Annotated in this window: 104 protein-coding genes and 1 other RNA gene (1 of these 105 running past the window's edge); 42 read left to right on the forward strand and 63 right to left on the reverse strand. The window is 63.4% G+C overall.

Features of this window, described 5'->3' with window-relative positions:
* On the forward strand, window positions 1–630 hold a 630-nt coding region (locus tag BR24_RS12060), incomplete at its 5' end, for a DUF7483 domain-containing protein (RefSeq protein WP_496541734.1).
* 11 nt (window positions 631–641) lie between these two features.
* On the forward strand, window positions 642–1,088 hold the full coding sequence (locus tag BR24_RS12065; protein WP_496541735.1) for a phage tail assembly chaperone: 447 nt from the start codon (window positions 642–644) through the stop codon (window positions 1,086–1,088).
* A 61-nt stretch (window positions 1,089–1,149) separates the two neighbouring features.
* On the opposite strand, the gene BR24_RS12070 is transcribed toward BR24_RS12065, so the two are convergent.
* The 17 genes from BR24_RS12070 to BR24_RS12150 form a co-directional block, all read right to left on the reverse strand.
* On the reverse strand, window positions 1,150–1,785 hold the full coding sequence (locus tag BR24_RS12070; protein WP_496541736.1) for an outer membrane protein: 636 nt from the start codon (window positions 1,783–1,785) through the stop codon (window positions 1,150–1,152).
* A 106-nt stretch (window positions 1,786–1,891) separates the two neighbouring features.
* Complete coding sequence (locus BR24_RS12075) at window positions 1,892–2,269, reverse strand: PH domain-containing protein (RefSeq protein ID WP_496541737.1); 378 nt, start codon at window positions 2,267–2,269, stop codon at window positions 1,892–1,894.
* Between the two features lie 30 nt (window positions 2,270–2,299).
* The gene (locus tag BR24_RS12080; RefSeq protein WP_496541738.1) at window positions 2,300–4,435 is read right to left on the reverse strand and encodes a hybrid sensor histidine kinase/response regulator; all 2,136 of its coding nucleotides are present in this window, start codon (window positions 4,433–4,435) and stop codon (window positions 2,300–2,302) included.
* 157 nt (window positions 4,436–4,592) lie between these two features.
* Window positions 4,593–5,963 carry an SPOR domain-containing protein gene (locus BR24_RS12085; protein ID WP_496541739.1) on the reverse strand — a complete coding sequence of 457 codons (1,371 nt, stop codon included), beginning with the start codon at window positions 5,961–5,963 and terminating at the stop codon, window positions 4,593–4,595.
* A gap of 25 nt (window positions 5,964–5,988) precedes the next feature.
* Window positions 5,989–6,942: a type II secretion system F family protein gene (locus BR24_RS12090; protein WP_496541740.1), complete on the reverse strand. Its 954-nt coding sequence runs from the start codon at window positions 6,940–6,942 to the stop codon at window positions 5,989–5,991.
* A 10-nt stretch (window positions 6,943–6,952) separates the two neighbouring features.
* Window positions 6,953–7,915: a type II secretion system F family protein gene (locus BR24_RS12095; protein ID WP_496542006.1), complete on the reverse strand. Its 963-nt coding sequence runs from the start codon at window positions 7,913–7,915 to the stop codon at window positions 6,953–6,955.
* The gene (locus BR24_RS12100) at window positions 7,915–9,330 is read right to left on the reverse strand and encodes a TadA family conjugal transfer-associated ATPase (protein WP_496541741.1); all 1,416 of its coding nucleotides are present in this window, start codon (window positions 9,328–9,330) and stop codon (window positions 7,915–7,917) included. The genes BR24_RS12095 and BR24_RS12100 overlap by 1 nt, the downstream gene beginning before the upstream one ends.
* Window positions 9,327–10,508 (reverse strand): CpaE/TadZ family protein, encoded by a 1,182-nt coding sequence (locus BR24_RS12105; RefSeq protein WP_496541742.1) that lies wholly within the window; start codon window positions 10,506–10,508, stop codon window positions 9,327–9,329. Before BR24_RS12105 ends, BR24_RS12100 begins: the two co-directional genes overlap by 4 nt.
* A complete protein-coding gene (locus BR24_RS12110) occupies window positions 10,505–10,678 on the reverse strand; it encodes a hypothetical protein (protein WP_496541743.1) in 174 nt (57 codons plus the stop codon). Before BR24_RS12110 ends, BR24_RS12105 begins: the two co-directional genes overlap by 4 nt.
* Window positions 10,678–10,968 (reverse strand): hypothetical protein, encoded by a 291-nt coding sequence (locus tag BR24_RS12115; RefSeq protein ID WP_496541744.1) that lies wholly within the window; start codon window positions 10,966–10,968, stop codon window positions 10,678–10,680. Before BR24_RS12115 ends, BR24_RS12110 begins: the two co-directional genes overlap by 1 nt.
* A gap of 23 nt (window positions 10,969–10,991) precedes the next feature.
* On the reverse strand, window positions 10,992–12,377 hold the full coding sequence (locus BR24_RS12120; RefSeq protein ID WP_496541745.1) for a type II and III secretion system protein family protein: 1,386 nt from the start codon (window positions 12,375–12,377) through the stop codon (window positions 10,992–10,994).
* 8 nt (window positions 12,378–12,385) lie between these two features.
* Window positions 12,386–13,201: a Flp pilus assembly protein CpaB gene (gene cpaB / locus BR24_RS12125; protein WP_496541746.1), complete on the reverse strand. Its 816-nt coding sequence runs from the start codon at window positions 13,199–13,201 to the stop codon at window positions 12,386–12,388.
* A gap of 66 nt (window positions 13,202–13,267) precedes the next feature.
* Window positions 13,268–13,813 (reverse strand): A24 family peptidase, encoded by a 546-nt coding sequence (locus BR24_RS12130; RefSeq protein WP_496541747.1) that lies wholly within the window; start codon window positions 13,811–13,813, stop codon window positions 13,268–13,270.
* A 119-nt stretch (window positions 13,814–13,932) separates the two neighbouring features.
* Window positions 13,933–14,112 (reverse strand): Flp family type IVb pilin, encoded by a 180-nt coding sequence (locus tag BR24_RS12135; RefSeq protein WP_496541748.1) that lies wholly within the window; start codon window positions 14,110–14,112, stop codon window positions 13,933–13,935.
* 36 nt (window positions 14,113–14,148) lie between these two features.
* Entirely contained in the window at window positions 14,149–14,328 is a 180-nt protein-coding gene (locus tag BR24_RS12140) for a Flp family type IVb pilin (protein WP_496541749.1), read from the reverse strand.
* A gap of 31 nt (window positions 14,329–14,359) precedes the next feature.
* Window positions 14,360–14,536 carry a Flp family type IVb pilin gene (locus tag BR24_RS12145; protein WP_496541750.1) on the reverse strand — a complete coding sequence of 59 codons (177 nt, stop codon included), beginning with the start codon at window positions 14,534–14,536 and terminating at the stop codon, window positions 14,360–14,362.
* Window positions 14,537–14,825: 289 nt separating this feature from the next.
* Window positions 14,826–16,223 carry a sigma-54-dependent transcriptional regulator gene (locus tag BR24_RS12150; RefSeq protein ID WP_496541751.1) on the reverse strand — a complete coding sequence of 466 codons (1,398 nt, stop codon included), beginning with the start codon at window positions 16,221–16,223 and terminating at the stop codon, window positions 14,826–14,828.
* 243 nt (window positions 16,224–16,466) lie between these two features.
* On the opposite strand from BR24_RS12150, the gene BR24_RS12155 reads away from it, so the two are divergent.
* The 3 genes from BR24_RS12155 to BR24_RS12165 are packed head-to-tail and all read left to right on the forward strand — an operon-like array spanning window position 16,467 to window position 18,573.
* Complete coding sequence (locus BR24_RS12155; RefSeq protein ID WP_496541752.1) at window positions 16,467–16,862, forward strand: TadE/TadG family type IV pilus assembly protein; 396 nt, start codon at window positions 16,467–16,469, stop codon at window positions 16,860–16,862.
* Between the two features lie 25 nt (window positions 16,863–16,887).
* Window positions 16,888–18,099 carry a pilus assembly protein TadG-related protein gene (locus tag BR24_RS12160; protein WP_496542007.1) on the forward strand — a complete coding sequence of 404 codons (1,212 nt, stop codon included), beginning with the start codon at window positions 16,888–16,890 and terminating at the stop codon, window positions 18,097–18,099.
* Window positions 18,100–18,108: 9 nt separating this feature from the next.
* Window positions 18,109–18,573, forward strand: a complete 465-nt coding sequence (locus BR24_RS12165) for a TadE/TadG family type IV pilus assembly protein (RefSeq protein ID WP_496541753.1) — start codon at window positions 18,109–18,111, stop codon at window positions 18,571–18,573.
* 112 nt (window positions 18,574–18,685) lie between these two features.
* Here BR24_RS12165 and BR24_RS12170 read toward each other — a convergent pair whose 3' ends face one another.
* Window positions 18,686–18,934 (reverse strand): hypothetical protein, encoded by a 249-nt coding sequence (locus BR24_RS12170; RefSeq protein ID WP_496541754.1) that lies wholly within the window; start codon window positions 18,932–18,934, stop codon window positions 18,686–18,688.
* 35 nt (window positions 18,935–18,969) lie between these two features.
* Window positions 18,970–19,800 carry a phage capsid protein gene (locus tag BR24_RS12175; RefSeq protein WP_496541755.1) on the reverse strand — a complete coding sequence of 277 codons (831 nt, stop codon included), beginning with the start codon at window positions 19,798–19,800 and terminating at the stop codon, window positions 18,970–18,972.
* A gap of 257 nt (window positions 19,801–20,057) precedes the next feature.
* On the opposite strand from BR24_RS12175, the gene BR24_RS12180 reads away from it, so the two are divergent.
* The 9 genes from BR24_RS12180 (at window position 20,058) to BR24_RS12220 (ending at window position 29,985) form a co-directional block, all read left to right on the forward strand.
* Window positions 20,058–20,750, forward strand: coding sequence for an HAD family hydrolase (locus BR24_RS12180; protein ID WP_496541756.1), 693 nt, complete (start codon window positions 20,058–20,060; stop codon window positions 20,748–20,750).
* 23 nt (window positions 20,751–20,773) lie between these two features.
* Window positions 20,774–22,183, forward strand: a complete 1,410-nt coding sequence (locus BR24_RS12185; RefSeq protein ID WP_496541757.1) for an HD-GYP domain-containing protein — start codon at window positions 20,774–20,776, stop codon at window positions 22,181–22,183.
* Between the two features lie 54 nt (window positions 22,184–22,237).
* A complete protein-coding gene (locus BR24_RS12190) occupies window positions 22,238–23,482 on the forward strand; it encodes an ABC transporter permease (RefSeq protein ID WP_496541758.1) in 1,245 nt (414 codons plus the stop codon).
* 254 nt (window positions 23,483–23,736) lie between these two features.
* Window positions 23,737–24,060 carry a c-type cytochrome gene (locus BR24_RS12195; RefSeq protein ID WP_496541759.1) on the forward strand — a complete coding sequence of 108 codons (324 nt, stop codon included), beginning with the start codon at window positions 23,737–23,739 and terminating at the stop codon, window positions 24,058–24,060.
* 64 nt (window positions 24,061–24,124) lie between these two features.
* On the forward strand, window positions 24,125–26,320 hold the full coding sequence (locus BR24_RS12200; RefSeq protein WP_496541760.1) for a molybdopterin-containing oxidoreductase family protein: 2,196 nt from the start codon (window positions 24,125–24,127) through the stop codon (window positions 26,318–26,320).
* Window positions 26,320–27,063 carry a 4Fe-4S dicluster domain-containing protein gene (locus tag BR24_RS12205; protein WP_496541761.1) on the forward strand — a complete coding sequence of 248 codons (744 nt, stop codon included), beginning with the start codon at window positions 26,320–26,322 and terminating at the stop codon, window positions 27,061–27,063. Before BR24_RS12200 ends, BR24_RS12205 begins: the two co-directional genes overlap by 1 nt.
* Entirely contained in the window at window positions 27,056–27,781 is a 726-nt protein-coding gene (locus tag BR24_RS12210) for a formate dehydrogenase subunit gamma (protein ID WP_496541762.1), read from the forward strand. The genes BR24_RS12205 and BR24_RS12210 overlap by 8 nt, the downstream gene beginning before the upstream one ends.
* 70 nt (window positions 27,782–27,851) lie before the next feature.
* Window positions 27,852–28,952, forward strand: a complete 1,101-nt coding sequence (locus BR24_RS12215) for a rhodanese-like domain-containing protein (protein WP_496541763.1) — start codon at window positions 27,852–27,854, stop codon at window positions 28,950–28,952.
* Between the two features lie 55 nt (window positions 28,953–29,007).
* Window positions 29,008–29,985 (forward strand): rhodanese-like domain-containing protein, encoded by a 978-nt coding sequence (locus BR24_RS12220; RefSeq protein WP_496541764.1) that lies wholly within the window; start codon window positions 29,008–29,010, stop codon window positions 29,983–29,985.
* On the opposite strand, the gene BR24_RS12225 is transcribed toward BR24_RS12220, so the two are convergent.
* Window positions 29,979–30,605 (reverse strand): TorD/DmsD family molecular chaperone, encoded by a 627-nt coding sequence (locus BR24_RS12225; RefSeq protein WP_496541765.1) that lies wholly within the window; start codon window positions 30,603–30,605, stop codon window positions 29,979–29,981. The two genes, BR24_RS12220 and BR24_RS12225, sit on opposite strands and share 7 nt — an antisense overlap.
* Before the next feature lie 80 nt (window positions 30,606–30,685).
* On the opposite strand from BR24_RS12225, the gene BR24_RS12230 reads away from it, so the two are divergent.
* Window positions 30,686–30,997, forward strand: a complete 312-nt coding sequence (locus BR24_RS12230) for a metal-sensitive transcriptional regulator (RefSeq protein ID WP_496541766.1) — start codon at window positions 30,686–30,688, stop codon at window positions 30,995–30,997.
* A 189-nt stretch (window positions 30,998–31,186) separates the two neighbouring features.
* Window positions 31,187–33,145 (forward strand): OPT family oligopeptide transporter, encoded by a 1,959-nt coding sequence (locus BR24_RS12235; RefSeq protein WP_496541767.1) that lies wholly within the window; start codon window positions 31,187–31,189, stop codon window positions 33,143–33,145.
* Between the two features lie 81 nt (window positions 33,146–33,226).
* Here the strand turns inward: BR24_RS12235 and tyrS are convergent, their stop codons facing one another.
* From tyrS to BR24_RS12340, 21 genes are all read right to left on the reverse strand, one after another.
* The gene (gene tyrS, locus BR24_RS12240; RefSeq protein ID WP_496541768.1) at window positions 33,227–34,507 is read right to left on the reverse strand and encodes a tyrosine--tRNA ligase; all 1,281 of its coding nucleotides are present in this window, start codon (window positions 34,505–34,507) and stop codon (window positions 33,227–33,229) included.
* Between the two features lie 161 nt (window positions 34,508–34,668).
* Entirely contained in the window at window positions 34,669–35,451 is a 783-nt protein-coding gene (locus BR24_RS12245; protein WP_496541769.1) for a TIGR00282 family metallophosphoesterase, read from the reverse strand.
* 100 nt (window positions 35,452–35,551) lie between these two features.
* Complete coding sequence (locus tag BR24_RS12250) at window positions 35,552–36,415, reverse strand: CheR family methyltransferase (protein ID WP_496541770.1); 864 nt, start codon at window positions 36,413–36,415, stop codon at window positions 35,552–35,554.
* Between the two features lie 946 nt (window positions 36,416–37,361).
* Window positions 37,362–38,918, reverse strand: a complete 1,557-nt coding sequence (gene rny, locus BR24_RS12255) for a ribonuclease Y (RefSeq protein WP_496541771.1) — start codon at window positions 38,916–38,918, stop codon at window positions 37,362–37,364.
* Window positions 38,919–39,108: 190 nt separating this feature from the next.
* A non-coding RNA gene (gene ssrS / locus BR24_RS12260) (6S RNA) lies at window positions 39,109–39,292 on the reverse strand.
* Between the two features lie 28 nt (window positions 39,293–39,320).
* On the reverse strand, window positions 39,321–39,593 hold the full coding sequence (locus BR24_RS12265; RefSeq protein ID WP_496541772.1) for a cell division protein ZapA: 273 nt from the start codon (window positions 39,591–39,593) through the stop codon (window positions 39,321–39,323).
* 13 nt (window positions 39,594–39,606) lie between these two features.
* Window positions 39,607–39,783: a hypothetical protein gene (locus BR24_RS12270; RefSeq protein WP_462967194.1), complete on the reverse strand. Its 177-nt coding sequence runs from the start codon at window positions 39,781–39,783 to the stop codon at window positions 39,607–39,609.
* 31 nt (window positions 39,784–39,814) lie between these two features.
* Entirely contained in the window at window positions 39,815–41,191 is a 1,377-nt protein-coding gene (glmU, locus tag BR24_RS12275) for a bifunctional UDP-N-acetylglucosamine diphosphorylase/glucosamine-1-phosphate N-acetyltransferase GlmU (RefSeq protein WP_496541773.1), read from the reverse strand.
* A 128-nt stretch (window positions 41,192–41,319) separates the two neighbouring features.
* Window positions 41,320–41,742, reverse strand: coding sequence for a F0F1 ATP synthase subunit epsilon (locus BR24_RS12280; protein WP_496541774.1), 423 nt, complete (start codon window positions 41,740–41,742; stop codon window positions 41,320–41,322).
* A gap of 9 nt (window positions 41,743–41,751) precedes the next feature.
* Window positions 41,752–43,149: a F0F1 ATP synthase subunit beta gene (gene atpD / locus BR24_RS12285; protein WP_496541775.1), complete on the reverse strand. Its 1,398-nt coding sequence runs from the start codon at window positions 43,147–43,149 to the stop codon at window positions 41,752–41,754.
* A gap of 18 nt (window positions 43,150–43,167) precedes the next feature.
* Window positions 43,168–44,043, reverse strand: coding sequence for a F0F1 ATP synthase subunit gamma (locus BR24_RS12290; protein WP_496541776.1), 876 nt, complete (start codon window positions 44,041–44,043; stop codon window positions 43,168–43,170).
* Window positions 44,044–44,060: 17 nt separating this feature from the next.
* Window positions 44,061–45,569, reverse strand: a complete 1,509-nt coding sequence (gene atpA / locus BR24_RS12295) for a F0F1 ATP synthase subunit alpha (RefSeq protein WP_462967189.1) — start codon at window positions 45,567–45,569, stop codon at window positions 44,061–44,063.
* 4 nt (window positions 45,570–45,573) lie between these two features.
* Entirely contained in the window at window positions 45,574–46,125 is a 552-nt protein-coding gene (atpH, locus tag BR24_RS12300; protein WP_496541777.1) for an ATP synthase F1 subunit delta, read from the reverse strand.
* On the reverse strand, window positions 46,122–46,835 hold the full coding sequence (gene atpF / locus BR24_RS12305) for a F0F1 ATP synthase subunit B (RefSeq protein WP_496541778.1): 714 nt from the start codon (window positions 46,833–46,835) through the stop codon (window positions 46,122–46,124). Before atpF ends, atpH begins: the two co-directional genes overlap by 4 nt.
* A 25-nt stretch (window positions 46,836–46,860) precedes the next feature.
* Window positions 46,861–47,286: a F0F1 ATP synthase subunit B gene (locus tag BR24_RS12310; RefSeq protein WP_462967186.1), complete on the reverse strand. Its 426-nt coding sequence runs from the start codon at window positions 47,284–47,286 to the stop codon at window positions 46,861–46,863.
* 136 nt (window positions 47,287–47,422) lie between these two features.
* Window positions 47,423–47,785 carry a bactofilin family protein gene (locus BR24_RS12315; RefSeq protein WP_496541779.1) on the reverse strand — a complete coding sequence of 121 codons (363 nt, stop codon included), beginning with the start codon at window positions 47,783–47,785 and terminating at the stop codon, window positions 47,423–47,425.
* Between the two features lie 32 nt (window positions 47,786–47,817).
* Window positions 47,818–48,924, reverse strand: a complete 1,107-nt coding sequence (gene rodA / locus BR24_RS12320) for a rod shape-determining protein RodA (RefSeq protein ID WP_496541780.1) — start codon at window positions 48,922–48,924, stop codon at window positions 47,818–47,820.
* A 56-nt stretch (window positions 48,925–48,980) separates the two neighbouring features.
* Window positions 48,981–50,792 (reverse strand): penicillin-binding protein 2, encoded by a 1,812-nt coding sequence (mrdA, locus tag BR24_RS12325; protein ID WP_496541781.1) that lies wholly within the window; start codon window positions 50,790–50,792, stop codon window positions 48,981–48,983.
* Entirely contained in the window at window positions 50,776–51,267 is a 492-nt protein-coding gene (locus BR24_RS12330) for a hypothetical protein (protein WP_496541782.1), read from the reverse strand. The genes mrdA and BR24_RS12330 overlap by 17 nt, the downstream gene beginning before the upstream one ends.
* Complete coding sequence (gene mreC / locus BR24_RS12335) at window positions 51,251–52,099, reverse strand: rod shape-determining protein MreC (RefSeq protein ID WP_496541783.1); 849 nt, start codon at window positions 52,097–52,099, stop codon at window positions 51,251–51,253. The genes BR24_RS12330 and mreC overlap by 17 nt, the downstream gene beginning before the upstream one ends.
* Window position 52,100: 1 nt before the next feature.
* A complete protein-coding gene (locus BR24_RS12340) occupies window positions 52,101–53,144 on the reverse strand; it encodes a rod shape-determining protein (RefSeq protein WP_496541784.1) in 1,044 nt (347 codons plus the stop codon).
* Between the two features lie 168 nt (window positions 53,145–53,312).
* On the opposite strand from BR24_RS12340, the gene mnmL reads away from it, so the two are divergent.
* Window positions 53,313–54,299: a tRNA modification radical SAM protein MnmL/YtqA gene (gene mnmL / locus BR24_RS12345; protein ID WP_496541785.1), complete on the forward strand. Its 987-nt coding sequence runs from the start codon at window positions 53,313–53,315 to the stop codon at window positions 54,297–54,299.
* Window positions 54,289–54,768: a methylated-DNA--[protein]-cysteine S-methyltransferase gene (locus BR24_RS12350; protein ID WP_496541786.1), complete on the forward strand. Its 480-nt coding sequence runs from the start codon at window positions 54,289–54,291 to the stop codon at window positions 54,766–54,768. The genes mnmL and BR24_RS12350 overlap by 11 nt, the downstream gene beginning before the upstream one ends.
* A 52-nt stretch (window positions 54,769–54,820) precedes the next feature.
* Here the strand turns inward: BR24_RS12350 and BR24_RS12355 are convergent, their stop codons facing one another.
* The 3 genes from BR24_RS12355 to topA all read right to left on the reverse strand — a co-directional run bounded on the left by BR24_RS12355 (window position 54,821) and on the right by topA (window position 62,416).
* A complete protein-coding gene (locus tag BR24_RS12355) occupies window positions 54,821–57,961 on the reverse strand; it encodes an efflux RND transporter permease subunit (protein ID WP_496541787.1) in 3,141 nt (1,046 codons plus the stop codon).
* A 3-nt stretch (window positions 57,962–57,964) separates the two neighbouring features.
* On the reverse strand, window positions 57,965–59,170 hold the full coding sequence (locus BR24_RS12360) for an efflux RND transporter periplasmic adaptor subunit (protein ID WP_496541788.1): 1,206 nt from the start codon (window positions 59,168–59,170) through the stop codon (window positions 57,965–57,967).
* An 834-nt stretch (window positions 59,171–60,004) separates the two neighbouring features.
* Entirely contained in the window at window positions 60,005–62,416 is a 2,412-nt protein-coding gene (topA, locus tag BR24_RS12365) for a type I DNA topoisomerase (RefSeq protein WP_496541789.1), read from the reverse strand.
* 124 nt (window positions 62,417–62,540) lie between these two features.
* On the opposite strand from topA, the gene BR24_RS12370 reads away from it, so the two are divergent.
* The 5 genes from BR24_RS12370 (at window position 62,541) to BR24_RS12390 (ending at window position 66,916) form a co-directional block, all read left to right on the forward strand.
* Window positions 62,541–63,386: a deoxyribonuclease IV gene (locus tag BR24_RS12370; RefSeq protein WP_496541790.1), complete on the forward strand. Its 846-nt coding sequence runs from the start codon at window positions 62,541–62,543 to the stop codon at window positions 63,384–63,386.
* 100 nt (window positions 63,387–63,486) lie between these two features.
* Window positions 63,487–64,089, forward strand: a complete 603-nt coding sequence (locus BR24_RS12375) for a TetR/AcrR family transcriptional regulator (protein ID WP_496541791.1) — start codon at window positions 63,487–63,489, stop codon at window positions 64,087–64,089.
* 14 nt (window positions 64,090–64,103) lie between these two features.
* Window positions 64,104–65,105, forward strand: coding sequence for a TRAP transporter substrate-binding protein (locus BR24_RS12380; protein WP_496541792.1), 1,002 nt, complete (start codon window positions 64,104–64,106; stop codon window positions 65,103–65,105).
* 12 nt (window positions 65,106–65,117) lie between these two features.
* Window positions 65,118–65,603 (forward strand): TRAP transporter small permease, encoded by a 486-nt coding sequence (locus tag BR24_RS12385; protein WP_496541793.1) that lies wholly within the window; start codon window positions 65,118–65,120, stop codon window positions 65,601–65,603.
* A complete protein-coding gene (locus BR24_RS12390; protein ID WP_496541794.1) occupies window positions 65,603–66,916 on the forward strand; it encodes a TRAP transporter large permease in 1,314 nt (437 codons plus the stop codon). Before BR24_RS12385 ends, BR24_RS12390 begins: the two co-directional genes overlap by 1 nt.
* Window positions 66,917–66,920: 4 nt before the next feature.
* Here BR24_RS12390 and BR24_RS12395 read toward each other — a convergent pair whose 3' ends face one another.
* From BR24_RS12395 to BR24_RS12405, 3 genes are all read right to left on the reverse strand, one after another.
* Complete coding sequence (locus tag BR24_RS12395) at window positions 66,921–68,192, reverse strand: PAS domain-containing sensor histidine kinase (protein ID WP_496541795.1); 1,272 nt, start codon at window positions 68,190–68,192, stop codon at window positions 66,921–66,923.
* Complete coding sequence (gene ercA, locus BR24_RS12400) at window positions 68,176–69,342, reverse strand: alcohol dehydrogenase-like regulatory protein ErcA (RefSeq protein ID WP_496541796.1); 1,167 nt, start codon at window positions 69,340–69,342, stop codon at window positions 68,176–68,178. Before ercA ends, BR24_RS12395 begins: the two co-directional genes overlap by 17 nt.
* A gap of 77 nt (window positions 69,343–69,419) precedes the next feature.
* On the reverse strand, window positions 69,420–73,037 hold the full coding sequence (locus BR24_RS12405; RefSeq protein ID WP_496541797.1) for a PAS domain S-box protein: 3,618 nt from the start codon (window positions 73,035–73,037) through the stop codon (window positions 69,420–69,422).
* 188 nt (window positions 73,038–73,225) lie between these two features.
* Here BR24_RS12405 and hcp point away from each other — a divergent pair, with 188 nt between their 5' ends.
* The 9 genes from hcp (at window position 73,226) to lon (ending at window position 84,760) form a co-directional block, all read left to right on the forward strand.
* On the forward strand, window positions 73,226–74,851 hold the full coding sequence (hcp, locus tag BR24_RS12410; RefSeq protein WP_496541798.1) for a hydroxylamine reductase: 1,626 nt from the start codon (window positions 73,226–73,228) through the stop codon (window positions 74,849–74,851).
* Between the two features lie 337 nt (window positions 74,852–75,188).
* Complete coding sequence (locus BR24_RS12415; RefSeq protein ID WP_496541799.1) at window positions 75,189–75,698, forward strand: WbuC family cupin fold metalloprotein; 510 nt, start codon at window positions 75,189–75,191, stop codon at window positions 75,696–75,698.
* A 70-nt stretch (window positions 75,699–75,768) separates the two neighbouring features.
* Window positions 75,769–78,537, forward strand: a complete 2,769-nt coding sequence (uvrA, locus tag BR24_RS12420) for an excinuclease ABC subunit UvrA (protein ID WP_496541800.1) — start codon at window positions 75,769–75,771, stop codon at window positions 78,535–78,537.
* Window positions 78,538–78,604: 67 nt separating this feature from the next.
* On the forward strand, window positions 78,605–79,579 hold the full coding sequence (gene galE / locus BR24_RS12425; protein ID WP_496541801.1) for a UDP-glucose 4-epimerase GalE: 975 nt from the start codon (window positions 78,605–78,607) through the stop codon (window positions 79,577–79,579).
* Between the two features lie 65 nt (window positions 79,580–79,644).
* Window positions 79,645–80,136, forward strand: a complete 492-nt coding sequence (lptE, locus tag BR24_RS12430) for an LPS assembly lipoprotein LptE (RefSeq protein WP_496541802.1) — start codon at window positions 79,645–79,647, stop codon at window positions 80,134–80,136.
* Window positions 80,136–81,134, forward strand: a complete 999-nt coding sequence (locus BR24_RS12435) for a DNA polymerase III subunit delta (protein WP_496541803.1) — start codon at window positions 80,136–80,138, stop codon at window positions 81,132–81,134. The genes lptE and BR24_RS12435 overlap by 1 nt, the downstream gene beginning before the upstream one ends.
* Before the next feature lie 36 nt (window positions 81,135–81,170).
* Window positions 81,171–81,851: a RadC family protein gene (gene radC, locus BR24_RS12440; protein ID WP_496541804.1), complete on the forward strand. Its 681-nt coding sequence runs from the start codon at window positions 81,171–81,173 to the stop codon at window positions 81,849–81,851.
* 1 nt (window position 81,852) lies between these two features.
* On the forward strand, window positions 81,853–82,125 hold the full coding sequence (locus BR24_RS12445) for an acylphosphatase (RefSeq protein WP_496541805.1): 273 nt from the start codon (window positions 81,853–81,855) through the stop codon (window positions 82,123–82,125).
* A gap of 85 nt (window positions 82,126–82,210) precedes the next feature.
* Window positions 82,211–84,760 (forward strand): endopeptidase La, encoded by a 2,550-nt coding sequence (gene lon, locus BR24_RS12450; protein ID WP_496541806.1) that lies wholly within the window; start codon window positions 82,211–82,213, stop codon window positions 84,758–84,760.
* Window positions 84,761–85,501: 741 nt separating this feature from the next.
* On the opposite strand, the gene buk is transcribed toward lon, so the two are convergent.
* The 8 genes from buk to BR24_RS12490 all read right to left on the reverse strand — a co-directional run bounded on the left by buk (window position 85,502) and on the right by BR24_RS12490 (window position 92,973).
* The gene (buk, locus tag BR24_RS12455) at window positions 85,502–86,557 is read right to left on the reverse strand and encodes a butyrate kinase (protein WP_496541807.1); all 1,056 of its coding nucleotides are present in this window, start codon (window positions 86,555–86,557) and stop codon (window positions 85,502–85,504) included.
* On the reverse strand, window positions 86,554–87,483 hold the full coding sequence (locus tag BR24_RS12460) for a phosphate acyltransferase (RefSeq protein ID WP_496541808.1): 930 nt from the start codon (window positions 87,481–87,483) through the stop codon (window positions 86,554–86,556). The genes buk and BR24_RS12460 overlap by 4 nt, the downstream gene beginning before the upstream one ends.
* Window positions 87,484–87,963, reverse strand: coding sequence for an acetolactate synthase small subunit (ilvN, locus tag BR24_RS12465; RefSeq protein ID WP_496541809.1), 480 nt, complete (start codon window positions 87,961–87,963; stop codon window positions 87,484–87,486). It abuts the gene before it with no gap.
* Between the two features lie 534 nt (window positions 87,964–88,497).
* Window positions 88,498–88,977: an acyl-CoA thioesterase gene (locus BR24_RS12470; protein ID WP_496541810.1), complete on the reverse strand. Its 480-nt coding sequence runs from the start codon at window positions 88,975–88,977 to the stop codon at window positions 88,498–88,500.
* Window positions 88,974–89,222, reverse strand: coding sequence for a hypothetical protein (locus BR24_RS12475; RefSeq protein WP_462966709.1), 249 nt, complete (start codon window positions 89,220–89,222; stop codon window positions 88,974–88,976). Before BR24_RS12475 ends, BR24_RS12470 begins: the two co-directional genes overlap by 4 nt.
* A 60-nt stretch (window positions 89,223–89,282) precedes the next feature.
* Entirely contained in the window at window positions 89,283–90,464 is a 1,182-nt protein-coding gene (locus BR24_RS12480) for a THUMP domain-containing class I SAM-dependent RNA methyltransferase (RefSeq protein WP_496541811.1), read from the reverse strand.
* On the reverse strand, window positions 90,461–91,789 hold the full coding sequence (locus BR24_RS12485) for a glycerate kinase type-2 family protein (protein WP_496541812.1): 1,329 nt from the start codon (window positions 91,787–91,789) through the stop codon (window positions 90,461–90,463). Before BR24_RS12485 ends, BR24_RS12480 begins: the two co-directional genes overlap by 4 nt.
* The gene (locus BR24_RS12490) at window positions 91,789–92,973 is read right to left on the reverse strand and encodes a hypothetical protein (RefSeq protein ID WP_496541813.1); all 1,185 of its coding nucleotides are present in this window, start codon (window positions 92,971–92,973) and stop codon (window positions 91,789–91,791) included. The genes BR24_RS12485 and BR24_RS12490 overlap by 1 nt, the downstream gene beginning before the upstream one ends.
* A 282-nt stretch (window positions 92,974–93,255) precedes the next feature.
* Here BR24_RS12490 and BR24_RS12495 point away from each other — a divergent pair, with 282 nt between their 5' ends.
* The gene (locus BR24_RS12495; protein WP_496541814.1) at window positions 93,256–93,747 is read left to right on the forward strand and encodes a hypothetical protein; all 492 of its coding nucleotides are present in this window, start codon (window positions 93,256–93,258) and stop codon (window positions 93,745–93,747) included.
* Here the strand turns inward: BR24_RS12495 and BR24_RS12500 are convergent.
* From BR24_RS12500 to BR24_RS12510, 3 genes are read right to left on the reverse strand one after another with little or no spacing between them, the layout of a single operon-like run.
* A complete protein-coding gene (locus BR24_RS12500) occupies window positions 93,744–94,169 on the reverse strand; it encodes a PqqD family protein (protein WP_496541815.1) in 426 nt (141 codons plus the stop codon). The genes BR24_RS12495 and BR24_RS12500 overlap by 4 nt on opposite strands.
* A complete protein-coding gene (locus BR24_RS12505) occupies window positions 94,141–94,983 on the reverse strand; it encodes a hypothetical protein (protein WP_496541816.1) in 843 nt (280 codons plus the stop codon). The genes BR24_RS12500 and BR24_RS12505 overlap by 29 nt, the downstream gene beginning before the upstream one ends.
* A gap of 2 nt (window positions 94,984–94,985) precedes the next feature.
* Window positions 94,986–95,585, reverse strand: coding sequence for a hypothetical protein (locus BR24_RS12510; RefSeq protein WP_496541817.1), 600 nt, complete (start codon window positions 95,583–95,585; stop codon window positions 94,986–94,988).
* A gap of 207 nt (window positions 95,586–95,792) precedes the next feature.
* Between BR24_RS12510 and BR24_RS12515 the strand changes: the two genes are divergently transcribed.
* On the forward strand, window positions 95,793–97,250 hold the full coding sequence (locus BR24_RS12515; RefSeq protein WP_496541818.1) for a PP2C family protein-serine/threonine phosphatase: 1,458 nt from the start codon (window positions 95,793–95,795) through the stop codon (window positions 97,248–97,250).
* A gap of 24 nt (window positions 97,251–97,274) precedes the next feature.
* On the opposite strand, the gene BR24_RS12520 is transcribed toward BR24_RS12515, so the two are convergent.
* The 3 genes from BR24_RS12520 to BR24_RS12530 are packed head-to-tail and all read right to left on the reverse strand — an operon-like array spanning window position 97,275 to window position 100,264.
* Window positions 97,275–97,607: an STAS domain-containing protein gene (locus BR24_RS12520; protein WP_496541819.1), complete on the reverse strand. Its 333-nt coding sequence runs from the start codon at window positions 97,605–97,607 to the stop codon at window positions 97,275–97,277.
* 18 nt (window positions 97,608–97,625) lie between these two features.
* On the reverse strand, window positions 97,626–98,072 hold the full coding sequence (locus BR24_RS12525; RefSeq protein WP_496541820.1) for an ATP-binding protein: 447 nt from the start codon (window positions 98,070–98,072) through the stop codon (window positions 97,626–97,628).
* Window positions 98,069–100,264 carry a SpoIIE family protein phosphatase gene (locus BR24_RS12530; protein ID WP_496541821.1) on the reverse strand — a complete coding sequence of 732 codons (2,196 nt, stop codon included), beginning with the start codon at window positions 100,262–100,264 and terminating at the stop codon, window positions 98,069–98,071. Before BR24_RS12530 ends, BR24_RS12525 begins: the two co-directional genes overlap by 4 nt.
* A 160-nt stretch (window positions 100,265–100,424) precedes the next feature.
* Between BR24_RS12530 and BR24_RS12535 the strand changes: the two genes are divergently transcribed.
* The 5 genes from BR24_RS12535 (at window position 100,425) to ilvD (ending at window position 108,064) form a co-directional block, all read left to right on the forward strand.
* Window positions 100,425–102,944 carry an ABC transporter ATP-binding protein gene (locus BR24_RS12535; RefSeq protein WP_496541822.1) on the forward strand — a complete coding sequence of 840 codons (2,520 nt, stop codon included), beginning with the start codon at window positions 100,425–100,427 and terminating at the stop codon, window positions 102,942–102,944.
* 167 nt (window positions 102,945–103,111) lie between these two features.
* Window positions 103,112–103,447, forward strand: a complete 336-nt coding sequence (locus tag BR24_RS12540) for a carboxymuconolactone decarboxylase family protein (RefSeq protein WP_496541823.1) — start codon at window positions 103,112–103,114, stop codon at window positions 103,445–103,447.
* A 185-nt stretch (window positions 103,448–103,632) separates the two neighbouring features.
* Window positions 103,633–104,745, forward strand: a complete 1,113-nt coding sequence (locus BR24_RS12545) for a MerR family transcriptional regulator (RefSeq protein WP_496541824.1) — start codon at window positions 103,633–103,635, stop codon at window positions 104,743–104,745.
* A 3-nt stretch (window positions 104,746–104,748) separates the two neighbouring features.
* Window positions 104,749–106,080: a DNA repair protein RadA gene (radA, locus tag BR24_RS12550; protein WP_496541825.1), complete on the forward strand. Its 1,332-nt coding sequence runs from the start codon at window positions 104,749–104,751 to the stop codon at window positions 106,078–106,080.
* A 325-nt stretch (window positions 106,081–106,405) separates the two neighbouring features.
* Entirely contained in the window at window positions 106,406–108,064 is a 1,659-nt protein-coding gene (ilvD, locus tag BR24_RS12555; RefSeq protein WP_496541826.1) for a dihydroxy-acid dehydratase, read from the forward strand.
* 78 nt (window positions 108,065–108,142) lie between these two features.
* Here the strand turns inward: ilvD and BR24_RS12560 are convergent, their stop codons facing one another.
* Entirely contained in the window at window positions 108,143–109,240 is a 1,098-nt protein-coding gene (locus BR24_RS12560; RefSeq protein WP_496541827.1) for an EAL domain-containing protein, read from the reverse strand.
* A gap of 154 nt (window positions 109,241–109,394) precedes the next feature.
* Between BR24_RS12560 and BR24_RS12565 the strand changes: the two genes are divergently transcribed.
* The 3 genes from BR24_RS12565 (at window position 109,395) to BR24_RS12575 (ending at window position 113,348) form a co-directional block, all read left to right on the forward strand.
* Entirely contained in the window at window positions 109,395–110,924 is a 1,530-nt protein-coding gene (locus BR24_RS12565) for a YifB family Mg chelatase-like AAA ATPase (RefSeq protein ID WP_496541828.1), read from the forward strand.
* 174 nt (window positions 110,925–111,098) lie between these two features.
* Window positions 111,099–111,782 carry a PEP-CTERM sorting domain-containing protein gene (locus BR24_RS12570; RefSeq protein WP_496541829.1) on the forward strand — a complete coding sequence of 228 codons (684 nt, stop codon included), beginning with the start codon at window positions 111,099–111,101 and terminating at the stop codon, window positions 111,780–111,782.
* 75 nt (window positions 111,783–111,857) lie between these two features.
* Complete coding sequence (locus tag BR24_RS12575) at window positions 111,858–113,348, forward strand: adenosine deaminase family protein (RefSeq protein ID WP_496541830.1); 1,491 nt, start codon at window positions 111,858–111,860, stop codon at window positions 113,346–113,348.
* Window positions 113,349–113,357: 9 nt separating this feature from the next.
* Here BR24_RS12575 and BR24_RS12580 read toward each other — a convergent pair whose 3' ends face one another.
* On the reverse strand, window positions 113,358–113,645 hold the 3' end of the coding sequence (locus BR24_RS12580; protein ID WP_496541831.1) for a DUF169 domain-containing protein. The gene runs 546 nt beyond the window's last position; only the last 288 of its 834 coding nucleotides appear in the window; the start codon falls outside the window, past its right edge; its stop codon occupies window positions 113,358–113,360.

Below are 113,645 nucleotides of genomic sequence, written 5' to 3' on the forward strand. Positions count from 1 at the left end.
GATATTGTGCCCTATGTTGGTGACGGGATTGCCGGAAAGCAGCTCGCCCACAACTGTGGCGGCGTTCCCGAGTTGATAATCGTCAAGAACATCACCACCAACGGCCAGAACTGGATGGCCTACCATTCCGCCCTCGGTGCCACCAAGCTGGTCTATCCGAACCTCGACAATGCGCTGGTCACGTCGAGCGCGGGGTGGAGCGACACGGAACCGACAAACACGCACTTCACCGTGGGGCATACCGGGAACACCAACGAGGACGGGTCTGAGCACATCGCCTACGTCTTCCGCTCCGTCCCGGGTTTCTCCAGGGTGTTCAGCTACACAGGCAACGCCGACACTGACGGGCCGTTCGTGGACCTCGGGTTCACGCCGCTGGCCATGATGATGAAGAACGCCAGCGCCACGGAGAACTGGCGATTCTACGACACCGCCCGCGACCCGGAGAGTCCCGTGGACAGGATGCTGCAGCTCAACCTCTCCAACGCCGAAATGGTGGCGGAGAATTTCCGGTTCCATGCCGGCGGCATGAAGGTCGTCAGTTCCTTCGGTTCCGTGAACGGCGGTGGCCATCGGCATGTGGGCATGGCCTGGGCGGCGCAGCCTTTCAAATATTCCAACGCATTCTAGGAGGTTTCATCATGTGGAGATACCCGGACAACACCTTTCGGCAGGTCGCTCCCGCGCAGGTGGTGCAGGGCGACAGCGTCCGCCGTTTCGCGGAACTGACCCGCAAGGAGCGCGCGGCGCTCGGCTACCACGAGGCGCGGCCGCTGCGGCGCGAACCGTTCACCAGCTACGTCACCGAATGGCGGCTGCGCGAGGACCTGATCCTGCGCGAGCAGGTCGTGGAGGCCGTGGTGGACGAGGCGGCACGGCACGAATATCGGGCGGACACGATCCGCACCGAACGTGACAAGCGCATCGCGGCAGTCATGTGGCGTGTGCAACGCTTTGAATCCGAGACGCGGCTGGGGCTGACGCCCTGCGATGACATCGCGGCGCTCGACGCCTACGTGCAGGCGCTGCGGGATGTGCCGCAGCAGGCCGGGTTCCCTGAGGCTGTGGAGTGGCCTGAGATGGTATGAGAAAGGCCCCCGGCACGTGCCGGGGGCCTTTTGAAAACCATGGGTGGCTATCGGCTGGAGCCTAGAAATCGTAGCGAAGGCCGATGCCCATGCGATGAGAGCGGTACTCGGCTTCGAACAGACCATAGTCCAGCTTGTCGAGACCGACCATGAACTTGTAGTCGGCCTGCACGCTCCAGTTTTCATCCAGACGGTAGCGCAGACCGGCAATGGGCTGCACCAGCGGGATGCTCGCGGTATCGGTGAAGTCATCACCTTCGAGGTCCAGCTCGCCGTAGGACCAGCCATAGCCGAATCCCAGACCGCCGTAGACGCTCAGGGGCGAATCCTCCCTGATCTGGTATTCGTAAAGCGCGTTCACCATCAGCGCTGTCATGTCGAAGCTGCCGCCGACGTCAAGATTCCCGATGTTGGAACTAATCTTGTCAAGGTCGCTGGTGAAGTAGCTTCCTTCCAGCTCAACGCGGATGCCGCTGTCCCACTGGTAACCGGAGGCGGCGGAGAGGCCCCAGCCCCAATCGGCTTCGATCTGGGCGTCATCTTCGCGCAGTTCGGCGTTGACGGCCGAGTCACTGGAAGAAATGTCGCTGTCCATCAGGGACTGGGCGGAAACACTGCCGGAGACATAGTGCTGTCCGGCATTGGCGGCTGTGGCCAGGGCAAGAATCATCGTGAGCGCGAGCAGAACCTTTTTCATGGGAAACCTCATTTCTTCATGTGCCGAAGTTGAATTCCTATCGAGCAGTCAGGACTACACATGAGGGATAAGATTGTCCATTACAAACTTCTGGCAATCCTATACCTTATTTCAAAACTCTGTTCGCAATCAGCTTCTGGATGCCCACCACGTCGGTGCCTTTTTTCAGTTCCTTGACCACCGGCTCGCTCCGGCCGGACATCCATATCTTCAGCTCGGCGTCGAGATCGAAATGTCCTGCGGTCTCCACCGAAAAGCAGGTCATGGAGCGGTACGGCAGCGAAAGATAGTCCACCTTGGAGCCGGTGATCCCCTGCTTGTCGATGAGCAGCAGCCGATGGTCCGTGAACACGAACATGTCGCGGATGACCTTGAAGACGCGCTGCACGCGCTCGCCGTCCGCCAGAATCGGGGCCAGCTCCTCGGCAACGTCTTCGGCGTTCACTTCCGACGCGTTGCCCATCAGTCCGTCAAGAAATCCCATATCCACTCCTCTTGTCAGGTTTCGCCCGGCTCAGTCGATGAGGTCCGGTCGTTTTTCGCCGAGCAGTCTGCCGATGGCCTCCATCATTTCATGACGCAGAATCGGCTTCATGATGAAGTCGCCTATGCCGATCTCGCGGATGCGTTCGTAACTCACCGCTTCGGAGAACCCGGTGCAGAGTATGATGGGCACGCCCGGCCGGATGCGGACCATCTCCCGAGCCAGTTCGATGCCGGTCATGTTCGGCATGGACTGGTCGGTTATCACCAGGTCGAAGTCGTTGCTGCGATACTTGAACGCCTCCAGCGCCTCGATGCTGCTGGTGCGGGTGACCACGTCGAAGCCCATGGACTCCAGCATCTCCTTGCCGATGTCCACAAGCGCCTTTTCGTCGTCCACGAAAAGAATCCGCCCCTTGGTGAACACGAGCTGCGGCCGCGGCTCCGCCTCCGGCCTCTCCAGAGAGGGCGTGCGCGGCAGAAAGACATGAAAGACCGTGCCGCGCCCCGGCTCGCTGTCCACGCTCACATGGCCGTCATGGCGCTTGACGATGCCGTGCACCATGGAGAGGCCCATGCCGGTCCCTTCGCCCGGGCCCTTGGTGGTGAAGAAAGGATCGAAGATGCGCTCCAGCGTTTCGGCGTCCATGCCGGGGCCGTTGTCGCGCACGCTCAGACGCACGAACCACTCCGGGCCGCCAATCTCCTCCGGCGGCGCGGGGTCCCCCGTGTCCGCGTCGGCCAGCTCCACGTCCACCCTGCCGCCGCTTTGCTCCATGGCCTGCGCTGCGTTGGTGCACAGGTTGAGCATGATCTGGTGCAGCTGGGTGGCGTCTGCCATGACCTGATCGTCCTGCGCCTCGATGGAAAGGTTCAGCTCAATGTTGGCGGGGATGCTGGAGCGCAGCATCTTGAACGCCTCCTTGAGCAGCGGCGAGAGCGACATGGGCTGCCGCTCCTCGGGGCTCTGGCGGCTGAAATTGAGGATCTGGGTCACGAGATCGCGGGCGCGGCGGCCTGCCGAGAGGATCTCCCCCACACGGCGGGCGAGGCCCGTCCCCTCCTCGGCCGAAGATTCGATTATCTCGGCATATCCGAGGATCACGCCGAGGATGTTGTTGAAGTCATGCGCAATGCCGCCGGCAAGGGTGCCGAGCGACTCCATCTTCTGGGCCAGCCGAAGCTGCTGCTCGAGCCGCTTGCGCTCGGTGATGTCGAACAGGTAACCGCGAATCTCACGGCCGCCGCGCTCGTCCTCCACCACATCCACATTTCCCAGCAGCTCCCTGCCGAGGGACCCCACGCTCAACTCGTGGTTGCGGATCCTGCCGCGGGTCGCGAGCAGGTCCTGAAGCGGCTCCCGGCCTCCCAGCTGTTCCCACGCTTCGAAAAGGCTCATGCCCGACGCGGCGTCCGGACTCGGCAGGCCGAGGACCTCGGCAAAGGCCATGTTGCAGTCGACGATCCTGCCCTGCGCGTCTGCAAGAAAATTTCCGGTGACGTTCTTTTCGAACAGCTCGCGATATCGCTCCTCGCTGGCCTTGAGGTCCTTGAGCACGTCGGCACGCTTGGCGATGTCGTTGAGCAGCCGCTGGTTGGCCTTGTTCAGCTCCTCGGTGCGGGCCTCCACCACCTGTGCAAGGCTTTCGTTGAGTTCTCGCAGTTCGGTCTCGGCGCGCCACTTGTTGCACAGGGACACGGCCACCTGACGGAACTCCTGAGAGCGAAACGGCTTTTGCAGATACAACAGCTTTTCCGGGGGCTGAACGCGGCGGTTCAGCTCGGCAAGGGGCACACTGGTGGCGGAAGACATCATCAGGACTTCGACGCCCGCGTCCATCTCCCTCAGCATTTCGGCGGTCTCCACGCCGTCCATGCCGTGCTCCAGCCGCACTTCCACCACGGCGAGGGCGAACGGCCGGCCCTCGGCCACGCCGTCCGCCATGGCGCGGACCGCCTCCGCGCCGGTGGTGGTCCTGACGACCTCGAAGTGAAACGAATCCACCGGGGCATCGGAGATCGTCGCGGCAGAGGGCTCCGAGAAGAGCGCCTCCAGCGCTTCCGGCTCCTGCCCTTCGTAGCACAGGATGTCGCGGTACAGCGTCAGCGCGTCGCGGTCTGGGTCAACGGCGAGCACCCGGAATACGGTGGTCTGCTGAACGGGCAAGAAACGCTCCTCTATTTCCTTGAGGGATGCATGCCCCTCTTTGGTCGGAATATATTGGAACGAGCGAAAAAAGTGAAGCGGCGCGGGATACCGCGCGCCCGACGGAGAAACACCGTACGGACGCGCGGATATGGCGTGACGGGAGCGGGACACGTGTCTAGCGTGCTGCCAGCGGATAGACGCCTGCGCGCTTCAGGCCCAGCGATTCGAGCACCTCGGGACGGGCATCCATGGCCTCCCGGAGAGAGTCGTAACGTCCCACCAGCACGCGGTGCCAGACACCCTTTTCCCCAAGGTCGGCACTGGCAAGGGACGGGGTGAAGCCGTCCGCGCGCAGAGCTTCCATGTGCTTCCGCGCGTCTTCGCTGTCACGCCATGAGCTGACGTGGAGGCCGTATGCCGCGTCGACATTTTCTGCTGTATCGGAACCCCGCTGCACCGCCTCGGTCGACGCTTCCTTTCCTTCGGCGCCCAGCCCGGGGGGCGGGGACGTGAATCCGGTGGAAGCCATGTCGACCGCGGGTCCGGTCGCCGAGGCCGCGGCGGGGAGAGCCGCGGCCTTGGCGATGGACCGACGCTCGTTCCCGGAGGACGCGAGCGGCGGCAGGTTCGGGGTGGAACCTTCGTTTTCCGGTTCGGAAGAGAGCGCCATGCGCGCCCGCTTCAGATTCTCGAAAGCCTTGTCATAGAAGGTCGGGGAGAGCTCCACCGCCCTTTCGAAATATTCCGCGGCCTGCTTCGGGCGGCCCTCCATGAGCAGCACATAGCCGAGGTTGTTGTGGGCCTTGGCCTCATCGCCGCCGTAGCGGAAGGCCTGAAGCGCCTCCTCGAACCGGCCCATGCGGGTCAGGGCGAGGCCGAGGTTGTTATAGGTGCGCGAGGTGGCCCCGCCGCTCTCAAGGGCGTTGCGGAACAGGCGGGCCGCCTGCCTGTACTGACCGCGCGCCATGTGCGTCACGCCGAGGTTGTTTATCACTCGCGCCGCGTCCTTTCCGTCCGCGGACCTGAGCGCCTTCCGGAAGTGCTCGTCCGCCCGCTCCGGGTTGCCGCGCCGGTCGTGGAGCACGCCGTAGTAGCAGTTGGCCTTCCAGCGTGAGGGGTCCGCCTCCAGCGCGCTCTGCAGGTGACTTTCCGCCTCCTCGTCGAGCCCGGCGAGGTAGAAGACCACGCCCGCTCCCTCGTGCGCTCCGGCATGATCCGGATGCTTTTCGAGCACGGCACGGAACTCGCGCAGGGCCGCCTCGGTGGCGCCCTGCTCAAGAAGCATTTCTCCCTTGAAGGCGCGTATCTCCACGTTCTCCGGGGCCATCTGCTGGGCGCGGTTCAGATGCACCAGAGCCATCTCGGGCTTGCCGTCGGCGGCCATGCCCTGTCCCACCTTGAGGTGCTGGTCTGCGGTGAGCTCGGAGTCTCCGCCCCACGCGAACTCCTGAAACGATTCGCCGCTGTCGGCCTTGCGCGCGGCGCATCCGCCCAGCAGCGTGGCGGCCAGCAGTATTGCGAGTGTTCTGATGACGATGGCGTTCATGTCGGTTCTCCCCTTTTTTGACGCGCTACTTCGGCAGAGCCGCGAACACGTCGATGAAAAGCATAATGGCCGGGCCCATGATGACCACGAACAGGGCGGGCAGGATGAAAAGAATCAGCGGCAGCAGCAGGAGTACGGGCAGCTTGGCGGCCTTTTCCTCCGCCAGCTGGAAGCGCTTGGTGCGCATGGTGTCCGAGTACACGCGCAGGGTGCGTCCCACGCTGATGCCGAAGGTGTCCGCCTGCACGAGCAGGGATATCAGGCTGTTCAGGTCTTCCACGCCGCAACGGCGGCCGAGGTCGCGCAGGGCGTCCGTGCGCTTTCTCCCGGCGCGCAGCTCCAGCGTGAGCTGATAGAATTCGAGGCTGATCTCGGGCGAGGAATTTCGCATCTCGTTGCACACGCGCGTGATGGCCTGATCCAGCCCCATGCCGGACTCCACGCAGACCACCAGCAGGTCCAGCGCGTCGGGCAGGGCGTTGAGGATGGCCTCGGCCCGCTTCTTGGTCCGCATCCGCAGCCAGATGTCCGGGGCGTAGCAGCCGATGGCGGCCAGCCCCACCGCGCCAAGCAGGGTCGGCGGCAGCCCGAGGTCCTCGAAAAAGAGCGGGCGAAGCAGCAGAAACCCGCCGGCGAGAACCACCGTGAGGGCGGCCTTGGCCCCCTGGAACACGCGCCAGCCGTCCGGCCTGCGGATGCCCGCGCGGATCAGCGCCAGCTGATTGGCCCGGCGCTCCTCGTCCGTCTTGGGACCGATGCGCGCGCCGAGCTGTCCGAACATGTCGGAGACCGGCTGCCAGAGCCCGGTGAGCACGGCTCCGCCGCTCTTCCTTCCCCTGCGAGGGCGGCCCGAGATGCGCTGGGCGATCTCCTCGGAACGCTTCGCGCCGCCGCTGAGGCTCATGAATCCCATAAGGGCCATGAGCACCGCGGCGAAGGCGGCCGCTGCCGCTATGAGAGGAATGTACTGCTCGAACATGGTTCGGTCCCTACACCTTGATCTTGATCATCCGGCGGATGATGACGATGCCGAGGGTCATGGAGCACGCCGCTCCGATGGCCATGCTCCGGCCCAGCTCCGTGGTCCACAGCAGGCTCATGTATTCGCGGTTGAGCAGGAAGAGGATGCCCGCCACGGCAAAGGGCAGCAGGGTGAGGATGAGCGCGGAGATGCGCCCCTCGGCGGAGAGCACCTTGATCTTGCCGTGCAGCTTGAAACGCTCGCGCACCAGCCGGGCAATGTTCCCGACGATCTCCGCGAGGTTGCCGCCGGTCTCCCGCTGGATGTTCACGGAGACCACGAAAAATTTCAGGTCCGGGCAGTCCACCCGGTTGAGCAGGTTGTCCAGCGCACGGTCGGAGTCCATGCCGTAGTTGATCTCGTCTATGGTCTTGCCGAATTCGGAGCCGATGGGGTCCTCGAATTCGTCCGCCACCATGCGCATGCCGCCGCCGAAGGTGTGCCCCGCCTTGAGGGCCCGGGCCAGCAGGTCCAGCGCCTCCGGCAGCTGCTCCTGAAAACGGTCCATGCGCTTGTTGCGGCGGCGCTGGAGCCACCAGATGGGGATGTACCCGGCTATGAGCCCCAGCACCACGGCCGCGACCAGCATCTTGCTCAATACCAGAACGGCGTAGGCCACGAGCAGCCCGAGCGAGAGACTCAGCAGCAGGTAGAGCCCCGGGGTTCCCGGCGCCTTGGACATGGCCACGAGATTGCTCAGGTTGGCGGCCCACCGCATTTGCTGCAGCATGGTGTTGAACCACGGCACCTCGCTCATCTGCCTGCGCACGAGATATTCCACGGTCTCCGCGTCCGCGTCCGAGGCGGCCAGCGCGCCGAGGCGGTTGCGGATGCGCACGTCCGCCTCGTCCCGGCGGGCGCGCACGAACGACGAAACGCCCAGGACCAGCAGGAAGACCACGAGGGCGCAGAGCGCCACGGCGAGGAGCATCACAGCATTTCCCTCCCGTCGTCGCGCCGCAGGGCGGGATGCACGTCGAACATCTCGTTCTGCAGGGGAAAGCCCATGCGCACCAGATGCTCCGCAAAGCGCGGCCGGATGGCGCGGCCGGTGTGATGCCCCAGCACCCTGCCGTCCTCGCTCATGCCGGTCTGTTCGAAGGCGAATATCTCCTGCATGGTGATCATCTCGCCTTCCATGCCGTTGACTTCCTGAATGCTGACCACCTTGCGGGTCCCGTCCACCAGGCGGGTGGCCTGCACGATGAGGTCCACGGCCGAGGCCACGTAGCGCTTCATGGACACGTCGGAAATGTTCAGCCCGGCCATGGAGACCATGGTTTCGAGACGCATCAGGCAGTCGCGCGGGGTGTTGGCATGGATGGTGGTGAGCGAACCGTCGTGACCGGTGTTCATGGCCTGCAGCATGTCGAGGGCTTCCGATGACCGGACCTCGCCGACGATGATGCGGTCCGGGCGCATGCGCAGGCAGTTCTTGACCAGGTCGCGCTGGGTGATCTCGCCCGTGCCCTCGATGTTGGCGGGGCGGGTCTCCAGTCGAACCACGTGGTCCTGCTTGAGCTGCAGCTCCGCCGCGTCCTCGATGGTGACGATACGTTCGTTTTCGGGGATGTAGCGGGACAGGCAGTTGAGCAGCGTGGTCTTACCCGAGCCGGTGCCGCCGGAAATGATGATGTTCAGCCGCGCGCGGACCGCGCCTTCGAGGATCAGGGCCATCTCGGGGGTCAGCGCCTCGAAACCGATGAGGTCCTGAATCTCCAGCGGGTCGCGGGAGAACTTGCGTATGGACAGCGAGGGGCCGTCCAGCGCAAGCGGCGGGATGATGGCGTTGACACGCGAGCCGTCGAGCAGGCGGGCGTCCACCATGGGCTGGGATTCGTCGATGCGCCTGCCCACGCGGGACACGATGCGGTCGATGATCTTGCGCAGGTGGTCGTCATCGCGGAACCGGGCCTGACTGCGCTCCAGCTTGCCGCTTCGCTCCACGTAGACCTGATTGTACGAGTTGACGAGGATATCGTTGACCGTGTGGTCCTGAATGAGCGGCTCCAGCGGACCGAGCCCCACGACCTCGTCCTGAATTTCGGCCAGCAGCCTGCGGCGCTCCGCCATGTTCAGGGGGGCGTTGTGGAACTCTTCCCAAAGCAGCCCTTCGGCGGCCCGGGCGATCTCGGCGCGCATCTCGCCGTCTTCGAGGCGGTCGAGCAGCGACAGGTCGAGCATGTCGATGAGCCTGTCGTGGATGCGCGTCTTGATGTCGAAAAAGACTTCCGAGGTGGAGGCTTCCTGCTTCGGGGCCTCGACCTTGGGGGTTGCCGGAGCCTTGGGGGCCTCGACGGTCTCTTCGCCGCTGCGGTTGCGGTTCAGCCGCTGTGCCAGATTCATGCGCTCACCCTCCCTGCGGAGCCGCTCTTGCGTCCGCCCTTGCGCGACAGAAGCCCGGACAGGCCGGAGAAGAGGCCGCCGCGCTTGACGCCGGGCAGCCCGAGTTCACGGGCCATGGAGGTCACGGGCTTGGCATACGCGCTCTTGGGCGACGCGGTCAGCAGCGGCACGCCCTGATTGAGCGCGGCCGACGCTTCCGCGAACACGCCCGGCAGCGTCAGGTCGATCTTGCAGCCGAGGGCTTCGGCGGCATCGGCCGGCTCCACGCCGCCGCCCTTGACCACGGCGGAGGCCACAACCCGCAGTTTGCGGGAGGCTTCGGGGTCGGCTCGCCTGAAGGCGTCCACGGCGCGCTTGGCGTCAGCCAGCGCGGGCATGGTCAGCTCCGTGACCAGCAGCAGGTCGTCCGCCTGCTCCGCCGCCGTGGGCAGCGCGTCGTCCGACTCCATGGCCGCATCCACGATGACATGGTCGTACGCGGCACGCATGGTCTCGAAAAGGGCGTGGACTGCCTGCGGATCTGGCTTTGCGGGATTTCGCGGCCCGGCCAGCACGGCCAGCTTGTCCGGACCTTCGCCCACCGCGCTGGCGAGGAAGGTTTCGTCGAGACGGGATGCGTCCGCCAACAGGTCTTCCCAAGTGTAGTCGCACTGGGCGTCGAGGAAGTAACGCACATCGCCGCACGGCCTGCCCATGTCCGCCAGCAGCACCCTGCCCGGCGCTGCCTTGGCGAACACGGAGGCCAGATTCACGGCCAGCGTGGTGCCGCCCACGCCGGTGCGCGCGCCGAGCACGACGCTGACGCGACCGCTGCTGTCCTGACCGTCCACGACCACGTTGCGGCTGCGGATGCGCATGAGCACGTCGCGCACGGCCTTGGGGTCCAGCGGATATGGGAGGTATTCCCGGATGCCGCCGCGCATGGCCTCGATGAGCAGCTCAGGGGCGGGCTTTTCACCCACCAGCACCACGTCCGTGGCCGAGCCGCTTTCCAGTTCCGCGGCGATCTCCGCCAGCTCCTGAACGGCTTCGGGGCCGGGCTCGTAGAAAAGCACGCCCATGTGTTCGGCGTCTTCCGGCGCGGGCACGACCCAAGGCAGGGCCTCGGCAACCTTGTCGAGCACCTTGCGCTGGGCGTCGTCCGCCACCACCACGGTCATGGTCAGCTTGCCTCTCATCGCGCGCCTCCGCCGTGGGATGCAACTTCCACCTGCGCATGGCCCGCGGAACGCATCGGCTCGACATGGAAGCTGTCCAGCACGAAGACGTCCGCGAGGATGACCGCGGCCATGACCAGCATCAGCAGCAGCTCCCGCCAGTAGGTAACCTTGTCTTCGAAACAATACATCAGTTCAGCATCTCCCCGAGAACCTTCTGGAAAAGGCTCTCACCTTCGGAACTCCCCGTCTTGGGGCCTTCCTGATATTGCTCCAGAACCTTGAGCGCGTACTCGCCGTCGGCGCCCTTCACGGGCTCGGTGCCGGCGGGCATGGGGTTGAGCTTCTGGGCCTCCACCGCCTGACTCACGGCGGTGCCGTGCGGCATGGTGCTGGGCTCGTGCTGCACCTGCATGACGCTGCACCCGGACAATCCAAGCGAGGCGAGGAAGACGATGACGGTCACTGCGACGTTCTTCATGAAGACTTCTCCTTGTACCCGCCTCAGTTCGGCAGGGAATGGCCCAGATCGCCGTCGAACCCGCTCTCGGGGCTGACCACGGCGGACTTGCGCCGGTTCTCGGGGGCGCTGGTCAGCGCGGGCTCGTCGCGGCGCCCCTCCAGCAGCCCGAGCAGATAGAATTCGTAATCGTTCGGCTCGCGGAATCCGTCCGTTGGCAGGGACTGCGTGGCCGCGTCCACGGGCTTGACCAGATGCGCGGTGACGATGATCACCAGCTCGGTCTTGTTGCTTCTGAAGTCGTTGCTGCTGAACAGCGAGCCGAGCACCGGCACATCGCCGAGCACGGGGAAGCGGTTGGCGTTCTCGCGCAGGGAGTCGCTGATCAGGCCGCCCACCACGAAGCTCTGGCCGTCGGCCAGCTCCACCACCGTGGAGGCCTTGCGGGTCTGGACCGCCGGAATGGTGTAGCCCTGAAAGGTGACGGCGTTGGAGTAGTCCAGCTCCGAGACCTCGGGCTTGACCTGAAGATTGATCACGCCGGAGCTGAGCACGGTGGGGGTGAACTTGAGGCCCACGCCGAAAGGCTTGTACTCGATGGAGACCATGCCGAGCGCCTGCGGAACCGGGATCGGAATCTCGCCGCCCGCGAGGAAATCGGCGGTCTCACCGGACACGCATACCAGATTCGGTTCGGCCAGCACCTTGACCAGCCCGTTGGCCTTGAGGGCGTCTATGAAGCCGCTGAAGGAGCTGCTGCCCGACGTGGACTGGACCACGCCGTTGATGCGGTCGGTCAGGTTGATGACGTCGCCGTCCTGATCCAGCGAGGTCAGGCCGTTGAGAAACGAATACGCCGTGAAATTGTTGGACAGGTAGGCGAAGTTCACGCCCATGCGCTTGAGCACGGTGCGGGTCATCTCGGCCACGCGCACCTCGAGCATGACCTGCATCACGCCGTCAACGCGCAGCAGGTTCACGACCTTTTCCGGGGCCACGGTCTGAGCCAGCTCGTTGGCGGCCTTGAGGGCCGAGGCGCTGCTCACGCTGCCGGTGAGGGTGACGGATTCGGCGTTGGCCCGCACGCTGATGTCGGTCTCGGCGGGCAGCACCTCGTGCAGCATCCGCTTGAGGCCCGTGACGTCCGGCACCACCTTGATGTCCTTGACCACGATGCCGCCGTCGGTCCACAGCGTCAGGGTGGTCGCGCCGAACTCCTTGCCCGCGAGGTAGATCTGACGCGGGGAGAGCAGGAGCATGCTGGCGATATCGGGCGATCCCAGCGAGACGCGGCTGACCGGCGACTCCACGTCGATCACCACGGACTTGTTCTTGACCAGCATCACCTCGTCGGGCGATTCGGCCGAGGCCGCCGCGGGCGCGAGCGCCAGCAGCACGATTGCCGTCATTATGTATACTGCTTGCCGCATGATATCTCCTAGAACTTCACCTTGCTGCGTTCGCCGCCGTTGATGACCTCGACGCTGACCCTGCGCCTGCGCGGGGTCCGCTTCCGCTTTGGCGGAGCCTTGCGGTGGGCCGCCAGCGCGCTGTCCACAGTGGAGCCGGGGGTCAATACCGGTTCGGCGTCCTCGGCGTTGCGCAGTGCAAAATGCAGGGTGCCGCGGGTGGCGGCCAGCGCCAGCCGCTCGCTCTCCTCGGGCGTGAGTTCGAGCGTGTAGACATCCACCGAGGCGGTCTTGCCCTCGCCCTTGGGAGACGAGAGCTGCGTTCCCGTGGCGAGCACAGGGACGTTCGCCAGCACCAGCTTGGTGACGGGCTTTTCGTCGCGCCCCTTGGTCAGGGAGACCAGCACGTCCACCTTGTCGCCGGGCAGCACGAACCCGGACAGGCCCATGACCGGGTTGCCCTTGACGGACATGGCCCGCTTGCCCGGGGTGATCATGGCGCTCACGCCGGGGACCCTGAGCTCCAGCGGTTCGAGCATGGAGGCGGTCAGCGGGTCTCCCTCGGCCAGGTCCTGAGCCAGCACGCGGCCCACGACGGGACCTGTTGAGAGAAAAACGTCGGGCGGGGTGGATTCGGTGCGCCTGCCCTTGAGGGCCACGGCCTCGGGGCCTATCTTCATGCCCTTCTTCAGGTCCGCGGCCGCCACCACGTGATAGGTGACCGGGGCCTGTGCCGTATTCTGGGCGGGACGCTGGGCCATCCAGCGGAAGACCATGAAGGCCGCCACCAGCGACAGGACAAGGGCCAGTCCTATCTGAAGGGCCGCTTTCGTGGATCTGGTCATGGTGCTTCCTCCTTGGGTGTCGTCGCCGCCTCCGCCACGGCGGCGGTCCGGCGACGTCCGGGTGGGCTACCGTGCGAACGGTGCGCCCGTTTCGATCATGGTCAGTGCCATGGCGGTCACGGTTCCCGCGGCTATGGCCACGCCGTAGCAGAGGCGCGGCAGGGAGCCTTCGGGTGTCACGGGGGTGTACTCAACGGTCCGGGTGGTAAGAAACGCGAGGATTGTGTAGCGGAAATTTGCGAGGATCGCCTTGAGGTGGTCCATGTGCCGCAGCAGCATGCCCAAAGCGTAGACGCCGCCCGCAAGACAGGTGACAAGAAAGGCGATGAAGGCCGTTTCCACGCCGAGACAGGCGCCGACACCGGCCATGAGCTTGACGTCTCCGGCGCCCATGACCCCCATCAGAAACGGGATGAGCATCACGCCGAGGCCGAGACCGAACCCGGCCAGCGAAAAAAGCAGGCCGTGAAGCCCGCCCGTGGCGGTGTGCAGTCCCAGTCCCGCGAGTATCAGCGGAAACGTGAGCAGGTTGGGTATGCGCTGGCTCCTGACGTCCGTGACGACAGCCGCGGCCAGGGCGGCCAGCAACAGCGCGGCGATGATGAAATCCATGGTTCTTCCCCGAATCCTTTCATTGATTTGCCTCGTTGGTTTCCAGTGTTCCCAACTCCCCGGGAACCCCGGGGCCTGCGGTTTCTCCCCTCCGCAGGCCCCGAACTGGCTTCCATGGCCTAGCTTCCGCCAGCGGCGCCGGTCATGCTGTTGGCGATGGAGGTAAAGGTGTTCGAGACGGTGGATCCGAGCGTGGAAACCGCGGTGACGATGCCTGCTGCGATGAGGGCGGCGATCAGACCGTATTCGAGTGCGGTCGCGCCATCTTCGTTATGAATGAGGTTCTTGAGGATTTGCATTATTATGCTCCCTTTGGTTGAAGGTTTCCCATCGACCTAGCTTCCGCCGGCTGCGCCGGTCATGCTGTTGGCGATGGAGGTGAAGGTATCTGACACGGTGCTGCCGAGGGTGGACACGGCGGTGACGATGCCCGCCGCGATGAGTGCGGCGATCAGGCCGTATTCCAGCGCAGTCGCGCCTTCTTCGTTGCGGATTAAAGTCTTGAGCATCTGCATTGAAGACTCCCTTTGGCTTGGACGACCGGGGCTAGCTGCCTGCCGCGCCGGTCATGCTGTTGGCGATGTTGGTAAACGTGTTGGACACCGTGGTGCCGAGGGTGGAAACCGCGGTCACGATGCCTGCTGCGATCAACGCGGCGATCAGACCGTACTCCAGCGCGGTGGCGCCTTCTTCGCTACGGATGAGAGTCATGAGGGTCTTCATTTTCTTCTCCTTGTTTCATGAAGATACATACATGGCGTTTGCACGCCGCATCGAACTTGCCCTCCATTGAGCAACCCGCGTGCCACAACTCGGGAAATTTTCCCAAAAGACCTGCAACCACCCATCTTGAAAGGAAATCTTTGTGAAATTGATGGATCCGGCACCAACAGACGAACCTACTGCGAAGGTCACAAATCCATTTTTTGTGGATCGACCAATCCAGAAAAACCCGGCATCGTGAGCAACTATCCTCACGATACCGGGTGGTTGGCGATCTACAAAAAATGGATTACGCGGAAAAGGCGGCTGAATCTATGCCGTGCTTGCGCAGCTTGTTCCAGAGGTTTTTCGGGCTGATACCAAGCAGGCTCGCCGCCTCTGTCTGGACTCCACGAGTCTTGGCCAGGGCATTGGTGATGAGCCGCCGCTCAAAGGAATTGATGGCCTCGCGCAGGGGCAGCTTCATTTCTTCAAAGCCCGCTCCCGGAGCCTGCTCCGCCTCGTCGTCCCCCGGGGTTCTGGAGAAGGCGAGCTCCAGCTCAGAGGCATGTATCACCCCGCTCTTGCTGAAGATCGCAGCGCGCTCAATGGCGTTGGCAAACTGGCGCACGTTGCCCGGCCAGTCGTATTCAAACATCTTGCGGACCGCCTTCTTGTCTGCGCCGCGAACGTCGGTCCCGAGCTTGAGGTTGGCCTGCCGTATGAAGTGGTCCACCAGTCGTGGAATGTCTTCCCTGCGTTCCCTGAGCGGGGGAAGGTGGATGGAGGCCACATTGAGCCTGTAGTACAGGTCGCTACGAAATTCTCCTGCATCCACGCGCTGTTCCAATTCCTGGTTGGTAGCGGCGATGATGCGCACGTCGAAGCGGATGGGCTTGCTGCCGCCCACGCGCTCCACCTGCTTCTGCTCCACGGCCCGCAAGAGTTTCGGCTGTAAATGCAGAGGCATGTCGCCGATTTCGTCAAGCAGGATGCAGCCGCCCTCGGCCTGCTCGAACTTGCCGGGCCGCGACGAGGCCGCACCGGTAAACGCGCCCTTCTCATGGCCGAAGAGTTCGCTTTCCAGCAGAGATTCCGGGATGGCGGCGCAGTTGAGCTTCACAAAGGGGCCGGCGGCGCGCGAACTCATGGCGTGAATGGTGTCTGAAATCAGCTCCTTGCCGGTCCCCGTCTCGCCGAGCACCAACACGTCGCAGTCCAGCTCGGCGACGCGGGACAGGCGGTCCTTGACCTCCTGCATGGCCGGGCTGTCGCCGATGATCTTGTCCAGCGGCCCCGCACCCTTGAGGTTGCGCTTCAGAACTTCGAGCTCGGCCTGAAGGCCGCGCTTCTCCAGCGCCCGCCGGATGACGACCTCCATCTCCTTTATACTGAAAGGCTTGGAAAAGTAGTCGTAGGCCCCGTCGCGCATGGCCTGAATCCCGGTATCGCGGGACCCGTACCCGGTCATGACGATCACGTCCGTCTCCGGCGCCACCTCCTTGAGCTTGGGCAAGGCCTCCAGGCCGGACATGCCGGGCAGCTTCACGTCATGGAGAATCAGGTCCAGCCCGCCCTTTCCGGCACGCACGATGCCGTCCTCGGCGGTCTCCGCCTGCTCCACGGTAAAGCCGCGCTCGTCGAGCGCCTCCACCAGCATACCCCGGAAGGCATGGTCGTCATCCACTACAAGTATTCGTTCAGCCATTTGCGCACCCGGTTTTCTCCTTCTACCATGACAAGGCGGTACAATCCACAAAAAATGGATCGCCCGATACGACCAAACCAGCCCTCGCCCGAAAGGTCTTTCGGATCGAGAAGCCGCATATACACCGTATACGTAGGGCTCCCGAGATCGGTCACAAAAAAAATCCACTTTTGATGGAGAGTGGCACATCCGTTGCTGATACTCCCTGCAAACGCGGGAATCCCCGCCGGAGGAAAACAGGACATGAGACAGCAATCATCATCCAAGAGCGGAATGGCCGCAGCCGAACTCGGCCTCATCCTCCCCTTCATGGCGCTCCTTCTCTTCCTTCTCATGGAGGGAAGCAACGCCATGCACGCGCACTCCTCGCTGGTGGAAGCCAGCCGCGAGGGCGCCAGAATGGTGCTGATGCAGGGTGAAGCCGGACCCGACGTGCAGGAGCTGGTGCGGAGCCTCGTGCCCGACCTGCCTTCGGAAGAAGTGGACGTCCGCGTATCCACCGATACGGACGCGCGCACGGTGACCGTGCTCGCCAGCTACGAATATCAACCAGTAATGGGAGGCCGGGATGCTTTGGAAATGCTCGGCGGCGAAGAGATGCTCGTCATCGAAGCGGGCACAACGATGCCGCTTCCCTAACAGTGAACGCCTCGGCGCGGTGAGCATGGTCATGGCCATGGTCATCCCCGCAGTTCTGGCCATGGTGGGCCTCGCGCTCGATCTGGGCAACCTCTACTCCGCCCACACGCGCCTTCAGGCCGCCGTGGATTCGGCCGCACTGGCCGGGAGCCTCGAGCTGCCCTACGACCCCGAACTGGACAAGGGGCTGGTCCGGGCGGCGGCCACCGGGATGCTTGAAAAGAACTACCCCGGCTCCGAGCTGGACGCGCTGGTCCCCGGCACCCTCATCCGCAGCGTGAACGTGGAGGCCCACGCGGACGTGGACCTGCTGCTCCTCGGTTTTCTCGGCCTTTCCGCACAGCGCGTGGAGGCGGCGGCCAGCGCGGGCTTCAACAAGCTCGAAGTGGTCTTCGTCATCGACAACTCCGGCAGCATGAAGGGGACGCCCATCAACATGGTCAAGCAAGCCGCGGGCGAACTGGTGGACCTCATCATCCCCGACGGCGCGGAGGCCGACACCAAGATCGGGCTGGTGCCCTTCCGCGGCAAGGTCAACGTGGGCGAAGCCGCTGGCGACGGCCTCTCGGGCTGCCGCAATGTCGACGGCTCCCTCAACCACGGCATCCACGAAGACTTCATGCACCTGTACTGGGACCTGCCGTACTACTACCGCCGCCGCGTGAATCTGGACACCTGCTCCAGCATCCCCGAAGCGCAGGCCCTGACAACGAACAAGAACGCGGTCATCACCTCCCTGAACAACCAGACCGCAACGGGCGCGGCCTCCGGAACGGTAATCCCCGAAGGCCTCAAGTGGGGCCGCCACATGCTCACGCCGCAAAGGCCCTACGACCAGGCAGGCGACAAGGAAGAGTTCCGCAAGATCATCATCCTGCTCACCGACGGCGACAACGAGGACGGCAACTGCGGCGGCCCCTACCGGGCCTACTACGAGCCGAACAACTACTGGACCAATGCCTATTACGGCATGAAGATCACCGACGCGCACTGCGAGGACGGCGGCAGGCTCAATCAGGACATGCTCAACGAGGCGCAGGCCGCCAAGGACGCGGGCATCGAGATATTCACCATTCGCTTCGGCACCTCGGACAACACCGACCGCGACCTGATGCGCGCCATGGCGTCCAGCAAGCCCGGCACGGACGACCACTACTTCGACGCGCCGAGCGTGTACGACATTGACGACATCTTCAAGAAGATCGGACGCCAGCTCGGCTGGCGGCTGCTGAGCTAGGAGGCGACCATGCTGCACAGAAAGAACGGAAAGCGTCTGGGCATGACGGTCGCGGAATTCGGACTGGTGCTGCCCGCGGTCATGGTCCTGCTGCTTGGAACCATGGAGATGGGCAACATGTTCCATTCGTGGCTCACCGTGCAGAAGGCGGCGCAGGAAGCCGTGCGCATCGCCGCCACCGGCGAGGGGGTCGAAGACGGCACCCGCATGACGCGCATCGAGGACAAGGCGCTGGAGCGCATGGAACCTCTCCACGGCACGAAGACCGTCACCATCTCCAGCTGGCCCCGCGGCCAGTCGTCGGACACCGGAAGTCAGGGCAGCGCAGGCAACCCCTGCGAGATCGTGGAAGTCCGCGCCTCCTGCACCTACACCCCTCTCGTCTCGCTGATGGAGCCTATCCTGCCGGACGACATCACCCTCAGCAGCGCCGACCGCAAGCTCAACGAGCCGTGGCGGCCCTGCGACTCATGACGCCCCTCACCCTCCCCTAGGTGACACCATTGAGGCCGGACAGTTTCCCCGACTGTCCGGCCTCGCCGTTTTGCCCGCTCGCACGGGCGCTATGGAGTGAGGGAGGATCCCTTTAGGAGCCGTTGACCACGGTGACCGATCCGGCCGCGCTGGTGGCCACCAGCATGTCGACCGCCTCGGCGGATGCCGCGCCGGTGCACGCGATGATCACGTCGCCGGTGTCGAGGTTGTATTCTTCCGCCGCCTTGTCGAAGTATCCGGCTCCCGCCACGTCGGCGAGCGCGTCTTCGGTGCGGTACAGAAAGAGCTGCTGGCCGGGCACGCCGCCCATGAGGCGCATGTCTTCGGATGCGTATGCCATGAGATTTCTCCTTTTCTATGCGGTGAGCGTTCGGGCTACAGGATCTGGGCGTCGTCGTCGCACTGGACCTCGACCACGCCGGAGGGGTCGATGAGGCAGGCGCCTGCGGAGAGCATGTGGTCCACGAGATGGGCGGCCTTCTCCGGCACCCAGTCCACGTGGGCCTTGATTTCCTGCCCTTCGGCCAGACCGATGGCGTTCTTGTGGTACAGGAAGCACTTGCGGATGCCCGTCTCCACGGGGAGCCCGGTGTGGAACATCCAGTTGATGCCCAGCCAGGTGCGGGACTCGGTGCCCTTGAGCCAAGGGAACTTCTCGCCCGCGTAATCGGCGCTCTTGAACTCCTCGATGTTGAGCAGCTCGTTCCACTGGTGCGGCCCCACCACGGCGAAGCGGTTGCCGTCGTCGGGCACGTCGTTGGCGTTGAGCAGGCCGAAGGCCTCGAGAATCTTGCCCTTGGTCAGGCCGCTGGTGCTCTCGGGAATGACCGAGGACGTGGCGTCCATGCGGGTGATGACCAGCTCGTCGATCTTGCGGCCGAGGGCCCACGCACCGGCGCTGGCGGCCACCTGCCGCTCGTCGATGTTCTGCTTGAGCTCGTCGAGGCGGTCGATGTACTCGGCGGCATACCAGTCCTCAAGCGTGCAGGACACGGAGGAATGGGTCAGGTTCATGATGGGCACGTTGCCGTGGCGGGTCTTCTTGCCCGCGGTGCCTTTGCCGCTTTTCTGGAACACGCACTTGGCGCCCTGAACGTTGCCCTTCAGGCGCACGGTGTTGCGCATCTTGGAACCCTGCTGCTGGTAGGCGTTGTGCACGTCCGCGCAGTAGAGGTTGATGAAGGAGTTGTCGATCTGAGTGGACATTGCCGTTTCTCCATTTCGTTGTCGGTTTTCCTTGATAGGGCCGACGGGTATCCCGGAAGGCATCCGGCTCGCGGGTGGACCGTTCGCGGGCCGCAACCGGAGGCGCCGGGGCCGAAACATCGCGGACAGTATAGCCCCGGTCTCCGTGCCGTGGCGTTTCCGGAGGCGTCCGGGGCGTTTTCGGGGTGACATTCCCTGTTGACGGGGTGTCTCGGGCAGCTCTGGACCGCTGTTCCGGATTGGGGTACGTATCAGGAATGATTCCCTCCGAAATCGCAACGGCGTTTCAGGCCGTGATCTTCGACTTTGACGGCACGCTGGCCGAGCTGACGCTGGACTTCGACCTCATGAAGACCAAGATCGCCGCGCTCGGCGAATGTTTCCTGCCGCATCGGCCGGCCCCCGACGGAACGCCCGCGCTGGAGTGGATGGAGACCCTGACCCGCGAAGTGGAGCGCGAATGCGGCCGCGACACCGCGCTGGAGTTCAACTGCCGGTGCAGGCTCGCGGTCACCGCCATGGAGCTGGACGCAGCGCGCGACGGGAGCCTCTTCGATTTCACGCGCCCTCTGCTGCTGGGCCTTCGCGAACACGGCATCGCCACGGGCATCATCACCCGCAATACCGGCTCGGCCGTGCGCACGGTCTTCCCCGACCTGAACGAGCACACCGGGGTGCTGCTCGCCAGAGAGGACGCCCCGCGCATCAAGCCGGACCCGGCCCATCTGCATCAGGCGCTGGAACGGCTGGGCGTTTCGCCGCGCCACGCGCTCATGGTGGGGGACCACCCGCTGGACATGGAGACGGGGCGCAGGGCAGGCGCCGCCACCGCGGGCGTCATGACCGGCCGCTGCGACGCGGACGACCTCAGGAACGCCGGTGCCGACCTGATCTTCGAGGACGCCTCCCGGCTCCTCTCTTCCGGGGCTCTCGCGGAAATCCGCAACTGATCGCAAGAAAGGACGGAGGCTGCATGAAACGACTTTCGAAGACCGACCTCTGGCCCGGAATGTACGTTATCGGCTATCGCACCGAAAAGGGAGGGGAGGTCGTCAAGGTGGACCGGCCCCTGCTCTCGCGCGAGGAAATCGGCCACACCGTCCCCGACGGAGCGTTCGACGTGCTCGTGGACGAGGAGTTCGAGCTCGGCGAATGGGTCTCCGCTCACCTCGGCGACCAGCTGGAAAAAGAACGCAGGGAGCTTGAGGAGGCGCGGCTGGCCCTCGAGACCGAACGGGCCGAGTTCGAGCACGAACGCTCGCGGTTTCGGCAGCAGGTGGGAGAGGCGCACGAGCAGGCCATGCAGCGGGCCGTCTCCGGGGCCAAGGCCAGGGAGGAGGGCAACGCCAGGCGCGTGGAAGACATGGCCCGCCTCCGGCAGGAGATGGCCGCGGCCAAGGCGTCGAGGAAAAAGCACCCCGACCCGCCGCCCGAAACCCCGAGGACACCCATCGAGGAAGAGTTTCCCCGCGCGGACAAACTCTACAGCGACGCCGTGAGCTACGCCCGCAGCTTTGTGGACGACGTGCGGCGCGGCAAATCCTTCGACTATCGCGACGCCATGCCCATGGTGGACGGCTTCATCGACTCGGTCTTTCGCAACGAATCCGCGGCGGCGGCCCTGTGCAAGCTCAAGATGTACGACGAGTACACCTACACCCACAGCATCAACGTGGCCGTGCTCTCGGTGATCCTCGGCAAGCGGCTGGGGCTGGAGCGCCCGCAGCTGCGGATGCTCGGCATGGCCGGGACCTTCCACGACGTGGGCAAGGCCGTGATCCCCGACGAGATTCTCAACAAGCCCGGCAAGCTCGCCGACCACGAGATGGAGATCATGCGCACCCACCCGCAGGAGGGCTACGACATCCTCAAGACCCAGAAGGCGGTTCCCAGGGAGGTCTTGCGGGTGGCCCTTGAGCATCACGAGCGCTACGACGGCAGCGGCTACCCCCGGGGGGTCAAGGGGGACGCCCTCCACGCCATGTCCCGGATCATATCGGTGGTGGACGTCTACGACGCCCTGACCAGCAAACGCGTCTACAAGGACCCGCTCCCGCCCGGCAAGGTGCTCGGCATGATGTACCAGTGGCGGCTCTCGGATTTTCAGCCCAACATCGTGGAGCACTTCATCAAGAGCCTCGGCGTGTACCCCGTGGGCAGCTTCGTGCGCCTGAGCAGCGGCGAGCACGGCGTGGTTACCGGCCTGAACCCCAACCTGCCGCTCAAGCCCGTGGTCAAGATCGCCTTCGACGCGGCCTTCGAGCCCCTGACGCGACGCAGCGTGGACCTGGCGGAGGCCCCAGAATCCGGCGATTCGCCGATCATCGAAGACATCGTGAACCCCTCCGATCACGGCATCTCGGTGGCCGACCTGCTGCAGTAGCCCGAAGCGTCACGCGCTTCTTGCCTGCCGCCGCCTTTGGTGTACACTGCGCCCATGCGATCCTTCCGGCAGCTGCTCACCCTCCCGACCCGCATCCAGGGCATGGCGCTCACCGCAGTGTGGGCCTACAAGCTGCGCTCGCTGTTCGTGATCCTCGGCGTGGCCTTCGGCATCGCCTCCCTGACGCTCATCGTCACCAGCGTGGACGGGGCCAACCGGATGGCCGTACAGATCGTCGAGATGTTCGGGCACGACGCGGCCTTCGTGCTGGGCGGCAACATCAAGAAGAAAGCCGTGGGGATGCGCACCCTGACCCTGAGCCGCAACGACGCCCGGCGCATCCGACAGTCCCTGCCCGGCGCGTATCTGGTGGTGCCCATGCGCGCCAAGTTCGGGCTGACCATCAAATACCGCTCCGAAAACGATCAGGACGTGCCGGTGATCGGGGCCACCGCCGACTATGCCGAGGTCTGGAACTGGCCCCTCGTGGAAGGGCGCGACATCAGCTTCGAGGACAACGAGCAGGGCGCGCGCGTGGCCCTGATCGGCAACACGCCGAGCGAGGCGCTGTTCGACGGCGAATCTCCTGTGGGCCGCTCCATCTTCATCGAGGGCATCCCCTTCCAGATCATCGGACGCCTGAAACACCGCGGCTTCACGGGCGGTCGCGGAGACATCGACAATCGCCTGATCATCCCGCTGAACACCCTCACCTCGCGCTTCAACATGGACCGGCAGTACTTCCGCGCCCTGCGCGTCAAGTTTCACGAGCCGGAGTACATGGAGGCGCACACCGAGAACCTGCGCAGCTTCCTGCGCCACCTGCACGACCTCGACCCGGACGAGGATGACGACTTCACCATCCTCACCGCCGACGAGGTGCTCAAGTTTCTGGCCATGTTCAAGGGCGGCCTGAGCGTATTTCTGGGCGTGACCGCAGCCATCGCCATGCTCGTGGGCGGCTTCGTGCTGGCGAACCTGTTCTCCATCAGCGTGGGCGAGCGCTCGCCCGAGATCGGCCTCAAACGGGCCATGGGCGCGCACAAGTCGCACATCATGTACCAGTTTCTGGTGGAGGCGTGCGTGCTGACGCTCATCGGCGGCGTCCTCGGCCTCTTCCTCGGGCTGGGCCTCGGCCAGATCCTCTCCCGGCTGGACATCCTCGAGATCCAGTTCTCGTGGAAGGCCTTCGGCATGGCCATGGCCAGCGCCATGGCCGTGGGACTCGTCTTCGGCCTCAAGCCCGCGCGGCAGGCCGCCAACATGGACCCCATCAGCGCACTCAAGGGCGGCGAGTAGCCCTCCCGCCTCCGCAGGGCGTCCCTCCTCCCTTAAGGGGAGACCTTCCACCGTATTCCATTAATAATTCCCGCATGACGGCAACGTGATATTGTCGGGATACCCCTTTTGGTCGTTTTTTTCGGCAACCCTGCTTGACACCTATACCCCGTATGGGTATCTAGGAGGCAAGAGTTGTAAGCAAAGGATGCGGGCACAAATCAGGCTGGGGGGCCGATCCGCGTCCTGAAAACAATTAAAATCAGGAGGTTCTCGTGAACCGCAAGTTCGTGACCATCATCGGTGCAGTGCTTCTGACCATGGCCGTGGCTTCCATGGCCTTCGCATTCGGCGGCGGCAACCCGCGCAAGGGAAAGTTCCTGTGGCGCAAGAACTGCCGCACCTGCCACGCCCCTAACGGCTCGGCGGCCGACCTGAACCCGGCCGACAAGACGCAGGCGGAGTGGACCAAGCTTTTCGAGTCCGGCGACATCCCCTGCAAGGGCGACTGGACCGTCGGCGATCAGGACGTGAACGACATCTTCACCTATCTGCACGACTACGCGAAGGATTCCCCGACGCCCGCCAAGTGCAGCTAAACGGCATCGTTTCCGGCGGGGGCCGCGCGCTCCCGCCGAACCAGCCTCATTCAAAGGGGGTTCCATGGCGGACGCAAGGCAGGCAAAGGGCATGAACAGGCGCGACTTCTTCAAGGCCACCGGGCTGGCCGCGGCTGCGGCCGCGGGCGGCACCATCGGCGGCCTCAAGCCCGCCACGGCCCGGGCAGCCACACCAGCGCCCGACTGGCAGTCGCACTTTTCGGCCTGTGACATGTGCTTCAACAAGTGCGGCCTCATTGCCCGCGTCGAAAACGGCGTGGTCAAGAAGCTCGATCCCAATCCCAAGTTTCTCAAGTCCCGGGGAATGCTCTGCGCGCGCGGCAACGCGGGCGTGGCCCAGCTCTACGACCCCGACCGGCTCAAGTATCCCTTGCTCCGCAAGGGCGAGCGCGGCGAAGGCAAGTGGCAGCGCATCCCGTGGGACGAGGCCATCGACCTGATGGCCGAACGCATGCAGCAGATCCGCGAGAAGTATACCCCCTGCGGGCATCTCTTCAGCGCCGGGTCGGACCTGCAGAGCAAGTTCGTGTCCCGCTTCGGCGAGGTCTACGGCTCCTACAACATCACCTCCCACGAGTCCCTGTGCCTGCTCAGCGGCAACCGGGCCTTTCTGGATACCTTCGGTGAGGTGCCGTTCGCGGACGTGCTCAACTCCAAGTACATCATCATGGCCGGCGCCAACCGCTTCGAAGCGCTGGTCACGCCGGACTCCATGGATCTCATGACCGCCATGCAGAACGGCTGCAAGCTCGTGGTGCTCGACCCGCGCTTCACCAAGACCGCGGCGCTGGCCGACGAGTGGCACCCCATCCGCCCCGGCACGGACATGATCTTCATGCTGGCGCTGATGCACGTCATCATCAACGAAAAGCGCTACGACCCGCAGTGGATCAAGGAGAAGACCCACGGGTTCGACCAGCTCGCCAAGCACGTGCAGCAGTACACCCCGGAACGCGCGGCCGATGAGTGCGGCATCCCGCGCGAGGACATCGTGCGCATCGCCCGCGAACTGGCCGACGCTGCCCCGGAGTCCATGATCTACCCCGGCCGCCGCAGCTCGGACTACGAGGACTCCACCCAGATCCGCCGCAGCTTCGCGCTGCTCAACGGCATCCTCGGCAACTGGGACCGCCCCGGCGGCCTGCTCGCCGCGCGTCAGGTGGGTCTCAAGGGCGTGCCCTATACCGCCCCGTGGTACGACGACAACCCGTGGGACCGCGTGGACGGCGGCGTGGTGCCCGGCCTGTTCGAGCACGAAGGCTCCTTCGTCATCACCCGCGACAGGGTGCTCAGGAACGAGCCGTATCCGGTCAAGGGCTGGTTCGTTTACAAGACCAACCCCATGGCCACCGCGCCCAACCGCAGCAAGACCATCGAGATGGCCAAGCACATGGACTTCATGACCGTGGTGGACATCGCCATGAGCGACACCGCGTGGATGGCCGACCTCGTGCTGCCCGCGCCCAGCTATCTGGAGCGCACCGACCCCTGCGCCGGCCTTCAGGGTTCCGTGGCCTGTGCCTGCGTGGTCAAGCGCGACCCCGTGGTCCCTGCCATGTACGAGAGCCGGCCGGTCTTCGACGTGCTCAAGGAAGTGGCCGGGAAGCTCGACCTCGGCGAGTTCTTCGACTTCACCATCAAGGAATTCCGCCAGCAGCAGCTGCGCGAGCTGCCCGACGCCGAAGAGGCGCTGGACCGCGACGGCGTCTACTACAACCCGAGCAAGGTCTACGGCCTCTACGACGGCAAGATCTACAAGACCAGCAGCCACAAGATCGACCTGTACAACGAGCGCTACGAGCAGATGGGCGTCGCGCCCCTGCCGTCCTACACGCCGCCCGCCAAGGTGCCGAAGAACCGCTTCCGCATGGTTGTGGGCCGCAGCGCCGTGTACACGCAGGGTTCCACCGGAAACAACAGCCTGCTGCACCAGCTCACGCCCACCAACACGCTCTGGCTCAATCCGGAGGCGGCCTCCCGTCTGGGCATCGCCGACGGCGACCCCGTGGAGGTCTCCAGCTCCGTTGGCCGCGGCGAGCTCAAGGCCCGCGTGACACACGAAATCCGAGAGGACACGGTGTACATGCTCAGCGGCTTCGGGACGCTCTCCACGCAGCTCTCGCTGACCCACGACAACGGGGCCAGCATCAACAACCTGCTGGAGGACGACTACGATCAGGTCTCCGGCAACGCCGCCATGCACACCACGCTGGTGACCGTAACAAGGAAGGTGAGCTGATGGCACGCAAACTCGCAATGATAGTAGACGCGTCCAAGTGCATCGACTGCAAGGGGTGCATGGTGTCCTGCAAGGTCGCCAACGGTGTGCCCGAGGATCACTGGCGCAACTGGATCAAGCCCACCGAACCCGAGTTCGGTCCCGGCAGGCGGCCTTCGGTGCGCTTCCAGCCCGGCGGCTGCATGCACTGCGACAAGCCCACCTGCGTGGAAGCCTGTCCCACCGGCGCGACCTTCAAGGACAAGGAAACGGGCGAGGTGGTCATCGACAAGGACCTGTGCATCGGCTGCGGCAACTGCATCCCGGCCTGTCCCTACGACGCCCGCTACCGCAACCCGGTGAGCAGGAAGGCCGACAAGTGCAACTACTGCCCCGAGCGCAGGGCGGCCGGCCTCGAACCCGCCTGCGTGGACACCTGTCCCACCAGAGCGCGCGTGTTCGGCGACATCAACGACCCGGACTCCGAGGCCTCCAAGCTGCTCAGGGAGAACAAGCCCCGCGTGCAGGTGGTGGTCAACGAGGCCACGAACACCAAGCCCAACATGTATTACATCGGATCCCCCGGTGACGCGGCATGGCCCAGAAAGGCCGTGGTGCCCTCCAGCATGGTGGCCATGAAGGAGGCCGCGCCGCTGGTCAAGGGGCTGGTGGGGCTGACCGGCCTCGGCGTGCTGGCCATGCTCGGCAGACAACTCTTTGCCGGAGATTCCGGGGATTCTCACGAGGAGGACCGTCATGGCTAGACAGTTCAAGCGCCACGACCGCTCCGACATATTCATCCACTGGTTCAACGCCGCCTGCTGGCTGCTGCTGCTCGTCACGGGCATCGGCCTTATCAGCAACCCGGCCATCGACCCGCTCGGCTCGGGCTACCCCGAAGCCATGCGCTCCCTCGTGGGCGGCGGAGCCAACCTGCTGGCCATCCACGAGGTCATCGGCTTCGTCTGGATTCTGGGCTTCATCTGGTATCTGACCGTGAACGCCCGCGGCGCCGGGTTCTTCCTGAAGGAGGTCTTCATGGTCTCCCCGGCGCGCGACATGGCCTGGATGCTCAAGAAGATGGTGCTCATGACGCTGGGCCCCAAGCCCCTGAAGATGATCGGCGTCAGCCCGGAGCTGCCGGAGCAGGGCTTCTACAACATGGGGCAGAAGGCGTTCGCGCAGGCCAGTGTGGCAGGGGGCATCGTCATCGCCGTCACCGGCGTGATCATGTTCCTGTCGGACAAGACCTTCGGCGCCGAGGCCACCGGCATCGTGAGCTGGGCCGTAACCCTGCACTTCATTGCGGTGGGCGTGGTCTTCGCCGGACTGCTGGTGCACATCTACATGGCCGCCATCAGCCCCGAGGAGCGCCCCGGCTTCCGCTCCATGTTCACGGGACACGTTCCGGAGAACTACGCCAAGCATCACCACGGCCTGTGGTACGAAAAGGTACGCTCCGCTCCCGAAAGTGACGGGTAGCGGCGAAAATAGAGGGACCAAGGGGCCGTCGCCGCACGGCGGTCCCGCCAACCGAGAGGAAGGGATTTTTATGATGAAGCGACTCACCTACGCGTTCGCCATGCTCATGGCGCTGGCACTGGTCTCGGGCTGCACCGCGGCCAAGACCACCACGGCGGAGACTCCCGCCTTCACCCAGTACACGGACCTCGTGGACTACGACTTCGTGGCGCAGTACGCCAAGATGCCCAAGCCGCAGGACGTGATGATCATCGACTCGCGCCCCTACAAGACCAAGTTCGTCAAGGGCTTCATTCCCACGGCCGAGAGCATCCCGGCATCGCAGTTCGAAAAGATGACCGACAAGCTGCCCGAGAACAAGGACGCCCTGCTGATTTTCTACTGCGGCGGCCTGCATTGTCCGCTGTCCCACAAGTCCGCCTATGCGGCCGAGAAGCTCGGCTACACCAACGTCAAGGTGTACGCGGAGGGTTTCCCCAACTGGAAGAAGAACGCAGACTACTACTCCGTGGGCATGGAAGCCGTTAAGAACATGATGGCCGAAGGCGAGCCCTACATGCTGGTGGACTCCCGTCCGCACCGCAAGTTCCTCAAGGGCGCCGTGCCCTCGGCCGTGAACATTCCGGACAGCCAGTTCGACACGTTCAAGGGAATGCTCCCCGCGGACAAGTCCACCAAGCTGGTCTTCTACTGCGGCGGATTCCATTGCCCGCTGTCCCACAAGTCCGCCGTCAAGGCCAAGGCCATGGGCTACGAGCACGTGGTCACCGCTGAAGCGGGCTACCCCGGCTGGAAGGAACTCTACGGCGCAGGCGGCGCGGTGGAAGTCTCCGGCGGCGCAGCCGAAGGCTCCATCGACACCCAGCAGTTCCTGAACATCCTCGACGAGAACCCCGACAAGATCACGATCGTCGACGTTCGCACCCCCGAGGAATACGCGGCCGGACACTTCCCCACCGCCATCAACATCCCCGTGGACGAGCTTGAGGACCGGGCCGACGAAGTGCCCACCGACAAGCCCATCGTCTTCTCCTGCGCCTCCGGCGCCCGCGCGGGCGAGGCCTACTTCATGTTCACCTTTGCGCGCCCGGAAGTGGAAGAGGTCTACTACCTCGAAGCCAGCAACCACTTCGAAAGCGACAACTCCTATGAAGTGAAGGCCAACAAGTAACCGAACGCGGAGCCGGGCCGAAACGCCCGGCTCCGAAATTTTCAGGGGGTTCGCCATGTCCCTGCGCCTCGCCGCCGTCCTGCTCGCCGTCCTTGTCGCGGTCCCGGGCACGACAGCCATCCCGACCTTCGCCGCGCCCTGGCCCGAGCAGGCGGCGCGCGAGGCGGAACAGGGCGGATACTCCCTGGTGGACACCGCCGCTCTGGCCCGCATCCTCGAGAACGGACGCAAGCCCCTCGTGCTGGACGTCCGCCCGGACTACGAGTTCCGGGAGGGCCACCTCCCCGGCGCGGTCAACGTGGAATTCGATCTCGGCGACGACCGTCACGCCGCCCCTGCCAAGCTCGACCGCATCCGGCGCCTTGCCGGCCCCGACACTTCGCGGCCCATCGTCATCTACTGCCGCAGCCTCCAGTGCATCCGAAGCGCTATCGCCGCCCGCGAGGTGGCAAAGATGGGATACGGCAACGTCCTGCGCTACCCGTTGGGGTGGTTCGGCTGGGTGGACGCGCACCCCGAGCTCCAGCCGGAAGGCATCGACCCCATCAAGGTCGGCGACGTCTTCCCAGGCTGTCCCATCTGGCCCATCGAGCCCGAGGCGCAGGAATATCTGGGGCTGGAGAAGCTCGACCGGGCCTTTCTGGAGGCGGTGCGCTCCGATTATCTTCTGGTGCAGTTCTTCAACTCGGAATGTCCCGCCTGTCTGGAAGGGATGAAGGCGGTGGAACAGTACTGGAACCGGGTACAGGCCGAGGCCACCATGCGGCAGCGGCTGCGATTCGTAGGCATCGCCTCGCACGACTGCCTGCACGACGCCCGCGCCTTCAGCCGCCGCGTGGGGATTCCGTTTCCGATCTTCACGGACCCGGACGGCAGCGTGCTGCAGCGCACGGGCTACCAGTCACTTCCCGTGACCTTCCTGCTGCGCCGGGGCGAGCAGGGGCGCTGGGTGGTGCTGCTGATCAAAGACGGCCTCGGCGGCGCGAACCGCTTCTACCGCGACATGCGCTCCAGCGTGGTCTCGGGCTACTGAAGCGAGGCCACCTCTTCCAGCGCTGCCAGAAGCAGGTCCGCGCAGAGCAGGAAGAACCCGTCGTGCCCGGTCTCGGCGACGGCTTCGCGGAAGGTGCGGCACCAAGGAAGCATGACCTCGGATGCGAACGCGGCGGCCTTGGGACACGACGCGGCGTCCCCTTCGCCCCAGCAGCGCACGAGGAGCAGATAGAGGTATTCGATTTCAAGAGGCAGGTGGTCCGGCGGCTCTGCCCCCTCCGGCTCGACACCGGCCTCTGCGAGCCGCTCGCGCATGGCCACGGCCTGCGGCCCCATGACCTTGCGGGACTCGCCCGCGTGGCATGATTCGTACGGCGGCGCCGGGGTCCCCCCGGCGTCATTGACAAACAGGCTGACATGAGCCGACGCGATCTCGTCGCAAAGACTCGCGTCAGCGTCGGCAAACAGGGCTTGCATACCCGTGAGGGGTTTCAGTATGGTGCCTGCCGCCTCCGGACAGTTCTGCAGCAGGACCGGCACGGCCTGACCGGCGATTCCCTCGCAGGTTTCGCGGTCCGGCCCTCGAAAGGCGGCAGAGCAGAGCTCGAGGCAGTGAAGAAGAAACACCCGTTCGTTTTCCGTGGTCCAGGAATTGTTCATAAAGACCCTCCGGTCAACGACGATACGGCATTTCCCGTCGTCAGACAACGACCCCAAGGCGCGACGCGAGGAGCAGGAACATGGAAGAATCCGCAAGCACAAGACGAGACAAGGAACAGGAAGCGCTCAAGAAGAACGTCCTCTCGCGCATGAAGCGCATCGAAGGTCAGGTGCGGGGCATCCAGCGCATGATAGAGGACGGCAAGGAGTGTCAGGACATCCTCGTGCAGGTCCGGGCGGTGCGCTCCGCGCTGCAGTCCGCCACCGGCCAGATCCTCAAGCGCTACCTGATCAAGTGCCACACCGAGGCCCTCGAGAACTCGTCCGAGGAAGCGCAGTACGAATCTCTTGAACGGGCCGTGAAAATCATGACCGGCTTCATCGACGGCTAGCGGCCACCCCGCCCCTCGCCCACGCTCGTCCGGGACTCTCCCGGCCCGCCCGAGCCGGCGGCCGCGCTTCGACACACTCAGGTAAAGATGTCGCGTCATGGCAACACATGCATTGCCATGGCGCGTATTTCCTTGTACTTCTGTTAGGAATAAGTTCTATCACCCACAGCCCGGATACCGGATCCCCTGATGTACGACGACAAGGAACTGCACGAATATCGCGACCTCATGAAGCCGCCAGAGCGGTTCGAGGAGGGATTCGACTGGAAGACGATCATCGGCGCCGTCTTCATCGGGTTCCTCATGATGCCGGGGTCCATGTATCTGCAGCTGGTCATCGGACAGGGCATCGGCCCGGCCGCGCGCTGGGTGACCATCATCCTCTTCGCCGAAATCGCCAAGCGCTCCTATACGCACCTGAAACAGCAGGAAGTCTTCCTGCTGTATTATATGGCGGGCGCCGCGCTGGCCTCGCCGTTTCAGGGGTTGCTGTGGAACCAGTACCTCGTGCAGTCCGACGCCGCGAGGATGCTCGGGCTGACCGAATTCATCCCGCACTGGGTGGCCCCCGGCCCCGGCTCGGACTCCTTTCTCGAAAGGACTTTCCTGCACCGGGACTGGCTGGTGCCGATCCTGCTCCTCGTGGGCGCGCAGCTCGTGCAACGCATCGACCACTTCGGGCTGGGCTACAGCCTCTACCGAATAACCTCGGACGTTGAAAAACTGCCCTTTCCCATGGCCCCGGTCGGCGCGCTGGGCACCATGGCGCTGGCCGAATCCACCGAGGACCGCAAGTCCGGCTGGAAGTGGCGAGTGTTCTCCATCGGCGGGGTCATAGGGCTGGTCTTCGGGTTCTTCTACGTCCTGCTGCCCGCCGTCTCGGGGCTCGTCTTCGAGCAGCCCATTCGGCTCATCCCCATCCCGTGGATCGAGCTGACCCAGTACACGGAAGGCTTCCTGCCCGCCGTGGCCACGGGGCTGCAGTTCGACCTCGGCCTCGTGTTCGTGGGCATGGTGCTGCCTTTCTGGGCGGTCATCGGCGGACTCGGGGGGCTGATAGTCACCATCCTCGCCAACCCGGTGCTGCACGAGCATGGCATCCTGCACCGCTGGCACCCCGGCATGGAAACCGTCGAGACCGTCTTCGCCAACAACTTCGACTTCTACATGAGCTTCGGCATCGGCCTCGGGCTGGCCATCGCCGCCATCGGCGTCTACTACGTGGTCAAGTCCCTCAGGCAGGCCGGTGACGGCCAGATGGATTTCTCCATCCTGTTCAAACCCCACAAGGAGCGCGGCGACATCAACTTCTGGGTGTCCATCGCCATCTACGTGTTCTCCACGCTGGCCTACATCGGCATGTGCCTGCTGCTGGTGCCAAGCTTCCCGTGGATTTTCTTCGTGCTCTACGGCTTCATCTACACCCCGGTCATCTCCTACATCACCGCCCGCATGGAAGGTATCGCGGGCCAGTTCGTGAGCCTGCCAATGGTGCGCGAATTCAGCTTCATCGCCGGGGCCAAGTTCTTCGGCTACAGCGGCATCGAGATATGGTACGCGCCCATCCCCATCCACAACTACGGCGAAGCCACGGTCCAGTTCCGGCAGATCGAGCTCACAGGCACCAGCCTGCGTGGCGTGATCAAGGCGGAAATCATCGTTTTCCCCGTGGTCATGATCGCCTCGCTGCTCTTCTCGCAGTTCCTGTGGCAGCTGGCGCCCATCCCTTCGCCGCAGTACCCCTTCGCTCAGGAGCTCTGGCACCTTCAGGCCCTCAACACCCTGCTGATGCAGACCTCCACGCTGGAAGGCAACTCCCTGTTCTTCGAGGCCCTGAGCGCGCCCATCCTGTTCTCGGGGCTCGGCATAGGCGTACTGCTCTACGGCACGCTGAACATTCTCGGCCTGCCCGTACTGCTGGTCTATGGATTGGTGCGCGGTTTGGGGCAGTCCACCCCGCACGGCGTCATCCTCGAAGTCATCGGCGCCATGCTGGGACGGTTCTATTTCCTCAAGAAATACGGCAAACAATGGCGACAGTACGCCCCGGTCCTGCTGGCGGGCTTCTCCTGCGGCATGGGACTGGCGGGCATGGCCGCCATGGGCTTTACGCTGATCCTCAAATCTCTCGGGCGACTCGCGTATTAGGGATATTACCGACGTCCCACGAAGAAAGCCCCTGACCGGAGTCTCCGGTCAGGGGCTTTTGATTCGCGTTGCGATACGGTGCTAGCTGCGCAGCACCATGCCGTAGTTCTTCTTTCCCTTGCGCACGACCATCAGGTCGCCGCCCACGAAGTCGGAATCGGTCACTTCGTGCTCCTCGGAGGCGCGCTCGCCGTTGATGTAGACGCCGCCCGCCTTCAGGGCCTTGCGGGCCTCGCCCTTGGACTTGGCGAGCTCCAGATCCACGAGAATCTGCGGAATGTCCGGCACGTCGCCCGGCGCGTAGATGGACTGCGGTGCAGACTCCAGCGCGCTGCGCAGGGTGCCGGCGTCCACGCTCTTGATGTCGCCCTTGCCGAACAGCGCGGCGGTGGCCGCCTGTACGCGCTCCAGCTCGCGCTGGCCGTGAATCATGCGGGTGGTCTCCTCGGCCAGACGGCGCTGGGCCACGCGCAGGTGCGGCTCTTCCTCCACCGAACGCTCCAGCTCCGCAATCTCTTCCTGCGTAAGGAAAGTAAAGAACTTGAGGAACTTGATCACGTCGCGGTCATCCGCGTTCACCCAGAACTGATAGAACGCGTACGGCGAGGTGATCTCCGGGTTCAGGTATATGGCGCCTTTCTCGCTCTTGCCGAACTTCTTGCCGGAAGCCGTGGTGATGAGCGGGAAGGTCAGGGCGAACGCCTCGGCGCTTTCGCCCTCAGCCGCGGTCTTGCGGCGGATGTATTCGCAACCGGCGGTGATGTTGCCCCACTGGTCGCCGCCGCCGAGCTGAAGCCGGCAGTCCTTGTTCTTGTAGAGATGATAGAAGTCGTGACCCTGCAGAATCATGTAGGAAAATTCGGTGTAGGAGATGCCCACGTCGTCGCGTTCGATGCGGCCTTTGACCGATTCCTTCTGCAGCATCCAGTTGATGGTGAAATACTTGCCCACGTCGCGCAGCAGGTCGATGGCGCTCATGGCCTTGGTCCACTCGTGGTTGTTCACGATATCGGGCCGCTCACCACAGACCCGCTCGAAAAACCGGCGGACCTGATTGGTGATCTTGCTGATGCGATACTCCAGATCCTCCGCGGTCTGGAGGTCGCGCTCCTTGTCCTTGCCGCTGGGATCGCCGATGAAGCCGGTGGCACCGCCCATGAGGACGATGGGATTGTGACCTGCCTTTTTCATGCGTGCCAGACAGAGCAGGGGAACAAGGTTGCCCACGTGAAGGCTCTCCGCAGTGGGGTCGAAGCCGCAATACATGGCCTTGCCCGGCTCCGAGAGGTACCCGCGTACCTTCTCTTCGTCAGAGACCTGATTGACCAGCCCGCGCCACTTGAGTTCGTCGAAGATGTTCATGTGTTCCTCTTGTCTTATCTGTGTCTACGAAAGCGCCCGCACAGGCGCTTCCATCACGGAACAGCCGCCTCGTGCCGCCGTTCCCGCCGCGTCCGCCGGAGCCGGTACTCCGCGAACCGATACAAGTGTATTGAAAGAGGCAGCGTGCCGAGACAGCCGCGCTACCATGTTTCCTTTTTCCAGAGCGACGCCTCGCGCGTGCGCCCGGTGGATTCGTCTATGTCAAAAACCGCGCCTTGTAAAATGACCGGCCCCTTCGCCGGCACGAAGCGCGAGGGAATGCCCGTGACGAACCGGCTGACCACAGGCCCCGGATCCATCCCCAGACACGACTCCCACGCACCGCAGAACCCGAGGTCCGTCATGTACCCGCTGCCGCCGGGCAGCACCCGGGCATCCGCAGTCTGCACATGCGTATGCGTGCCGACGAGCACGGAGACGCGCCCGTCCAGATACCACGCCAGTGCCTGCTTCTCCCCGGTGGCCTCCGCATGGAAATCGCACACCACGATCCGCACGTCCTCCGGCAACTCCGCCAGCGCCCTGTCGGCCGCCTTGAACGGGCAGTCGATGGGATGCATGAAAGTACGGCCCTGAAGATTCAGCACTGCCACAGGCTCCAGCCCTTCCGGACGAACCACGGTCAGCCCCCTCCCCGGGGTGCCTTCAGGATAATTGTAAGGACGCACAAAACGCGACTCGCGCCCCATGAAGGAATGAAGATCCCTGAACTTCCACACGTGGTTGCCGGATGTGAGCACGTCGACACCAGAATTGAGCAGGCTTTTCGCGCTCTTGGCAGATATGCCGATACCGCCGGACGCATTCTCGCCATTGGCTATGACAAGGTCCGCACCCACTTCGCGCCGAAGCGCCTGAACCCGGGTTGCGACCTCGCGCCTTCCCGGGCGGCCGACTATGTCTCCAAGCATTAAAATCTTCATTATCCAATCCGTCCCCGCCGTAGCGAAAGACACACATGGAAGCCGATTTTCGGCGCGGATGCAAGAAAAGAATTACGACGCCGCAGATGGCGGCCCCGCACTACGGAAGACGACGAAACACGGTGGGCGCCATCTGCTTCAACGGCAGGCGCATTCCGGAGAGGCTCTCCGAATGGCCGATGAACAAATACGCCTCAGGACGCAGGTGGTCGCAGAATTTGTTAAACAACACCTCCTGCGTGGGCCGGTCGAAATAAATGACCACGTTACGACAGAAAATGATGTCCATCTTCTGATCCATGCGGAAATTGTCCATGAAATTCAGCTGACGAAAACGGACCTTGTCACGCACCACCTTGTCAATCTTGATGAGCGGGCGCTGCGGATTCTTGCTCTTGAGCAGATACTTCTTGCGAAACGACTGAGGTATCTCGTCCACTTTCTCCATAGGATAGACAGCCTGCTGCGCACGCCGAAGAATGTCGGAAGAAATGTCCGTCGCCAGGATGGAAAACCGAAAGCCCTGATTCTTTTCGGCAAAATCGCTCAAGACCATCCCGAGCGTATACGGCTCCTCGCCACTCGAACACCCGGCACTCCAAATCTGAACCTCACGGGACGTCCCCACCGTTCGCCACAGATCAGGAAGCACCTTGCTGGTCAATATGTCAAAATGCTTCGGCTCCCGAAAAAAATGCGTCGTGTTCGTGGTCACCACGTCCACCATATGCTGCCGCTCGGCCTCGCGCCCGGCGTCGCTGAACAGGTAGTCGCAGTATTCTTTATAACAAGACATCCCAAGCGCCCGCAGCCGCTTCTGAAAACGCGACTGCAACAGCACTTTCTTGGTCGGAGGCATCTTGATGCCCAGCTCCTTCTGGATCATCTCGCTGAACCGACGAAATTCAGCATCCCCCATCTCAGAGCGTACCAAATTCATATTGTTGGAAATTTTATCCTTCACAACTCGAATCCCACTGGTTGTTTCAAGCATCCACAGAACGATAAACAGCTTCCACTACTCACTCCATTATCTATCACGGGCCAACCCAATGAACAATGAGAATTAGACGCAGGGAATCCCTCCGGGGGCTTAAGAACCCTTTTGCAAAAGGGTTCTTAAGAATCTCCCAAAAACCTTTGGCTTGCCAAGCCGTTTTGAGGCTTTCCGAAAGCCCAAGCTCGTATGCGGCTTGGCGGGGACGGGCGGCGGTTATTGCACACAAGGAAGAGGAGGCGCCAATGGAGGCTCGAACTGATCCTCCAAGAGGATCACACATGAACCTCCCTCAGCTAAGACGCAAGACACCAAAATACCCGTCAGCGGGGTTGCAGCTGTGACGCGAGTTCTGCGACCGCATGAACCCTGCGCTGCAACCCCGCTGACAACCCAGGGATTGCAAAGGGGGCCCGCCCCTTTGCCGGGGTGCAGGGGCGGAGCCCTGCCCGCCGGAGGCTCCATATGCCGCATGGGCCTGTGGCCTGTCATTCATTATTGCCGGCGCAAATCAAGGAAGCCCAAAATGCGCTTTTGAGGATGGTCCGCCGCTCTCGGCGTGAAATTCTATAACACGAATGGCAATTGCTGCGGTACGCAGTGGACGGGAGAGAATGCTTTGCTGAGAGCTCCGAGGGGTGACTTTTAGCCTGACGGATCTCCTTGGAACTGAATCTGGTTAAGGAAATCCGTCAGCCAAGACACACGGTTCCTCAATCCCTGTCAGCGGGGTTGCAGCTTGGACGCGGATTGCGCGGCCGCATGGGTCATGCGCTGCAACCCCGCTGACAACTCAGGGATTGCAAAGGGGGCCCGCCCCTTTGCCGGGGTGCAGGGGCGGAGCCCCTGCCCGTCGGAGACACCCGCATGACATTAAAAAGGCCGGTCCAAATGGACCGGCCTTTTTGGTAGCTTATTTAGCGTATCCTACCGCTCGTTTTTCGCGGATGAGGGTGACGCGTATTTGTCCCGGATAGGTCATGTTGTTTTCGATTTTCTCGGCGATGTCCTTACAGAGCAGGTAGGTCTGTTCGTCGCCGACCTTTTCGGAATCGACCATGACTCGGATTTCTCGGCCTGCCTGGATGGCGTAGGCTTTGGTGACGCCGTTGAAGCCGGTGGCGAGGCCTTCCAGTTCTTCGAGGCGTTTCACGTAGTTTTCGAGCAGCTCTTTTCGTGCGCCGGGGCGGGCGCCGGAGAGGCTGTCTGCGGCCTGCACCAGGTTGGCGAGGATGCTCTGGGGCGGGATATCCTCGTGGTGTGCCGCGATGGCGTGAACGATGGCCTTGTGTTCGCCGTGTTTCTTGGCGATGTCCGCGCCGATGGTGGCGTGGGGGCCTTCGATTTCGTGGTCGACGGCCTTGCCGATGTCGTGCAGCAGGCCGGCTCGCTTGGCTTCTTTTTCATCGAGGCCGAGTTCGGCGGCCATGATGCCACAGAGGAAGGCGACTTCCATGCTGTGTTGCAGCACGTTCTGGGAGAAGCTGGTGCGGTAGTGCAGCTGTCCGAGCAGCTTGACCACGTCGGGATGGATGCCGTGGACGCCGACGTCGAAGGTGGCTTGTTCGCCGATTTCGCGCAGCTTGGTATCCATTTCCTTTTCCACTTTGCGCACGATGTCTTCGATGCGTGCGGGGTGGATGCGTCCGTCGTGGATGAGGCGTTCCAGCGCCTGACGGGCGACTTCGCGCCGCAGGGGGCTGAATGCGGACAGGACCACGGTTTCGGGGGTGTCGTCGATGATGAGGTCCACGCCGGTGGCCGCTTCGAGGGCGCGGATGTTGCGTCCTTCGCGGCCGATGATGCGGCCCTTCATGTCTTCGCTGGGCAGGGTCACAGCCGTGACGGTCTGCTCCCCGGCGTAGTCGCCGGAATAGCGTTGCAGGGCCAGGGAAAGAATTTCCTTGGCTTTTTTGGAAGAGGTTTCCTTGGCTTCCATCTCGATGGAGCGGACCATTTTGGCCGCTTCGTGACGGGTGCGGGACTCGATCTCGGTCATGAGCTTTTCGCGGGCTTCTTCCACGGTCAGACCGGAGATTTCCTGCAGCTTGCGTTCATGGTCGTCGGACTTCTCTTCGAGCTCCTCCTCGAACTCGTTGAGGCGCTGTTCCTGTTTGATGAGTCTCTTTTCGAGATCCACCAGCTCGGACTCCTTGTCGGCGACCTTTTCAAGCTTGCGCTCGAGTCGTTCTTCCTTTTCCTGAAGTCGCGACTCCTGCCGCTTGACTTCGCGTTCCTGGTTTTTGATTTCGTCTTCGAGTTCTTTCTTTCGGGCGAAGATCTCGTCCTGCGCCTGAACCCGGACCTCTTTCTTCAGGGCGTCGGCTTCGCGCCGCGCCTCCTCCACGATCCGGTCGGCAAGTGTCTGAGCGTCGCCCACTTCCTTTTCGGAGATATATCTGTGGAGAAAATATCCGGAGGCGAGACCGGCTCCGATTCCGCCGCCGAAAATGAGAAGTTCCGCCAGCATTGGACTGACTCCTTAGTTTATGTTGACAGGCTTAGGGCGGCCTGTTCGCGCCACGGTACATCGACAGTCAAGAACGTACGTTCTTGCCGGACCGTGCAGATGGCAGGAATCGGACTGGCGGGAAGAGCGCCGGGGTCGGCGCGTGCTGAAACTTTATATATGGGCCGCCCGTTGTCGGGTCGGTATGAAGCTAACCCCCGGGAGAGCCGTGTTGCCGTGTGTTTTGAACCTGGTTTCCCAGGTGGGCTCGGTTCGCACCCCTTCAGGCTTCCTGCTGTTTGCAGGCTTGCACACCGGTGTGCTGGAACAACTCGCCCGTATATTAAGTATTGGTTCAAAAAACGCGCAGGCAATCACTTGCGCCCCAGGGAAATACCTATCAAAAGCCTGATCGGTCGTCCTTTAATCGGCCTCGACCGTGGAGGCTCCCTTTTCGAGAATTTCAGTTATCTTCTTTTCCAGTCGAGCCCGCTGTTCCTTTTCAACAAGGTAATCATCAGCGAGGCTCAAGGCCAGAAACGTCAGCAACTTTTCTTTGCTGATGTCGTTCCCGTTCTTGCACAGGTCCGAGTAGCGTTCCTCCACCAGTGCCTGAGCCGCTTCAATTCTTTCGGCGTCGGCATCGGTCCGGAACGAGATTTCATGACCAACCAGAGAGAGTGTATAGCGCGGCATGGCCGACACTCCGTCACTCGATCTCGCCCTGAATGCGCTCAATCAGGGCCTCGATTCGCGTTCTCGCTTCCTCGCGGTTGGCCTTTTCAGTTTCCAAAGCGTCCTTCAAGCGTTGATTTTCGCTCTTCAATTCATTGATTTTATTGACGAGCTGCTCGAAGCGCTCTTCTAGACGAGTGACCAGTTCCATTGGTTCTGTCTACCCTTTGATCTATCTGAAATCAAGACCTGTTACTGCGTCTTGGAATATTGACCTGTTTGGCCCTTGCCACGGCGGTCTGCTCGTCCGGGACATCTTTGGTCACGGTGGATCCTGCCCCGACGAGCGCGCCGCGTCCTATGGTGCAGGGGGCGACGATGGCGGTGTTGCTGCCGATGAACGCTTCTTCATCGATAACGGTCTTGTGCTTGTTCCTGCCGTCGTAGTTGCAGGTGATGGTTCCAGCGCCTATGTTGCTGCGCGCGCCCACCTCGGCATCGCCGATATAGGATAGATGGCTGGCCTTGGCGCCCTCGCCCAGAACCGCCTTCTTCACTTCTACGAAGTTGCCTACCTTGGCGCCCCGTTCCATACGCGCTCCGGGGCGAAGTCTGGCGTAGGGGCCGACCACGCAGTCCGGGCCGACCTCGGCCTGTTCGACATGGCTGAATTCACGAAGTTCTGCGCCGGAGCGAAACACGGAATCGGTCACCATGGTGTAGGAGCCCATGACGCATCCCTTTTCGACAAGAGACCGGCCGTAGATTTCGCAGTGGCCGAAAATCTCGGCTCCGGGCTGCACTTCCGCGTCGGGGCTAATGATAACGGTGTCCGGATTGTGGATCAGCACCCCGGCGGCAAGGAGGTTCTCGACAATGCTCCTGCGCAGCTGCTGCTCGGCCTTGACCAGCTCGAGCGGGGAGTTGATGCCCATCAGGTTGGTATCGTTGCCGCACTGCACACCCTTGACACGCAGCCCTTCATTGACCGCAAAGCCGATGATGTCCGTGATGTAGTATTCGCCGCCCATGTTGTCGTTGCCGAGCTTTTTCAGCAGGGGCTCCACCACGTCGAGCCGGAAAAGATAGATGCCAGCGTTCACCTCGCCGGTGACCGGGCCATGGACGGAGATGTCATAGTCCTTGGCCTCCACGATGGCGCTGACCTGACTGTTCTCATCGCGAACCACGCGACCGAAGGATGCAGGATCGTTCGGGGCGATGGTCATGAAGGCAACGTCGCTCCGCCCTGCGGCTTCGGCGAGCATTTGCAGCGACTCCGGGGTTACCAGCGGCGTGTCGCCATTGATGACCGCGCAATACTCAGCGCCGCTGTTTCTGGCGGCCTCCCACGCGACTTGCAGTGCGTGTCCTGTTCCGAGCTGCTCTTCCTGCAGCACGAATCGTTCGGCGCGATTGGGAAACTCGTTTCTGACCTGCTCGGCGCCGAAACCGACCACGGTGACCGCAGGTACGGAAAAGGTCGTGTCGAGGGCGTCGTAGACATAGGCCAACATGGGACGGCGCAGCACATTGTGCAGGACTTTCGGCTTTTCGGAATGCATCCGGGTGCCTTTTCCTGCGGCGAGTATGACGGGAACGATATTATCGACGGGCATGAATTTCCTCCGTTCTGTGCGAAAAGTCCTGTTCAGATACCTACACTTCGCTCATACCACAAGTTCCCGCACAGAAAAAAGGGCGGACCGTTACCGGTCCGCCCTTTGATAGCATTTGGACTCCGCTTCTAGCAGGTTCCGGCGCCTTTGCCGGACTCCTGGCAGGTCATGCGCATGAGCGCGCGCCTGAGGGCTGCCTGATTGCGGGTGAAGTCCACTTTGTCCTGCAGCTGACGGACGCGCTCTTCGGCACGTTCCTGAGCCTTGCGGGCGCGATCGACATCGATCTCGTGCGCCTTTTCGGCAACTTCAGCCAGGATGGTTACTTTGTTGTCGCTGACTTCAGCGAACCCGCCGGCGACGAAAACATAGTAGTTCCGTCCGTCCAGCTTATAGTAGAGATTGCCGATCCCGAGAGCGGACAGGAAGGGTACGTGGCTCGGCAGGATGCCGAACTCGCCCTCGATGCCGGGGCAGCCCACGTACTCCACGTCCTCGGAGAGGACCATGCGGTCGGGAGTGACTATCTCGAGTTTCAGGGTGCTAGCCATAGTTACCCCCTACTGTTTGGCCTTCTCGATGGCTTCCTCGATATCGCCGCACATGTAGAAGGACTGTTCAGGCATTTCGTCCAGCTCACCTTCGAGGATCCTGCGGAAGCCCTTGATGGTGTCTTCCAGCTTGACGTAGACGCCCGGAACGCCGGTGAAGACTTCCGCGACGTGGAACGGCTGGGACAGGAAACGCTGGATGCGGCGAGCGCGGCCAACGGTGAGCTTGTCTTCGTCGGACAGCTCGTCCATACCGAGAATCGCGATGATGTCCTGAAGGTCCTTGTACTTCTGCAGCACCATCTGGACTTCGCGGGCGGTGGCGTAGTGCTCTTCACCCAGAACGTTCGGGTCCAGAATACGGGACGTGGAGTCGAGCGGGTCAACTGCAGGATAGATACCGAGCTCGGCGATCTGACGGGACAGAACGAGGGTACCGTCGAGGTGCGAGAAGGTGGTTGCCGGTGCGGGGTCGGTAAGGTCGTCCGCAGGGACGTAAACCGCCTGGACCGAGGTAATGGAACCCTTGGTGGTGGAGGTAATGCGCTCCTGAAGGCCACCGAGGTCGGTGCCGAGAGTCGGCTGGTAACCAACCGCGGAGGGCATGCGTCCGAGCAGTGCGGACACCTCGGAACCGGCCTGGGTAAAGCGGAAGATGTTGTCAATGAAGAGCAACACGTCCTGTCCTTCTTCGTCACGGAAGTATTCCGCGCAGGTCAGGGCGGTCAGGGCGACGCGTGCGCGTGCTCCCGGGGGCTCGTTCATCTGACCGTAGATAAGCGCGGCTTTCTCGAGAACGCCCGCTTCCTTCATTTCATGGTAGAGGTCGTTACCTTCGCGGGTACGCTCACCAACACCTGCGAACACGGAGATACCGCCGTGCTGCTTCGCGATGTTGTTGATCATTTCCATGAGGATAACGGTCTTGCCGACACCTGCGCCGCCGAACAGACCCATCTTGCCGCCCTTGGGGAACGGGATGAGCAGGTCGACGACCTTGATGCCGGTTTCCAGCACTTCAACGCTGGTGTTCTGTTCGGTAAACTGCGGCGCTTCGCGGTGAATGGGCAAGGATTTCTGAGCCTTGATTTCACCCATTTCGTCCACGGGGCGTCCCACAACGTTCATGATGCGGCCCAGAGAAGCGGCGCCGACGGGAACCGTGATGGGAGCGCCGAGCGCGTTGACTTCCATGCCGCGGACGAGACCTTCGGTAGCGTCCATGGCGATGGTGCGAACAACGTTGTCGCCCAGGTGCTGCGCAACTTCGCAGATCAGGTCCGGGGCATCGGTGTTGTTCGGGTTATTGATCTGAACAGCCGACATGATGTTCGGCAGATTTCCTTCAGGAAACTCGACGTCGACAACGGCGCCGATAACCTGAGCGATTTTACCTACGTTAGACATAGTACATAGCCCCCTTAATTATCCTTTCAGCGCTTCAGCGCCGCCGACAATGTCCATGAGATCGCCAGTAATGGCGGCCTGCCTGGTCTTGTTGTAAAGAAGAGTCAAAGACTCGGTCAGGTCGTCGCAGGCCCGGGACGCGTTGTCCATGGCGGCCATGCGTGCAGCGTGCTCGGAACAGGAAGTGTCCAAAAGCGCCCTGTAGACCTGAACCTTGATGAACCGAGGCAGGAGTTCGGCCAGAAGCCCCTCGACGGAAGGTTCGTAGATGTAGTCCCCGGCTCCGCTGGCTTCGCCCTCTTCCTCGCTCTGCGAGGTCATGGGCAGAATGTTCTGCGAGACCGGAAGCTGCTTGGCAATGCTCTGGAACTCGCCGTAGCAGACATGCACTTCGTCGAGTTCACCCGCGAGGTAGTCGCGGATCACTTCGTCGCCCAGGCTGGCCGCCAGGGTGAAGTCGAAGTGGGTCATGGAGTCTCTTTCTTCGCGCTTCATCTCGTAACTGGTCTTACGGAAGAAGTCGGCTCCCTTCTTGCCCATGCAGTAGACTTTGACGTCGAGGCCCTGTTTGGCCTTCTCGTCAGCCAGCTTGCTGGCGGTGGTGATTATTTTGGTATTGAACGCGCCGCAGAGTCCACGGTCGGAAGTGACGACGATTATGCCGACACTCTTGATCTCCTCGCGGACTTCCAGCAGCGGATGGACCGAGCCATCGGCACCGGCGGCCAGATCACCAAGCATGTCATAGAACTTGCTGGCATACGGGCGGAACCGCTCGATGCGTTCCTCCGCATTGCGCAGCTTCGCGGAGGCCACCATGTTCATGGCCTTCGTGATCTGCTTGGTTTTCTTGACGCCAGTGATCTTGTTCTGGACGTCTCTCAAAGAAGCCATTCGTTACCCCTCGGGTTTTAGGCGCTGAAGCCCTTCTTGAATTCCTCGACTGCGGCCTTCAGACGGCCTTCGATGTCGTCGTCAAGCTGCTTTTTCTCGACAATGTCCTTCAGGATGTCGGACTTGGCGTTGCGCATGAACTCAAGGAATTCGGCTTCGAACTTCTGGACGGACTCGACTTCGATGTCGTCCATGTAGCCGCGGGTACCGGCGTACAGCGAGGCGACCTGTTCTTCGACCGGCAGCGGCTGGTACTGGGGCTGCTTGAGCAGCTCGACCATGCGGGCACCGCGGTTGAGTTTGGCCTGGGTGGCCTTGTCGAGGTCGGAGCCGAACTGGGCGAATGCGGCCAGTTCGCGGTACTGCGCGAGGTCGAGGCGCAGGGTACCGGCGACCTGCTTCATGGCCTTGATCTGTGCGGAACCACCAACGCGGGAAACCGAGAGACCGACGTTGATCGCGGGGCGCACACCTGCGTTGAACAGGCTCGGCTCCAGGTAGATCTGGCCGTCGGTAATGGAGATAACGTTGGTCGGAATGAACGCGGAGACGTCACCGGCCTGGGTTTCGATAACCGGCAGTGCGGTCATGGAACCTGCGCCGTACTTGTCGTCCATCTTCGCGGCACGCTCGAGGAGCCTGGAGTGGAGGTAGAAGACGTCGCCGGGGAATGCTTCACGTCCCGGGGGGCGGCGCAGCAGCAGGGACATCTGGCGATAAGCGACGGCCTGCTTGGAGAGGTCATCGTAGCAGATGAGGGCGTGCTTGCCGTTGTTGCGGTAGTGTTCCGCCATGGTGCAACCGGTGTAGGCGCCGATGAACTGCAGCGGCGCGGGCTCGGAAGCGGTCGCGGAGATGATGGTGGTGTATTCAAGCGCGCCGTGCTTGCGCAGGATGTCGGCGACGAGGGCGACGGACGCCTTCTTCTGGCCGACTGCCACGTAGAAGCAGTGCACGTCGGTGTTCTTCTGGGCGAGGATGGCGTCCACGCAGATGGCGGTCTTGCCGACCTGACGGTCGCCGATGACCAGCTCGCGCTGACCGCGTCCGACCGGAACCATGGCGTCGACGGCCTTGAGGCCGGTCATGCAGGGCTCGTGAACGGACTTACGGGGGATGATGCCCGGAGCCTTCATTTCGACGGGGCGGGTCTCCTTGGAGTCGACCGGTCCGAGACCGTCGAGGGGCTGACCCAGCGGGTCGAGCACGCGGCCCATGACGGCGTCGCCGACGGGCACGGAGAAGATTTCGCCGGTACGCTTGACAGTGTCGCCTTCCTTGATGCCGGTGTCCGGACCGAGGAGCGCAACACCCACGTTGTCTTCTTCGAGGTTGAGCACCATGCCCTTGACGCCGCCGGGGAACTCGAGGAGCTCCATGGCCATGGCGTTTTCGACACCGTGCACGCGAGCGATACCGTCACCGACATACAGGACGGTACCGGTCTCGCTCATCTCGACGCGAGACTCATAGTTTTGAATCTGATCTTCAATGATCTTGCTGATTTCTTCCGCTTTGATCTGCATGGCCCTACTCACCCCTTTTGATATTTTCTTTCAAGATCTGCAGCTGAGCCCTCAGGCTGGCATCCAGCACCTTGTCCCCGATCTTGAGGACGACACCGCCGAGGATGTCGGCATTGTCCGCAAACTTCAGCTCCAGCTTTTTGCCGGTCTGATCTTCCAGACGCTTCTTGAGTTCCGCCTGGCGGTCGTCGGGCAGCGGCTTGGCGGTGACCATCTCACCGGCCACGATGCCCTGGAACTCGTCCTGCATCTTCTTGTAATCGGCGGCAATGGCGGGCAGGACGGACAGCCTGTCCTTCTCGGCCAGCAGGTCGCAAAAGTTCCTGACCATCTGATTGGCGCCGGTTTTTTCAACGATCTTGGTCATCACGGACTTTTTCTCGTCCGGATTGAAGGTGGGGTTCCGGAAAAAGCGCATGGCCTCCGGAGCCTCCAGCAAAGCCCCAGCCAGCTCCTGAAGTTCCGCTCCGTACGCCTCGACCTGGTCGTCGCCCTGATTCTGCCCGACGGCGAACAGGGCCTTGGCGTACCTGCGGGAAACGATGTTACCGGTCAATTGAGCACCACCTTGGTTAAGTATTCATCCACCAGCTTCTCGTGTTCTGCATCGGAAAGCTTTTCACGGACGATCTTCTCTGCGGCGGCGACCACGAGCTCGGCCACTTCGGCGCGCATGTCGTCCAGAGCGCCCTTGGCTTCGTTCTCGGCGGTGCGCTTGGCCTGGGCCTTGATGCCTTCGGCGTCCTGCTTGGCTTTCTCGATGATGGCTTCGCGAAGGGCCTCGCCCTGCTTCTGCGCCTCTTCGAGAATGGACTTCTTCTCCTGCTCCAGATTGGCAATGGACTTTTCGACATCCTTCAGCTTGCGCTCGGCGTCGGCCTGGCGGGTCTGGAGACTGTCGAGGTCGTCCTTGATCTGGGTGCGGCGTCCGGAGAAGAAGGCCTTGGCCTTGCCACCCACGAAGTAAAAGAGAATGCCCAGGAAGATAACGAAGTTGATCGACCGGAAAGTGAAGTTCTTCCACGGCAGACCATGTCCCTCTTCCTCGGCATGCTCTTCGGCGGCCATTTCTTCATTGACCTGAGCGCCTTCCTCCGCAAGTTCGTCGGCGACTTTCTCACCCTCTGCCGCGACTTCCTTGGCCACCTGCTCGCTGCTTGCCACCTGGGCCACCGGAGTCGGCGTCTGCTGCGTCTTGGCGACGGCAGCAGAGGAGAAAACCAGCGCACAGACCAGCACCGCTGCGACAATGTACAACCGTTTCAAAATGAAACCCTCCTCTATGCGTGTACTAGGCCTGGCCAAGAATCTTGTCCGTGGCCTTGCTCGCGTAGGTTTCGATGTCCTTGGCAAGAGCTTCCATGGCAGCCTTCACCTGGGAATCGATATCCGTGCGCGCAGCCTTCAAGGTCTGGGAAGCTTCCTCCCCGGCAGCGGAAAGAACCTTCTGCTCTTCGGCCACACCCTCATCCCGAAGCGCGGAGCGGACCTCGTTGGCCTCCTGACGCGCGGCGTTCAGCTGCTCCTCGTAGGACTGGAGCTTGCCTTCCGCCTGGGAGTTGAACGTCTCGATCTTATCCATCTGGCCTGCCATCAAATCTTTACGCTGCTTGATGATAGCGCGGACCGGACGGAGAAGGAGAATGTTCAAACCCACCAGCGTGATCAGGAAGTTCACGAGCTGGATCAAAACTCCTTCAAGCGTAATATCCATCATAGCCTTGTGCCCCCCAAGAGGTTGTGAATTTTAGCGCAAAGTCACTGGCGTTTACCCAATTTTGCGGGATGTGTCAAAGGCTTTTTCCCGCGAAAATGGCCGCCAGCGGCGCTATTTCGCCCGTTTTACCGGGTACCTATTCCGTATCAACCGGAAGCTCAGGAACAGTTTCAAGGCTACCCATGGTCAGCCGCCCCTCCAAAACCGCTCCTTCCTCAACCACCAGAACCGGGGTGTGAATATCGCCCACGAGGTTGGCCGACTTGTGCAGCACGACCTTCTCCACGGCTTCCACCTCTCCCCGGATATTTCCCGACAATACAAGCTGTCCGACCTTCACCTGGCCTTCAACGACGGCATCCTGGCCAACGACAAGGGTGCCGTCCGAGACCACTTCTCCGTCGAAATTTCCATCGATGCGCACCGCACCCTGAAAATTGAGCTTGCCACTGTAATTCGTCCCGGCACCAAGGAACGCATTGATTTCGTCTCTAGCCACTCACGCCTCCGGAATATCTCTTTGAACTTCGGCTACTTGAACAAGAACCGCCGCATGGAGACATTCAGCACCATGCCGATAAGGCAAAAATTCACAAGTGTCGCGCTACCGCCGTAACTCACGAACGGCAACGGAATGCCCACCACGGGCATAAGCCCGAGAACCATACCCATGTTGATAAGGATTTGCCAGAAAAAATAAAAGAACACGCCAGCCGCCAGATAGCTGCCGAAGAGGTCCTTGGCGTCACGCGCTATCACCACCATTTGATAGAGAAAATAGCAGAAAAGGAACAGCAGGATCATGGTGCCCGCGAAGCCCCACTCCTCCCCGAAAACGGCAATGGCGAAGTCAGTGTGCTTTTCCGGAAGAAACCGCAGCTGCGACTGGGTCCCCTCAAGGAAACCCTTGCCCCAGAAGCGTCCGGAACCTATCGCGATCTGCGATTGCAGGATGTGGTACCCCGACCCCAGCGGGTCCTTTGCCGGGTCGAGGAAGGTAAGGATTCGCTGTTTCTGGTAGTCGTGCAGAAAAAACCACGACAGCGGCAGCAGCGCCGGGATGGCCACCAGCATGGTCTTGAAGACGCGGCCGGTCACGCCGCGGTACAGAATCATGCCCCCGAGAATCAGCAGGATGGACAGCCCCGAGCCGAGGTCGGGCTGCCGTATGACCATGGCGGCCGGAATCAGCCCCACTCCGAGCACGTAAGCCAGTCGGGTGAAATTCAGCGGCTCTTTTTCCTTGGAAAGGATACGGGCCCCGACGATGAGCATGCTGATCTTGGCGAGCTCGCTGGGCTGGAAGTTCATGAACCCGAGGTCGAGCCAGCGCTTGGCGCCGTAGATGGTCTTGCCCGCGAAAAACACCGCGATCAGCAGCAGGCAGGTGAACCAGAACAGCGGCCAGGCCATGGTCTTGAGATGCCTGTAGTTCGGCAGCATGAAGAAGAGCATGCCGACCATGCCCATAAGCCCCCAGACGAGCTGCTTCTGGTAGAACGGCGACACGCTCATGCCATCCTCCAGCCTGTATCCGCTGGCCGAGTACAGGTTCAGCACGCCCGCAAGGAAGAGGATGCAGGTCAACCCGATGAGCTGCCAGTTGATATGAAATATGAGCCGTCTGTCTACCGCCATACGTCTGTCCTGTGTAAAAGTCCGCCGCCTCTGGTTCTGTTTTTCACAATATGCAACTACTCGGGCTTTTTCATAATCTTTCCATGGAAAAGATATTCGATGGCCGCCTTGACCACCGGCCCCGCGCCGCTGCTTCCGTGCAGCCCGTGCTCGATCATGGCCACGATGGCGTATTTGCGGTCGCCCTTTTCGGCGAACGCGGCCATCCATGCGTGATCGCGGTATTTATACGGAATCTCGTCATCCTCGAGGTCCCGCAGCTCGTCGGTGAGCCGGACGACCTGCGCCGTCCCGGTCTTGCCGCCCACCACCACGCCGTCGGTGCGCAACCTTCTGGCGGTCCCTCGCGGGGCGTCAACGGTGTTGATGTAGGAGTCCTTGAGCAGCTTCAGGTCCTGCGGTTTGGATGGCAGCATCCGCTGCACCGTGGCCTTGCGGTCCTTGAGCAGCTCGGGCTTGAGCAGCCTCCCGCCGTTGATCACGGCAGCGACGAACCGGGTCACCTGAAGCGGTGTCACCAGCGTGAAGCCCTGCCCGATGGACAGGTTCAGGTCGTCGCCGCCCTGCCACCTCTCGCCGCGGGCCCGCCGCTTCCACTCGCGTGTCGGGATGATGCCTGAGCGTTCGTGCGGCAGCATTATGCCCGTGCGCTCCCCGAAGCCGCACGCCTCTGCGTATTCGCTTATGCGATCCACGCCGAGGCGCTTGCCCAGCTTGTAGAAATATACGTCGCACGACTCGGTCAGCGCCTTTTCCAGGTCCGTCTTGCCGTGACCGCCGTAGCGCCACCGCCAGCAGCGGAACACGTGATTGCCGAGCTTCATGGCGCCCGTGCAGTTGACCGTCTCCTTGGGGTCGAGCATGTCGTTGGCGAGGCCGGCCCCGGCCACCACCTGCTTGAAGACCGATCCCGGCGGGTAGGCGGACTGGATGGGGCGATTCTGCATGGGATGCTTGGGGTTGTCCCGCAGCTTCGCCCACTGCTCCGGGCTCAACCCGGCGGTGAAGGCGTTGGAGTCGAACGAGGGGGAGCTGACCAGCGCGAGCAGATGCCCGGTGTCCGCGTCCATGACGACCACAGACCCGGCCTCGTCCTTGAGCCAGTCCATGATCAGCTTCTGCAGTCCGAGGTCGATGGAGAGGACGGCCTCATAACCGGCACGCGGCTGCTCCAGTATCCGCGCGTCCAGCCTGCGGCCGTTCACGTCCACCTCGTACTGCATGAGCCCCTTGTCGCCGCGCAGCCGCTCCTCAAGCATCAGCTCCAGCCCGAGCTTGCCCACGTCGTCACCCAGCGCAAGCTCTGGAATCTTCTTCATTTCCGACTCATTGGCCTCGGCCACGTAGCCCAGCACATGGGCCATGAGCTCGCCGTGGATATACTTGCGGCGCGGGTGGATGCGGATCTCCAGCCCGGGCCAGTCGAGCTTGTTGGCCTCGAACACGGTCATCTGCTCGAAGGTGAGGTCCGGAATGAGAATCAGGGGCTCGAACGGCTTCACGCGCAGCCGCCGCTTGGCATAGGTCGCCCGCAGCGTTTCCAGCGGCACGCCGGTCCATTCGGAGACCTGCAACAGAGTCCCGGCGATGTCTCGGCAGTCCTCCCGGACAAGGCCGAGGGCGTAGGCCGGTTCATTCACTGCCAGCAGTTCGCCGTCGTGATCGCGAATGAGTCCGCGCGGCGCGAAGATGGCTTCCTGCCTGAGCTGGTTTTCCCGCGCCTTGAGGGCGAAGTCTTCGCCACGGTGAATCTGAAGGTACCAGAGGCGCAGGGCGAAGAGGCAGAACAGGCCCAGCACAAGCACCTGAAGCAGAATGAGCCCCTGCTTAGGGGGCTGCTGTTCGCTCTGGTTAGTAAGGCGAGTCATCGACCTTCAATCCTTCAGGGAAAATCTGTGCGACCAGCCACCAAGACGCCGGGAAGACGACCGCCTGCAGCGCGCCCTCCACCAACAGCCGGTCGAAGGGCGGCCGCATGGATTCCAGAGACATGAGCCCCACCGAGAGCAGGGGATGCATCACGCCCAGCGCGAGGCCGAGCAGGCACATGAAAAGAAAGCTGCGGACATCGAAAAGCCAGCGCCCGAACTGGAACAGCACCGCCAGTGCGCCGTACCACGCTATGCCGTAACCGAAGGACAGACCGCCCATGCCCTCCTGCAACAGGATGAAGAGCATCCCCAGAAGAAACACCCGGCCGCCCGGCCGCTCCTGCATGGCCACCACCAGCCCCGGCACGAGGAAATCCACGCCGGGGAGCAGTTTCTGCGCCCAGATGGCGGCGATGATGTATCCCGTCCACCAGATCAGCGCCTGGAGGTTGTGGTTACTCTCCTTCCGCATGGTCTTCCTCTGCGGCAGCCTCGCGGGTGAGCAGCAGCACCTCTTCGAGCCCGGCGGGGTCCACCAGCGGTTTGGCGATGATGGTCAGGAAAAGCGAAATGTCGGAACGCCGGACGTCCGTGACCCGCGCGACAGGCAGCCCCTTGGGGAAGATGCCTGCCATGCCCGATGTGACCAGCATCTCGCCGGCCTCGATCTCGGAGTTCAGGTTCATGTAGCGGACTTCCAGCGGCTCGTTTTCGCCACGGCCCACAAGCACGCCCTGCGAGCGATGCAGGTCTCCCTGAACCGCGATGCGGCTGTTGGGGTCGGTGAGCAGCAGCACCTGCGCATTGGAGAATCCGGCCTTGAGCACACGGCCCACAACACCGTCGAGGCAGGCCACGGGCTGACCGTCAAAGACCTCGCTCAGCGTGCCCTTGTCGATGGAGACGGTGTCGAGAGCGGCGGTGGGCCCCAGCCGGTGCATGACCACGCGTGCGCCGGACGCCTCCCATTCCGGGGGCGGCACAAAGCCGAGCATCTCCTCGAGGCGCGAGGCGGTGCGGACCCGTTCACGCATCTTCAGCTGCTCGAGCCGCAGCTGACGAACGCGCTCCTTGAGCAGGTCGTTCTCCTCGCGCAGGCCCACGAGGTAGACATAGCGCTCCCAGATGTCCACGGCCTGAGCCGTAACCCACTGCCCGGGCCGCACGACCCATCCGGCGATGTCCAGCCCGGTTCGGCTGGAGAGATCGTCCAGGTATCCGGTCCTGAGGTTCCACGTGTAGAGGCTCAGGTAGAGGAAAAGGCCCAGTACGACCAGCAGGGCGATTTTCTTGGGCTTGGTCACGCTATTCCGTGGTGATGTCCTTGTAGATGTGGATATTGTCGAGCGCCTTGCCGGAACCGAGCACCACAGCGGTCAGGGGATCATCCACCACGGTGATGGGCAGCTGCGTCTCGTGCTGCAGGAGCTGGTCCACGCCTTTGAGCAGCGCGCCGCCGCCGGTGAGCACGATGCCGCGGTCAACGATATCCGCGGCCAGCTCGGGCGGGGTCTGCTCCAGCGCGATGCGCACGCCCTGCACGATGGCGTCCACCTGCTCCGAGATGGATTCGCGAATCTCCTCGGCGGTGATGGTGCGGTTCTGCGGGATGCCGGTGACCAGGTCGCGGCCCTTGACTTCCATCTCGGGCTCCTGATCGCCGATGGGGTAGGCGGATCCCACGGTGATCTTGATCATTTCCGCCGTGGATTCACCGATGAGCATGTTGTACTTGCGCTTGACATGCTGCATGATCGCCTCGTCCATCTTGTCGCCGCCGATGCGCACGGAGCGCGCGTAGACGATGCCGGACAGAGAGATGACGGCGATCTCGGTGGTGCCGCCGCCAATATCCACGACCATGTTGGAGGTGGGCTCGGTGATGGGCAGGTTGGCGCCTATGGCGGCCGCCATCGGCTCCTCGATGAGGTAGACCTCGCGGGCGCCGGCGGACTGGGCGGACTCCTTGACGGCGCGCTTTTCCACCTGGGTAATGCCGGTGGGGACGCAAATCATGATTCGGGGGTGCACCAGCCGCCTGTTGTTGTTCACCTTTTTGATGAAGTGGCTGAGCATGGCTTCAGTAACCTCGAAGTCGGCGATGACGCCGTCCTTCATGGGTCTGATGGCGACGATGTTCCCGGGCGTGCGTCCGAGCATCTTCTTCGCCTCCGTACCTACGGCCAGCGCGGCCTTGCCGCCGCGAGAGTCCTTCTTGACCGCCACGACGGACGGCTCGGAGAGCATGATGCCCTTGCCCTTTACATAGACCAGCGTGTTGGCGGTTCCGAGGTCGATCGCCAGATCGCTGGAAAAGGAACCGAGTATCTTGTTGAGCAGACTACCCATTTATCCCCCGATAGAGTCGGTATTTATCGTCATTGCGCATGCTTTCCCCGGCCGGGGAAATGCGCTAGCGTGTTCGTGCAATCACGATTTGGTACCAGATGTCACCACGTCCCGCAACAGGCCGCACGCCTTGCGGCCCTAAAAAAACGGGCTTTCCGGCAACTTCACATGAATCGATATTTTTCCCTCAACGCGCACCTCAGACGCCTGTTCGGCAAACGCGTCCAGAAAATCCCCATGGATGCGGGGTTTTCCTGCCCGAACCGCGACGGCGCCATCTCGAAAAACGGCTGCGCGTTCTGCAACCCTTCCGGCTCCGGCTCGGGTCTCGGCGACAGCATGAGCCTCGCGGCCCAATGGGAGCATTGGCGCGAGCGCCTCGGACGCAAGTACAAGGCCGACCTCTTTCTGGCCTACCTGCAGTCCTACACCAACACCTACGGCCCCCCGAAGCGCATCGCCCGCGTGCTGGAGGCCCTGCGCGGCCTCCCCGCCCTCGGGGGCGTCTGCATCGGCACCCGCCCGGACTGTCTCGACGCGCCCAAGGCGGAACTGCTGGCCTCGCTGAAGGAGCGGCCCGAGGTGCGCACCGTCATGGTGGAGCTGGGCCTGCAGTCGGCGCGCGACGACACGCTCTCGCACATCAACCGGGGCCACACCGCTTCGGATTTCGAAACGGCCTGCCGGCTGGCATCGGCGCACGGGCTCGACGTGGTGGCTCATGTCGTGGCGGGCCTGCCGCACCCCGAAGGGCGGGAAACCGCCGACGACCTCGTGGACACCGTGCGATTCGTGGCCTCGCTGCCCGTCAGCGGCATCAAGTTCCACAACCTATACGTCTGCCGCGACACCCTCGTGGGCCGCTGGTGGCGCGAAGGGAGATTCACCCCCATGCCGCTGGAAGAGTATCTCGACGGCATGGCGCGCTCCCTCGAAATCCTGCCCCCGGAAATGGTCGTACACCGCCTGCACGGTGACCCGGCCGGAGACGAGCTGTTGGCACCCGACTGGGCGGGCGACCGCAACCGCCTGCTCAACGCCGTGCGCGCCCATCTGGAGCGGTTCGACACGTGGCAGGGCAAACGAAACGGCGCCGAGTCCGGTCCGCCGTCGTTCTGGCACCCGAAAAGCAAGGAGACGCCTGATGCAGGTTGAAGTCGTGGCCGCGGAACCGCTGGCCCTCGAGATTTACTGGAACGCCGGAACCGTGGCCCGGCTTGAGCTGAAGTGGGCGGCCTCCGCAACCCCAACGCAGGACCCCGGCCCCATGGCGCAGCAACTGCGTGACGCCCTGAAGCGGTATGTCGCCGGACAACGGCCGCACTGGCCCGAGTTGCCCCTCGACCTCGACGCGCTCCCGCCGTTTCGCCGCAAGGCGCTGTGCGCGCTTTTTGACAAGGTGGCCTTCGGCGAGGTGGTGACCTATGCGCAGCTCGCGGAGATGGCGGGAAGCCCCAAAGGATACCGTGCGGCCGGGCAGGCCATGCGCCACAATCCGTGGCCGCTGGTGTACCCCTGCCATCGCGTCAACGGCTCCTCCGGTTCGCTCACCGGCTTCGGCGGCGCGGACGGCGATCTGGACATGAAACAGTGGCTCCAGACCCACGAACGAAAACACCGCTGAGTTTTCCGACATCGCAAAGACAAGGGCCGCCCCCTCGGGAGCGGCCCTTTCTCTATTCTTCGGAAGACGGTTCCGGTCGATCCGGTACGTCCTTTTTCCTGCTGAGCTTGTGGAAGATGACGAACAACGCCGGCGTGACGTAACAGCCGAGGATCGTCGCCACCAGCATGCCGCCGAACACCGAGGTACCCAGCGAGTGGCGGCTGGAGGCGCCCGCGCCGGACGCGATCACCAGCGGCACCACGCCGAGGATGAACGAGAACGCTGTCATGAGGATGGGCCGGAAGCGCAGGTGCGCGGCCTCCACCGCGGCGTCCCTCGGCTTGAGCCCTTGCTCGTTGCGCATCTTGGCAAACTCCACGATGAGGATGGCGTTCTTCGCCACCAGACCGATGAGCATGACCAGACCGATCTGGGCGTAGACGTTGTTCTCCAGCCCGCGGATCATCTGGAAGGACATGGCGCCCATGATCCCCAGCGGAATCGCCAGCACCACCGCGAACGGTATGGTCCACGACTCGTACTGCGCGGCGAGGAACAGGATGCACATCAGGAAGGCCAGCCCGAAGATGAACACGGACTGCCCGCCGGACTTGAGCTCCTGATACGCGATGCCGGTCCACTCGAAGCCGTATCCCTGCGGCAGCTGCTGCGACTCCTGCATCATGGCGTTGAGCGCCTGCCCCGAGCTGTATCCCGGAGCCGGTCCGCCGTTGATCTCCACCGTGCGGTAGAGGTTGTACCGCTGGATATACTCCGGACCGTTGATGTCCGTGATCTTCACCAGCGTTCCCAGCGGAACCATCTCGCCGTCCGCGCTGCGCACGTAGAAGCGGTTCACGTCGTCGGCCTTCTGGCGATACTGAGGCTCGGCCTGAAGCATGACGCGGTAGGTGCGGCCGTACTGGTTGTAGTCGTTGACATAGTACCCGCCGAGGAAGGTCTGCAGCGTCTGGAACACCGAGTTGACCGGCACTCCGAGGTTCTTGGCCTTGTCGCGGTCCAGCTCGATCTTCAGCTGGGGAACCGTGTTGGAGAAGGTGGTGAACAGCCTGCCCACCGCCGGGTTCTTTCCGGCCTCTTCCATGAAGGCTCTGGCCTGCTGCGCCATCTCGTCCACGCCGCGTCCGGCCCGGTCCTGAAACTCGTACTGGAAGCCGCCCGTGACCCCGAGCCCGTTGATGGGCGGCGGGTTGAAGCAGATCGCCAGCCCGTCGCCGAGCCCGGAGAAGTACTGCTGCGCCTTGCCCATGACCGCGTTCAGCTTGAGTTCCGGTGTCTGCCGGTCCTTCCAGTCTTCGAGGATGACGAACAACGCCGAGGTGTACGAACTGTACGCCCCGGAGAGGATGTTCATGCCCCCCAGCGCAACGTAGTGTTCAATGCCGTCGGCCTTCTGAAGATATCCTTCCACCTGCTTCATGAAGGCGTTGTTGCGCTCAAGGGACGCGCCTTCGGGCAGCTGCACCGAGACCACGAAGTATCCCTGATCCTCCTCGGGCACGAAGCCGGTGGGGAGCTTGTCTATCAGCAGATAGCACGCGCCGAGCACCAGCCCGATGAAGACCGTGACCATCACCAGCTTGCGCACAACAAAACGCACGCCGCCCATATATCGGTTCGTGATGCGGTCGAAGACGTTGTTGAACCCGCGGAAGAACGCTCCCACCGGCCCCCTGGGCGTGCTCGCGGGCCTGAGCAGCAGGGCCGCCAGCGCGGGCGAGAGCGTCAGGGCGTTGATCGTGGAGAAGGCAACCGAGACCGAGAGAGTCAGCGCGAACTGCTGATAGAGCCGTCCGGTAATACCGCCCATGAAAGCCACGGGCACGAACACGGCGATGAGCACCAGCGAGGTCGCCATGATGGGCGCCGTCACCTCGCTCATGGCTTTCTTGGCCGCGGATCTGGCGTCCATGCCCTCCTCGTCGATATATCGCTGCACCGCCTCCACGACCACGATGGCGTCGTCCACCACCAGACCGATGGCAAGCACCAGCCCGAACAGCGTCAGGGTGTTGATGGAGAACCCGAGCGCCTGAAAGAGTATGAACGTGCCGATGAGCGAGACCGGCACCGTGACCATCGGGATGACCGTGGCCCGCCAGCTCTGGAGGAAGATGAAGATGACCAGGAAGACAAGCGCCATGGCCTCGTACAACGTTATCATGACCTCTTCCACCGAGGCGTCCACGAATTTTGTGCTGTCGAACGGAATCTTGTATTCGACGCCGGTCGGGAAGTTGCCGGAAAGCTCGTCCATGCGCTCGCGGATTTTCTCGGAGACGTCGAGGGCGTTGGCTCCCGGCAACTGGTACACCAGTATGGAGGTGGACTCCTTCCCGTCCATGCGGGTGAAATTGCTGTAACTGCGCGAGCCGACCTCCACGCGGGCCACATCCTTGAGCCGCAGGTAGGATCCGTCGTCGTTGGTACGCAGGATTATGTTCCGGAACTCCTCGGGATCGGCCAGACGGCCCTTGACCTGAACGGACAGCTGGAACTCCTGCCCCTTGGGCGACGGCGGCTGGCCGATCTGACCGGCCGGAGCCTGAATGTTCTGCTCGCGGATAGCCTGCGCCACGTCATTGGTGGTCAGCCCGAGCCGGGACATCCTGTCCGGCTCCAGCCAGACGCGCATGGAGTAGTCCCTGTCCCCGAAGACGTTGACGTTCCCCACCCCCGGAACGCGGGCGATGATGTCCGCCACGTTGATCTTGGCGTAGTTGTCCAGAAACAGCGAGTTGCGGCTTCCGTCCGGACTCACGAGACTGAGCACCATCAGGATGTTGGACGACTGCTTCTTGACGGAAATACCGTTGCTGACCACATCGGAGGGCAACTGTGGCTGCGCCAGCGCCACGCGGTTCTGCACGTCCACCGTGGCCATGTCCAGGTCGCGCCCAACGTCGAAGGTCACGGTCAGCTTGTAGCTGCCGTTGTTGGTGGAGATGGAGTTCATGTAGAGCATGTCCTCCGCACCGTTGACCTCCTCCTCGATGGGAGCGGCCACGGTCTCCTCCACCACCGCGGCGTTGGCCCCGGTGTACGCCGCGCTAACCACAACCGAAGGCGGCGCTATCTCGGGATACTGCGCAATGGGCAGCCCCCAGAGACACAGCAGCCCCGCAAGGGTGATGACAATGGACACCACCGACGCGAACACGGGCCGGTCAATGAAGAAATTGACGAACACGGGCTATCCCTCCTCGCCGTCTTCACCGGCCGGAGCCTGCTTCCCTGACTCAGAGCCGGCACCGCCCGCGCCCAGCGCCTTGTCATAGGAGATGACCTGCGCCTTCACCGGCATGCCCGGTCTGAGCTTCTGAATGTTGTCCACTATGACCTTGTCGCCGGCCTTCACGCCTGACTCCACCGCCACGAGCTTGTCCTCCGTCGCACCGAGCTTGACACTCCTGGAAACGATCTTGCCGTCCTGCACCGTCAGCACACTGCGGCTACCCTGAACATCAACCACCACGCGGCGAGGAACAACCGGAACACCCGACTCCGTGCGCACCTTGGCGCGCACCTTGGCGAACTGCCCCGGAATCAGCAGCCCCTCGGGGTTGGGAAATTCAAGACGGATACCCAGCGTCCCGGTCTTGGGATCAAGCTCCGGCTCCGCCATGTTCAGCTCACCGGAATGGTCGTAGACGGAGCCGTCGGAAAGAATAAGCTTCAAGTCCCGCTTGCCCTTTTCCTGCTCCATGCTCTTGTCCACCCCGCGACGCACAAACTTGAGATACTGCTTTTCACTCAGCGCAAACTTCACATAGACGGAACCCTTGGAAAAAACCTTCGCCAGAAGCGTGTCGGACGGAGGACCGACCAGCGCCCCCACATCATAATTCGCCTCGCCGATCTGCCCGCTGATGGGCGCCTTGATACGGGTATACCCGAGGTTGATCCGGGCAGTCTCCACCGCCGCCTTGAGCTGCTTGACCTTAGCCTTCAACGTCGCCTGATTCGTCTTGACCGAGTCGAACTGGGAACGGCTGATGACCTCCTGCTCGATGAGTTCCCTGTAGCGCTTCAGATCGGCATCGGCCTTGGCAAGTTCGGCCTGCGCACTCTCGAGATTCGCCTGCGCCTGACTCAGATCCTCCTTGAAAGGCTGCGGATCAATCACGAAAAGCAGCTGCCCCTCTTTCACCATGGAACCTTCCTTGAACGTGCGCTCCTTGAGGTATCCCTCGACCCTCGCACGCACGTCCACCGCATCCTTGGCCAAAACCTGACCCGACCATTCCATGTAAACAGGAACGTCGCGATTCTCGACCTCCACCACCGTCACCGGCGTCGGTCCCGCAGACTTGCTCTGCTTTTTCTCCTCACCGCCGCAAGCGACAAGCATGGACGCCATCGCCAACAACAGCCCGGTAATCAAGCTGGCTCGTTTCATGAAAAGCTCCGAGAGGTAAATATGTTCAGTTTATAGGTGTTTCCAAAATACATTTTTCAAGAACAAAGGCAATACCATGTGATCCCCCACCCAGTAATACTCACACCCCGGAGACTCTCCCCGGGGCCCTTCGGGGGCTTAAGAACCCTTTTGCAAAAGGGTTCTTAAGAATCTCCCAAAATCATTTGGCCTGCCAAGCCGCGTTGAGGCGTTCCGAAAGCTACAGCGTGCAGACGGCTTGGCTGAGAGCGAACGACGGTTTCTCTATTATGAGGGACAGCAACGTCAGGGGAGTGCCGAGCCGGTCAGCCAAGACGCACGAAATGCAAATCCCCGTCAGCGGGGTTGCAGCTCGGACGCGGGTCAGGCGGGCGCATGGCCGTGCGCTGCAACCCCGCTGACAACAAAGGGTTCCAAAAGGGGGCCCGCCGGGGGCTTAAGAACCCTTTTGCAAAAGGGTTCTTAAGAATCTCCCAAAATCATTTGGCTTGCCAAGCCGCGTTGAGGCTTTCCGAAAGCTACAGCGTGCAGGCGGCTTGGCTGGGAGCGAACGACGGTTTCTCTATTCAGAGGGACAGCAACGTCAGGGGAGTGCCGAGCCGGTCAGCCAAGACGCACGAAATGCAAATGCCCATCAGCGGGGTTGCAGCTCGGACGCGGGTCAGGCGGACGTATGGCCAGTGCGCTGCAACCCCGCTGAAAACAAAGGGTTTCCAAAGGGGGCCCGCCCCTTTGGTCCGCCTGAAGGGCCCGTCGGAGACCCGCCGGAGGCACAAAAAAACGCCTGCGCCGCGATTATGGCGGCACAGGCGTTTTCCTTCTTTTGCTTTGGGATCACTCTTCGGTGGGCTTGGTGAATTTGCAGTTCTTTTCGGGGCAGGCGAACACTTCGCCTTTATCCTTGAGGAACTTGCGCACCAACAGGGGGTGTCCGCATTCGGGGCAGGGTTCTGCAACCGGGAAGTCCCAGACTGCGTATTTGCAGGAGGGGTACTGGTTGCAGGAGTAGAATATTTTGCCTCTGCGGGAGCTTTTTTCCACCAGTTCGCCCGGGCAGTCTTCCTTCGGGCATTTCACGCCGGTGGAGTATGGCTGCGAGTAGGTGCAGTCGGGATAGTTTGCGCAGGCGATGAAGCGGGAGCCGGTGCGGGCGCGCTTGAGATGCAGCTCGCCGCCGCAGTCCGGGCAGACGCCGACCACTTTGGGCTTTTCGGTGGCGACAACGTGGATGGTTCCGTCATCGTCGCGTTCGAAATTCATGATGTTCTTGCAGTCGGGGTAGCCGGTGCAGCCGAGGAATTCGCCCCGGCGGCTGCGCTTGATGGACATGGGCCGCCCGCACTTGTCGCATTCGATGCCCAGTTCCTCGGGAGCGGGTTCTTTGATGACCTCGATCTCGCCGTTTTCGTTACGCTTGAAGTTCTTGATGTTGCGGCAGGCCGGGAAGCCTGTGCAACCGAGAAACTCGCCGGTCTTGCCGAACTTGATGGCCATGGGCTTGCCGCACTGTTCGCAGGTCACGCCGGTGTCCTGCACGGTCTTGCCCATGTCCTCCTTGGCCTTGTCGAGGGTGGGATTGAACTCCTTGGTGAATTCCTGCAGGAGCCGCACCCAGTCGAGCTGGCCTTCCGCCACGTCGTCCAGCTTGTTTTCCATGTCGGCGGTGAAGCCCACGTCCATGAGTTCCTTGAAATGCTCGGAGAGCTGGTCGCTGACCACGAAGCCCAGCTCGGTGGGCGCGAACTTGCGTTCTTCGAGCTTGGCGTATTCGCGGTCGAGCAGCGTGGAGATGATGGCCGCGTAGGTGGACGGGCGGCCGATGCCGAGCTCTTCGAGCGTGCGCACGAGGGACGCTTCGGAGTAGCGCGGCGGCGGCTGGGTGAACTTCTGTTCCTTCTGGAGGTCCTTGAGTTCGAGGGCGGCGCCTTTTTCCAGCTTGGGAAGGTCCGGGGTTTCGTTGACCGGGCTCTTCTCCATGACGGCGAGAAAGCCGGGGAAGAGCAGGCGTTCGCCCTTGGCGCGCCAGAGGGTCTTGCCGTTCTTTACGGTGACGGTGGTGTCCCAGAACTTGGCGGCTGCCATCTGGGAGGCGGTGAAGCGTTCCCAGATGAGCTTGTAGAGCCGGTACTGCTCGGAGGGCAGGTGCGGCTTGGCCTCTTCCGGGGTCAGGGTCGGATCGACGGGCCGGATGGCTTCGTGCGCGTCCTGTGCGCCGCCTTTGGTTTTGAAATTTCGGGTCTTGGACGGATAGTGGTCCTTGCCGAACCGTTCGAGGATGAGTCCTTTCGCGGCCTGCTGTGCGTCCTTGGCCACGCGCACCGAGTCGGTACGCATGTAGGTGATCATGGCGGTGGTGCCGCGCTTGCCGAGCTCCACACCCTCGTACAGCCGCTGGGCCACGCTCATGGTGCGGCGTGCGGAGTATCCGAGGCGCTGGTTCGCGTCCTGCTGCAGGGTGGAGGTGATGTACGGCGGCCGGGGCTGGCGGGAGCGCTGCTTTTCCTGCACGTCGTCCACGACGAAGTCGCCGTTGCGCATGGCTTCTTCGAGGGCTTCGGCCTCTTCCTGCGAGGTGACGTGGTGCACGCCGGGCTTGACGGCCTTGCCGCCCAGCTTCCAGAGCTCGGTCCAGAACGGGGGCGGATTCTCGCCGGAGAGCTCCACCTTGAAGGGCCAGTATTCCTGCGGCACGAAGGCGCGGCGTTCCTTCTCGCGCTCCACGAGCAGCTTGAGGGCCACCGACTGGACGCGTCCGGCGCTGATGCCGCGCTTGACGTTCTTCCAGAGGATGGGAGAAATCTTGTAGCCGACCAGGCGGTCGAGGATGCGGCGCGCCTGCTGCGAGTCGAAGAGCTTCGCGTTGAGCGGCTGGGCCTGCTCAAGCGCTTCCTTGACGGCTCGCTGGGTGATCTCGTTGAACTGGATCCGGCTGATGTCCGTCTCCTTGTCCCGGATCAGCTCCGCCACGTGCCACGCAATGGCCTCACCCTCTCGGTCGGGGTCAGGCGCGAGGTAGACGTGCCGGGCCTTTTTGGCGGCCTGCTTGAGCTTCTTGACCACGTCTTCCTTCCCCGGAATGACTTGGTACTTGGGGGTGAATCCATTTTCCTCGTCCACGCCGAGGTCGCGGGCGGGAAGGTCGCGGACGTGGCCCACGGAGGCTTCCACCATGTAGTCCTTTCCCAGGAACTTACTGATGGTCTTCACCTTGGCGGGGCTCTCAACGATGATCAAATCCTTTGGCATGGTGAGCAGAGGTAACCGTTAAAAACCGCTCTGGCAAGCCCTGTAGTGCGATGCGACGATATTTTTGCACAGCCGCATTGACGTTTCCACAGCGCGAAGCCATCCTGAACGACTAGGAGGAACCATGTATTTAGGATCACACATGTCCATATCCGGCGGCCTGCACAAGGCGTTCGAGCGCATCCGTTCCGTGGATGGCACCGCCCTGCAGATATTCACCCGCAACCAGCGGCAGTGGAAGATTCCCGAACTCACCGACGAGATGATCGAGCAGTTCAAGAAGGCGTGGGAGGACTGGGGGGATTACCCGGTGGCCGCACACGACTCCTATCTCATTAACCTTGCCAGCCCGAAGAAGGACACGGCGGAGAAATCGCTCCACGCCTTCACCGAGGAAATGCGCCGCTGCGAGGCGCTGGGCATTCCGTGGCTGGTGACCCACCCCGGCTCGCATCTGGGAAAAGGCGTGGACGAAGGCATCGAGCGCTACGTGGAGAAGCTCGACAAGGCCATCGAGGATTCGGACACCGAGAACGTCACCGTGCTGCTGGAGACCACGGCCGGACAGGGCACCAATCTCGGGGCCACGTTCGAGGAGCTGGCCCGGATGCTCGAGGCTTCCGAGCACGGTGACCGGCTGGGCGTCTGCTACGACACCTGCCACACGTTTGCCGCGGGCTACGACATCCGCACCGAGGAGGCGTACAAGAAGACCATGGACGAGTTCGACCGGCTCATCGGCACGGGCCGCATCGGCTTCTTTCACCTCAACGACTCCAAGCCGGACCTCGGCGACAAGAAGGACCGTCACGAACACATCGGCAAGGGCGCCATCGGCAAGGATGGGTTCCGCAACCTGCTGAACGACAATCGCTTCAGCAAGGTGGGCATGAGCCTGGAGACCGACAAGGGCGACGACCTCGAAGAAGACCGCATGAACCTCTCCGTCCTGCGCGAGCTCATCAAGTAGTGCCGCCGCGTTCTCATTGACACCCTTTCGGGCTGCGTGATATTTCGTCAAAAAATGACCGTCGGTCACTTTATGACCGCCGGTCGCATGAGGTGGATACATGCCCGGAAAACAGCAGGAAAAATCGCTTCAGACCATGCGCGAGCTCATGGAGTCCGCGCAGCGACTGTTCGACGTCAAGGGCTACAGCAAGACCACGGTGGCCGAGATCACCGAGGGCGCGGGGTACGCCAAGGGCAGCTTCTACCGTCACTGGAAGAGCAAGGACGAGCTGTTTCTGGACATTCTGGCCGCCAAGCTCGGGGATTACCGGCAGAGCCGCGCCGAACGCATCGGCAGCGCCAGCACGCTGGACGACGTTCTGGACGTCATCTGGGATTTCCTCGACACCATCGTGGGCGACCGCAACTGGTCCAAGATATTCCTCGAATTCACGGTGCACGCCGCCAACGACCCCGAGCTGCGGCGCGAGCTGAACAAGAGCATCTACCGCCTTTCCAACGACATCTTCGCGGACATGGTGGAGGGACACGTGCTGTCCGGCTATTCCGCCCGCAAGCTGGGCGCGCTCAACACCGCGCTCTTCGAGGGCTTCCTGATTCACGACCTGCTGGAGACCGGCGTACTCTCCCGCGACGACGTGCGTCAGGCGGCCCGCACCCTGATCAAAACGCTGGCCGTGTCCGGCGAGTCCAACCAATAGCCAAGGAGAGGACCATGAAACGAGGCGTCATGCTGGCCGCAACCGCACTGGTGCTGATGCTGGCCGTCCCGGCCTCGGCCGGAACCGTGCTGACCTACAGCAATTTCTTCCCGCCGACCCACATCCAGTCACAGCTGGCGGAGCAGTGGGCCAAGGAAGTGGAGAAACGCACCGACGGCGAGGTGCGGATTCAGTATTTTCCGGGCGGCACGCTGGTGGACGCCCGCGGAACCTATGACGGCGTGGTGCAGGGCATCACCGACATCGGCATGTCCGCGCTGGCCTACTCCCGGGGCCGCTTTCCCGTGATGGCAGCCGTGGACCTGCCGCTGGGCTACTCCTCCGGCAAGGCCGCGACGGAAGTGGCCAACCGGGTTTACGCCAAGTTCACACCAGAGGAGCTGGACGATGTGAAGGTGCTCTACTTCCACGCTCACGGCCCGGGCCTGCTCTTTACCAAAGGCATCAGAGTCGAAAGGCTCGAAGACCTTGAAGGGCTGAAGATCCGCGCCACCGGCAACAGTGCCCGCGTGGCCTCGGCCCTTGGCGCCACGCCGGTGGCCCAGTCCATGTCAGACGCCTACCAGTCCCTGCGCAAGGGCGTGGTGGACGGCGGCTTCTACCCCATGGAGACCAACAAGGGCTGGAAGATGGCCGAGGTGGTGGACTACTGCACCGAGTCCTACCCCGCGGCCTACACCACCACTTTCTTCGTGGTCATGAACAAGGCCAAGTGGAACGCGCTGCCCGAGGCCGCCCGCAAGGCCATGGAAGCGATCAGCGCCGAATGGGCCGCCAGACACGGCAAGGCCTGGGATGACTCCGACGCGGAAGGGCGCGCCTTCTTCAAGGAAAAGGGCGGCAGCTTCATCGCGCTGGACGAAGCCGAGCAGAAGCGCTGGCACGAGGGCGTGCAGCCCGTCATCGCCGACTACATCGAGGAGACGTCCGCAAAGGGTATCGACGCCGAGACCGTTGTGGATTTCACCGCGCAGGCCGTTTCGGACCTGCAATAGGAGAGGGCTTCCGTGAACGCCCCTGCCTCCACCCTATCCGTGATCGAACGGGTCATGCGCGCGCTGGCGGCCTGCTGCCTCGCGGGCATGGCCCTGATCACGGTCATCGACGTCACCGGCCGCGCCTTCGGATATCCGCTGTTCGGCTCCGAAGAGATCACCGCCTTCATGGCCGCGCTGGCCGTCGCCATGAGCCTGCCCTACGCCCACCGGGAACGCAGCCACATCGCCGTGGAGCTGTTCTACACCCGGCTCGGGCGCAAGGCCCGACTGGGCGCGTCGCTCCTGACCAACACCCTGTCGTTTGCGGTGTTCGCCACCCTCGCGTGGCGGATGCTCGACTTTGCGCTGGACACCCGCGAATCCGGTGAAGTCTCCATGAACCTCGGCCTGCCCGAGTGGATCGTCATGGCGGCGGTGGCGGCCGGAGTCGCCGTCTTCGCGCTCATGATCCTCACGGGCCTTCTGCGCCTGATCACCGGAAGAGAGGCAGCCTGATGGACCCGATGTTTTTCGGCCTCGCAGGCACGCTGGTCATGCTGGCGCTCATGGCCCTGCGGATGCCCGTGGCGTACGCCATGATGCTCACCGGCACCGCGGGCTTCGCCCTGCTCATCTCGCCGCAGGCCGCCCTGAGCCTGCTGCCGCGAGAGGTGTACTCCACTTTCGCCAGCTACGACCTTTCCACCATCCCCCTGTTCATCCTCATGGGCCAGCTGGCCTTCCACGCCGGGGTGAGCAAGCGCCTGTATCAGACGGCCTACCGCTTTCTCGGCCACGTGCGCGGCGGGCTGGCCATGGCCACGGTCTCGGCCTGCACCGCCTTCGGCGCGGTCTGCGGGTCCAGCCCGGCCACGGCGGCCACCATGTCGTCGGTGGGCATCCCGGAGATGAAACGCTACGGCTACTCCGACGCCCTCGCCGCCGGGACCGTGGCCTCTGGCGGCGGTTTGGGCATGATCATGCCCCCCAGCGTGGTGCTCATCGTCTACGGCGTGCTCACGGAACAGTCCATCGGCAGGCTCTTCATGGCGGGCATCGTCCCGGCCCTGCTGCTCACGCTGCTGTTCATCGCGGCCATCGCCACCATGTGCGCCATGAGCCCAGAATCTGGTCCGCGCGGCGAGCGCTCCGGCTGGGGCGAGCGCGTCCGCTCCCTCGGCGGGCTCTCGGACACGCTCATCGTCTTCGCGCTGGTCATCGGCGGCATGTTCAAGGGGCTCTTCACGCCCACCGAGGCCGCATCCGTGGGCGTGGCGGGCGTGCTCGGCGTCTCGGTGATCCGCCGCCGGCTCAGTTGGAACGGCTTCGTGCAGGCGCTTCTGGAAACCCTCCGTACCTCGTGCATGGTCATGATGCTCATCGCGGGCGCGGTGGTCTTCGGCAAGTTTCTGGCGGTGACGCGCATCCCCTTTGAAATGGCCGGGGTAGTGGCGGGACTGGACCTGCCGGGCTGGGCCATCATGGCCGCGATCCTCGGCATCTACTTTCTCGGGGGCTGCTTCATGGACTCGCTGGCGCTGGTCATGCTCACGGTGCCCATCTTCTTTCCGGTGGTGCTGGGGCTGGGCTATGACCCGCTCTGGTTCGGGGTTGTCATCGTGCTGGTCACCGAGATGGGGGTCATCACGCCGCCTGTGGGCATCAACGTCTACGTGGTCTACGGCATGACGCGCAAGATCGCGCCCGGCATCGCGCTGGAATCCATCTTCCGGGGCATCGTCCCGTTCCTGCTGGCCATCGTGGCGGGGATAACGCTGCTGTTCCTCGTTCCCGAGGCCGTGCTCTGGCTGCCCGGGCTCATGAACTGACGAATCATTCCGGGTCGGCGGGCGGCAACGTGAAACTGAATTCGCTGCCCGCGCCCTCGGGCGCGTGGACGCCGATGCGTCCGTCGTGGGCCTCCACGATATGGCGGCAGATGGCGAGACCGAGGCCGGTGCCCTTCGTCTTCACTGCCTCCTCGCCGGTATCGGTCACGAACTTGCGGAAGATGGCGCGGCGCAGATGCTCCGGGACGCCTGGGCCGTGGTCGCGCACGGCAACTCGGATCATCCCGTTCTTCATGCCCGCATTCAGCTCGATGGGCTTTCCGTCCGCATACTTTGCCGCGTTGGAGAGCAGGTTGATGACCACCTGCATGAGCCGGTCCCGGTCGCCTTCCAGCTGCGGCAGTCCCTCTTCCACGGCAACATTCAGCTTGAGGCCCGCGTCTTCGAACAGTCCCGAGACAGCCTGCACGGACCGCTCCAGCAGATCAGCCACCTCGACGCGGGACGTGTGATACTCCATGTGCCCGGATTCGAGCCGCGCCACGTCGAGCAGGTCGTTGATGAGTCCGCCGAGTCTGTCTCCCTCCGAGACCATCACGTCCAGATTGTCTTCCATCTTCTTCAGCAGCGGGACCATTTCCTCGTGGTCCTCTGCCAGCACCGGCAGGATGGAGCGGTCGAGGCGCCTGCGCATGATCTTGGCGAAACCGATGATGGAGGTCAGCGGCGTGCGCAGTTCGTGGGAGACCACGGACAGAAACTCGGACTTGGCGCGGTTGGCCTTGTCCAGCTCGCGGGTGCGCTGCAACACCCGCCGCTCAAGCTCCTGATTGATGTTGCGCAGCGCCTCTTCGGCGCGCTTGCGGTCCGAAATGTCGCGCGCCACCACCACAGCCCGCAGAGGGTGCTGTCCTTCCGGAATCTGGATGCTCAGGTCCACCGGCACCGCCTTCTCGCACCCCGGGCAGCACAGCTTCGTCTCCATGCGCACCACGCCGGATTCGCTGCCGAACATCTCGCGCACGTAGCGCCCCACGTAGTCCGGAAGCAGCTCCGCGAAGGGGCGGCTCTTGAGGTGCTCGGCGTCGCAGCCGAAGCGCTCCTGCGTGGCCCCCGCCACATCCAGCACCATGCCGCTGGCCACGTCCACGATGAAAATCGCGTCCTGAATCTGGTCCAGCAGCGAGCGGAAAAGTTCGAGTTCCTCCACCCGCCTTCGCAGCTCGGGGTAGTAGCTTTTGGAAATGGAGCGACGGCCCAGACCGATCAGCCGATCTCTCGCCGAATCCCCTCCGTTGTCAGCGCGCCCGGTCATACACCCTCTCCAGTTCGGCGACCGCCGCCTGCCGAGGGTTGGTCAGCATGCACGGGTCGTTCATGGCTGCCGCGGCAAGGTTTTGGATGTCCTCGGGACTCACGCCGAGGTCGGCCAGCGAAACGGTCACGCCGCAGCGCTTCTTGACTGAGCGGAACGCCTCAAGCGTTCGTTCGAGCAGTTCGTCCTCGGACATGGACGGGTCGATCTGCGCCCCGAGCGCCTCTGCCAGCCGAGCGTACCGCTGCGGAGTCGAGGAGAAATTGTATTCAATGACGTGGTCGAGCAGGATGGCGTTGCACAACCCGTGCGGCAGGTCCAGCAGGCCGCCGAGGCTGTGGGCCATGGCGTGCACCGCCCCGAGAATCGCGTTGGAGAAGGCCAGCCCCGCGTACGTGGTGGCCAGCGACATGCCCGCCCGCGCCTCCATGTTCAGCGGGTCCTCGATGGCATGCTCCAGATGCGCCGCCACGTTGCGGACCGCTTCGAGTGAGTGCAGTTCCGTGAAGGGAGAGGTGGCGTTGGAGACGAACGACTCCACCGCGTGCGTGAGGGTATCCAGCCCCGTGTGGGCCGTGAGGTCGCGGCTCATGGTGGTGGTCATTCGGGGGTCGATGAGCGATACGTCCGGCACCATGGTCTTGCTGACGATGGCGATCTTGAGCTTTCTGGCGGTGTCCGTGATGATGCAGAACTGAGAGACGTCCGCCGCGGACCCCGAGGTGGTTGGGACGCACACCAGCGGAGGCCCCGGCAGGGGAACCATGTCCGCCCCTTCGAACTCCAGAATGTGCCGATTATTGGTGCAGACGATGCCGATGCCCTTGGCGCAGTCCATGGGGCTGCCGCCGCCCACGGCGACAATGGCCTCGCAGTCCCGTTCGCGAAACATCTCGGCACCTGCCATGACTTCGCTTTCCCGTGGGTTGGGCCTGATGTCTGAAAACAGCTCGTACCGGACTCCGGCCTCGGTCAGGCTGTCCATTATCATCTGCGGCCACGGCGTGCCCAGCAGACCCTTGTCCGTGACCAGCAGGACCTTTCTGGCGGAAAGGTTGGCCACATGCTGTCCGGCGAGCTCACCCGCCCCTTCGCCGAAAACGAACTCCGGGGCGACGAACTTCCGCAAATCCCGACGGCTTTCACCCATGCACAGACCCTCCAGTTACTATTAACGGTAACAACTGGAGCGCGAAGCCGCAACGGCGCGGACAATTCGATACGTTATTACTTGAAGGGAAAAACCGCCTCGAAGCGTTCGAGACCTTCGAGAAGCTGGTGGACGTATCGCACTATCTCGTCGTCCGGGGCGATGCGACAGGCGGCCTCGGTACCGGCGGCCATGTGCGCGCAGTCGTCGGCCCCCATGACGAGGCAGATGTTGCGGATGGTCTGCACCACGCCCTTGGCATCCTTGCGCTCGCCGCGCTCCAGATGCCCGAACACCTTCTCGGCGAGGTGGCGCACTTCCTGAACTCCCGTGCGGACCAGATCCGAGAACATGGCCTCGTCGATGTCCAGCCGCTCGCTCGGGGACGGCCCCTGAGAGGCTTCCGGCAAGGATTCGTCCGCCGCGGCACGGGCCGAATCGCCTTCGGGGGCTGCGTTCACGACGTCGCCGTCAAGCGGACCGCTCGCAGGCTGCTCCGGCCGCTCTCCGACGGACTCGTACTCCACCGCATCCGCAAACTCGCCCAGGACCGGCGCGGACTCCAGCACCACGTCTTCGTCTACCGGCGTCTGGATGCGATCGGCGAGCTCATGGCCCGCCCGGATTCGGCCGATGATGGCGGCCAGCTCCTCGAAGTCCACGGGCTTGGAAACATACGCGTCCATGCCCGCTTCAAGACACTTGTCCCGAAACTCCTTGAGCGCGTGGGCCGTCATGGCCACGATGGGGATATCCGGATTCGGGATGTCCATTTCCGGCGTGGCTGCGCGAATGGCCCGGGTGGCGGCGAGGCCGTCCATCACCGGCATCTCCACATCCATGAGGATGAGATCGTAGGTGCCCTGCCGCAGCATGGTCAGCACCTGCTCGCCGTTCTCCGCCACTTCGTGGGTGTGGCCCATTTCGTCCAGCCGCAGGGCGGTGACCATGACGTTCATGGGGTTGTCTTCGGCCACGAGGATGTGCAGGCCGTCCTGCCCCGAGAGGGGCTGAAGCGCCGGGCGCGTCTGCACGCCACACAGCACGCCCGCCTCGAAATAGGCGTCGAAGGAGAACACGCTGCCTCTTCCCACCTCGCTCGACACGGTGATGTCGCCGCCCATGAGCGCAATGAGCTCCTTGCAGATGGCGAGCCCCAGCCCGGTACCTCCGTAGGCGCGCGTGTTCTGGCTGAAGTTCTGGAAGATCGTGTCCCGGAACTCGTCGGGGATGCCGATGCCGCTGTCCTCCACCTCGAAATGCACGCCCAGCAGGTCCGGGTTCGGACTCTGCGCCGGACGCGCCCGTACGACGACGCGGCCCTTGTGGGTGAACTTGACCGCGTTTCCGAGCAGGTTCACCAGCACCTGACGCAGGCATACGGGGTCGCCCTTGACACAGTCGGGCAGGTCGTCCGCCATCTCCAGCTCCAGCTCGAGACCCTTCTGCGAGGCCTGCACCTCCATGGCGCGCACCGTTGTCTCCAGATGCAGGGGCAGGTCGAAGTCCACCCGGTCCAGTTCGAGCTTCTTGGCCTCGATTTTGGACAGGTCCAGAATATCGTTGATGATCTGCAGCAGGTGATCCGCCGAGTCCTTGACCGCGCGCAGGTAGTCGCGCTGATGGTCGGTCAGCTCGGTCTGGAGCGTGATCTCGGTCATGCCCACGATGGCGTTCATGGGCGTTCTGATCTCGTGACTCATGGCCGCGAGGAACTCGCTCTTGGCGCGGTTGGCCGCCAGCGCCTCCTCTCGGGTGGCGCGCAGCTCGTCCTCGGCGCTCTTGATGTCGCTGATGTCGTCCCACGCCCAGATGACGCCCTTGGAGAGGTCCTGGCGATCCACGGCCTTGGCGTACATGCGGCACCACGAGACCTCCCCGTTGCGCCCCACGAGCTCCCGCTCGGTGAGGAACTCGCCACAGCTCTCAAGCGCGTCGCGCATGTCCAGCATGAGCGCCCGGGAGTCCTCGGATGTGCCGAGCACCTCGGTCCAGCTCCTGCCCGTCGCCTCTTCCGGCGAATAGCCGAATGTCTCGGCCCCGCGCTGGTTGATGGCCTCCAGCAGGTCGCCACGCGTCATGGCGATGCCCATGAGCGAGTTGTCCAGAATGGCTTCCAGCTTGGACAGGGTACGCCGCAGCTCGTTTTCCGAGGCCTTGCGCGAAGAGATGTTGCGCACGTTTGCCAGAATGGCGGCGCGCTTGCGGAACAGTATGGGCCGCAGGTGGACCTCGACGTGGAACTCCTTGCCGTTGGACGGCTTCCGGGCCATCCACTCGAAAGACTGCTCGTGGCCCGCGGCCACCTCCGCCCACACGCCGGAGAGCGTATGAAGCGGGCACTGCCTGCTGGAGATGTCGCGCGCGATGGAAAGCGTGGGCAGATCCTCGCGCTTGAGGCCGTACATCTTGAGCATCCCTTCGTTGGCGTCAAGGATGACGCCCTCGGGCGTATGAACGATGATGGCGTCGTGGGAGCTGTCGAAGACCACCCGCAGCGCCTCTTCCGACTCCTTGAGCTCTGAAGTGCGCTCCCGCACCCGAACCTCGAGGTCCTGCCGCACCTTGCGAAGACTGCGCTCCGCCTGTTTGCGCCGCCGCATGTTTACGGCCAGAATCAGGATGACCACCGTCTGGATGGCGAGAAACGCGAGAATCACGAACAACGCGACGCGGTGCTCCTGATAGAAGCTGCGCGGGCGGTTGACGATTCCGCTGTCCGGCGCCAGCTCGGAAATATTCATGTTGAAGCGTTTGAGCTGGTTGTAGTCGTACTGCGCCTCCAGCAGCCCGGAGGTTATCACCGGCAGCCGCGCAGGCTTGCGCCCCGAAAGCACGAGCAGCCCCAGCTGCGCCATGGCCTGCCCCTGCTTGTATCCGCTGGTGAGCACGCCGCCCACTATGCCCTGCCCAAGCGCAAAATCCAGCAATCCGAACACGGGGACGCGGCTGCTTTCGGAGATGCGCCTCACGGCCTCCTCGCCACCCAGATAAAGCTCCCGGGAGTCCCGGTAATAGGCCCCCAGCAGCACGACGCTGTCCGAAGACAGCTCCGAGACGTCCTCCAAAAGCGATTCGAAGCTCGCGGGAGGCGCATAGGTGACCTGCACATCCTCTTCCAGTGCGGCCAGCTGACGCCGTATGTCCAGCGTCCACGCGCGTCCGGTGGGAGTGAAGTCGTTGATGACGTATATCTCGCGCGTTCCGGGGTGCAGCTTCATGGCGGAGCGCACCGTCGCCAGCGCACCCACTTCCTCCGCCACGCCGGTGAACACCGGCTTGTCGTCCAGCATCGAGGGCTTGTAGTCGTTGACTCCGCAGAACACCACCGGGACGCCCTCGAACAGCTCCTCGTGATACTTCTTCAGAAACTCGAACGCGTTGTTGTCCGCCGCAAGGATCAGATCGGGACGTATCTTGGCGTACTTGTGCGCGTACACCTCGCGTAGCTGCCGCTCGTATTCCGGGGTGAACTCCACGCGCTTGGTGTCCATGTTCTCCAGCAACAGTTCGATGCCGCTTTTGCCCGGACGCAGGACATCGCTCACCCCGCGAAGGATGTTCTCCGACCACGCGAGGTTCTGATGGTAGGAATTGACAAGCAGCACGCGCTTGTTGGGTTTACGCGCGTGTGCCTGCGAGCCCGCCGCCAGCGTCAGCGCGAGCATCAGGATGAGTGCTATTCTGCTATGCATGTCCTTCAAACCTGCCCGGGATGCGAGCAACCTAGCAAAAGCACCGCATCTTTCCAACGCCAATATGCAAATAGTGCATCAAGCAAAAAAATAACCGCTCTTTGACTCAAGTCATGTAGCCTGTATGCTCATTAGTCTAGGTTCTCCCCATAACGCGAACCGTTTTGAAACCATAAGGAGCGAAAAACATGTTTTGCTACCAGTGTGAACAGACAGCCAAGGGACAGGGATGCGACAAGGTAGGCGTTTGCGGCAAGCAGCCCACCACCGCCGCTCTTCAGGACCTTCTCGTATACGCCATGCAGGGCTTCTCTCAGGTGGCGGTCACCGCCCGTGAAAACGGCATCGACTGCCCCGAAGACGGCCACTTCTTCGCCCGCGCCCTCTTCTCCACCCTCACCAACGTGAACTTCGACGACGAGCGCTTCCAGCCCCTCATCGAAGAAACCGTGAAGCGCCGCGAAAAGATCAAGCAGAACCTCGCCATCAAGGGCATCAATCCCCAGTGGCATCCCGCCGCAGAATTCGAGCCCGCAGGCGACATCGACGGCCTCATCAAGCAGGGCGAGACCCATGGCATCGAAAACGACCCCGAGCCGAACGCCGACATCAAGTCCCTGAAGCAGACCGTCGTCTACGGCATCAAGGGCATCGCCGCCTACGCCGACCACGCCGCCATCCTCGGACAGGAAGACCCCGAACTCTACAAGGCCTGTCAGGAACTGCTGGCCGACACCCTGCGTCAGGACATGGATCTGGGCGCCTGGGTCGAAAACGCCCTCAAGACCGGACACACCAACGTTCGCGCCATGGAACTGCTCGACGCGGGCAACACCGGCACCTACGGGCACCCCGTGCCCACGGAGGTCCCCCTCGGCGCCAAGGCAGGCAAGGCCATCGTGGTCTCCGGTCACGACCTCAAGGACCTCGAGACCCTGCTCAAGCAGACCGAAGGCAAGGGCATCAACATTTACACCCACGGTGAAATGCTGCCCTGTCACGGCTACCCCGAGCTCAAGAAGTACCCCCACTTCCACGGCCATTACGGCACCGCATGGCAGAACCAGCAGAAGGAATTCGCCGAGTTCCCCGGCGCCATCCTGATGACCACCAACTGCATCCAGCGCCCGTCCAACAGCTACCAGGACAACATCTTCACCACCGGACTCGTCGGCTGGCCCGGCGTCACCCACGTGGGTAACGAAGACTTCACCCCGGTCATCGAAAAGGCCCTCGAAATGCCCGGCTTCACCGAAGACGAGGACAAGGGCACCGTCATGGTAGGCTTCGCCCGCAACGCCGTCCTCGGCGTGGCAGACAAGGTCATCGAGGCCGTGAAGGGCGGAAACATCCAGCACTTCTTCCTCGTGGCAGGCTGCGACGGCGCCAAGCCCGGCCGCAACTACTACACCGAGTTCGTCGAAAAGGCCCCGGAAGACACCGTCATCCTCACTCTGGCCTGCGGCAAGTTCCGCTTCTTCGACAAGCAGCTCGGCGACATCGGCGGCATCCCCCGCCTGCTCGACGTCGGCCAGTGCAACGACGCCTACTCCGCAGTCCAGATCGCTCTGGCGCTCGCCAACGCCTTCGACTGCGACGTCAACGACCTGCCCCTGTCGCTGGTCCTGTCCTGGTACGAACAGAAGGCCGTCGCCATCCTGCTCTCCCTGCTCGCACTCGGCATCAAGAACATCAGGCTCGGACCCAGCCTGCCCGCGTTCCTCACCCCGAACGTGCTCGACTACCTCGTGCAGAATTACGACATCAAGCCCATCGACACCCCCGAAAACGACCTCAAGGCCATCCTCGGCTAAGGCGTAACGTGCAACGAATGATTAAAGGGACCGGCTCTGCCGGTCCCTTTTCTTTTGGATGCTGCACATGACGAGAGGAGGTGGAGGACGGTTTGAAGAACAAGAATAGAAAAAGGGTTGAAGTGAGAGGGTGGATCGGGTGGACGCGAGACTTGTCCGGGATGGCCTGCTGGCAGTGGCTTTGCTGCGGGCTGCGTGACCAGAGACAGGTCCGCGTTTTCCATGCAACACGTCTCCCCTCGCCTGAGACTGTCCGAAATGCAGAAGCGTTTTATTGACGGGAGAATCGTCTCCGTTAGTCTGGACTCGCAACAACGTGAACAGGACAGGTTACGATATGACAGGAAAGGATTTCCCGCTGGCCCTGCCCGCCCCGGAAGGGGCGATGACCCGCATTGACGGGGAACTGCTCCGCCGCGCCGTGGAAATGTCCCGGCGCAGCCCGAGGAGACGCATCATCCAGCCGCTTCACAAAAGCCCGGACGCCCTGCTGCATCGCATGCTCAACTGCATGCAGCCGGGGACGTACATTCGCCCGCATCGCCATGTCGATCCGCCCAAGCCGGAGAGTTTCATTCTGGTCTCGGGGGCGCTCGTTCAACTGGTCTTTGACGATTCGGGTCAGCTGATTGAATCGTATGAGGTTCGCGCCGGCTCCGAACTCTTTGGCGGCGACATCGAGCCGGGCGTCTGGCATTCGTGGATCGTTCTGGAGCCGGACACCGTGGCTTTCGAGGTCAAGCCGGGGCCGTACACCAAGACTTCGGACAAGGAATTCGCACCGTGGGCGCCGGAGGAAGGCACGGATGAGGCGCGGGAGTGGCTGAAGGAAATGTCACAGGAATAGCCGTGACACTTTCATATACTTGCATGGGATCCGTCCTTGCCACTCTCTCAGGAATGCTTATCATGCCCTGATGAACACCGATCCCAGACGCGAAAGCATATACATTGAAGGCGCGAAGCATCATAATCTCAAGGACCTGACCCTCGACATTCCCCGCGAAAAGCTCGTGGTGGTCTGCGGCCCCTCGGGGTCCGGGAAATCGACGTTGGCGTTCGACATCGTCTACGCCGAAGGGCAGCGCCGCTACGTGGAGTCCCTCTCGGCGTACGCGAGGCAGTTCCTCCCGCAGATGGACAAGCCGCTGGTGGAGAAGGTGGAGGGGCTGTCCCCCGCCATTTCGCTGGAGCAGCAGACCACCAGCCGGAACCCGCGCTCCACCGTGGGGACCGTCACCGAAATATACGACTTCCTGCGCGTCTTCTTCGCGCGGCTGGGCAAATTCCACTGCCCGGAATGCGGGCGCCCCATCGAGGCACAGACCACGGACCAGATCGTGGACACCATCCTCGACCTCGACGAAGGCACCAGATTCATGCTGCTGGCTCCCATGGCGGAACACCAGAAGGGCACGCACAAGGACCTGCTCGACAAGCTGCGCAAGGAAGGGTTCGTGCGCGTTCGCGTGGACGGGACCGTGTACACGATCGACGACGTGCCGGAACTCGAGAAGAACAAGCGGCACACCGTGGAGCTGGTTGTGGACCGGCTGGTCATCAAGGACGGCATCAAGAAGCGGCTGGCGGATTCGGTGGAGCTAGCCCTGAAGCAGGGCGAAGAGCGGCTGACCATCGCCATCGTGGGCGGCGACCGCGGCGGGGAGGAGGTTCCCATGTCCACGCTCTCCACCTGCCCGGAGTGCCGCATTTCCCTTCCGCGCCTGACCCCGCAGCTTTTCTCGTTCAACAGCCCGCAGGGCGCGTGCAGGACCTGCAACGGCATCGGCTCCATGGAGTACTTCGAGCCGGACCTCGTGGCGCCAAACAAGGGGCTTTCGCTTTCCGAAGGCGGCGTGATCCCGTGGAAATCCCCGTATCGGCAGAAACAGTACGGGCCTGCGCTCAAGAAGCTGGGCAAGACGTACGGCTTCACTCCCGACACGCCGCTTGCCGACTTCTCGGACGAGGCGTGGAACGCGCTGTTCTACGGCAGTGAAAAGACCGGCTGGCAGGGCGTCATCCCGATTCTTGAGTTCGGTTACCGGCAGGCCGACGCGTGGGACCACTGGCTGGCGAGCTTCCGGCAGACGCGGCCGTGTCCCGCCTGCGAGGGCGCGAGGCTCAAGCCCGAGGCACTGGCCGTGCGCGTGGGCGAGGTCAACATCTTTCAATTCGTGAGCATGAGCATCCGCCGGGCGCTGCAGTGGCTGGAGTCGCTGGAGTTCGAGGGGCACGACACCCTCATCGCGGAGCCGCTCATGAAGGAACTGACGCACCGGCTCGGCTTCATGGTCAACGTGGGGCTGGACTACATCAACCTCGGCCGCAACATGTCCACGCTCTCCGGCGGCGAGGCGCAGCGCATCCGGCTGGCGTCCCAGCTCGGTTCCGGGCTGGTGGGCGTGACCTATGTGCTCGACGAGCCGAGCATCGGCCTGCACCCGCGCGACAACGAGCGGTTGCTGAACACGCTGCGTTCGCTGCAGGAGCGCGGCAACACCGTGCTGGTGGTGGAGCACGACGAGCCCACCATCCGCCACGCGGACCACGTCATCGAGCTCGGTCCCGGCTCGGGGATGCTCGGCGGCGAGATCGTCTATCAGGGCGACACGAAGCGGCTGCTGCAGTCGGATTCGCTCACGGGCAAGTACCTGCGCGGCGACCTGCGCATCGAGGTGCCCACCGAACGCCGCAAACCCGACGGGAACATCCGGCTCAAGAAGGTCTCCACCAACAACCTCAAGGATCTGGACGTGGACATCCCTCTGGGCGCGCTCACCTGCGTCACCGGGGTCTCCGGGTCCGGCAAGAGCTCGCTGGTGGTGGACTCGCTCTACAAGCATCTTCAGCTGTATCAGGGGCACCGGGCGGACAACCCGGGCCGCATCGGCGGCATCGAAGGGCTGGATCAGGTGGAAAAAGTCATCGCCATCGACCAGACGCCCATCGGCAGGACGCCGCGCTCCAACCCGGCCACCTACACCAAGATATTCGACGAGATCCGCAAGATCTTCGCGGGCTCCAAGGAAGCCAGAAAGCGCGGCTACCAGCCCGGACGGTTCAGCTTCAACGTCAAGGGCGGCCGCTGCGAGAAGTGCCGCGGGGACGGACAGCTCAAGATCGAGATGCACTTCCTGCCGGACGTGTACGTGACATGCGACACCTGCAAGGGCCGCCGCTACAACGCGCAGACGCTGGAGGTCACCTACCGGGAGAAGAACATCGCGGACGTGCTGGACATGACCGTGCGGCAGGCCTCGGCGTTTTTCGAAAACCATCCCGCGCTCAAGCGTCGGCTGTCGGTGCTGGAGCAGGTGGGGCTGGAATATCTGCACCTCGGCCAGCCCGCCACCACGCTTTCCGGCGGCGAGGCGCAACGCATCAAGATCAGCCGCGAGCTGGGCAAGCGCCGCCTGCCGGGCGCGCTGTACATCCTCGACGAACCCACCACCGGCCTGCACATGCACGAGGTGGGCAAGCTCATCAAGGTGCTGCATCAGCTGGTGGACAAGGGCGCGACCGTCATCGTCATCGAGCACAACACGGACGTGATCATGAGCGCGGACCACGTACTGGACCTCGGCCCCGGCGGCGGGGAGCACGGCGGCCGCATCGTGGCCTCCGGCACGCCCGAGGAGATCATCGCCAACCCGGACTCGGTGACGGGAAAGTTTCTGGTCTAGCGTCTTCGCCCCGCCATCTTTGCCGCGGAAAGTTGCATCTCCCGGCCGAGTGGGATATTGCGACGAAATGACTACTCTCGTCACCGGCGGCGCCGGATACATAGGTTCGCATACGGCCAAGGAGCTTGCGCGCCGCGGGCGCAAGGTGGTGGTGCTCGACAATCTCTCCACCGGACACCGGGACTTTGTGCGCTGGGGAGCCTTTGAAGAGGGCGATCTTGCCGACTCGGTCTTTCTCGACAGGGTTTTCGAGAAGCACGGCATCGACGAGGTGGTGCACTTCGCCGGCTTCATCGCCGTGGGCGAATCCGTGGAAAAGCCGGACATCTACTACCGCAACAACGTCTCGCACACCTTCACGCTGCTGGACGCCATGGTGCGGCACGGCGTGGAGCGCATCGTGTTTTCGTCCTCCGCCTCGGTCTACGGCGAGCCGGAAACCGAACGGCTGGCCGAGGAACATCCGCTGAATCCCATCTCCCCGTATGCGTGGTCCAAGCGCATCATCGAACAGGTGCTCGCGGACTACGGCACGGCCTACGGCCTGCGCTCCGTTTGCCTGCGCTATTTCAACGCCGCCGGCGCGGACCCGAACGCGGAGGTGGGAGAACGCCACCGCCCGGAAACGCACCTGATACCTTTGATTCTCGAAGCCGCCGCCGGCCGCCGGGAGTGCATCAGGGTCTTCGGCACGGACTACCCCACTCCGGACGGCACCTGCCTGCGCGACTACATCCACGTCGCCGACCTCGCGGATGCGCACGTCCGTGCGCTGGACCATCTGGCGGACGGCAACCCTTCGGACGTGTTCAACCTCGGCAACGGCAACGGGTTTTCCGTGCGCGAGATCATCGACGTGGTGCGCGAAGTTACCGGACTTGACGTGCCGGTGCAGGAAGCGCCGCGACGGGCCGGAGACGCGCCCGCATTGGTCAGTTCGCCGGAAAAGGCGGGGCGCGTGCTGGGCTGGCATCCCCGTTTCGAGGACGTCCGCTCCGTGGTGGCCTCGGCCTGGAACTGGCACCGCCGCGACTGGGCCTGACTTCCGTTTTACTCCGCGCGCAATACGGGTTACACCGGAGCCAACGCCATTTTCAGGGAGAATCCATGCACTTTTTCAGAAACGCACTGCTTCTGCTGACCCTGCTCGCCGTGGCGGGATGCGGCTACGGCTTTTCGCGCGGCAAGAGTGTGCTGCCCGAACGGTACCGGACGCTGGCCATCGCCGAGGTGAAAAACCCGGCCCCGCTTTCATGGCTGGAGCCTCGCGTGCGCTCCCTGCTGCGCGACGAGGTGACCCGGCGCGGCCTTGCCGAATGGGCCTCCGGGGAGCGGGCCGACGCGCTCATCACCATCGAGATCGAAAAATATTACCGCCGCGCCTCGGTGACGGGCGAGGATGAAGAGACCCTCCAGTCCGACGCCATGTTCGTGTTCGAAGGCATCATCCGCTCCTCGGTGGACGGCAGCGTGATCTGGCGCTCCGGCACCATCTCGCAGGACTGGCCCTTCCAGACCGGCGAGGAGGACGAAGCCGACGCGAAAGTCACCGAACTGGGCATCCGCCGCCTCGCGGACCGCATGGCCAACAACTTCTGATGTCCATGAAACGCCCCGCCTATTCTTTCCTGGTCTGCCCAGATCCGCAGCTCATCAAGTCCCGCATCGAAGACATGCTGAACCAGTCCGGCGTGTCCGGGTGGGAAAAACGCGTGTTCTGGGGCGATGACGAGGTGCCGCTGCCGGACACCTTCTGGACCGACCTGACCATCAAGGGCCTGTTCTCCCAGCCCAAGGCGCTGGTGGTGCGGCGCGCCAACAACTTCAAGGTGGACCAGTGGGACAAGCTGGGCAACGCCATCACCGGCGCGTCCACCGATGTCTGGCCCGTATTCTGCCTCGAGTCCGAGTGGAAGACCAAGAAGGCTCCGGTCCCCGCGCACCTCGCCAAGCGCGAGATATACAAGCGCGCCGACAGGAACGGCTGGGTCTGGCAGTCGCCGGGACTGGACCGCAACGGCATGCGCGACTTCGTGCGCTCGTGGGCTGCGCAGAACCAGATCCGCTTCGATTCCGGCGTGGAGAACCTGCTGGCGCAGGCGCTGCCCGAGGACGCCGTGGCCGTGCGGCTGGAGCTGGACAAGCTGGAACTGGCCGTCATGGACGACCGCACCGTGCGGCGCGAGCATCTGGATCTTGTCGCGCCCACGGGCGAGATGCAGTTCTTCGAGCTCATGGACGCGCTGGGCAAGCCCGGCGCGGAAGCCCATGTCTGGAAGCGCGTGCTGGAGGACCACCTCAAGCGGGCGCAGGACCGCATGCTGTTCAACCTCATCGGCTACCTCGCCTCGCAGGCGCGGCAGATGTGGATGCTGACCCACGGCGAGGAGCAGGCGGTCAAGGCCCATCCCTTCGTGAAGAAGAAGCTCACCGCCAAGGGCAACATGCTGGGCGAGACCGGGATCAAACGGCTCATCGACCTTGCCATGGACGCGGAATTTTCCGTCAAGACCGGCCTCCGCCGTCAGGAGGAGGTGCTGGACATCCTCATCGCCAGCCTCGTGGACTTGTTCCGCTCCCGTTCCGGCGGGAGATGATAATCATACGAACCCGAAGCCCGACGCGCTAGCATCATGACCAAGGACAAACCGCACTACCACGGACACAGGCAGCGGCTGAAGGAGCGGCTGACCCGCGATCCGCGCGCTTTGGCCGACTATGAAATACTGGAGCTGCTGCTGGCCTCGGTGCTTCCGCGCAGGGACACCAAGCCGCTGGCCAAGACCCTCATGGAGGTTTACGGCTCCCTCGGCGCGGTGATGCAGGCACAACCCGAAGACCTGAAGCGTTTCGACGGAGCAGGCCCCGCCGTGACCGCCCAGTGGCACCTGATGCGCGAACTGCTGGCCCGCGTGGCCGAAGACGGCATGCGCTCGCGGGAAGTGCTGGGCGACCCGGATGCCGTGGCCCGCGCCGCCATGGCAAGGTTCGGGGCCTGTCGCACTGAGGAGTTCTGGGTGGCGCTGCTGGACACCCGTCACCGCGTGATCGCGTGGGAACGCGTGGGAGCCGGCACCGTGGACCGGGTGGAGGCGTATCCGAGGGAAGTGATGGCGCTGGCCCTGCGGCACAAGGCCCGCTCGGTGATACTGGTGCACAACCACCCCGGCGGCGACCCGACCCCCTCGGAGGACGACCAGCTGCTGACCCTCGGGATGGTTCGCGCCGCCTCGGCCCTTGACGTGCTGGTGGCGGATCATGTCATCGTGTCGGAAACGCAATTTTTCAGCTTCAGCGACAAGGGGATGATCTGACATGCCGACAATGCACGCCGTCGTGAAAGGCAAGGTTCAGGGTGTCTGGTTCAGGGCATGGACCAGCGACCTCGCCGCCGAAATGAAACTGTCGGGCTGGGTGCGCAACATGGCCGACGGAAACGTCGAGCTGGAGGCGTCCGGCAACCGCGACGAACTGGACGAATTTCTGGAGAGACTCCACGACGGGCCGCCTCTGGCGCGGGTCACTGAAGTGGAGACAAAGTATCGCGACTCCGACGGTCACACGGACGGATTTCGCGTAGTGCGTTGATTTTTTTCACCGCAGCCCCTTGCCAAATGGTTTTGGGTTCTTAGGTTGTAACTCCGAAAAAACCAATGAAGGAAGGGTGTTCCTTTTGAGTAAGAAGAAAAAGAAGACACCGATCAAGCCGCGCCGCATCGTACGCCGCAAGCCTACCGGCGCCACTCGCGCCCCCATCCGGCCCGGTGGCCCGCAGGGCGGTTCGCAGGGCGGCTCCGACAACGCCGACTTTCCGGGCTCCTCCAGCCTTCCCGAACTGCTGGAAGCGCTGGCCTCCGGCCCCGGAAAGCCCGTATTCGGCGACGGAGAAAACGAATCCGGTCATCCGAATATTCCGACCTCGCTGCCCGTGCTGCCGGTACGGGACATCGTGGTGTTCAACTACATGATCCTGCCGCTGTTCGTGGGCAGGGAGAAGTCCGTGGAGGCCGTGAACGCCGCCCTGTCCGGCAACCGCTACATACTCATCCTCACCCAGCAGGACGAGTCCGTGGACGACCCGGGACCGGACGATCTCTACCGCACAGGCACCGTGGCCATGATCATGCGCATGCTCAAGATGCCTGACGGGCGCCTCAAGGTGCTCGTGCAGGGGCTGGCCCGCGCCCGCGTCAAACAGTTCACCAGCGATGACCCCTACCACATCGCGGAAGTGGAACCCATCCTCGAGCCCGAAGAGATCACGCTCACCCCCGAGCAGGAAGCGCTCATGCGCTCCTCCCGCGAGCAGAGCGAAAAGATTCTCTCCCTTCGCGGCATCTCCTCGGCAGACATCATGAGCGTGCTCAACAACGTTCAGGAGCCGGGCCGCCTCGCGGACCTCATCGCCTCCAACCTGCGCATGAAGGTGCCCGACGCGCAGGGCATCCTCGAATGCGAAGACCCGCTCGAACGCCTCGAGCAGGTCAACTCGCAGCTGGTCAAGGAGGTGGAAGTCGCCTCCATGCAGAACAAGATTCAGTCCATGGCCAAGGAAGGCATGGACAAGGCGCAGCGCGACTTCTTCCTGCGCGAGCAGATGAAGGCCATCAAGCGTGAACTGGGCGACACCGACTCGCAGGACGAGGAGATGGACCAGCTCCGCCGCGCCATCGAAAAGGCCGGGATGCCCCGCGACGTGCTCAAGGAGGCCTACAAACAGCTCGGCCGCCTCGAATCCATGCACGCCGAATCCTCGGAAGCCACCGTCATCCGCACCTATCTGGACTGGATGACCGAGCTGCCGTGGAAGAAGGTCTCCCGCGACCGGCTCGACATCAAGAAAGCCAAGACCATCCTCGACGAGGACCACTTCGACCTCGAAAAGGTCAAGGAGCGCATCCTCGAATATCTGAGCGTCAGAAAGCTCAACCCCAAGATGAAGGGCCCGATCCTCTGCTTCGTCGGCCCCCCCGGCGTGGGCAAGACCTCGCTCGGACGCTCCATCGCACGCAGCCTCGGCCGCAAGTTCCACCGCATGAGCCTCGGCGGCATGCGCGACGAAGCCGAGATCCGCGGACATCGCCGCACTTACATCGGCGCCATGCCCGGCCGCATCATTCAGGCCGTGAAGCAGTGCGGCACTCGCAACCCCGTGGTCATGCTCGACGAAATCGACAAGCTCGGAAAGGACTTCCGCGGCGATCCGTCCAGCGCGCTGCTGGAAGTGCTCGACCCCGAACAGAACTACTCCTTCACCGACCACTACCTGAACGTGCCCTTCGACCTGTCCAAGGTCATGTTCATCTGCACCGCCAACATGCTCGACTCCATCCCGGCCCCCCTGCTGGACCGCATGGAAGTCATCCGCATCCCCGGCTACACCGAGCAGGAAAAGGTCGCCATCGCCAAGCGCTACATCGTCCCGCGCCAGACGCAGGACAACGGCCTCGAAGACAAGGAGCTCCAGATAGGCGACAAGACGCTCGCCGCCGTGGCCCGCGAATACACCCGCGAAGCCGGACTCCGTAACCTCGAACGCGAAGTGGGCACCATCTGCCGCAAGATGGCCCGCCGCAAGGCCGAAGGCGAAAAAGGCCCCTTCAAGGTGACCCCGCAGTCCCTGCACAAGCTGCTCGGACCGCCCAGATTCCTCGACGACGAGCGCGAAACCGTGCTGCCCCCCGGCGTGGCCACCGGCCTCGCGTGGACCCCGGTGGGCGGAGAAATGCTGCACGTCGAAGTCTCCACCATGCCCGGCAAGGGCAAGCTGACCCTCACCGGAAAACTCGGCGACGTCATGAAGGAGTCCGCACAGGCAGCCCTGTCCATAGCGCGCGCCAAGGCGGACGAATACGGCATCGACCCGGACTTCGCGGAAAACCTGGATATCCACATCCACGTCCCCGCAGGAGCCACCCCCAAGGACGGCCCCTCAGCCGGCGTGACCCTCGTCACCGCACTCATATCCGCGCTCTCCGGCCAGTCAGTCAATGCCGAGACCGCCATGACCGGCGAAATCAGCCTGCGCGGACGCGTCCTGCCCGTCGGCGGCATCAAGGAAAAGATCCTCGCCGCCGTGAGCCGAGGCATGAAAACCGTGCTCATCCCCAAACAGAACAGCAAAGACCTCGACGACGTCCCCGAAGACCTCAGAAAACGCATAGCAATCAAACTCGTGGAACGCGTCGACGAAGTCTGGCCCCTCGCAGCCACGACCAAATAGCGTAGCCGCCAGCCAAGACAACGCAAAGCCCTCCCGCAACCATGCGGGAGGGCTTTCTTTGTTTGTGAGCGTGGACTGAGGGGGAGAGGGGAACCCCTTTCGCGAAAGGGGTTCCCCTCTCCCCCTCAGACTCCCCCACTCCCCTCCCCAAAGACCTTTGAACTGCCAAGCCGCATGAGGTGTTCCGAAAGCCCCAGCGCGTAGGCGGCTTGGCGAGAGGACGGACGGCGGTCGCTGATCAAAACAGACAGGGTAAACATAGGTAGCGCCGCGTTGGTCAGCTAAAAATCACGGAACCTAAATTCCCGTCAGCAGCGTTGCAGCATGAGCGCGGCTTGTGCAACCGCATGGACCGTGCGGTGCGCCCCCGCTGACAACTCAGGGTTTGCAAAAGGGGCCCGCCCCTTTGGTCCGCCTGAAAGGCCCGCCGGAGACTGCTTTTTTGCATACATTGCGGGTTTCGGCCAGTTAAGCGACCTTCGTTTTTTTTCGGCAGTTCAGGATCAGGAGTGTTTGTACTGAGGGAGTTCCTCGACGCCGAGTTTAGTCAACGGAATCCGTCAGCCAAGACGCACGGAACCAAAAATTCCCGTCAGCGGGGTCGCAGCATGAACGCGGCTCGTGCGGTCGCATGGCCCCTGCGCTGCGCCCCCGCTGACAACCCGGGGATTGCAAAGGGGGGCCGCCCCTTTGCCGGGGTGCAGGGGCAGAGCCCCTGCCCGCCGGAGGCACTCACAACAGTTAGTATTCGTTGATTTTACCGCCCTGCATTCCTTCGTATGCGGCTGCGGCGAGTGATTCCATTTCGACGCTTCCGGGTATCACGAAGACGGGCGCGACGTGTTCGACGAGATCCCGCAGGGACTGTACGAGCATTTCGCTTTTGGAGGCGCCGCCTGTGACGACTATGGCGTCGGGCAGCAGCGGGGCGAGTGCGGGCAGCAGGGAGAGCACGGATTTGGCCATGGAGTAGGTGAAGGCCTCGAAGACTTCGGTGGCGTGCTCGTCGTCGGATTCGATTCTTCTGGTCACTTCGCGCAGGTCGTTGGTGCCGAGGTGGGCGAAGATGCCGCCTTTTCGCAGGACGGTCTGCTTGAGTTCGTCCGGGTCTGCGCCTTTCTTGACCGTTTCCAGTACAGGGATGGTGGGCAGTGAGCCGGTTCGTTCCGGGGTGAAGGGGCCTTCTCCGTCGAGGGCGTTGATAACGTCGGCGACTCGGCCTCGGCGGTGTGCGCCGACCGAGATTCCTCCACCGATGTGGATGACGATGAGGCTCGCCTCGGCGGGGTCCATGCCCAGCTCGCGGCAGACGCGGCGGACTGCGCCTTTCTGGTTGAGGGCGTGAAAGACGCTCCTGCGGCGGATGCCGGGCAGGCCGGTGAGTCGAGCGCGATCATCCATTTCGTCCGTCACGACGGGGTCCGCGATGTAGGCGGGCACCCCGAGTTCTTCGGCCAGTTCGCGTGCCAGCGGCGCGCCGAGGTTGCACGGATGCTCGCCGTAGCGAGCCATGAGCATGTCGCTGATCATGGCATCGTTGACGGCGTATAGTCCGCCGGTCAGGGGGCGGAGCAGGCCGCCTCGACCGCATACTGCGTCCCAGCTGGTACAGTTTTCTTCGCGAAGCACTTCGCGTATGGCACCGAGGCGGAACGGCATCTGGTCGGCTGCGGACTCGAAGCGGTCGAGTTCCTCTCTGGGGTGCGACACTTCGCGGTCGAACCGCAGGGCCTCGTCGTCAAAAAGCGCGACCTTCGTCGAGGTCGAGCCGGGATTCACTGTCAGGATGGCGGTCATGTCGTCTCCGTGGGGGCAAGGTAGGCGGCAAGGGCCATGGAATTGAACTTGGATAGCGGCGAGTCGGCCCGCGAAGGGACGACCACCGGGACTCGGCTGCCTACCACCACGCTCGCCAGAGGAATGGCGCACAGGGTGGCCAGCGTCTTGTAAAGGATGTTTCCGGACTCGATGTCCGGCGTCAGCAACAGGTCGGCGCATCCGGCAACAGGGCCTTCCACGCCCTTGCAGGATGCCGAAGCGGGCGACAGCGCGAGGTCCAGCGACAGCGGCCCGGCCACCAGAGCGTCGCCGAACTCCCCCTGCTCCGCCATGCGCGATATGACGTCAGCCTCCATGGTGGCGGGCATCGCGGGGTAATTGACCTTCTCGGTCGCCGCCAGAAGAGCGCAGCGGGGCCGTTTGATACCGAGCCGCCGCGCCACCTCCAGCGTATTCTTGAGGATATCTATCTTACGCTGCAGCGTGGGCTTGATGTTCACTCCGGCATCCGCCAGAAGCGTCAGTCGCCCGTCGCGCGGTGACTCGAAGACGGTTACGTGACTCAAGATGCCCTGCGCCGGAGGGACGCCGGTCTCCTTGTTCAGCACCGCCTTGAGGATTGTCGCCGTGCTCACCAACCCTTTCATGATAAGGTCGGCGCGTCCCTCGCGAAACAGCCTCACAGCGGTCTGCACCGCGTCCTCGTCCGTGAGGGCAGTAATGCTCTCGAATGCCGAAATGTCCAGCCCGAGGGAGTCCGCGACCACCTGCGTCCGCTCCGGGTCGCCCACCAGAATGGGCCGCGCTATCCCTGCTTCGGCAGCCTGAACCGCCGCTTCCAGCACGAACCCTTCGGCGCTGCGGGCCACCGCCACGCGAGGCGGGCTGCCGTATCCCCGAACAGTCTCGACAATATCGCTCAAACTGCGAATAGGACCCGCCATCTAGTCGTCCCCACGCTTGAGCGCAATACGACCAGAGCGGCACAACGAACGCACGCCGAACGGAGCGACCATCTTGATGAACCCTTCTACACGCTCCTGATCACCGGAAAGCTCCACGGTGATGCTGTCCGAGCCCATGCCGACCACATGCGCCCGGAAAACCTCGAAAATCTGCATCAGCTGCGGCGTGGTTTCCCGGTCCATATTCAACTTTGCCAGCAGCAGCTCACGGTCCACGAAGTCCCGGCGAGCCAGGTCGTCCACCTGAATAACCGAGTCCATGCTCTTCATCTCCTCCGTGATGCGCTCCACGTCGCCATTCTCCGCATCCACGGAGATGACCATGCGGGAAACCTCGGGATTTTCCGTCTCGCCCGAAGATATGGACCGGATGTTCAACTGCGAACGCTTGAAGTGTTCAGCCATCTCGGCCAGCACGCCCGGCCTGTTATGCACCAACGCCGATATCGTATGATTCATTGCCAATCTCCTGATTTTCCCCCTTATACAACCCGCTACCCATGGAGGCAAATACCGACTTCACCTTCAGTTCCGCGAAATCCCTCCTGCCGCCCGAAGGGTCCGCCGGAGGCCGCCTTTTCCGCAGACGTTGCAGGTAGACCTGCGCTGCCGGGAGCGCGCCGCCGCTCCGGGCAAACCGTCTGTGGCGACAGACCCTGCCCGGCCCTGCGTGACCGGTCAAAAGAACCTCTATGCTTTGACCGGCAATCGCCACGCCACTTGGTCGAGAGAAGAGAAACCTTTACCGGTGGTTATAAGGGGAAGTGTTTGCGCTGAGACGTTTTTTTGGATTGAACTTGGCTAAGGGAGTCCCTCAGCCAAGACCCACGGACCCCAGTCTCCGTCAGCGGAGTTGTAGCTTGGACGCGGGGTGTGCGGTCGCAGGGACCGTGCGCTGCACCCCCGCTGGCAACCCAGGGTTTCCAAAGGGGCCCGCCCCTTTGGTCTCCCTGAAAGGGCCTTCGGAGACACCCACCGGGGGCATCGGCCTTATCAGCCGTGTCCGGTGAGTTTTTTTTCTTTCATCCGCAGTTCGCGGCGCAGTTCGGCTTCTTTGTAGCGTCTTTCAGCTTGCGGGGAGTCGAGGACGAGGGGGCGTACGGGTGTGGGTTTTCCGTCTTCGTCGAGAGCGACGAAGGTGAGGTAGGCGGTGTTGGTGTGTCGGACGTCGCCTGTCTTGAGATTTTCGGCTTCGACACGCACGCCCACTTCCATGCTGGTGCGGCCCACGTGGTTGACGCATGCTTTGAAGGTGAGCAGTTCGCCTACGTAGGCCGGGGCGCTGAAGTCCATGCGGTCGATGCAGGCCGTGACGACATTGCTCCGGCTGAGTCGCTTGGCTGCGATACCGCCGCAGATGTCCACGTTTTTCAGGATGATGCCGCCGTGTACGTTGCCTGCCGGGTTGGCGTCCTGCGGCAGGGCGAGATGGGTCGTTATGACGGCGGTTTCGGAAGCCGGTTTCGGATTCATGGTTCCTCCTCGCGCTGCTTGCCGTAGCGTACCCGTGCTTCCCAGACGAGCTTGCCGACTCGGATTCCGAGGTCGTTCTGTCTGGTATGCACGAGGGCTTCGGCTGCCTCGCGGTTGCCGTCACGCTTGAGCAGCGTGGCGGATTCGAGATCCCGCAGGTACTTTTCGCACTCGCGGATGACGCCGGAAAGGTCGAGGGTTTCCAGTTCCTTGGGGACCCTGACCGATTTTACCTTGCGACTCATGGTTATCCTCCCGGTCTACCGATTGTGCTACAAAATGATGACCGGGAAAATCTCGGAGTGTCAAGTACGTTGTTTGCGTGTTCCGGCGTACAGTTCGTATTCCAACAGACGACATTCAATTTTAGCGTTGAAGAGCGGGATGCGTCTTGCGGTACGCAGGCCGACCTTCTTGCCCAGAGCCAGATTGCCCGTGAATATGTAGCCCCAGTATCCTCCGCAGCGATTCTTGAAGAAGTCACCAATGGCTGCGTAGACGGGCTCAAGGCGCTTTTCGTCACCGAGACGCATGCCGTACTCGGGATTGAGCATCACCAGCCCGGGACCGCCTTCGGGGACTTCGGTCTCCGAAAAGTCGCAGACGTCGAATTCGATGAGATGGTCCACCCCGGCGGCCGTGGCGTTGTGCCGAGCGGCCTCCACGGCTCTGGGATCGCGGTCGGTGGCGATGATGCGGCCATCGAGGGTCTTTTTGCGTCGGGCGGAGGCCTGCTTGCGAAGCTCCTTCCACCGGGCGGGGTCGAACCCGGCGATGTGCATGAAACCGAAGTTGTCGCGCAGCGCGCCGGGGGCGCGGTTCAGGCCCATGAGGGCGGCTTCGATGGCGAGGGTGCCCGAGCCGCACATGGGTGCGATGAAGTGGTTGCCTTCGGCGCTTTTTGCGGGCCAGTGGGCGGCCATCAGGCAGGCGGCCGCGAGGGACTCCTGCATGGGCGCCTTGTGCGGGCGGCGGCGATAGCCGCGTTTGGGCAGCGGCTCCCCGGTGGTGTCCAGATAGATGACGGCGGAGTCGCCCAGCCAGTGCAGGTGCAGGCAGGTGCGGGACTTGTCCGGCCCGGAATCGGGGCGCGAGCCGGTCTTGCGGCGCATGCGGTCGGCAACGGCGTCCTTGACGCGAACGGCGGCGTAGCGGCTGTCGTTGACTGTTTCGTTCTTCACGCCCGCGCTGACGGAGATGTACCCGTCCGGGCCGATGACGGTCTCCCACGGCAGGGAGGTCACGGCCTGATACAGGGTGTCCGCGTCCGGCGCGGTGACTTCCGCCATTTCCCAGAGAACGCGATGCGCGGTGAACAGATGCAGGTTCAGGCGCATGCAGTCTTTGAGCGTGCCTTTCACCAGCACGCCGTTGAAGAGTTCCTTTGACTCGCCGTAGCCGAGTTCGCGCAGCTCGCGGTTCAGGTGCGGCGGCAGCCCCTTGGGGCAGGTGGCGAGAATGGTCGATTCTTTGTCGAAGAGATTCATGGATGTACCAGCAGAACGGCGATGTCCATCACGTTGGTGCGGGTAGGGCCCGTCACCAGCAGACAGCCGGTCTCGTTGAGGAAATTATAGGAGTCGTTGTTCAGCAGGCAGGCGCGCGGGTCCACGGCGCAGCTCATGGCCCGGGCGAGGCCGTCGGGCAGGGCGTAGCCGCCGGCGGCGTCGGTTGGGCCGTCGGTGCCGTCGGTGCCGGCGAACAGGGCGCAGACGCCGGGCTCGTCGCCCAGCTCCAGCGTGGCCGCCAGAGCCATCTCCTGATTGCGGCCGCCCTTGCCTTCGCCGTTGATGGTGACGGTGGTTTCGCCGCCCGCCAAGAGGCAGACGGGGCGCCCCAGCGCTCTGGCGCGAGTTCTGGCGGAGCAGGCTTCGCGGATGAGGGACGCGGCCACTTCTCGGGCCTCCCCGGTCAGGCGGTCGGTGAGGATGCGCGGGGCAAAGCCGAGCTCGGCGGCTTTTGCGGAGGCGGCGTCGAGCGCCATGCGGTTGGTCGCCACCAGCGCGGTGGTCACGCGCTGGAAGACTTCGTCGCCCTCCTTGGGGGTTTCCGGCAGCTCTCCCGCGGCTCCGGCGCGCAGACGCTTTGCCACGGGTGCGGGCAGGGATGCGGCGATGCCGTAGCTTTCAAGGATGGACAGGCACCCCTGATACGTGGAGGAATCGGGCGTCACCGGCCCGGAGGCGATGACGTCCAGATCGTCGCCGACAACGTCGGAAACGATGAACGCCAGCACGGTGGCGGGGTGACAGGCCTTTGCCAGCATGCCGCCGCCGAAGGCCGAGAGGTGCTTCCTGACCGCGTTAATCTCGTGGATGGTGGCACCGCAGTCGAGCATCAGGCGGGTGGTCTCCTGCACATCGCTCAGGTCGATGCCGGGGGCGGTGGCCGGGGTCAGCGCGCTGGCGCCTCCGGTGAGCACCACGATGACCAGATCCTGCGGTCCGGCGGACTGCGCCAGCTCGAGGATGCTTCGTGCCGCCGCTTCGCCGGGCGCGTCAGGCATGGGATGCCCGCCTTCCAGTACGCGGGTGCGCGTCAGGTCCATGGCGTGATCATACTTGACCACCACGAGGCCCTCGTCGAGCCGCCGGCCAAGCAGGTCCTCCACTGTGGCCGCCATGGGCGCGGCGCCCTTGCCCGCCCCGAGAAGCAGGATGCGGCGGTACTGCGAGAGGTCGTATTCCTTTCCGGCGGCACGCAGCACGCCGTCTTTCAGACTGACGTTTCGTTCCACCGCGCCGTCCGGCGCCACGGCCGCGAGGGCCGCGTCCAATATGGCACGCAGGGTTTTCTGATCGGAATCGGGCATCATTCTTCCTGTTTGTCGTATTTTGGATCGGTTCCGGTCCTCACGGCGGCGAACAGGGCCAGCCAGACCACCACGGCGGTAACGGGGTTGTGCGCCAGCCCCACCAGCAGCCCAGTGCAGGCGACGGCGGTGGCGAGCCCGGCGGCGAAACGGTTGCGTGCCGCAGCCACCAGCGCAAGCAGGCCGAGCATCAGCGCCGCGGGGCCGCCGAGTCCCCATGCGAGCGCCGTCCGCAGCCACATGGGCTCCACCTGAAAGATGAACACGCCGTCGAACGCGGTGAGATCCCCTCCGCCGTCCCAGAGGGCCACCATGCCGAACGGAATCCTGGTGGGCAGCGGGTCGGCCAGCGGGAATCCGGCGATCATGCGGGCGGGGTCGGCAAGGACGAGCTTCAGCCCCTCGAGCCAGAGCCAGTAGTCGGTATAGTGCAGGGTGCCGCTCAGAACGGGATGCGGCGACACCACGGTGGCGAACAGGGCCATCAGGCACAGGGCGGCGTACGGCAGGCGCGAGGGCCAGCGCCCGTTGCCGAAAAAGAGCCACGCCCACATGGCGGCGAACAGCGCCGGTCGCGAGAGAGTTGCCACGATGCCCGCCAGCAGCAGGCCCCGCAGCACGGGCATTTCCTTTTCGTCCATGCCGAAGCCGGCGCACAGGCAGACCAGCAAGAGCGCCGCGACCACCTCTCTGTCCACGGACAGGAAGGCGGCCTCCGGCAACCACATGCGCAGGCCGAAGTCCACACACACCGCAAGGGCCAGCACGCCCCCCGCCTTAACGAACGCTTCGCGGCGGGGAACCCCGGCCGTCAGCGCCCACGCAGCGGCGAAAAGCAGATACGCAACGGGCCGCGCCTCCTGAAGATAGGGCCACAGCCACGCGTGGTCGGCGAGCAGCGGCGCCCCGTATCGGAAAAGGACAACGGCGAGGATGGCGAGCAGCAGTACGGAGAAGCCGGGCAGCTCGAGGCGGCCGGGTCCCTTGCCGCGTTTACGGGAACGCCCGATGAGCGCCAGCACGATCCCGAACCCGGCGAGAGCCAGCCACGCGTAGTCCATGACGCCGCGCACGTCCGGCACGGACGCGACACCGCCTCCGATGCTTCCGGCCACAAGCGGAAGAAACAGGGCCACGAAGAGCGGCGCGGCCGAATACGCGCGAAAGGATTCACGTAGCGACATGACGCTGACAGGAATACCCCTATTGCGGGACAGGGTAAAGCAGAGCTTTGCGGTAAAACTTCAAGTCGAACTTCAACTTTTTTTGAAACAATTTTCACGCACTGTACGCGCAAACGCATAACACATTGCAATTTATTGACAAACGCTCCTAAACCTGCAGGTCGTGGATTTTGCTGGAAATCTTGCGGAAAAGTCGCGTTTCGTAGTATGGTTTGCGCGTTTGGTGTAACCCGATAAGGCTTCGGCATCACGCCGAGGGGAGCGTTTCAGACGATGACGGACATGGGAAAACGGTTGATGAAGGCGTTCAGGCTGATTGCGCTGACCGGCGCGTGCATGATGCTTTCCGGATGCGTTGCCGCCGTTGCGCCTCTGCTGTCCCTTGGCGGCGCGGTGTCGTCCGTTCCCGTGGTGCAGGTGGCGGCCACGGCCTTCTCCGTGGGTGAATACTGCTACGAATACTCTGTCAACGACCGCAATCCCGTGGAGGTGGTGGAGTACAAGATCGCCGGGGTCAGCGACTTCCTCGCCGGGGAGCAGACCGAGTCCGCCCCCGAACAGGCGCCCGTCATGCTGGCGGAGAACGACATGCCGCAGGACCGCGCGGCCAGAGTCCGTCGGCGCATTGAGCTCCGCCGCCTTGAAATGCGCTCTGTCGAAGCCAGAAGGCTCGCGTTCAACCGCTCCGTAAGTGAAAACGTCTCCCTGAAATGGGCTCCGCCGCGCTCGGTTGATCTTCATCGCGGCGCGGAGGGCGACGTCCGCTTGCGCTAGTCGCGCCCCCCGGACTCCGGGCGGTCGTCGATGTCATCCTGCCGCACGCCTATGATCCCGCGCTCTCCGAGCATCTTGATGAACGAGGCCACCGAGAGTTCGGCCTCGTCCTGCAACACCCCGTACCGCTCGCGAAATTCCGTGGCGATGCCTCGCACCGAGTGGTGGCCGTCAATGCGTTTCCAGACGAAGAGGCCCATCTCGTCCAGCTCCACCCTTTTGGTCATGGGCTTGCCGTCCCAGAGCCCCAGCTTTTCCGCAGGTCCGGCGAACCACGGCCTGACCGTGGCCTCGTAGACCAGCCGCAGGGCCCCGTCCGCCCGCTCTTCGGACACGTGGTCGTTTCGCACCGGGACCATGCCCATGGCCTGCTCCCGGTTGATGACGGGCGCTCTAGCCTTCTTCCGTCGGAACAATCCCATACTTCTCCACTATCTCTGAAAAATCGTCGTCAAAGGGCTTCCGGCCGCGCAGCAGCACCGCCAGAATGGCGTTGTGTCCGTACGAAGGATGCACCACGCCGCGCCTGAAAGCCGCCCCCGGCATCATACGCCGCAGCAGGGAGGGGCGAAGGTCCCAGCGCACGGCGCCGTCGTCGTCGCTCTCGTCCGGCACCGGCTCCTTCTTCCAGATACCGGCGGCCCATTCGGCAAGGGTCTTTCCCCCGAGCAGCGCATCCGCCGGGGCGAAGCGTTCAAGCCGGACCTCGGCAGGCCGCCTGCCCCCTTTTTTCGGAGACTCCGGCACACGCCGCCTGCCCACCACCTCGAACACCAGCTTGAAGTGTCCCGGCCTGAACGCGCTGGAGCGCAAGAGCCAGCGGGCAGGCAGCCTCGCGCCGATGTCGAAGGCGCGCCACGGCACAGTCTCCCCGGCGCTGTGATCCTTGATGGACGGGACGAGCGCTTCCGGCAGGGCGTCGGGGGCGTGCTGAAGCTCCACCACCATGCCGCTGCCCGGATGATGCAGAACCGACCCGCACAGGGCGGGGGTCTGGAAATATACACAGTGGAAACCGTTGGCAGGACTGCCTTCGTGGATTTCGGGTCTGTTGCCGCGCCCGAAGAGGCGCTTGAGGTGACGCTCCGGGCGGAACGGCCCGGACAACCGTTTCCAGCGCAGCTGCACCGCATTGACGCCGTCGCCCAGCACGGCCGAGTCCGGGTCCAGCCTGCGCAGCGGCAGCCCGCACGGGTGAAAGGAAATGCCGTTCCAGGCGATGGTACCGGGCGTCATGGCTATTCTGGCACGAAGTCGCCGAGGTCGATCATGCCCCGGTGCATCCTCTTGCGACGCGGCTCGTGATGCTCCTTCTGATAACACTCGTAGTCCTCGCGGAGCATGGTCTCGTCGGTCATCTTGATGGAGACGCCGGGCCGGAACTCGGGGTCGATGCTGTACATCAGCGTGAGGTTGACCGTGCGGGTGTCGTCGGAGATGAGCCACTCCCACGCGACCACGTTGCGGAACGCGTCGCCCTTGTAGTTGTCGGGCTCGCCGAACTTGTCCTTGTAGCGTTCGAGCAGACTCTCGTAGAGGCGCTTCTTGCGGTCGGAGAACTTGAGCTTGACGCGCACGACCTCTCCCGGATGGGCGCAGGTGGCGGCGTAAATGTCGCCGCCGCGGATGCCGGGGATGGCCTCTTCCTTGAGCGGCGCGTCCTTGAGAAAGATGATGTCCGAGTTGGAGCCGTAGAACTCCATGCGGCACAGGTCCTTGTATTCGTCGAACTGACTGCCGAGGGTTATCCCGGCAATGGTTCGGGGCACTTCGGCGGCGTGTGCCGCGGTGACGGCTATCCCGGCGAGTATGACGCAGGCGAACAGCAGTTTCTTCATGTTCGGTTTCCGTAAATATGGTTACGTTGAGACTACATCCTTGTTTTACGCGAGATCATCCCGTAAATCAAAAGATATCAGGAAAACCCCGGCTGCGACTCGCGACGCGGGTGCGCCGACAGCCCCGGAGGGCCGGTGCGGGCAATCATCAATTATCTTTTCCTCTTCGCGGCGACCGTCCTTTACGGGGGGCAGGTCTGACCCTTCATGGAGTCGCTTCCCGTGTGGAAGCTCTCCGCGTACGTGGCGACACCGCTGGTTGCGGCGCTGTGTCTGCGGGCGCTTGTGGAGCCAAGGCAAGTGGACGCCGCCCCGCTGCTCTTTCGCTCCTCGCTCCAGTTCCGCATGGACATGGCCATCTTCACGCTGGCCGCGCTGGCCGGGGCGGTGCTGCTCTGGCTGGTGGCGGGCTTCCCCTTCGTCGGCAGCGGGCTGAAGCTGAGTCTGGCGATATTCACCATGGGCCTGTTCGCCTCGCTCGATCTGGCGCTGGCCCGGGAACGCCGGGTGATTCACTCCGCCCGCTCCATGCGCGGCGCGAGACGTCCTCCCCGGCGCATGGTGCCGCTGACGCATCGCTTCACCGCGGTGGCCGTGGCCGTCATCGTGCTGACCGCCATCGTGCTGCTGCTGGTCTTCGTGCGCGACATCAACTGGGTCGCGGCGCAGCCCGCCTCGCCCGACACCTTTGCCCGCCTGACGCGCTCGGTCCTGATCGAGGTCGTCTTCGTCATGGGGGTGCTGCTCCTGCTCACCCTCAACCTCATCATTTCGTCTTCGCGCAATCTGAGGCTGCTGTTCGACAACGAGACGGAAGTGCTCGAACGCGTCAGCGACGGCGACTTCTCCCGACTGGCGGCCGTAGCCACCAACGACGAGCTTGGCTTCATCGCGGGCCACACCAACAGCATGATCGTGCGCCTGCGCGACAGCCTGCGCATGAGAAAGGGCCTCGAAATCGCCCGAGAAGTGCAATTGAACTTCCTGCCCGAGCCGCCCCGGATACAGGGGCTGGACATCGCCGGGAGCAGCCTCTACAGCGACGAAACCGGAGGGGACTTTTACGACTACATGAAAAGCGGCGACCGCACCGCCATGGTCGTCGGCGACGTGGTCGGGCACGGCGTGGCCGCGGCCCTGCTCATGACCTCGTGCCGTGCCTACCTGCGGCTGGCGGCCGACAACGACGCGCTCGGCGCCGGCGGGATCATGCAGGCCGCAAACCGTCAGCTTGCGCTGGACGTTCACGGCACCGGCCGGTTCGTCACCGCCTTCCTGCTTCTCGCCGGCCCGGACGGCGACTTCCAGTGGTGCGGCGCGGGGCATCCCTCGGCGCTGATCTACACCCCCGCCACCGACGAATTCAGCAGCCTGAAGTCCATGGACATCCCGCTCGGGGTTGACGCTGCATGGCGCTACCACACGGAGCGGCTCGAACCGTCCCTGCACGAGCGGTATCTGCTCCTGCTCAGCGACGGCGTGACCGAGGCCAGCAACGGGGGCGACATGTTCGGTGAAAAGAGGCTCAGAGACGCGATACGTGAGCACGCGACCGACGACGCGGCGGACATGATGCGGGGCATCTTCCGGGCCGTGGGGCGATTCTGCCCGAAGCCGGACGACGACATAACGCTGGTGGTCGTGCGCATGGCGGGGCAGGGGTGAGGAGTTTCCCCGGACCCCGGCGCCCTACAGTCCCTGCATGGCCTGCCCGCGATCCGGGTACATGGAAAAAATCTTGTCGTAGCCGGAGACCTCGAAGATCTCGCGGATGTAGTCCTTGACCCCGCAGATCGCAACGGTGCCGGACGCCTTCTTGAGCCGCTGATAGGCCAGCACGAGCACCCGCAGGCCGGAGCTGTTGATGTAGTCCAGCTCCGAGAAGTCGAACAGCAGGCGCGTCTCGCCGTTTTCCAGCAGGCCGAGGACGGCGTCCTCCAGCTCCTGCGTCTCGTCGGACCCGAGGCTGCCCTGCACGTTCAGCACCGCGACTCCGTTCTCGTTCATCTGTTCAACAGGCATTCGCTATTCTCCCCGTGATCAGCACCCGCAGGGGCACTCGTCGTTGATATCCTTTTCCAGCCGCAGCACGTTGCGGCCGTCCTCGCGGCGATACTCGATGCAGTTCATGAGCTTCTTCACGATGTGCACCCCCATGCCGCCGACGGGACGTACCCGCTCCTCCACCGGAAGGTCAAGCTCCGGCTCCGGCGCCTCCAGAATGTTGAACGGCTCCGCGTCGTCGCGGATTTCGATGCTCAACCTCTCCCCGTCGATGCCAAGGGTCACCTCGATGTAGTGTTCCTCGAGGTCGGTGTAGCCGTAGGACAGGATATTGGTGATAAGCTCGTCGATGACCAGCGTCAGGCTGAAGACCTGCTTTTCGGACAGGCCGTGGCGCTGGCAGAACTCTTCCACCTGAGGCCGGAATATCTGGAAGCACTTCTGCTTGTTGGTCATGCGGAACGTTGTGCTGTGATAGGTCACGTCCACTCCGGAGAATCGGTTTTTCGACGGACAACCACCATGGTCATGTCGTCTTCCCGCGCAGCCCCGTCCACAAAGGAATTCACCTCGCGGAACACTGCGGAGACGATCTCTCCTGCCTCTTTATCCCTGTTTTGCCGGATGATGGCAAGGAAACGTTCCTTGCCGAACATTTCTCCCTGCCGGGAGCGGGCCTCCCAGATGCCGTCGGTGGCGAGAATCACCAGCTCGCCCGGCACCAGCCTGCCTTCGTGCGATTCGTAAGCCATGTCCGGCTCCACGCCCAGCGGAAGGCTGCCGCCGTCGAGCCTGCCGAACTCGTCGCTGCCGGGCCTGAGGGTAAAGGCCGGGTCGTGGCCCGCCCGGACCCATTTGACCACGTCCGATCCAACCTCCAGCTGAAGATAGAACATGGTCATGAACCGGCCGGTGTCCTCAAGGTCCGCGCTCAGGCTGCGGTTGACGAGACTCACGCGGTCGCCCAGCGGCAGCCGCGCGCCGGAGAGCCCGTGCAGCAGCGCCCGGGCCGTGGCCATGAGCAGGGCCGCCTGCATCCCGTGGCCCGTGACGTCGCCCACCACCACGGCCTGCGCAGGGCGGTCCTTGCCCCGGACCGCAAGATAATCGAAATAGTCGCCGCCGGTCTGGTCGCTGTACAGGAGCGCCCCCGCGATCTCGAAGCCCGGCAGGTCAGGGTTCTCCCTCGGCAGCAGCAGCTCCTGCACGGTGCTGGCGAGCTCCATGTCACGACGGATGCGCATGTGCTCGCGAAGGCGCGGCCCCATTTCATTGAAGGTACTGATGAGGGCGTCGCGCTCGTCCCCGAAGCTCTGGTCCATGCGCGCGGTGAAGTCTCCGTCCGAGAGCCGCTTGGCGGTGTCCGCCATGGAGAGCAGCGGCGCCGTGGAGCGGTTGGACCAGTAAAGCGCCACCGCGCCCACCGCCCCGAGCAGGGCCAGGATGGCCCACTGGGAATATTCGCGCAGCCTGTCGAAGAGGCCTTCGATGGTGGCGTGAACCTTGCCGGGATACTTCTCAACTGCCTTCAGCGGCAGGATGACCATGAACGTGTAGGACGGCTTGGAAGCGAACGCCCACAGGGCGGGCTCACCCTTGTAGGGCATCTCGGCGATGCCGCTGGACTCGTTCTCCACGCGCTCCACGAAGGCCGCGAAGTCGGCTTCCGATTTGGAGCCCAGCCACTCCCTGCGGATGCCCAGCTGCCAGTTGGCGAAGCCGCCTCCGTACTCGCGCTGGGCAACCACCTTCAGGCCCCGGCCGCCCTCGGGGCGGTTGTCGCGCACCACCAGGAACGATGACTGGTCGCCGCCCCACTGGTCCTTCAACCGGTTCTCCTGCAACAGCTTGGAAAGAGAAATATCCAGCGTCGCCACGCCAAGCAGCCTGTTGTCGCGGTCGCGAATGGGCTGGCTGATGGAGCCAACCACCTGCCGGGTGACGGGGTCCACCACCGGCGAGGTCCACACCGGCTCCCCTTCGCCGCGTTTTGCGCGGCGGTACCACTCGGTGAGCCGGTGGTCGTACATGAGCGGGTAGCCCTTGTGTCCGGGGTAGATGGCCCGCACCCCCGACTCCAGATCCACGTGAATCCAGAAGGGGGTGCTGTCCAGCGAACGGTAGAGGGCGCGGATTTCCGGCAGCATGGCGGCCAGCGCGTCTATCTCGGCCCGCGCCTCCTGCCTGCTCATGCCCACGGGGAGCAGCACGCCCAGCTTGTCGCGATCCACGGGGAGGCTGCGCCCGCGCCCCTTGCGGCCAATGCGGAAATAGCGCGCGCCGCTCTCCGCAGGCGGCCCCTCGGCCAGCCTGCCGTGCTCGCGGCCTATGAGAAAGTAGTTGTCCTCCACTGCGGCGTCCTCGCCGACTCTGCGCCGCAACTCCGCCACCAGCTCGGAGGGAGCGCTCTCCAGCTTATGGGCGGCGGTGTCCGCGAGCATCCCGGCGCTCAGGGCGTAGGCCGTGCCCTCGCCCTCGAGTATCTCGGCGGCCCCGGTGACGGCGTTCAGCAGGCCCTGCCGGATGAGCGCGCCCACGTCACGCCTTGCGCTGGTGGCCACTTCATCCACGACGCGCGCGCCCAGCACCCCGAGGAGCTCGCGCATTCCCAGCAGCGGGACAAGGCTGAACGCCAGCAAAAGGAGAAAATATTTCCAGCGGATACTCAGTTTCATGAACGCCTCTGCGCGCATGATACCCTGAAAGGGCGCACTTGATAACCCCGGATGCCGCGGAGTTTGGAAATCCTCTTGGATTCCCGTGTCCATTCACGTAATATCCCACGAATGAATGCTCCCCTCAGGGGACTCCGACGGGACCGCAACAAGGCACGACATGCAAAACAACGACGCCACGCCGATCGCCAAGACTTCGCTCTACTCCTGGGTATTCCACAAGAATACCAAACTTCAGCTGCTCACCGCCGCCATCATTCTCGTCACGGTCGGCTTGCGCATCCTGCCGCTGGAGATGCAGAAACGCATCATCAACGAAGCCATCGGCATGCGGGACATCGACAAGCTGTTCCTCTACTGCGGCCTGTACATCGGGGCCACGGTCCTTGCGGGCATCCTGAAATACGCCATCAATCTGTTGCAGAACTACATAGGAGAGCGCACCCTCAAGACCATCCGCGAACGGCTTTACGCCCACGCCCTGTCACTGCCCATCAACTTTTACCGGCACACCTCGCCGGGGCAGGTCATCTCCTACACCATCACCGAGCTCATTCCCGTGGCCACCTTCATCGGGGCCGCCGTGGCCGTGCCGCTGGTGAACATCCTCACCTTTCTGGCCATGGCCGGATACATGTTCTACCTCAACCCGCTGCTCGGCGCCCTCAGCGTCTCCATCTACCCCATCGAGATTCTGGTCATTCCCCGCCTGCAAAAGTACTTCAACCGCGCCAACCGCGAGCGCATCAACGAGAATCAGCAGGTCTCCGGGCTGATCGGCGAATCCATCAGCGGCGTGCACGAGGTGCATTCCAACGCGTCCATCCCGCTGGAGTCCGGCAAGTTCCGTGAGATAATCCAACGACTGTACTCCGCCACCCTGCGCATGAACGCCTTCAAGTTCGGCATCAAGTTCGTGAACAACTTCTTCCAGAGCCTCGGGCCGTTCATCCTCTTTCTCGTGGGCGGCTACCTCGCCATCAAGGGGCGCTTCGACCTCGGCGCGCTGGTGGCCTTCCTCTCGGCCTATGAAAAGCTCTACGATCCGTGGAAGGAGCTGATGAATTTCTGGCAGAACTTCATCGACAGTTCGGTGCGCTACAAGCAGGTCATGGACGGCTTCGACGTGACGCCGGACCACTCCCTCACCTGCGACGACGGGGACCGGCTGGACGTCGACGGCGATATCCGGGTCAGGAACCTGACCTTTGACGTTGGCGGCGGCATCCGCCTGCTGGACAAGGTGAACATGAGCGCCGCGCCCGGCGAACACGTCGCGCTGGTGGGCTTCTCCGGTTCGGGCAAGAGCACGCTGGCTCTATGCGTTGCGCAGCTGTACCGATACACTGCCGGGTCCGCCACGCTGGACGGGCATGAAATCAACGACCTGTGCAAGCAGGACGTGACGCGCAACGTGGGCATGGTGGCGCAGCAGCCGTTCATCTTCAGCGGCACGGTGCGCGACAACCTGCTCTACTCCTGCCGCGCCCTCAACCTGCAGGGCGGCCACTGTCCCGAGGCCACCGACAACGGAGAACCGTCGCTGGACAAGATCATCGAGGTGGTCCAGCAGGTGGGCCTGTTCCTCGACGTGCTCGGCTTCGGCCTGCGCTTCACCCTCGACCCCCGCCAGCACGCCGATCTGGTGCAAGCCGTCATCCACGCCCGCGAGGAGTTCCGCGAGTCCCATGCGGAAGACCTGCGCGACGATCTGGAATTCTTCGACCCCGACCAATACTCCTATTACCTGCGCGTGGGCGCCAACGTGGTCTGGGGTGCGCCCAACAAGCCCGAATGGGTCACCTCCGAGCTGCACCGCAACGAGATTTTCCTGAGCTTTCTGGACGCGCGCGAGCTTCGCGGCCCGCTCGAAGAGCTGGGGGCCGAGGTGGCGCTTCGCACCGTGGGCGCTGTGGGGCGCGACCGGGAGAACCCCGAGATGTTGAGGCAGAGCCCGGTGTCCGAGGAGCAGTACGACGAGGTGCTGCGCATCGTGGGCCGCATCGACCAGGGCCGGGAGCTGAGCGAGGAGACGCGCACCCTGCTGCTGCATCTGGCCCTGATGTGCACTCCCGGCGCGCACGGGCTCATGGACATCCCCGACGATCTGGCCCAAGCCCTCGTGGACGCGAGGAAGCCGTTCATGCACATGATGGCCGAGGTCGACCCCGACGCGCTGGACTTCCTGAACCCGGCCAACTACGTCCACACCCGCTCCATTCAGGACAACATCGTCTTCGGCCGCGTCAAGGTGGGCAAGGGCAACGAGGAGCGCATCAACCAGCGCATCATGCAGCTGCTGATCATGGAAGGCGTTCTGGAGCAGATCGTCGAGATGGGCCTGAACTTCGAGGTCGGCAGCATGGGCGACCGACTCTCGGGCGGACAGCGGCAGAAAATCGCGCTGGCGCGCACCTTCCTCAAGAGTCCGCCGGTGATGATCCTCGACGAAGCCACCGCCGCGTTGGACAACGCATCCCAGTCGCGCGTGCAGAACCTCATCACCAACAAGTTCAAGGGGCGCAACACCGTCATCGCGGTCATCCACCGCCTCGACCTGCTCAAGCACTACGACAAGGTCCTCGTCCTCAAGGCCGGTCGCGTCGTGGAGCAGGGCGGCTACGAGGAGCTCATGGAGAAGCGCGGCGCATTGCACCAGCTCGTTACCGGCGAGAGGTGATTTTTCTCATCGCAACATTGAGCCCGCATATTTTTATTCATTCGCCAACAAAAGGCCCTTTTAATTGACAGGAGCAAAAAACTCCTGCTAGCGGAATGCTGCCGGAAAGTACCGTGCCCGACACCTTCCAACGCCCGCGAGCGCGGGCAAAGCCAAGGAGTGCCGACATGCAGGAACCCGCGGAAAAAGCGCTGGAGCTCTTTCGTCAGATGAACAAGAACCGCCGCGACATCTTCAAGGCCTATCGCGGCTTCACCGAAACCATCAAGAAAGGCTCGTCCATCAGCGGCAAGAACCAGAGCCTGATCCTCATCGCCTGCTCCATCCTCTCGCAGTGCGACATGTGCATCTCCCTCCACGTCCAGAACGCCGCGTCGCAGGGCGCCACCCGTGACGAGATCATCGACGCGGGCCTGCTCGCCGTGGCCATGGGCGGCTCCCCAAAGATGATGTACATGAAGTACGTCTACGAAGAAGTGGACAACCTCTTCGAGGACGAATAACCTTTTCCCCGCGCCGGAGTTCCGCGTCCGGAACTCCGGCACCTCCCCCTTTCTCCGACCCTGCGCGTCTTGACCGAAAGCGGGTTTACCGTTACCCTTTCGGAAAGCTATCGTTATTACATAAGTCATTGGAAAAAATGGCACGACGAAGCACGACGATTTTCAACACGCGGAGGATCACCCCCATGTCGGAAGCACTGACCCACAAGGACCTCGCCAAACTCTGCGGCGTGTCCGAGACCACCATCAAGAGCTACCGCCGCAAGTTCCCGAATTTCATCCCGGTCCTCACCGAAGGCAAGCCCATCCGCTTCCGGCCCGAAGCGGGCGAGATATGCCTGACCATCCGCGACTGCTTCGCAAAGGGCATGTCCGTCAACGCCACGTGGAAGGTGCTCAAGGAAAACTTCAAGGAGCACCGCAAGGACCGGTCGGGCAAGGGCGCAAAGCCTGCCGCCGCGCCACAGTCCGCCGACCCGGCCGCCGGTGTTTCCTCCGAATACATGGAGAAGTTCTTCGAGACCGCCGGCCAGATGATGCACGGCATGGCCCAGCTCGCCACGGCGCAGGCCCGCTCGGACCAGCGCCTCAAGAAGCTGGAGAAGGCCATCGAGGGGCTCGTGGCCACCGAGACCCGCAATCAGGAGCGCTTCGCCGAGATGCTGGAGGCCCTTCGCGGCACCACGCCCGCTCCGGGGACGCACACCTACTCCCCGGACATGGACCGTCCCGGATCGGAGGCCGAGCCTGAGGAGGCCGCTTCCGGGCCGACCGATGACGCCCCGGCTTCCGCTGAAGACGAGAAGGCGCACCGGCCCAAGCGACGCATCCTCAACGTGCGCGGTCGCGAAGGTGTCAAATCCTACGAGCTGGGCGAAGAGCGCGAGGAAGCGGAAAAGGCCGAAGCGGACCGTCCGGACGAGAGCGCTGACAAGCCGGAGGCGTCCACCTGGGAACACCCCTCCGACACCTTCATGGACACGCCCATCGTCATCCGCAACGAGCAGGGCGAGTTCCTCGGCGTGCCGGGCCGCCTGCCGCTTCGGGGCTTTGTCGAGGCCCTCGAAAACGAGGCCGGAAACGCGGGCCGGTCCAGATGGGAACGGCGCGACCGCTCGTGGGTCTACGAGATGCAGGCCGCAAACGGTGAACGCCACGAGCTCTTTTTCGGCGGCACCAAGACGCCCCGCGGCAATCTGGTGGTGCTGCTCTGGCGTCTGGACGTGGACGGCAAGGAAACGTCCCCGGCCTTCCTTCAGGAGTTTTTCCGCCAGATCAAGGACCGCATCGCGGGCTAACGCATGAAGACCAAGGAAGTATATCGCTGCACGGAATGCGGCGCGCGCTCCGGCCGCTGGCAGGGACAGTGCCCCGGGTGCGGAGAGTGGAACACCCTCGCGGCCGTCACCGAACGCACCGCCAAAAAGACAGGCGCGGCACCGGCTACGGCCCTGCGCGCATCCAAGCCGCAGCCGCTCTCAGAATGCAGCACCGAGGACTTCGACGCCCGCCCCACTGGACTCGAAGGGCTCGACCCTGTTCTGGGCGGCGGTCTTGTTCCGGGGGCCGCCATCCTGCTCGGCGGAGAGCCGGGCGTGGGCAAATCCACCCTGCTTCTCCAGCTCGCCGGGACCCGCGCCAACGACGGCGACGGCGTGGTCTACGGCTCGGGCGAGGAGTCCCTGCCGCAACTCAGGAATCGCGCCGAGCGCATCAGCCGCCTCTCCCCCACCCTGAAGGCCGTGGCCACCAGCAACGCCGACGAATTGCTGGACGCGCTCGAAGGGCCGAACCCGCCCGACCTGATCATCGCTGACTCGGTGCAGACACTGGCCTCGCCGCGCGCCGAAGGACTTCCCGGCAGCGTGTCGCAGGTCCGCGCGGTCTCCACGGAGCTCATCGAACGGACCAAGGCCAAGGGCACGGCGCTGGTCCTCGTGGGCCACGTCACCAAGGACGGACAGATCGCCGGGCCGAAGCTGCTGGAGCACATGGTGGACACGGTGCTCTACCTTGAGGGCGACCGGCGCACCCGCTCCCGCATCCTGCGCGTGCTCAAGAACCGCTTCGGCCCGTCCGACGAGCTGGTGGTCATGGACATGCACGAGACCGGCCTGACCCCGGTGGGCGACCCGTCCACACATTTTCTGGGCAAGCGGGACACGTCCCTCCCCGGGACCGCGCTGGCGCTGGCCGTGGACGGGCACCGCCCCTTTGCGCTGGAAGTGCAGGCCCTGTCCACGGAGACCCATCTCTCCAACCCCCGGCGCACGGCCCTCGGCCTCGACGGCAACCGCCTGCACCTGCTGCTGGCGGTGATGCAGAAGCGGCTGAACCTCAATCTGGGCCAGTACGACATCTACGCCAAGCTGGCCGGCGGACTGGTGACGCGCGACCCGGGCCTCGACCTCGCGGTGGCGGCGGCCATCCTCTCCACCTTCTACGATCAGCCTCTGCCGGAAGGCGCCATCTTCTGGGGCGAGGTGGATCTCAACGGGCAGGTCCGCAGCGCGCCGGGGCACGACACGCGCAAGGCGCAGGCTGAGCGCCTCGGTTTCTCGCCCGCGGTCCATTCCGCCGAATGCCGCACCCTCGGCGATCTGCAGCGGTTCCTGTTCGGCAGACGCGGCTGACCCCTGTCAAGCGCCTTTCACGCGCCCACATTGTTTCTGAATCGCCCGTTTCCCCGGAAGCGGGCTTTGTGCGCCGTCAACAGGGAATGTTGCCCTTTCCACGCCCGCACGCCCGCCGAAAAAGCCATGCCCCGCAAACCGGGGCTATACTGTCTGCGTCCCGGGGGCGGTCCCCGGGGCGTCGCTCTCCGGCAGCCCCCGCCGGACGGTCCGGCGGGGGCGTAATTCGGTTTTCGGGACCGGCCTGTTTGGCAATGTTCCTTGACACCCGGCACCGTTCCGGTTTGAACTCCGGGGGATCAAACGGAACCAAGGAGAGGATCACATGAGAAGCAAGAAGATGACCGGCGGCCTCGAAAAGGCGCCGCACCGTTCCCTGTTGTACGCCACAGGCATGAGCCGCGAGGAGATGGACCGCCCGCTGGTGGGCGTCTGCCACGCCCAGAACGGCATCATTCCCGGACACGTGCACCTACGGGAGATTGCGCAGGCGGCCATGGACGGCGTGCGCATGGCGGGCGGCACCCCGGTCGAGTTCCCGGCCATCGGCGTATGCGACGGCATCGCCATGAACCACGAGGGCATGAAAATGTCCCTGCCGAGCCGCGAAGTCATCGCCGACTCGCTAGAGATCATGGCCACGGCGCATCCCTTCGACGCGCTCATCTGCATCCCCAACTGCGACAAGATCGTGCCCGGCATGCTCATGGGCATCCTGCGCCTGAACATCCCGGCCGTCATCGTTTCCGGCGGCCCCATGCTGGCGGGCAACCGCGGCAAGAGCGACCTCATCACCGTCTTCGAGGGCGTGGGCCGCGTCAAGGCCGGCAGCATGACCGAGGAGGAGCTTGTAGAGCTGGAGCAGTCCGCCTGTCCCACCTGCGGCTCATGCGCGGGCATGTTCACCGCCAACTCCATGAACTGCCTGTCCGAGACCATCGGCCTCGCCCTGCCCGGCAACGGCACCATCCCGGCCGTCATGTCCGGACGGCGCCGCCTCGCCAAGGACGCGGGCATGAAGGTCATGAATCTGTTCGAGAAGGACATCAAGCCGCGCGACATCGTCACCGAAAAGGCCGTTCGCAACGCGGTGGCCATGGACATGGCGCTTGGATGCTCCACCAACACCACCCTGCACCTGCCCGCCCTGTTCGCGGAAGCGGGCCTGGACCTCTCGCTCGACCTGTTCAACGAGGTCAGCCGCGCCACCCCGAACCTGTGCAAGCTCTCTCCGGCTGGCGCGCACCACATCGAGGACCTGAACACCGCAGGCGGCATCCCGGCCGTCATGACCGAGCTCGCCAAGCGCGACCTCATCAGCCTCGACGCCCTGACCGTCACCGGAAAGACCGTCGGCGAGAACCTCAAGGACATCAAGGCCGCCAACGTGGACACCGAGGTCGTCCGCCCCATTGATTCGCCCTACAGCGAGGAAGGCGGCATCGCGGTGCTCTTCGGTTCGCTCGCGCCCGAGGGCTGCGTGGTCAAGCAGTCCGCCGTTGCACCTGAAATGATGCAGCGCACCGGCCCGGCTCGGGTGTTCGACTCCGAAGAAGACGCCATGACCGCCATTCTCGACGGACAGATCAAGTCCGGCGACGTGGTCGTCATCCGCTTCGAGGGTCCCAAGGGCGGCCCGGGGATGCGTGAAATGCTCTCCCCAACGGCGGCCATCATGGGCATGGGCCTTGGGGACTCAGTGGCTCTGATCACCGACGGCCGTTTCTCCGGCGGCACCCGCGGCGCGGCCATCGGCCACGTCTCTCCCGAGGCGGCGGCGGGCGGCCCCATCGGCCTGATCCGCGAAGGCGACCCCATCGCCATCGACATCCCGGCCCGCAGCATCGAGCTGCAGGTGGACGAGGCCGAACTGGAAGCCCGGCGCAAGGACTTCAAGCCCGTGATCAAGGAGATCAAGTCCCCCTTCCTCAGGCGCTACGCGCGGCTCGTGACCTCCGCCAGCACCGGCGGCGTTTACGAATAGGCCGACGCTTCAAGAATACAAAAAGGCGGACCGTCATTGGACGGTCCGCCTTTTTTCGGGAGCGCAGAAAAGTATCGATCAGCCGCCCTGCGGCACGACCACTCCGGGTGGCGGAGCGGCGGGGCGGGCGAAGAGGAAGCCCTGCACATAGTCCGCGCCCTGCTCGCGCAGCCAGTTCCATTCCTCCACGGTCTCCACGCCCTCGGCGATGGTCTGCACGCCCAGATTGCGCGCCATGGAAAGCAGCTTGGTGGTGATGACCGACTTGAACTCGTCCTTGTCCACGTTTCGGACCAGCTCCATGTCCAGCTTGACGAAATCCGGCCTGAGCCGCGTCAGCAGATTCAGGGAGGAGAAGCCGGAGCCGAGGTCATCGAGCGCCACACGGAACCCGTGTTCCCGGTAGTAATTCAAGATATTCAGCAGATGGTCGGGGTCGGTGATCTCTTCGCTCTCCACCACCTCGAACACCACCTGAGACGGGCTGAGACCGGCCGCCTCCACTGCGCGCAGAGTGGTCTTGAGGCAGTGCTTCGGGTTGTAGATGGTGCCGGGGGTGAAATTGACGAACACGTTCGATTCGATGCCGTACTCCACACAGCCCCGGATGGCGCTCAGGCGACAGGCACGGTCAAGATTGAACAGCAGGTCCGCGGAAATCGCGATGTCGAACATGGTTCCGGGAAAGACCGGTCCGCCCTCCTTGTCCCTGCCCCGCGCCAGACATTCGTAGGCGAATATGCGCTGTGGCTCCTGCGTGTGCACGATGGGATGGAAATGCGAGTACAGCCGCTGCTCCCGCAGCAAATCTATGAGCCATTCCCCGCGCAGCCGGGCTACCACGGATTCCAGCGGATGCATCCGCGTGAGGTGGTGCATGCTGAGTTCCTCGCCGTCGGCAAGGATCAGAGACTTGGTATCCCGCAACTCCAGCTGGCTGACTTCGCAGATGCCGTCATCGCAGATGCGTTCCAGTTCGGGACGCGTGAACGGCACGGCGAAAACGGACTGGTGTACTTCCTCATACGGCAGCCCCATCCTGTCCAACTGTTCCCTGAGGGCGTCGGTGGTCTGGATGATGGGCGGGGCAAGATAAAGCGTGCCCTTGTCCGGAAGCGGATCGGGCAGCTTTTCGCAACGCTGGCAACCAACCTTGAGGCGCGGATCGTCGAGCATATTCATCCCTCCATTTTATTTGATGGGGGATACAAGTCAATCCCATTTCGCTTCTGTAGCCGGCCATTAACGAAACCATCAAAGAAATAGGCGATTCTTTACAAATGAAATCCAGTTATATACTCATCTTGAACACTTCAACCAAGGAGCCCTCGTGATTTCCACTGTCCGTTGCGCCGCGCTCATGGGCATCGACGCCTTTCCCGTTTCTCTTGAAGTCGATTTTTCCCGCTCCGGCCTGCCCGCCTTCACCATGGTGGGGCTTCCGGACGGCGCGGTGCGTGAAGCCAAGGAACGCGTGTATTCCGCCCTCAAGAACAGCGGCTTCAAGTTGCCCCCGGCACGGGTGACGGTGAACCTGGCTCCGGCGGACGTGCGCAAGGAAGGCAGCGCCTACGACCTGCCCATGGCCGTCGGCCTGCTCACGGCGTCCGGGGCGCTCGACCCCGACGCGGTGAACGGCTGGTACATGGCCGGGGAGCTCTCCCTCGGCGGACACCTCGGTCCGGTGGACGGCAGCCTTCCGCTGGCCGTGGCCGCGCTGCGCGAAGGGGCAAAAGGGCTGATCCTGCCACGGGGCAACGCGGCCGAGGCCGCGGTGGTTGACGGCCTGCCGGTCATCGGCGTGGACGATCTGGGGCAGGCCGTGCGCTTTCTCTCGGGGCAGGAGCATCTGGAACCGGAGAGCGTGGACATCGAGACCCTCTGGGCCGGACGCGAGACGTTTCTGGAGGACTTCAGCGAGGTCAAGGGGCAGGAGCACGCCAAGCGGGCCATCGAGATCGCCGCTGCCGGAGCGCACAACCTGCTGTTCATCGGCCCTCCCGGCTCCGGCAAGACCATGCTCTCCCAGCGCATCCCCACAGTCCTGCCGCCGCTGGATTTCGACGAGGCGCTGGAGGTTACCAAGGTCTACTCCGTGGCGGGGCGGATGCAGGGCGACCGCGCGCTGATGGTCACCCGGCCCTTTCGCTCGCCGCATCACACCATCTCCGACATCGGGCTCATCGGCGGCGGTCGCTATCCCCAGCCCGGCGAGGTGTCGCTGGCCCACCGGGGCGTGCTGTTCCTTGACGAACTGCCCGAATTCAAAAAGAACGCGCTGGAAGTGCTGCGCCAGCCGCTGGAGGACGGGCGCGTCTCCATCTCCCGCTCGCTGGTCAGCCTGTCATACCCGGCGGATTTCATGCTCGTGGCGGCCATGAACCCCTGCCCGTGCGGTTACATGACGGACGATCAGCACCCGTGCTCCTGCACGCCGCTCGCAGTGCAGCGATACCGCGGCAAGCTCTCCGGGCCGCTGCTGGACCGCATCGACCTGCACGTGGACGTCCCGGCCGTGCCGTACGAAGACCTCAAACGCGAGCGCGGCAGCGTGGACTCCGCCACCATGCGTTCGCGCATCATGGAGGCCCGCGACCGTCAGGCCGAGCGCTTCAAGGGGCTCCCGGTCTCCGTGAACGCCCAACTCACCGGATCGGCGCTGGAAGAGCACTGCCGCCTCGAAGCGACCTGCCACACCTTCCTCGAGAACGCGGTCAAATCCCTCGGCCTGTCAGCCCGCGCCTACACGCGCATCCTGCGCATCGCCCGCACCGTGGCCGACCTCGACGGCAGCGCGGCCATCGCGGTGAACCATCTTGCGGAGGCCATCAACTACCGCACGCTTGATCGCAAGGAGTAGTGCGCTCCCCCCTGCGCCGTCACGCGAACGGCGACAGTTTTTCCGACAATCCGTCGCCTTTTCCGACACTTTTCCGGACCGCCGAGACACCGTACTTACGGAACCGCCTGTAAAATCATATCCATTTTTGGTGGAACACTTTCTGCTTTGCGGAGCCCAAAAAGGAGTTCCGATATGAGGTACAGGACATTGTACTGGTTCCTTTCGGTCATGGTCATGGTTCTGTTGACGGCTCCCGCCTCGGCAGACACGCTGTATTTCGGGCAGGACCTCTCCGGCAGCGCGGCGGACGACGCCGACCCGTTCGACGCCGAGGCCGGATTCCGCAGCCACTTCGCCGGCTACTTCATGGAAGACTTCGAAAGCGGCAGCGGCATCGACTTCGGCAACGGCATCACCGCCACGGCATCCAACGGGTACCTTGGCTCGGCGCAGAGCGAGACGCACTTCGGCAGCGGATACTGGGTCACCAGCCGCGGCACACAGATCACCTTCACCTTCAGCGCTCCGGTCCCGGGCTTCGGCCTGTGGCTCGGCGACCTCGACTACGGCGCGGACATCTTCCTCGCGCTGGACGGAGGCGACCCGCTCGATGTCCCGGACTTCGTCAACTCCGGCGGCACATCGGATGAGATAGCCTTCCTCGGCATCGCGGCGGACCCGTTCTCGTCCGCCACCCTGAGCGGCCTCACCGCATGGATAGATTACGACAACCTCCAGATCGGCAGCGCCGCGACCCCTGTCCCGGAACCGGGCACCGCCGTCATGCTGGCCGTAGGCTTCGGCGCGCTTGGGCTGATCGCCATGAGGCGGCACGGCAGAAAGGCTCCCGTCCGCAACAGACAGGACAGGCAGTAGCCGCAACCTCACAATATAACGGCACCGGGCCGTTAAGGCCTTGACCAACCCGACCGTTCGGCGGCAACTGGTAGCATGAACAAGAACTCCATGCTCCCGGTTGTCGCCGCGGCCCTGTTGTGCATAACCCTGACCGTCCTTCCCGGCTGCACCGCGAAAAGCGGACCCGTCGGCTCCATCGCGAATCTCCCGGCCCGCGATCCGGTCTCGCTTCGCATGCTGCTGGCCGAGATGCCCAAGGGCGCGGAGCTGCACACCCACCTCTCCGGCGTGCCCTACGCCGAGGACTACATAGGATGGGCCGCCCGCGACGGAGCATGCATCGACCGGGAGACAGGCCGAATTTCCGCACCGCCCTGCGACGATTCACAGGCAAAGGCCGCCGGGGCGTACACGGACGCAGACCTCTGGAACCACACGGTCAACGCCCTTTCCACGCGTCAGGACCGCCGCGACGACCGCATGTGGGGACACGACCAGTTCTTCGTCACCTTCGGCAGATTCGGCGCGGCAAACGACGATAAAGGCCGGATGCTCGCGCTCACCTCGCGTCAGGCCGCGCGGGACAAGGTCCAGTATCTTGAAGTGATGCTTTCGGCCTACGGGCCGCAATGGGTCACGCCTTATGCGGCGAAGGCCGGGTGGGATGGCGATCCGGCGCAAACGCTGAAGCGTCTTCAGGATGCCGGGCTGTTTGAAGACATGCCTCAGGCGCGGCAGACGCTTGCCGACTGGGATGCGAAGCGACGCGATCTGTTGGGCGGCGGACCGGGGAGCGACGTGAATGTGCGCTACATCAACCAGATCGTCCGGGTGGTGGAACCGGCTGCCGTCTTCGCTCAGATGGCGTGGTCCTTCGAGCTGGCGAGGCGCGAACCGCTGGTGCTCGGGCTGAACATGGTGGCACCTGAGGACGCGCCCATCTCCGTGCGCGACTACGACCTGCACATGCGCATGCTCGACTTTTTCCACCAGAAGTATCCCGAAGTGCGTATCGCCCTGCATGCCGGGGAACTTACGGGCGGGCTGACCACGCCCGAGGCCCTGTCCGATCACATCCGCAAGGCCGTCACCGTGGGCCACGCGGACCGCATCGGCCACGGCGTGGACATCGCCTACGAGGACCATGCCCGCGAAACCCTCGCCTTCATGCGTGAAAACCGCATCGCCCTCGTATCCCTGCTGACCAGCAACGAGGTCATCCTGCGCGTCTCCGGCCCGGAGCACCCCATCCGCACCTATATGGCGGCGGGAGTACCGGTGGCGCTGTCCACGGACGATATGGGAGTTGGCCGTACCGACCTGACGTCGGAGTATGTCAAGGCCGTGCGTGACCAGCGCTTCACCTATGAGGAGCTCAAACGCGCGGCGCGTAATTCACTGGAATACTCCTTCCTGCCGGGTGCGTCTCTGTGGGAGAACCCCGACGGGTTCCGCATGAACGCGGCCTGCGCCGGGGACGAAACCCCTGACGAGGCATGCCGCAGGCTGTTGGACGGCAGCGAGAAGGCCGCAGAGCAGTGGCGACTGGAAAAGCGGCTGCGCGCCTTCGAGGCAGCCCGCTGATCCCGGAGACTAGCCCCGGCCCCAGGCGCGCTTGGAGCGTCCGGCCTTTTTTCTGACCGTGGGCCACGACTTGCGGGTGAGGAAAGATTCTTCCCACTGCTCCAGCATGGATTCCAGCATGGGAAAGGGCACGGTGAAGGAAAGTTCGTCCGGTGCGTAGAACTTGCGCGCCGACGGGTCCCAGCCCCCGAGCACGGCCTTGTTCTCTCCCTGCTCCAGATACTTGAGCGGCCACGCCACGAGGCCGCCGCAGGCCGCCGCCCACGGCGAACGGACCACGTCCGGGTCGCCCGTGAC

Source organism: Pseudodesulfovibrio halophilus DSM 5663 (assembly GCF_059568665.1).

What these genes read in the sequence shown, in the direction of transcription:
- BR24_RS12065 (WP_496541735.1), top strand. Translation starts at nt 642, where the DNA reads ATGTGGAGATACCCGGACAACACCTTTCGGCAGGTCGCTCCCGCGCAG.
- BR24_RS12070 (WP_496541736.1), bottom strand. Translation starts at nt 1,785, where the DNA reads ATGAAAAAGGTTCTGCTCGCGCTCACGATGATTCTTGCCCTGGCCACA.
- BR24_RS12075 (WP_496541737.1), bottom strand. Translation starts at nt 2,269, where the DNA reads ATGGGATTTCTTGACGGACTGATGGGCAACGCGTCGGAAGTGAACGCC.
- BR24_RS12085 (WP_496541739.1), bottom strand. Translation starts at nt 5,963, where the DNA reads ATGAACGCCATCGTCATCAGAACACTCGCAATACTGCTGGCCGCCACG.
- BR24_RS12090 (WP_496541740.1), bottom strand. Translation starts at nt 6,942, where the DNA reads ATGTTCGAGCAGTACATTCCTCTCATAGCGGCAGCGGCCGCCTTCGCC.
- BR24_RS12095 (WP_496542006.1), bottom strand. Translation starts at nt 7,915, where the DNA reads ATGCTCCTCGCCGTGGCGCTCTGCGCCCTCGTGGTCTTCCTGCTGGTC.
- BR24_RS12100 (WP_496541741.1), bottom strand. Translation starts at nt 9,330, where the DNA reads ATGAATCTGGCACAGCGGCTGAACCGCAACCGCAGCGGCGAAGAGACC.
- BR24_RS12105 (WP_496541742.1), bottom strand. Translation starts at nt 10,508, where the DNA reads ATGAGAGGCAAGCTGACCATGACCGTGGTGGTGGCGGACGACGCCCAG.
- BR24_RS12110 (WP_496541743.1), bottom strand. Translation starts at nt 10,678, where the DNA reads ATGTATTGTTTCGAAGACAAGGTTACCTACTGGCGGGAGCTGCTGCTG.
- BR24_RS12115 (WP_496541744.1), bottom strand. Translation starts at nt 10,968, where the DNA reads ATGAAGAACGTCGCAGTGACCGTCATCGTCTTCCTCGCCTCGCTTGGA.
- BR24_RS12120 (WP_496541745.1), bottom strand. Translation starts at nt 12,377, where the DNA reads ATGCGGCAAGCAGTATACATAATGACGGCAATCGTGCTGCTGGCGCTC.
- cpaB (WP_496541746.1), bottom strand. Translation starts at nt 13,201, where the DNA reads ATGACCAGATCCACGAAAGCGGCCCTTCAGATAGGACTGGCCCTTGTC.
- BR24_RS12130 (WP_496541747.1), bottom strand. Translation starts at nt 13,813, where the DNA reads ATGGATTTCATCATCGCCGCGCTGTTGCTGGCCGCCCTGGCCGCGGCT.
- BR24_RS12135 (WP_496541748.1), bottom strand. Translation starts at nt 14,112, where the DNA reads ATGCAAATCCTCAAGAACCTCATTCATAACGAAGATGGCGCGACCGCA.
- BR24_RS12140 (WP_496541749.1), bottom strand. Translation starts at nt 14,328, where the DNA reads ATGCAGATGCTCAAGACTTTAATCCGCAACGAAGAAGGCGCGACTGCG.
- BR24_RS12145 (WP_496541750.1), bottom strand. Translation starts at nt 14,536, where the DNA reads ATGAAGACCCTCATGACTCTCATCCGTAGCGAAGAAGGCGCCACCGCG.
- BR24_RS12150 (WP_496541751.1), bottom strand. Translation starts at nt 16,223, where the DNA reads ATGGCTGAACGAATACTTGTAGTGGATGACGACCATGCCTTCCGGGGT.
- BR24_RS12155 (WP_496541752.1), top strand. Translation starts at nt 16,467, where the DNA reads ATGAGACAGCAATCATCATCCAAGAGCGGAATGGCCGCAGCCGAACTC.
- BR24_RS12160 (WP_496542007.1), top strand. Translation starts at nt 16,888, where the DNA reads ATGGTCATGGCCATGGTCATCCCCGCAGTTCTGGCCATGGTGGGCCTC.
- BR24_RS12165 (WP_496541753.1), top strand. Translation starts at nt 18,109, where the DNA reads ATGCTGCACAGAAAGAACGGAAAGCGTCTGGGCATGACGGTCGCGGAA.
- BR24_RS12170 (WP_496541754.1), bottom strand. Translation starts at nt 18,934, where the DNA reads ATGGCATACGCATCCGAAGACATGCGCCTCATGGGCGGCGTGCCCGGC.
- BR24_RS12175 (WP_496541755.1), bottom strand. Translation starts at nt 19,800, where the DNA reads ATGTCCACTCAGATCGACAACTCCTTCATCAACCTCTACTGCGCGGAC.
- BR24_RS12180 (WP_496541756.1), top strand. Translation starts at nt 20,058, where the DNA reads ATGATTCCCTCCGAAATCGCAACGGCGTTTCAGGCCGTGATCTTCGAC.
- BR24_RS12185 (WP_496541757.1), top strand. Translation starts at nt 20,774, where the DNA reads ATGAAACGACTTTCGAAGACCGACCTCTGGCCCGGAATGTACGTTATC.
- BR24_RS12190 (WP_496541758.1), top strand. Translation starts at nt 22,238, where the DNA reads ATGCGATCCTTCCGGCAGCTGCTCACCCTCCCGACCCGCATCCAGGGC.
- BR24_RS12200 (WP_496541760.1), top strand. Translation starts at nt 24,125, where the DNA reads ATGGCGGACGCAAGGCAGGCAAAGGGCATGAACAGGCGCGACTTCTTC.
- BR24_RS12205 (WP_496541761.1), top strand. Translation starts at nt 26,320, where the DNA reads ATGGCACGCAAACTCGCAATGATAGTAGACGCGTCCAAGTGCATCGAC.
- BR24_RS12210 (WP_496541762.1), top strand. Translation starts at nt 27,056, where the DNA reads ATGGCTAGACAGTTCAAGCGCCACGACCGCTCCGACATATTCATCCAC.
- BR24_RS12215 (WP_496541763.1), top strand. Translation starts at nt 27,852, where the DNA reads ATGATGAAGCGACTCACCTACGCGTTCGCCATGCTCATGGCGCTGGCA.
- BR24_RS12220 (WP_496541764.1), top strand. Translation starts at nt 29,008, where the DNA reads ATGTCCCTGCGCCTCGCCGCCGTCCTGCTCGCCGTCCTTGTCGCGGTC.
- BR24_RS12225 (WP_496541765.1), bottom strand. Translation starts at nt 30,605, where the DNA reads ATGAACAATTCCTGGACCACGGAAAACGAACGGGTGTTTCTTCTTCAC.
- BR24_RS12230 (WP_496541766.1), top strand. Translation starts at nt 30,686, where the DNA reads ATGGAAGAATCCGCAAGCACAAGACGAGACAAGGAACAGGAAGCGCTC.
- BR24_RS12235 (WP_496541767.1), top strand. Translation starts at nt 31,187, where the DNA reads ATGTACGACGACAAGGAACTGCACGAATATCGCGACCTCATGAAGCCG.
- tyrS (WP_496541768.1), bottom strand. Translation starts at nt 34,507, where the DNA reads ATGAACATCTTCGACGAACTCAAGTGGCGCGGGCTGGTCAATCAGGTC.
- BR24_RS12245 (WP_496541769.1), bottom strand. Translation starts at nt 35,451, where the DNA reads ATGAAGATTTTAATGCTTGGAGACATAGTCGGCCGCCCGGGAAGGCGC.
- rny (WP_496541771.1), bottom strand. Translation starts at nt 38,918, where the DNA reads ATGCTGGCGGAACTTCTCATTTTCGGCGGCGGAATCGGAGCCGGTCTC.
- BR24_RS12265 (WP_496541772.1), bottom strand. Translation starts at nt 39,593, where the DNA reads ATGCCGCGCTATACACTCTCTCTGGTTGGTCATGAAATCTCGTTCCGG.
- BR24_RS12270 (WP_462967194.1), bottom strand. Translation starts at nt 39,783, where the DNA reads ATGGAACTGGTCACTCGTCTAGAAGAGCGCTTCGAGCAGCTCGTCAAT.
- glmU (WP_496541773.1), bottom strand. Translation starts at nt 41,191, where the DNA reads ATGCCCGTCGATAATATCGTTCCCGTCATACTCGCCGCAGGAAAAGGC.
- BR24_RS12280 (WP_496541774.1), bottom strand. Translation starts at nt 41,742, where the DNA reads ATGGCTAGCACCCTGAAACTCGAGATAGTCACTCCCGACCGCATGGTC.
- atpD (WP_496541775.1), bottom strand. Translation starts at nt 43,149, where the DNA reads ATGTCTAACGTAGGTAAAATCGCTCAGGTTATCGGCGCCGTTGTCGAC.
- BR24_RS12290 (WP_496541776.1), bottom strand. Translation starts at nt 44,043, where the DNA reads ATGGCTTCTTTGAGAGACGTCCAGAACAAGATCACTGGCGTCAAGAAA.
- atpA (WP_462967189.1), bottom strand. Translation starts at nt 45,569, where the DNA reads ATGCAGATCAAAGCGGAAGAAATCAGCAAGATCATTGAAGATCAGATT.
- BR24_RS12310 (WP_462967186.1), bottom strand. Translation starts at nt 47,286, where the DNA reads ATGATGGATATTACGCTTGAAGGAGTTTTGATCCAGCTCGTGAACTTC.
- rodA (WP_496541780.1), bottom strand. Translation starts at nt 48,924, where the DNA reads ATGGCGGTAGACAGACGGCTCATATTTCATATCAACTGGCAGCTCATC.
- mrdA (WP_496541781.1), bottom strand. Translation starts at nt 50,792, where the DNA reads ATGACTCGCCTTACTAACCAGAGCGAACAGCAGCCCCCTAAGCAGGGG.
- BR24_RS12330 (WP_496541782.1), bottom strand. Translation starts at nt 51,267, where the DNA reads ATGCGGAAGGAGAGTAACCACAACCTCCAGGCGCTGATCTGGTGGACG.
- BR24_RS12340 (WP_496541784.1), bottom strand. Translation starts at nt 53,144, where the DNA reads ATGGGTAGTCTGCTCAACAAGATACTCGGTTCCTTTTCCAGCGATCTG.
- mnmL (WP_496541785.1), top strand. Translation starts at nt 53,313, where the DNA reads ATGAATCGATATTTTTCCCTCAACGCGCACCTCAGACGCCTGTTCGGC.
- BR24_RS12350 (WP_496541786.1), top strand. Translation starts at nt 54,289, where the DNA reads ATGCAGGTTGAAGTCGTGGCCGCGGAACCGCTGGCCCTCGAGATTTAC.
- BR24_RS12360 (WP_496541788.1), bottom strand. Translation starts at nt 59,170, where the DNA reads ATGAAACGAGCCAGCTTGATTACCGGGCTGTTGTTGGCGATGGCGTCC.
- topA (WP_496541789.1), bottom strand. Translation starts at nt 62,416, where the DNA reads ATGCCAAAGGATTTGATCATCGTTGAGAGCCCCGCCAAGGTGAAGACC.
- BR24_RS12370 (WP_496541790.1), top strand. Translation starts at nt 62,541, where the DNA reads ATGTATTTAGGATCACACATGTCCATATCCGGCGGCCTGCACAAGGCG.
- BR24_RS12375 (WP_496541791.1), top strand. Translation starts at nt 63,487, where the DNA reads ATGCCCGGAAAACAGCAGGAAAAATCGCTTCAGACCATGCGCGAGCTC.
- BR24_RS12380 (WP_496541792.1), top strand. Translation starts at nt 64,104, where the DNA reads ATGAAACGAGGCGTCATGCTGGCCGCAACCGCACTGGTGCTGATGCTG.
- BR24_RS12390 (WP_496541794.1), top strand. Translation starts at nt 65,603, where the DNA reads ATGGACCCGATGTTTTTCGGCCTCGCAGGCACGCTGGTCATGCTGGCG.
- BR24_RS12395 (WP_496541795.1), bottom strand. Translation starts at nt 68,192, where the DNA reads ATGACCGGGCGCGCTGACAACGGAGGGGATTCGGCGAGAGATCGGCTG.
- ercA (WP_496541796.1), bottom strand. Translation starts at nt 69,342, where the DNA reads ATGGGTGAAAGCCGTCGGGATTTGCGGAAGTTCGTCGCCCCGGAGTTC.
- BR24_RS12405 (WP_496541797.1), bottom strand. Translation starts at nt 73,037, where the DNA reads ATGCATAGCAGAATAGCACTCATCCTGATGCTCGCGCTGACGCTGGCG.
- hcp (WP_496541798.1), top strand. Translation starts at nt 73,226, where the DNA reads ATGTTTTGCTACCAGTGTGAACAGACAGCCAAGGGACAGGGATGCGAC.
- BR24_RS12415 (WP_496541799.1), top strand. Translation starts at nt 75,189, where the DNA reads ATGACAGGAAAGGATTTCCCGCTGGCCCTGCCCGCCCCGGAAGGGGCG.
- uvrA (WP_496541800.1), top strand. Translation starts at nt 75,769, where the DNA reads ATGAACACCGATCCCAGACGCGAAAGCATATACATTGAAGGCGCGAAG.
- galE (WP_496541801.1), top strand. Translation starts at nt 78,605, where the DNA reads ATGACTACTCTCGTCACCGGCGGCGCCGGATACATAGGTTCGCATACG.
- lptE (WP_496541802.1), top strand. Translation starts at nt 79,645, where the DNA reads ATGCACTTTTTCAGAAACGCACTGCTTCTGCTGACCCTGCTCGCCGTG.
- BR24_RS12435 (WP_496541803.1), top strand. Translation starts at nt 80,136, where the DNA reads ATGTCCATGAAACGCCCCGCCTATTCTTTCCTGGTCTGCCCAGATCCG.
- radC (WP_496541804.1), top strand. Translation starts at nt 81,171, where the DNA reads ATGACCAAGGACAAACCGCACTACCACGGACACAGGCAGCGGCTGAAG.
- BR24_RS12445 (WP_496541805.1), top strand. Translation starts at nt 81,853, where the DNA reads ATGCCGACAATGCACGCCGTCGTGAAAGGCAAGGTTCAGGGTGTCTGG.
- buk (WP_496541807.1), bottom strand. Translation starts at nt 86,557, where the DNA reads ATGACCGCCATCCTGACAGTGAATCCCGGCTCGACCTCGACGAAGGTC.
- BR24_RS12460 (WP_496541808.1), bottom strand. Translation starts at nt 87,483, where the DNA reads ATGGCGGGTCCTATTCGCAGTTTGAGCGATATTGTCGAGACTGTTCGG.
- ilvN (WP_496541809.1), bottom strand. Translation starts at nt 87,963, where the DNA reads ATGAATCATACGATATCGGCGTTGGTGCATAACAGGCCGGGCGTGCTG.
- BR24_RS12470 (WP_496541810.1), bottom strand. Translation starts at nt 88,977, where the DNA reads ATGAATCCGAAACCGGCTTCCGAAACCGCCGTCATAACGACCCATCTC.
- BR24_RS12475 (WP_462966709.1), bottom strand. Translation starts at nt 89,222, where the DNA reads ATGAGTCGCAAGGTAAAATCGGTCAGGGTCCCCAAGGAACTGGAAACC.
- BR24_RS12480 (WP_496541811.1), bottom strand. Translation starts at nt 90,464, where the DNA reads ATGAATCTCTTCGACAAAGAATCGACCATTCTCGCCACCTGCCCCAAG.
- BR24_RS12485 (WP_496541812.1), bottom strand. Translation starts at nt 91,789, where the DNA reads ATGCCCGATTCCGATCAGAAAACCCTGCGTGCCATATTGGACGCGGCC.
- BR24_RS12490 (WP_496541813.1), bottom strand. Translation starts at nt 92,973, where the DNA reads ATGTCGCTACGTGAATCCTTTCGCGCGTATTCGGCCGCGCCGCTCTTC.
- BR24_RS12495 (WP_496541814.1), top strand. Translation starts at nt 93,256, where the DNA reads ATGGGAAAACGGTTGATGAAGGCGTTCAGGCTGATTGCGCTGACCGGC.
- BR24_RS12500 (WP_496541815.1), bottom strand. Translation starts at nt 94,169, where the DNA reads ATGGGATTGTTCCGACGGAAGAAGGCTAGAGCGCCCGTCATCAACCGG.
- BR24_RS12505 (WP_496541816.1), bottom strand. Translation starts at nt 94,983, where the DNA reads ATGACGCCCGGTACCATCGCCTGGAACGGCATTTCCTTTCACCCGTGC.
- BR24_RS12510 (WP_496541817.1), bottom strand. Translation starts at nt 95,585, where the DNA reads ATGAAGAAACTGCTGTTCGCCTGCGTCATACTCGCCGGGATAGCCGTC.
- BR24_RS12515 (WP_496541818.1), top strand. Translation starts at nt 95,793, where the DNA reads ATGGAGTCGCTTCCCGTGTGGAAGCTCTCCGCGTACGTGGCGACACCG.
- BR24_RS12520 (WP_496541819.1), bottom strand. Translation starts at nt 97,607, where the DNA reads ATGCCTGTTGAACAGATGAACGAGAACGGAGTCGCGGTGCTGAACGTG.
- BR24_RS12530 (WP_496541821.1), bottom strand. Translation starts at nt 100,264, where the DNA reads ATGAAACTGAGTATCCGCTGGAAATATTTTCTCCTTTTGCTGGCGTTC.
- BR24_RS12535 (WP_496541822.1), top strand. Translation starts at nt 100,425, where the DNA reads ATGCAAAACAACGACGCCACGCCGATCGCCAAGACTTCGCTCTACTCC.
- BR24_RS12540 (WP_496541823.1), top strand. Translation starts at nt 103,112, where the DNA reads ATGCAGGAACCCGCGGAAAAAGCGCTGGAGCTCTTTCGTCAGATGAAC.
- BR24_RS12545 (WP_496541824.1), top strand. Translation starts at nt 103,633, where the DNA reads ATGTCGGAAGCACTGACCCACAAGGACCTCGCCAAACTCTGCGGCGTG.
- radA (WP_496541825.1), top strand. Translation starts at nt 104,749, where the DNA reads ATGAAGACCAAGGAAGTATATCGCTGCACGGAATGCGGCGCGCGCTCC.
- ilvD (WP_496541826.1), top strand. Translation starts at nt 106,406, where the DNA reads ATGAGAAGCAAGAAGATGACCGGCGGCCTCGAAAAGGCGCCGCACCGT.
- BR24_RS12560 (WP_496541827.1), bottom strand. Translation starts at nt 109,240, where the DNA reads ATGCTCGACGATCCGCGCCTCAAGGTTGGTTGCCAGCGTTGCGAAAAG.
- BR24_RS12570 (WP_496541829.1), top strand. Translation starts at nt 111,099, where the DNA reads ATGAGGTACAGGACATTGTACTGGTTCCTTTCGGTCATGGTCATGGTT.
- BR24_RS12575 (WP_496541830.1), top strand. Translation starts at nt 111,858, where the DNA reads ATGAACAAGAACTCCATGCTCCCGGTTGTCGCCGCGGCCCTGTTGTGC.